This window comes from Cryobacterium sp. PH31-L1, assembly GCF_030063145.1.
Taxonomy (GTDB): Bacteria; Actinomycetota; Actinomycetes; order Actinomycetales; family Microbacteriaceae; genus Cryobacterium.
In genome coordinates this window covers 1-113,600 of record NZ_JASISM010000002.1, presented here as the reverse complement: position 1 = coordinate 113,600, position 113,600 = coordinate 1, and the positions used below count along the sequence as shown (strand labels likewise).

109 protein-coding genes, 1 tRNA gene and 1 pseudogene (1 of these 111 running past the window's edge) are annotated in these 113,600 nt (G+C 64.4%); 35 read left to right on the top strand and 76 right to left on the bottom strand.

The genetic code is table 11. The annotated features are described in order from the left end of the window. Together QMF22_RS04905 and QMF22_RS04900 are read right to left on the bottom strand one after the other, a co-directional pair. Positions 1-58, bottom strand: partial view of a class I SAM-dependent methyltransferase gene (locus QMF22_RS04905; protein WP_283450982.1) — the start only. Its footprint begins 1,256 nt before the window's first position; 58 of the gene's 1,314 nt are visible here — the first part of the coding sequence; its start codon is at positions 56-58; its stop codon lies beyond the left edge, outside the window. After that, positions 55-1,434: an FAD-binding oxidoreductase gene (locus QMF22_RS04900; protein ID WP_283450980.1), complete on the bottom strand. Its 1,380-nt coding sequence runs from the start codon at positions 1,432-1,434 to the stop codon at positions 55-57. The genes QMF22_RS04905 and QMF22_RS04900 overlap by 4 nt, the downstream gene beginning before the upstream one ends. A gap of 82 nt (positions 1,435-1,516) precedes the next feature. On the opposite strand from QMF22_RS04900, the gene QMF22_RS04895 reads away from it, so the two are divergent. Then, positions 1,517-2,188 (top strand): YdeI/OmpD-associated family protein, encoded by a 672-nt coding sequence (locus tag QMF22_RS04895; RefSeq protein WP_283450978.1) that lies wholly within the window; start codon positions 1,517-1,519, stop codon positions 2,186-2,188. A gap of 35 nt (positions 2,189-2,223) precedes the next feature. Here QMF22_RS04895 and QMF22_RS04890 read toward each other — a convergent pair whose 3' ends face one another. Beyond that, entirely contained in the window at positions 2,224-2,739 is a 516-nt protein-coding gene (locus QMF22_RS04890) for a bifunctional nuclease family protein (protein WP_283450977.1), read from the bottom strand. A gap of 117 nt (positions 2,740-2,856) precedes the next feature. Between QMF22_RS04890 and QMF22_RS04885 the strand changes: the two genes are divergently transcribed. Together QMF22_RS04885 and QMF22_RS04880 are read left to right on the top strand one after the other, a co-directional pair. After that, positions 2,857-3,357, top strand: a complete 501-nt coding sequence (locus tag QMF22_RS04885; RefSeq protein ID WP_283450976.1) for a nucleotidyltransferase domain-containing protein — start codon at positions 2,857-2,859, stop codon at positions 3,355-3,357. Continuing rightward, a complete protein-coding gene (locus QMF22_RS04880; protein ID WP_283450974.1) occupies positions 3,354-3,686 on the top strand; it encodes a HepT-like ribonuclease domain-containing protein in 333 nt (110 codons plus the stop codon). The genes QMF22_RS04885 and QMF22_RS04880 overlap by 4 nt, the downstream gene beginning before the upstream one ends. A 104-nt stretch (positions 3,687-3,790) precedes the next feature. Here the strand turns inward: QMF22_RS04880 and nrdF are convergent, their stop codons facing one another. From nrdF to galT, 16 genes are all read right to left on the bottom strand, one after another. Continuing rightward, complete coding sequence (gene nrdF / locus QMF22_RS04875) at positions 3,791-4,765, bottom strand: class 1b ribonucleoside-diphosphate reductase subunit beta (RefSeq protein ID WP_283450972.1); 975 nt, start codon at positions 4,763-4,765, stop codon at positions 3,791-3,793. 206 nt (positions 4,766-4,971) lie between these two features. Then, a complete protein-coding gene (nrdE, locus tag QMF22_RS04870; protein WP_283451639.1) occupies positions 4,972-7,077 on the bottom strand; it encodes a class 1b ribonucleoside-diphosphate reductase subunit alpha in 2,106 nt (701 codons plus the stop codon). 29 nt (positions 7,078-7,106) lie between these two features. Beyond that, positions 7,107-7,511 (bottom strand): class Ib ribonucleoside-diphosphate reductase assembly flavoprotein NrdI, encoded by a 405-nt coding sequence (gene nrdI, locus QMF22_RS04865; protein WP_283450971.1) that lies wholly within the window; start codon positions 7,509-7,511, stop codon positions 7,107-7,109. A 104-nt stretch (positions 7,512-7,615) separates the two neighbouring features. Continuing rightward, on the bottom strand, positions 7,616-7,849 hold the full coding sequence (nrdH, locus tag QMF22_RS04860; RefSeq protein WP_283450969.1) for a glutaredoxin-like protein NrdH: 234 nt from the start codon (positions 7,847-7,849) through the stop codon (positions 7,616-7,618). Between the two features lie 469 nt (positions 7,850-8,318). Then, on the bottom strand, positions 8,319-9,410 hold the full coding sequence (locus tag QMF22_RS04855) for a substrate-binding domain-containing protein (RefSeq protein WP_283450967.1): 1,092 nt from the start codon (positions 9,408-9,410) through the stop codon (positions 8,319-8,321). A gap of 73 nt (positions 9,411-9,483) precedes the next feature. Then, on the bottom strand, positions 9,484-10,821 hold the full coding sequence (gene mmsB, locus QMF22_RS04850) for a multiple monosaccharide ABC transporter permease (protein ID WP_283450965.1): 1,338 nt from the start codon (positions 10,819-10,821) through the stop codon (positions 9,484-9,486). Next, positions 10,818-12,368 carry a multiple monosaccharide ABC transporter ATP-binding protein gene (gene mmsA / locus QMF22_RS04845; protein WP_283450963.1) on the bottom strand — a complete coding sequence of 517 codons (1,551 nt, stop codon included), beginning with the start codon at positions 12,366-12,368 and terminating at the stop codon, positions 10,818-10,820. Before mmsA (QMF22_RS04845) ends, mmsB (QMF22_RS04850) begins: the two co-directional genes overlap by 4 nt. Positions 12,369-12,723: 355 nt before the next feature. Continuing rightward, positions 12,724-13,905: a multiple monosaccharide ABC transporter permease gene (gene mmsB / locus QMF22_RS04840; RefSeq protein WP_283450961.1), complete on the bottom strand. Its 1,182-nt coding sequence runs from the start codon at positions 13,903-13,905 to the stop codon at positions 12,724-12,726. Further along, positions 13,905-15,443: a multiple monosaccharide ABC transporter ATP-binding protein gene (gene mmsA / locus QMF22_RS04835; protein WP_283450959.1), complete on the bottom strand. Its 1,539-nt coding sequence runs from the start codon at positions 15,441-15,443 to the stop codon at positions 13,905-13,907. The genes mmsB (QMF22_RS04840) and mmsA (QMF22_RS04835) overlap by 1 nt, the downstream gene beginning before the upstream one ends. An 87-nt stretch (positions 15,444-15,530) precedes the next feature. Further along, positions 15,531-16,655, bottom strand: a complete 1,125-nt coding sequence (chvE, locus tag QMF22_RS04830; RefSeq protein WP_283450957.1) for a multiple monosaccharide ABC transporter substrate-binding protein — start codon at positions 16,653-16,655, stop codon at positions 15,531-15,533. 105 nt (positions 16,656-16,760) lie between these two features. Beyond that, positions 16,761-18,278, bottom strand: coding sequence for an L-arabinose isomerase (gene araA, locus QMF22_RS04825; RefSeq protein WP_283450956.1), 1,518 nt, complete (start codon positions 18,276-18,278; stop codon positions 16,761-16,763). Next, the gene (locus QMF22_RS04820; protein WP_283450954.1) at positions 18,278-18,988 is read right to left on the bottom strand and encodes an L-ribulose-5-phosphate 4-epimerase; all 711 of its coding nucleotides are present in this window, start codon (positions 18,986-18,988) and stop codon (positions 18,278-18,280) included. Before QMF22_RS04820 ends, araA begins: the two co-directional genes overlap by 1 nt. Beyond that, a complete protein-coding gene (gene araB / locus QMF22_RS04815; RefSeq protein WP_283451637.1) occupies positions 18,985-20,655 on the bottom strand; it encodes a ribulokinase in 1,671 nt (556 codons plus the stop codon). Before araB ends, QMF22_RS04820 begins: the two co-directional genes overlap by 4 nt. Before the next feature lie 265 nt (positions 20,656-20,920). After that, positions 20,921-21,946, bottom strand: a complete 1,026-nt coding sequence (locus QMF22_RS04810) for a LacI family DNA-binding transcriptional regulator (protein ID WP_283451635.1) — start codon at positions 21,944-21,946, stop codon at positions 20,921-20,923. 133 nt (positions 21,947-22,079) lie between these two features. Then, on the bottom strand, positions 22,080-23,240 hold the full coding sequence (gene galK / locus QMF22_RS04805; protein ID WP_283450952.1) for a galactokinase: 1,161 nt from the start codon (positions 23,238-23,240) through the stop codon (positions 22,080-22,082). Beyond that, positions 23,233-24,438: a galactose-1-phosphate uridylyltransferase gene (gene galT / locus QMF22_RS04800; protein WP_283450951.1), complete on the bottom strand. Its 1,206-nt coding sequence runs from the start codon at positions 24,436-24,438 to the stop codon at positions 23,233-23,235. The genes galK and galT overlap by 8 nt, the downstream gene beginning before the upstream one ends. Before the next feature lie 86 nt (positions 24,439-24,524). Between galT and QMF22_RS04795 the strand changes: the two genes are divergently transcribed. Further along, on the top strand, positions 24,525-25,391 hold the full coding sequence (locus tag QMF22_RS04795) for a DeoR/GlpR family DNA-binding transcription regulator (RefSeq protein WP_283450949.1): 867 nt from the start codon (positions 24,525-24,527) through the stop codon (positions 25,389-25,391). Positions 25,392-25,545: 154 nt separating this feature from the next. Further along, positions 25,546-26,364, top strand: coding sequence for a shikimate 5-dehydrogenase (locus QMF22_RS04790; protein ID WP_283450947.1), 819 nt, complete (start codon positions 25,546-25,548; stop codon positions 26,362-26,364). A gap of 172 nt (positions 26,365-26,536) precedes the next feature. Here QMF22_RS04790 and QMF22_RS04785 read toward each other — a convergent pair whose 3' ends face one another. Together QMF22_RS04785 and QMF22_RS04780 are read right to left on the bottom strand one after the other, a co-directional pair. Beyond that, entirely contained in the window at positions 26,537-27,676 is a 1,140-nt protein-coding gene (locus tag QMF22_RS04785; protein ID WP_283450945.1) for a cystathionine gamma-synthase, read from the bottom strand. A gap of 20 nt (positions 27,677-27,696) precedes the next feature. Beyond that, positions 27,697-29,061 (bottom strand): cystathionine beta-synthase, encoded by a 1,365-nt coding sequence (locus QMF22_RS04780; RefSeq protein ID WP_283450943.1) that lies wholly within the window; start codon positions 29,059-29,061, stop codon positions 27,697-27,699. A gap of 268 nt (positions 29,062-29,329) precedes the next feature. On the opposite strand from QMF22_RS04780, the gene QMF22_RS04775 reads away from it, so the two are divergent. Then, positions 29,330-30,010: a thioredoxin-like domain-containing protein gene (locus QMF22_RS04775; RefSeq protein ID WP_283450941.1), complete on the top strand. Its 681-nt coding sequence runs from the start codon at positions 29,330-29,332 to the stop codon at positions 30,008-30,010. Between the two features lie 13 nt (positions 30,011-30,023). Next, positions 30,024-30,728 (top strand): DUF305 domain-containing protein, encoded by a 705-nt coding sequence (locus QMF22_RS04770; protein WP_283450939.1) that lies wholly within the window; start codon positions 30,024-30,026, stop codon positions 30,726-30,728. 110 nt (positions 30,729-30,838) lie between these two features. Here QMF22_RS04770 and QMF22_RS04765 read toward each other — a convergent pair whose 3' ends face one another. From QMF22_RS04765 to QMF22_RS04750, 4 genes are all read right to left on the bottom strand, one after another. Further along, complete coding sequence (locus QMF22_RS04765) at positions 30,839-32,749, bottom strand: ABC transporter ATP-binding protein (RefSeq protein WP_283451633.1); 1,911 nt, start codon at positions 32,747-32,749, stop codon at positions 30,839-30,841. Between the two features lie 100 nt (positions 32,750-32,849). Continuing rightward, positions 32,850-33,824: a carbohydrate ABC transporter permease gene (locus QMF22_RS04760; RefSeq protein WP_283450936.1), complete on the bottom strand. Its 975-nt coding sequence runs from the start codon at positions 33,822-33,824 to the stop codon at positions 32,850-32,852. Further along, entirely contained in the window at positions 33,821-34,954 is a 1,134-nt protein-coding gene (locus QMF22_RS04755; RefSeq protein ID WP_283450934.1) for a carbohydrate ABC transporter permease, read from the bottom strand. Before QMF22_RS04755 ends, QMF22_RS04760 begins: the two co-directional genes overlap by 4 nt. 150 nt (positions 34,955-35,104) lie before the next feature. Then, entirely contained in the window at positions 35,105-36,424 is a 1,320-nt protein-coding gene (locus QMF22_RS04750) for an ABC transporter substrate-binding protein (protein ID WP_283450932.1), read from the bottom strand. Positions 36,425-36,871: 447 nt separating this feature from the next. Here QMF22_RS04750 and QMF22_RS04745 point away from each other — a divergent pair, with 447 nt between their 5' ends. After that, positions 36,872-37,888, top strand: coding sequence for a LacI family DNA-binding transcriptional regulator (locus tag QMF22_RS04745; RefSeq protein WP_283450930.1), 1,017 nt, complete (start codon positions 36,872-36,874; stop codon positions 37,886-37,888). Positions 37,889-38,014: 126 nt separating this feature from the next. Here the strand turns inward: QMF22_RS04745 and rplL are convergent, their stop codons facing one another. Beyond that, positions 38,015-38,398 (bottom strand): 50S ribosomal protein L7/L12, encoded by a 384-nt coding sequence (gene rplL, locus QMF22_RS04740; RefSeq protein ID WP_092340409.1) that lies wholly within the window; start codon positions 38,396-38,398, stop codon positions 38,015-38,017. Between the two features lie 54 nt (positions 38,399-38,452). Next, a complete protein-coding gene (gene rplJ / locus QMF22_RS04735; RefSeq protein ID WP_092340410.1) occupies positions 38,453-38,968 on the bottom strand; it encodes a 50S ribosomal protein L10 in 516 nt (171 codons plus the stop codon). A 318-nt stretch (positions 38,969-39,286) separates the two neighbouring features. Here rplJ and QMF22_RS04730 point away from each other — a divergent pair, with 318 nt between their 5' ends. Together QMF22_RS04730 and QMF22_RS04725 are read left to right on the top strand one after the other, a co-directional pair. Next, positions 39,287-41,023, top strand: a complete 1,737-nt coding sequence (locus QMF22_RS04730; protein ID WP_349357074.1) for an MDR family MFS transporter — start codon at positions 39,287-39,289, stop codon at positions 41,021-41,023. Then, positions 41,016-41,477 (top strand): MarR family winged helix-turn-helix transcriptional regulator, encoded by a 462-nt coding sequence (locus QMF22_RS04725; RefSeq protein WP_283450923.1) that lies wholly within the window; start codon positions 41,016-41,018, stop codon positions 41,475-41,477. The genes QMF22_RS04730 and QMF22_RS04725 overlap by 8 nt, the downstream gene beginning before the upstream one ends. A gap of 210 nt (positions 41,478-41,687) precedes the next feature. On the opposite strand, the gene QMF22_RS04720 is transcribed toward QMF22_RS04725, so the two are convergent. The 3 genes from QMF22_RS04720 to QMF22_RS04710 all read right to left on the bottom strand — a co-directional run bounded on the left by QMF22_RS04720 (position 41,688) and on the right by QMF22_RS04710 (position 45,123). Next, positions 41,688-43,193, bottom strand: a complete 1,506-nt coding sequence (locus tag QMF22_RS04720; RefSeq protein ID WP_283450921.1) for a sensor histidine kinase — start codon at positions 43,191-43,193, stop codon at positions 41,688-41,690. Beyond that, a complete protein-coding gene (locus tag QMF22_RS04715) occupies positions 43,193-43,939 on the bottom strand; it encodes a response regulator transcription factor (protein ID WP_283450919.1) in 747 nt (248 codons plus the stop codon). The genes QMF22_RS04720 and QMF22_RS04715 overlap by 1 nt, the downstream gene beginning before the upstream one ends. A 68-nt stretch (positions 43,940-44,007) precedes the next feature. Further along, positions 44,008-45,123, bottom strand: coding sequence for a hypothetical protein (locus QMF22_RS04710; protein WP_283450918.1), 1,116 nt, complete (start codon positions 45,121-45,123; stop codon positions 44,008-44,010). A 244-nt stretch (positions 45,124-45,367) separates the two neighbouring features. On the opposite strand from QMF22_RS04710, the gene QMF22_RS04705 reads away from it, so the two are divergent. Beyond that, positions 45,368-45,958, top strand: a complete 591-nt coding sequence (locus QMF22_RS04705; protein WP_283451631.1) for a YqaJ viral recombinase family protein — start codon at positions 45,368-45,370, stop codon at positions 45,956-45,958. Between the two features lie 128 nt (positions 45,959-46,086). Continuing rightward, entirely contained in the window at positions 46,087-47,064 is a 978-nt protein-coding gene (locus QMF22_RS04700; RefSeq protein WP_283450915.1) for an NADP-dependent oxidoreductase, read from the top strand. A 44-nt stretch (positions 47,065-47,108) separates the two neighbouring features. Here QMF22_RS04700 and QMF22_RS04695 read toward each other — a convergent pair whose 3' ends face one another. The 5 genes from QMF22_RS04695 to QMF22_RS04675 all read right to left on the bottom strand — a co-directional run bounded on the left by QMF22_RS04695 (position 47,109) and on the right by QMF22_RS04675 (position 51,101). Then, the gene (locus QMF22_RS04695) at positions 47,109-47,840 is read right to left on the bottom strand and encodes an LPXTG cell wall anchor domain-containing protein (RefSeq protein ID WP_283450912.1); all 732 of its coding nucleotides are present in this window, start codon (positions 47,838-47,840) and stop codon (positions 47,109-47,111) included. An 81-nt stretch (positions 47,841-47,921) separates the two neighbouring features. After that, entirely contained in the window at positions 47,922-48,500 is a 579-nt protein-coding gene (locus tag QMF22_RS04690; RefSeq protein ID WP_283450910.1) for a signal peptidase I, read from the bottom strand. Beyond that, complete coding sequence (locus tag QMF22_RS04685) at positions 48,500-49,801, bottom strand: RICIN domain-containing protein (protein ID WP_283450908.1); 1,302 nt, start codon at positions 49,799-49,801, stop codon at positions 48,500-48,502. Before QMF22_RS04685 ends, QMF22_RS04690 begins: the two co-directional genes overlap by 1 nt. A 3-nt stretch (positions 49,802-49,804) precedes the next feature. After that, entirely contained in the window at positions 49,805-50,413 is a 609-nt protein-coding gene (locus tag QMF22_RS04680; protein ID WP_283450906.1) for a hypothetical protein, read from the bottom strand. A gap of 115 nt (positions 50,414-50,528) precedes the next feature. Further along, complete coding sequence (locus tag QMF22_RS04675; RefSeq protein ID WP_283450904.1) at positions 50,529-51,101, bottom strand: alternate-type signal peptide domain-containing protein; 573 nt, start codon at positions 51,099-51,101, stop codon at positions 50,529-50,531. Between the two features lie 306 nt (positions 51,102-51,407). Here QMF22_RS04675 and QMF22_RS04670 point away from each other — a divergent pair, with 306 nt between their 5' ends. Further along, positions 51,408-52,829, top strand: coding sequence for a cryptochrome/photolyase family protein (locus QMF22_RS04670; protein WP_283450902.1), 1,422 nt, complete (start codon positions 51,408-51,410; stop codon positions 52,827-52,829). Here QMF22_RS04670 and QMF22_RS04665 read toward each other — a convergent pair. The 3 genes from QMF22_RS04665 to aceB form a co-directional block, all read right to left on the bottom strand. Continuing rightward, entirely contained in the window at positions 52,826-53,329 is a 504-nt protein-coding gene (locus tag QMF22_RS04665) for a signal peptidase I (RefSeq protein WP_283450900.1), read from the bottom strand. The genes QMF22_RS04670 and QMF22_RS04665 overlap by 4 nt on opposite strands. An 83-nt stretch (positions 53,330-53,412) precedes the next feature. Continuing rightward, complete coding sequence (locus QMF22_RS04660) at positions 53,413-54,093, bottom strand: hypothetical protein (protein WP_283450898.1); 681 nt, start codon at positions 54,091-54,093, stop codon at positions 53,413-53,415. 262 nt (positions 54,094-54,355) lie between these two features. Beyond that, on the bottom strand, positions 54,356-56,029 hold the full coding sequence (gene aceB, locus QMF22_RS04655; RefSeq protein ID WP_283450896.1) for a malate synthase A: 1,674 nt from the start codon (positions 56,027-56,029) through the stop codon (positions 54,356-54,358). A gap of 265 nt (positions 56,030-56,294) precedes the next feature. On the opposite strand from aceB, the gene QMF22_RS04650 reads away from it, so the two are divergent. The 6 genes from QMF22_RS04650 (at position 56,295) to QMF22_RS04625 (ending at position 63,756) form a co-directional block, all read left to right on the top strand. Further along, positions 56,295-57,776, top strand: coding sequence for a helix-turn-helix transcriptional regulator (locus tag QMF22_RS04650; protein ID WP_283450894.1), 1,482 nt, complete (start codon positions 56,295-56,297; stop codon positions 57,774-57,776). A gap of 343 nt (positions 57,777-58,119) precedes the next feature. Next, positions 58,120-58,947 carry an ATP-binding cassette domain-containing protein gene (locus QMF22_RS04645; RefSeq protein ID WP_283450892.1) on the top strand — a complete coding sequence of 276 codons (828 nt, stop codon included), beginning with the start codon at positions 58,120-58,122 and terminating at the stop codon, positions 58,945-58,947. A 9-nt stretch (positions 58,948-58,956) separates the two neighbouring features. Beyond that, positions 58,957-59,715, top strand: a complete 759-nt coding sequence (locus QMF22_RS04640) for a GntR family transcriptional regulator (RefSeq protein ID WP_283450890.1) — start codon at positions 58,957-58,959, stop codon at positions 59,713-59,715. Further along, entirely contained in the window at positions 59,708-60,448 is a 741-nt protein-coding gene (locus tag QMF22_RS04635) for a cache domain-containing protein (RefSeq protein WP_283450888.1), read from the top strand. The genes QMF22_RS04640 and QMF22_RS04635 overlap by 8 nt, the downstream gene beginning before the upstream one ends. An 83-nt stretch (positions 60,449-60,531) precedes the next feature. Further along, positions 60,532-61,896 (top strand): NAD-dependent succinate-semialdehyde dehydrogenase, encoded by a 1,365-nt coding sequence (locus tag QMF22_RS04630; RefSeq protein ID WP_283450887.1) that lies wholly within the window; start codon positions 60,532-60,534, stop codon positions 61,894-61,896. A 357-nt stretch (positions 61,897-62,253) separates the two neighbouring features. Continuing rightward, a complete protein-coding gene (locus QMF22_RS04625) occupies positions 62,254-63,756 on the top strand; it encodes an APC family permease (protein ID WP_283450885.1) in 1,503 nt (500 codons plus the stop codon). Between the two features lie 82 nt (positions 63,757-63,838). On the opposite strand, the gene rplA is transcribed toward QMF22_RS04625, so the two are convergent. The 7 genes from rplA to QMF22_RS04590 form a co-directional block, all read right to left on the bottom strand. Next, positions 63,839-64,528, bottom strand: coding sequence for a 50S ribosomal protein L1 (gene rplA / locus QMF22_RS04620; protein WP_092106323.1), 690 nt, complete (start codon positions 64,526-64,528; stop codon positions 63,839-63,841). A 122-nt stretch (positions 64,529-64,650) separates the two neighbouring features. After that, entirely contained in the window at positions 64,651-65,082 is a 432-nt protein-coding gene (gene rplK / locus QMF22_RS04615) for a 50S ribosomal protein L11 (RefSeq protein ID WP_092106326.1), read from the bottom strand. 135 nt (positions 65,083-65,217) lie between these two features. Continuing rightward, positions 65,218-66,195: a transcription termination/antitermination protein NusG gene (nusG, locus tag QMF22_RS04610; RefSeq protein WP_283450873.1), complete on the bottom strand. Its 978-nt coding sequence runs from the start codon at positions 66,193-66,195 to the stop codon at positions 65,218-65,220. A gap of 115 nt (positions 66,196-66,310) precedes the next feature. Then, positions 66,311-66,583: a preprotein translocase subunit SecE gene (secE, locus tag QMF22_RS04605; protein WP_283450871.1), complete on the bottom strand. Its 273-nt coding sequence runs from the start codon at positions 66,581-66,583 to the stop codon at positions 66,311-66,313. A 40-nt stretch (positions 66,584-66,623) separates the two neighbouring features. Next, positions 66,624-66,696: transfer RNA gene (locus QMF22_RS04600), tRNA-Trp, on the bottom strand. Positions 66,697-66,911: 215 nt separating this feature from the next. Next, positions 66,912-68,360, bottom strand: a complete 1,449-nt coding sequence (locus tag QMF22_RS04595) for a phytoene desaturase family protein (protein WP_283450869.1) — start codon at positions 68,358-68,360, stop codon at positions 66,912-66,914. Continuing rightward, entirely contained in the window at positions 68,357-69,199 is an 843-nt protein-coding gene (locus QMF22_RS04590) for a UbiA family prenyltransferase (protein ID WP_283450867.1), read from the bottom strand. The genes QMF22_RS04595 and QMF22_RS04590 overlap by 4 nt, the downstream gene beginning before the upstream one ends. 117 nt (positions 69,200-69,316) lie before the next feature. Between QMF22_RS04590 and QMF22_RS04585 the strand changes: the two genes are divergently transcribed. From QMF22_RS04585 to QMF22_RS04575, 3 genes are all read left to right on the top strand, one after another. After that, the gene (locus QMF22_RS04585; RefSeq protein WP_283450866.1) at positions 69,317-70,519 is read left to right on the top strand and encodes a pyridoxal phosphate-dependent aminotransferase; all 1,203 of its coding nucleotides are present in this window, start codon (positions 69,317-69,319) and stop codon (positions 70,517-70,519) included. A gap of 136 nt (positions 70,520-70,655) precedes the next feature. After that, positions 70,656-71,579, top strand: a complete 924-nt coding sequence (locus QMF22_RS04580; protein ID WP_283450864.1) for an ABC transporter ATP-binding protein — start codon at positions 70,656-70,658, stop codon at positions 71,577-71,579. Then, entirely contained in the window at positions 71,576-72,430 is an 855-nt protein-coding gene (locus QMF22_RS04575; protein WP_283450862.1) for an ABC transporter permease, read from the top strand. Before QMF22_RS04580 ends, QMF22_RS04575 begins: the two co-directional genes overlap by 4 nt. 101 nt (positions 72,431-72,531) lie before the next feature. On the opposite strand, the gene QMF22_RS04570 is transcribed toward QMF22_RS04575, so the two are convergent. Together QMF22_RS04570 and QMF22_RS04565 are read right to left on the bottom strand one after the other, a co-directional pair. Continuing rightward, on the bottom strand, positions 72,532-73,230 hold the full coding sequence (locus QMF22_RS04570) for a LuxR C-terminal-related transcriptional regulator (protein WP_283450860.1): 699 nt from the start codon (positions 73,228-73,230) through the stop codon (positions 72,532-72,534). Then, entirely contained in the window at positions 73,227-74,651 is a 1,425-nt protein-coding gene (locus tag QMF22_RS04565) for an ATP-binding protein (RefSeq protein ID WP_283450858.1), read from the bottom strand. Before QMF22_RS04565 ends, QMF22_RS04570 begins: the two co-directional genes overlap by 4 nt. 112 nt (positions 74,652-74,763) lie before the next feature. Here QMF22_RS04565 and QMF22_RS04560 point away from each other — a divergent pair, with 112 nt between their 5' ends. Together QMF22_RS04560 and QMF22_RS04555 are read left to right on the top strand one after the other, a co-directional pair. Continuing rightward, entirely contained in the window at positions 74,764-76,269 is a 1,506-nt protein-coding gene (locus QMF22_RS04560) for a PspC domain-containing protein (protein WP_283450856.1), read from the top strand. Positions 76,270-76,278: 9 nt separating this feature from the next. Further along, on the top strand, positions 76,279-76,692 hold the full coding sequence (locus tag QMF22_RS04555) for a hypothetical protein (protein WP_283450854.1): 414 nt from the start codon (positions 76,279-76,281) through the stop codon (positions 76,690-76,692). A gap of 15 nt (positions 76,693-76,707) precedes the next feature. Here the strand turns inward: QMF22_RS04555 and QMF22_RS04550 are convergent, their stop codons facing one another. The 3 genes from QMF22_RS04550 to QMF22_RS04540 are packed head-to-tail and all read right to left on the bottom strand — an operon-like array spanning position 76,708 to position 78,790. Beyond that, positions 76,708-77,907 (bottom strand): UDP-N-acetylmuramate dehydrogenase, encoded by a 1,200-nt coding sequence (locus tag QMF22_RS04550; protein WP_283450851.1) that lies wholly within the window; start codon positions 77,905-77,907, stop codon positions 76,708-76,710. Between the two features lie 2 nt (positions 77,908-77,909). Continuing rightward, positions 77,910-78,347 (bottom strand): MaoC family dehydratase, encoded by a 438-nt coding sequence (locus QMF22_RS04545; RefSeq protein WP_283450848.1) that lies wholly within the window; start codon positions 78,345-78,347, stop codon positions 77,910-77,912. Then, a complete protein-coding gene (locus QMF22_RS04540) occupies positions 78,344-78,790 on the bottom strand; it encodes an FAS1-like dehydratase domain-containing protein (RefSeq protein ID WP_283450845.1) in 447 nt (148 codons plus the stop codon). Before QMF22_RS04540 ends, QMF22_RS04545 begins: the two co-directional genes overlap by 4 nt. Positions 78,791-78,849: 59 nt before the next feature. On the opposite strand from QMF22_RS04540, the gene QMF22_RS04535 reads away from it, so the two are divergent. Further along, on the top strand, positions 78,850-79,296 hold the full coding sequence (locus tag QMF22_RS04535; protein WP_283450843.1) for a GNAT family N-acetyltransferase: 447 nt from the start codon (positions 78,850-78,852) through the stop codon (positions 79,294-79,296). A 217-nt stretch (positions 79,297-79,513) separates the two neighbouring features. Here QMF22_RS04535 and QMF22_RS04530 read toward each other — a convergent pair whose 3' ends face one another. The 3 genes from QMF22_RS04530 to QMF22_RS04520 are packed head-to-tail and all read right to left on the bottom strand — an operon-like array spanning position 79,514 to position 82,118. Next, positions 79,514-80,344 carry a MetQ/NlpA family ABC transporter substrate-binding protein gene (locus QMF22_RS04530; RefSeq protein ID WP_283450841.1) on the bottom strand — a complete coding sequence of 277 codons (831 nt, stop codon included), beginning with the start codon at positions 80,342-80,344 and terminating at the stop codon, positions 79,514-79,516. Between the two features lie 20 nt (positions 80,345-80,364). Beyond that, entirely contained in the window at positions 80,365-81,108 is a 744-nt protein-coding gene (locus QMF22_RS04525; RefSeq protein WP_283450839.1) for a methionine ABC transporter permease, read from the bottom strand. Further along, positions 81,105-82,118 (bottom strand): methionine ABC transporter ATP-binding protein, encoded by a 1,014-nt coding sequence (locus tag QMF22_RS04520; RefSeq protein WP_283450837.1) that lies wholly within the window; start codon positions 82,116-82,118, stop codon positions 81,105-81,107. The genes QMF22_RS04525 and QMF22_RS04520 overlap by 4 nt, the downstream gene beginning before the upstream one ends. A 213-nt stretch (positions 82,119-82,331) precedes the next feature. On the opposite strand from QMF22_RS04520, the gene QMF22_RS04515 reads away from it, so the two are divergent. Then, positions 82,332-82,916 (top strand): HEAT repeat domain-containing protein, encoded by a 585-nt coding sequence (locus QMF22_RS04515; protein WP_283450835.1) that lies wholly within the window; start codon positions 82,332-82,334, stop codon positions 82,914-82,916. A gap of 30 nt (positions 82,917-82,946) precedes the next feature. Here QMF22_RS04515 and QMF22_RS04510 read toward each other — a convergent pair whose 3' ends face one another. Further along, positions 82,947-83,843 carry a carbohydrate kinase family protein gene (locus QMF22_RS04510; RefSeq protein WP_283450832.1) on the bottom strand — a complete coding sequence of 299 codons (897 nt, stop codon included), beginning with the start codon at positions 83,841-83,843 and terminating at the stop codon, positions 82,947-82,949. Beyond that, entirely contained in the window at positions 83,836-84,879 is a 1,044-nt protein-coding gene (locus tag QMF22_RS04505) for a LacI family DNA-binding transcriptional regulator (protein ID WP_283451629.1), read from the bottom strand. Before QMF22_RS04505 ends, QMF22_RS04510 begins: the two co-directional genes overlap by 8 nt. A 122-nt stretch (positions 84,880-85,001) precedes the next feature. On the opposite strand from QMF22_RS04505, the gene QMF22_RS04500 reads away from it, so the two are divergent. From QMF22_RS04500 to QMF22_RS04485, 4 genes are all read left to right on the top strand, one after another. After that, complete coding sequence (locus tag QMF22_RS04500) at positions 85,002-86,102, top strand: substrate-binding domain-containing protein (protein ID WP_283450831.1); 1,101 nt, start codon at positions 85,002-85,004, stop codon at positions 86,100-86,102. 75 nt (positions 86,103-86,177) lie between these two features. Next, on the top strand, positions 86,178-87,224 hold the full coding sequence (locus QMF22_RS04495; RefSeq protein WP_283450829.1) for an ABC transporter permease: 1,047 nt from the start codon (positions 86,178-86,180) through the stop codon (positions 87,222-87,224). Then, positions 87,221-88,021, top strand: a complete 801-nt coding sequence (locus QMF22_RS04490; protein ID WP_283450827.1) for an ATP-binding cassette domain-containing protein — start codon at positions 87,221-87,223, stop codon at positions 88,019-88,021. The genes QMF22_RS04495 and QMF22_RS04490 overlap by 4 nt, the downstream gene beginning before the upstream one ends. Beyond that, positions 88,018-88,320 carry a putative quinol monooxygenase gene (locus QMF22_RS04485; protein ID WP_283450825.1) on the top strand — a complete coding sequence of 101 codons (303 nt, stop codon included), beginning with the start codon at positions 88,018-88,020 and terminating at the stop codon, positions 88,318-88,320. Before QMF22_RS04490 ends, QMF22_RS04485 begins: the two co-directional genes overlap by 4 nt. An 85-nt stretch (positions 88,321-88,405) precedes the next feature. Here QMF22_RS04485 and QMF22_RS04480 read toward each other — a convergent pair whose 3' ends face one another. The 7 genes from QMF22_RS04480 to QMF22_RS04450 form a co-directional block, all read right to left on the bottom strand. Beyond that, positions 88,406-88,570 (bottom strand): hypothetical protein, encoded by a 165-nt coding sequence (locus QMF22_RS04480; RefSeq protein ID WP_196844235.1) that lies wholly within the window; start codon positions 88,568-88,570, stop codon positions 88,406-88,408. Between the two features lie 144 nt (positions 88,571-88,714). Continuing rightward, a complete protein-coding gene (locus tag QMF22_RS04475) occupies positions 88,715-89,425 on the bottom strand; it encodes an ABC transporter ATP-binding protein (RefSeq protein WP_283450819.1) in 711 nt (236 codons plus the stop codon). Beyond that, positions 89,412-90,212 (bottom strand): ABC transporter ATP-binding protein, encoded by an 801-nt coding sequence (locus QMF22_RS04470; protein ID WP_283450816.1) that lies wholly within the window; start codon positions 90,210-90,212, stop codon positions 89,412-89,414. Before QMF22_RS04470 ends, QMF22_RS04475 begins: the two co-directional genes overlap by 14 nt. Then, entirely contained in the window at positions 90,209-91,264 is a 1,056-nt protein-coding gene (locus QMF22_RS04465; RefSeq protein ID WP_283450814.1) for a branched-chain amino acid ABC transporter permease, read from the bottom strand. Before QMF22_RS04465 ends, QMF22_RS04470 begins: the two co-directional genes overlap by 4 nt. A 1-nt stretch (position 91,265) precedes the next feature. After that, positions 91,266-92,159 carry a branched-chain amino acid ABC transporter permease gene (locus QMF22_RS04460; RefSeq protein ID WP_283450813.1) on the bottom strand — a complete coding sequence of 298 codons (894 nt, stop codon included), beginning with the start codon at positions 92,157-92,159 and terminating at the stop codon, positions 91,266-91,268. 132 nt (positions 92,160-92,291) lie between these two features. Beyond that, positions 92,292-93,461, bottom strand: coding sequence for a branched-chain amino acid ABC transporter substrate-binding protein (locus tag QMF22_RS04455; protein ID WP_283450811.1), 1,170 nt, complete (start codon positions 93,459-93,461; stop codon positions 92,292-92,294). 139 nt (positions 93,462-93,600) lie between these two features. Next, the gene (locus QMF22_RS04450; RefSeq protein ID WP_283450809.1) at positions 93,601-94,266 is read right to left on the bottom strand and encodes a GntR family transcriptional regulator; all 666 of its coding nucleotides are present in this window, start codon (positions 94,264-94,266) and stop codon (positions 93,601-93,603) included. Positions 94,267-94,402: 136 nt separating this feature from the next. Between QMF22_RS04450 and QMF22_RS04445 the strand changes: the two genes are divergently transcribed. The 4 genes from QMF22_RS04445 to QMF22_RS04430 all read left to right on the top strand — a co-directional run bounded on the left by QMF22_RS04445 (position 94,403) and on the right by QMF22_RS04430 (position 99,750). Next, positions 94,403-95,317: a LysR family transcriptional regulator gene (locus QMF22_RS04445; RefSeq protein ID WP_283450806.1), complete on the top strand. Its 915-nt coding sequence runs from the start codon at positions 94,403-94,405 to the stop codon at positions 95,315-95,317. 291 nt (positions 95,318-95,608) lie between these two features. Beyond that, positions 95,609-96,940 carry an MFS transporter gene (locus QMF22_RS04440; protein WP_283450804.1) on the top strand — a complete coding sequence of 444 codons (1,332 nt, stop codon included), beginning with the start codon at positions 95,609-95,611 and terminating at the stop codon, positions 96,938-96,940. 48 nt (positions 96,941-96,988) lie between these two features. Next, positions 96,989-98,263: a M20 family metallo-hydrolase gene (locus tag QMF22_RS04435; RefSeq protein ID WP_283450802.1), complete on the top strand. Its 1,275-nt coding sequence runs from the start codon at positions 96,989-96,991 to the stop codon at positions 98,261-98,263. Between the two features lie 11 nt (positions 98,264-98,274). Then, positions 98,275-99,750 carry an amidase gene (locus QMF22_RS04430; RefSeq protein WP_283450800.1) on the top strand — a complete coding sequence of 492 codons (1,476 nt, stop codon included), beginning with the start codon at positions 98,275-98,277 and terminating at the stop codon, positions 99,748-99,750. An 83-nt stretch (positions 99,751-99,833) separates the two neighbouring features. Here the strand turns inward: QMF22_RS04430 and moeB are convergent, their stop codons facing one another. From moeB to thiO, 4 genes are read right to left on the bottom strand one after another with little or no spacing between them, the layout of a single operon-like run. Next, positions 99,834-100,973, bottom strand: a complete 1,140-nt coding sequence (moeB, locus tag QMF22_RS04425) for a molybdopterin-synthase adenylyltransferase MoeB (RefSeq protein ID WP_283450798.1) — start codon at positions 100,971-100,973, stop codon at positions 99,834-99,836. A gap of 5 nt (positions 100,974-100,978) precedes the next feature. Next, positions 100,979-101,764, bottom strand: a complete 786-nt coding sequence (locus QMF22_RS04420; RefSeq protein ID WP_502846904.1) for a thiazole synthase — start codon at positions 101,762-101,764, stop codon at positions 100,979-100,981. Then, on the bottom strand, positions 101,761-102,003 hold the full coding sequence (thiS, locus tag QMF22_RS04415) for a sulfur carrier protein ThiS (RefSeq protein WP_283450793.1): 243 nt from the start codon (positions 102,001-102,003) through the stop codon (positions 101,761-101,763). The genes QMF22_RS04420 and thiS overlap by 4 nt, the downstream gene beginning before the upstream one ends. Continuing rightward, positions 102,000-103,211 carry a glycine oxidase ThiO gene (gene thiO / locus QMF22_RS04410; RefSeq protein WP_283450791.1) on the bottom strand — a complete coding sequence of 404 codons (1,212 nt, stop codon included), beginning with the start codon at positions 103,209-103,211 and terminating at the stop codon, positions 102,000-102,002. The genes thiS and thiO overlap by 4 nt, the downstream gene beginning before the upstream one ends. A gap of 43 nt (positions 103,212-103,254) precedes the next feature. Between thiO and thiE the strand changes: the two genes are divergently transcribed. Next, positions 103,255-103,908: a thiamine phosphate synthase gene (gene thiE, locus QMF22_RS04405; protein WP_283450789.1), complete on the top strand. Its 654-nt coding sequence runs from the start codon at positions 103,255-103,257 to the stop codon at positions 103,906-103,908. Positions 103,909-103,961: 53 nt separating this feature from the next. Here thiE and thiD read toward each other — a convergent pair. The 10 genes and pseudogenes from thiD to QMF22_RS04355 all read right to left on the bottom strand — a co-directional run. Continuing rightward, positions 103,962-104,804, bottom strand: a pseudogene (thiD, locus tag QMF22_RS04400) (bifunctional hydroxymethylpyrimidine kinase/phosphomethylpyrimidine kinase); the annotation flags it as partial. Positions 104,805-104,961: 157 nt separating this feature from the next. Beyond that, the gene (locus QMF22_RS04395) at positions 104,962-105,798 is read right to left on the bottom strand and encodes an ABC transporter permease (RefSeq protein ID WP_283450787.1); all 837 of its coding nucleotides are present in this window, start codon (positions 105,796-105,798) and stop codon (positions 104,962-104,964) included. Further along, positions 105,795-106,739: an ATP-binding cassette domain-containing protein gene (locus QMF22_RS04390; RefSeq protein ID WP_283450785.1), complete on the bottom strand. Its 945-nt coding sequence runs from the start codon at positions 106,737-106,739 to the stop codon at positions 105,795-105,797. Before QMF22_RS04390 ends, QMF22_RS04395 begins: the two co-directional genes overlap by 4 nt. 27 nt (positions 106,740-106,766) lie before the next feature. Continuing rightward, complete coding sequence (locus QMF22_RS04385; protein ID WP_283450783.1) at positions 106,767-107,612, bottom strand: DUF4097 family beta strand repeat-containing protein; 846 nt, start codon at positions 107,610-107,612, stop codon at positions 106,767-106,769. A 78-nt stretch (positions 107,613-107,690) separates the two neighbouring features. Continuing rightward, the gene (locus QMF22_RS04380) at positions 107,691-108,179 is read right to left on the bottom strand and encodes a histidine kinase (RefSeq protein ID WP_283450781.1); all 489 of its coding nucleotides are present in this window, start codon (positions 108,177-108,179) and stop codon (positions 107,691-107,693) included. Between the two features lie 102 nt (positions 108,180-108,281). Beyond that, positions 108,282-108,638, bottom strand: a complete 357-nt coding sequence (locus tag QMF22_RS04375; RefSeq protein WP_283450780.1) for a DUF2834 domain-containing protein — start codon at positions 108,636-108,638, stop codon at positions 108,282-108,284. A gap of 332 nt (positions 108,639-108,970) precedes the next feature. Then, positions 108,971-109,849 (bottom strand): alpha/beta hydrolase, encoded by an 879-nt coding sequence (locus QMF22_RS04370; RefSeq protein WP_283450778.1) that lies wholly within the window; start codon positions 109,847-109,849, stop codon positions 108,971-108,973. Positions 109,850-110,714: 865 nt separating this feature from the next. Further along, complete coding sequence (locus tag QMF22_RS04365) at positions 110,715-111,551, bottom strand: DUF2510 domain-containing protein (RefSeq protein WP_283450775.1); 837 nt, start codon at positions 111,549-111,551, stop codon at positions 110,715-110,717. Positions 111,552-112,050: 499 nt separating this feature from the next. Continuing rightward, complete coding sequence (locus QMF22_RS04360; protein ID WP_283450773.1) at positions 112,051-112,554, bottom strand: HEPN domain-containing protein; 504 nt, start codon at positions 112,552-112,554, stop codon at positions 112,051-112,053. After that, positions 112,551-113,552 (bottom strand): DUF262 domain-containing protein, encoded by a 1,002-nt coding sequence (locus QMF22_RS04355; RefSeq protein ID WP_283451627.1) that lies wholly within the window; start codon positions 113,550-113,552, stop codon positions 112,551-112,553. Before QMF22_RS04355 ends, QMF22_RS04360 begins: the two co-directional genes overlap by 4 nt. Between the last annotated feature and the right edge of the window lie 48 nt (positions 113,553-113,600).

Below are 113,600 nucleotides of genomic sequence, written 5' to 3'. Positions count from 1 at the left end.
GGGCGAGCGTGAACTTGCCGGCCGGGGCATCCGTCTCACGATCCTTGAACGTCGTCATTGTCGTTGCACCGCCTTCGAATAGAGGTCGAGAAGCCGGGAATCGGGATCGTACCGCTTCTTCGCGGCCCGGTAGACGTCTCCGCCGTAGAGTTCGTCGAACTCCTCCCGCGAGTAATAGGAGTCGGAGTAGAGCGACTTGTGCCCGTGAAGGTCGTCAACCTTGCGTTCGATCAACCGGTTCGTCTCGCCCTCGACCTGCCCCACCGGCACTGTCGACCAGAACCCGACGTTCACGTAACTCTGTCGCGGTCGCATCGGGTAGAGCGGCCAGCGATCGTCGGCTCTCAAGCGCAGCGGGCACAGCCAAATTGGAGCGATCGGTACGGTCTCGAGGAACCAATCCAGAAATTCCGTGCACCGGTCAAGCGGCATCTCGACGTCTTGTACCACCCGCTCGCGGGGCGACTTGCCGTGCAGTTTCTCAATGCGATCGCCAAGGTGGAACCGCTGTTCGATTCGCATCAGCGTGGCGTAGAAGCTGCTGCGGCGAAAGCGCGCGGGCCAGAACCGACGAAAAAGCGGATGCTGCGCGCCAAACGCCTCAGAGCACCAGAACCAGTCCGTGTCCCAGCGCCACAAGTAGTCGTGGATCGTCAGACGGTCGGTTGTCACGCCGCGCTCGTGCCGGATGGAGCGGTAGTAGACCTGTTGGCCGGTGTAGTCACTGACCGGGCCGGGTGCGCTGGTCTGTCTGCCCGCGCAGAGGTAGCTTTCGTCGGCGCTGAACACCACGCCGTCGAGAAAGTCGACGGCGACGCCGTCGAGGCTGCCGGTGGCCACGATGCCGTCCATTGCGGCGACCAGGTCGGCCAGCGAGTGGAACCGCACGTGGGTGAGAGCGACAAACGGCTTGACCGGTTCAAGTTCAATACGGAGACGTACCGCGTAGCCCAGGGTTCCGTAGGAGTTGGGGAAGGCACGGTACAGCTCGGTGTTCTCGCTCGATGAAGCGGTGAGCACCTCCCCGGCGCCGGTGAGAATGTCCAGTTCCAGCACCGACTCGTGGGGCAGGCCGTTGCGGAACGAGGTCGACTCGATGCCGAGCCCGGTGACCGCACCGCCGAGGGTGATGGTCTTTAGTTGCGGCACGACCAACGGCACCAACCCGGAACGCATCGTCTCGGCGACGAGCTCGTCATAGGTGCACATGCCAGCCACGTCGGCCGTTTGCGCCGCAGCATCCACTGAGATGACGCCGGTCAGGCCGGACGCATCGAGTCCTGTCGCCCCGGTCTTCGCGCGGGTTCGGAACAGGTTCGAGGTGCGCTTGGCCAGTCGAATCGGGGACGTTGCCGGGACGCCGCGATAGCTCCGCAGAAGGCGCTGCACGCCGGCGGCGTGAGCGCTCCGAGCGTTGAGCACACCAGCGGGCACGCCGTCACGATAGTCCCAGGCGACGTGATTGCACCAGTGTTCGTTGCCACCGATTTGGCCCGCGTTCTGGCAGACTCAGGCCATGACGAAGACGATCGGCACTCCGGGCGGCACGCCAGAGCGGCCGGCGATCTTCTTCGCCACGCCCGAGGAGTTTCGCGCCTGGCTCGAGGTGAACCATGCCACCCAGTCGGAACTCTGGATGGGCCTCTTCAAGAAGCACGTACCCGACGGCGGGCTCACCTGGGACCAGGCCGTCCCCGAAGCGCTGTGCTTCGGCTGGATCGATTCGGTGTCTCAGCGCATTGATGAGGATGCTCGGCGCCAACGGTGGACACCGCGCAAGCCCGCAAGCATCTGGTCGAGCGTCAACATCGCGTTAGTAGAGAAGCTCACCGCGGAGGGGCGGATGCGCGAGGTCGGCATCGCCGCCTTCGCGCGCCGGCGTGAGGATAGATCGGGTATTTACTCTCACGAAAATCCCGACCAAGAGCTGCCCGCAGAGGCAGCGGCGCGGCTGACAGCGAACCCCGCTGCAGCCGCTTTCTGGGCGGCAGCCACCGCGACGTACCGCCGCCAGGTCACCCACTGGGCGCTCACCGCGAAGCAGGAGGCCACCCGCGAACGACGGCTGGCACAGCTCATCGCCGATAGCGCAGCCGGTCGACTGGTTCCCTTCCAGCGCTATGGCGATGTGCCGAAGTGGGCGCAGCGCGCCGCCGACGCGGCGCGGGCCGCGGCATCCGGCCAATAGAACCGAACATAGTGCTCGGGCGACCGCGGGCGGCATCAGCTTTGAAAGTCTTCCGGGTCGACGTGCTCCAGAAAATCTTTGAATTCGTCGAGCGATTGCTCCCGGTCAGCTGCCTCCTCCACGTTGCCTCCAGATTCAACCATCGCGGCGGGAATGCCCTCGGCCTGCAGGACGTCGTCGTCGACGAAGATCGGCGCTCCGGCGCGCAGAGCGAGTGCGATGGAATCCGAGGGCCGGGCATCGAGCACGAATGAACCGGTCGCAGAGCCAAGAGTGATTTCGGCGTAAAAGATTCCTTGGTCGATGCGGGTGACGTCGACTCGCTCGAAGTGGGCGCCAACAGTGTCGATCAGCGTCTTCATCAGATCGTGCGACAACGGTCGTGGCGGCGTCTCACCACTGAGGGCGATCAGCGTGGAAGTCGCCTCCTGCTCCCCCACCACAATCGCCAGCACGTGTCCAACGGCCTGCGGCTTTCTGACCGGTTTAAGTAGGATGATGTGCTGGCCCTCGCTGTCGATCGCAACCCCGAGAACGCGTACCTGTACCATGGCGACCCTCCCGAATCATCGTGCCTGAAACCGCCATCGTACGTCCGCTCTCCGGTCATCGACGGTCCAACCAGCCCGACCCTTCCGCTAGTATCGACAAAACGCTATACTGTGCCCATGTCGACATCCGCAGCATCCATTCTTCTGCAGGCCCGGCTACGGGCCGGTCTCACGCAGGCTCAGTTGGGTGCAAGCGCTGGAGTCACGCAGAGTGTGATCAGTGCGTACGAGGCCGGTAAGCGAGAACCCGCCCTGACCACCCTTCAGCGTCTCGTGCTGTCCACTGGGTTCCAGCTTGAGCTGGCGCTCACGCCTCGGCCGATGTCGTCAGCACACCAGAACTTGCTGGCCACCCATCGCGACGAACTGGTGGCCCGGCTCGGTGAACTCGGGGCGAGCAATGTTCGCGTGTTCGGTAGCGTCGCCCGCGGCGCTGACACGGCCACCAGCGACGTGGACCTGCTCGTGGACCTAGACGCGGGCGTCGGTCTGTTTGGCTTGGCCCGGCTCCAAAGCGAGTCCGAGCGCATCTTGGGAGTGCCCGTTGATATTGTGCCGGCGAATAGTCTCAAGCCGCGCATTGCCCAGACGGTATTGACCGAGTCGAGGCCCTTGTGAGCCGTTCCGATCGAGAACGCGTCGACGACATCCGCGTGGCGTGTCTGGCGATCGCGGACTACCTAAGCCGTTCGGATGCCGCAGAGGACCTGATCTTCGATGCCATCCGCATGCGGCTGATCGAGATCGGGGAGGCGACGAAGGATCTGACCGTCGGCACCCGAGAGCTCGAACCCACCATCCCCTGGAGCGAGATCGCCCGACTGCGTGATCACCTCGCGCACCGCTACTTCGACACAACGCACTCGATCCTTAGCAACACCGCCAGGAATGACATTCCCGCCCTACTCGAAGCCACGGAACGCCTCACAGCTCGGCTGTCTTCCTGACAACAAAAACGTCACGCCGATTGTGTGACGTTCCGATCAACTCCGCCGACGGTTAAGGCCCCCGAGAGTTTTCTCGGGGGCCTTCTCTGAACGGCAGTGGCTGGTTAGAAGTCCCAATCGTCGTCTTCGGTGACCACGGCCTTGCCGATGACGTACGACGAGCCGGAGCCCGAGAAGAAGTCGTGGTTCTCGTCGCCGTTCGGTGAGAGCGCCGAGAGAATCGCCGGGTTCACGTCGCAGACGTCCTTCGGGAAGATGGCCTCGTAGCCGAGGTTCATCAATGCCTTGTTGGCGTTGTAGTGCAAAAACATCTTGACGTCTTCGGTCAGGCCGACCTCGTCGTAGAGGTCCTGCGTGTACTGCACCTCGTTCTCGTAGAGCTCGAAGACGAGGTTGAAGGTGTAGTCCTTGATCTCGTCGCGACGCGCCTGCGTCTCTTTTTCGAGACCCTTCTGAAACTTGTAGCCGATGTAGTAGCCGTGCACGGCTTCGTCACGAATGATCAAGCGGATGAGGTCGGCCGTGTTGGTCAGTCGCGCTCGGCTGGAGAAATACATCGGCAGGTAGAAGCCCGAGTAGAACAGGAACGACTCGAGCAGCACCGAGGCGACCTTGCGCTTGAGCGGGTCATCGCCCTGGTAGTAGTCCATGACGATCGAGGCCTTGCGCTGCAGGTTCTCGTTCTCGGTCGACCAGCGAAACGCTTCGTCGATCTCTTTGGTGGAGGCGAGCGTGGAGAAGATCGACGAGTAGCTCTTGGCGTGCACCGACTCCATAAACGCGATGTTCGTGTAAACGGCCTCTTCGTGCGGCGTGATCGCATCCGGAATCAACGACACGGCGCCGACGGTGCCCTGGATGGTGTCGAGCAGGGTGAGCCCCGCAAAGACGCGCATGGTTAGCTGCTGTTCCACCGGCGTGAGCTGGTTCCAGGACTGGATGTCGTTGCTGAGCGGCACCTTCTCGGGCAGCCAGAAGTTGTTGGTCAGCCGGTTCCAGACCTCGACGTCTTTCTCGTCTTCGATCTTGTTCCAGTTGATCGCGTCAACGTGCGACACCAGCTTGAGCTTGTCAATCATGGGAGGTCCTCTTCGGGTACTGCTTGTTGGGTATTGCCTGGGTCGTTACTCGTCGGTGCCGGTGTGCGAAACCCAGCCAAGCGCTGGTCGAGCTTGTCGAGACCGCCACGGCATTCATTTGGCGGTCTCGATGGAAAGCCTTGGATCGAGCTTGTCGAGAATTCGACCAACGGTTTCTTACTTCAGCATTCGTTCAGCGAACTCACTCATAACGCACAGGAAACGCAACCCTCAATTTCGGTGCCCTCGAGGGCCATCTGGCGCAGGCGAATGTAGTAGATCGTCTTGATGCCCTTTTTCCACGCGTAGATCTGAGCGCGGTTGATGTCGCGGGTCGTCGCGGTGTCCTTGAAGAACAGCGTGAGCGAGAGTCCCTGGTCAACGTGCTGCGTTGCCGCGGCATACACGTCGATGATCTTCTCGGCGCCGATCTCGTAGGCATCCTGGTAGAACTCGGTGTTGTCGTTCGTCATGAACGGCGCCGGGTAGTAGACGCGGCCGAGCTTACCTTCCTTGCGAATCTCGATCTTCGCCGCGATCGGGTGAATCGACGCGGTCGAGTTGTTGATGTACGAGATCGATCCGGTCGGCGGCACGGCCTGCAGGTTCTGGTTGTAGATCCCGTGAGCCATAACGGATGCCTTCAGCGCGATCCAGTCGGCCTGCGTCGGAATCGACACCCCAGCCTGGCTGAAGAGTTCGGCGCCGCGGGCCGTGGCCGGCTCCCAAACCTGATCGGTGTACTTGTCGAAGAATGCGCCCGAGGCGTAGGCGGAATCTTCGAAGCCCTCGAAGGTGCGGCCGCGTTCCATGGCGATGGCGTTCGAGGCGCGCAGGGCGTGGAACAACACCGTGTAGAAGTAGATGTTGGTGAAGTCGATGCTCTCGTCACTGCCGTAGTAGACACGCTCGCGGGCGAGGTAGCCGTGCAGGTTCATCTGGCCCAGGCCGATGGCGTGCGAGCGGTCGTTGCCGTCTTCGATCGAACGAACCGAGCTGATGTGGCTCTGCTCGGACACCGCATTGAGGCCGCGAATGGCGGCGTCGACGGTGCGACCGAGGTCCCCGGAATCCATCGCGAGGGCGATGTTCATCGACCCGAGGTTGCACGAGATGTCCTTGCCGATCTCGTTGTACGACAGGTCTTCGTTATAGGTGGTCGGGGTGTTCACCTGCAGAATCTCGGAGCACAGGTTGGACATGTTGATGCGGCCCTTGATCGGGTTGGCCGCGTTGACCGTGTCTTCAAACATGATGTACGGGTAGCCCGACTCGAACTGAATCTCGGCGAGGGTCTGGAAAAACTCGCGCGCCTTCATCTTGGACTTCTTGATTCGGGGGTTGTCCACCATCTCGTGGTACTTCTCGGTCACCGAGATATCGGCGAACGGCACGCCGTAAACGCGCTCCACGTCGTAGGGCGAGAAGAGGTACATCCACTCGTCGTTCTTGGCCAGCTCAAACGTGATGTCGGGAATGACGACACCGAGCGAGAGAGTCTTGATGCGAATCTTCTCGTCAGCGTTCTCACGCTTGGTGTCGAGAAAACGCATGATGTCGGGGTGGTGCGCGTGCAGGTAGACCGCGCCGGCACCCTGGCGGGCACCGAGCTGGTTGGCGTAGCTGAAGGAGTCTTCGAGCAGCTTCATCACGGGGATGATGCCGCTGGACTGGTTCTCGATCTGCTTGATCGGCGCGCCGGCCTCGCGAATGTTGCTGAGCAGCAGCGCCACACCGCCGCCGCGCTTGGAGAGCTGCAGGGAGGAGTTGATGCCGCGCGAGATCGACTCCATATTGTCTTCGATGCGCAGCAGGAAGCACGAGACGAGTTCGCCGCGCTGGGCCTTGCCGGAGTTCAAGAAGGTGGGAGTTGCGGGCTGGAAGCGGCCGGCGATGATCTCTTCGACCAGGGCGACGGCGAGCCTCTCGTCACCGGAGGCGAGCCCCAGTGCGGTCATGACGACCCGGTCTTCGAAGCGCTCCAGGTAACGCTTGCCGTCGAAGGTCTTCAGCGTGTACGAGGTGTAGTACTTGAAGGCACCGAGGAAGCTCTGAAAACGAAACTTTTTGGAGTATGCGAGGTCGTTCAGGCTCGTGATGAACTCGAACGAGTACTGGTCGAGTACAGCCTGTTCGTAGTATTCCTTCTCGACCAGGTAGTCGAGGCGTTCGCGCAGCGAGTGAAAGAACACGGTGTTCTGGTTGACGTGCTGCAGGAAGAACTCACGGGCAGCCTCGCGGTCCTTGTCGAACTGGATCTCCCCATTGGGGCCATACAGGTTGAGCATCGCGTTGAGCGAGTGGTAGTCCATGCCCGACGGTGCGTCAATGGGCGTGATCTTCACGGCTGTTGTTTCCAAAATTCTTCCAATCCGTCGTGAACGATGCGCACATCATCCGGTGTTCCAAATACTTCGAAGCGATAGAGGTGGGGCACCTTGCACTTGGCGGCGATGATGTCGCCGGCCAGGCAGTAGGCCGTACCGAAATTCATGTTGCCGGCGCCGATGACGCCGCGTATCAACGACCGATTGGTCTCGTTGTTCAAAAACTTGATGACTTGCTTGGGCACTGCCCCGCCCACACTGCCGCCACCGTAGGTGGGCACGCAGAGCACGAACGGCTCATTGGCGACGAGGGGTTCCTCGCGCGCATGAAGGGGAATGCGTGCTGCTGACCGACCGAGTTTCTCGACGAACCGACGGGTGTTGCCCGAGGTGCTCGAGAAGTACACGATGTCAGTCATCTGGTTTGGCGATTCTGGTCGGTCGACAGGTTGCGGCAGGGGCGTACCGGTGGTGGCGAGTACTGGTGTTGACCAGTACCGGTGTTGACCAGTACTGGTGCTGGCTACGCGAGGCGCACGGCGAGTGCGTTGATCTTGTCGGGACGAAAGCCCGACCAGTGCTCTTCGTCGGTGATCACGACGGGCGCCTGCAGGTAGCCCAATGCCTTGACGGCTTCGAGGGCGTTTTCGTCGACCGAGAGGTCGAGCACCTCATACTCGATGCCCTTGTTGTCGAGGGCACGGTAGGTGGCCGTGCACTGCACGCAGGAGGGCTTCGTGTAAACGGTGATTGCCATGGTTATGGCCTTTCTTCTTGGCAGGTCAAGTCTAAAACTGTTCGACATACTTCGCAAGTATGTTCGATGAAACTCTTCGATTCCCGGCGAGTATTCGTCAGAAATCGTCGTTCAAAATGAGCAAGTTTACTGTCTGGCTGTAGTGCCTGACTAGAGTTTCAATACTACATCTAGTGATCGTCACGCTCAATAGCCACTACATGCAGTAATTACATTTGTGAAGTTATCCACCGAGATTCCACACCTTGCCCACAGTCCCCCGTCGCAAAACCGCCGACATTCCGCGGAACTGCGCGGGGTTATCCACAGGCACCGCTCGGAACATTATTTTGCCTGTGGAATCTCCGGCGGCGTGTCGTAACGGCCGCCGCCGGCATCCGCTTCACGAGCGCAGTATCGACAAAACGGGCCGGCCCCCACAGGTGTGGAGACCGGCCCGTCAGGCTGGCTAACGGCGGATGCGTGCGCTCTACTTGGTCAGCGGCTCCAGGTTCGGGTCGTTGGCGTAGGCCTCAGCGGCATTCTCCTTGGTGACGATCACCGGAGGAATGAGGTAGGCCGGCACCACCTTGTTGCCGTTGTCGTAGGTGTCGTCGTTCGTCTCGGGTGTACCGCCGGTCTGCAGGGCCTTGACCATGTCGATGGCCTGGGCAACGAGAAGACGGGTGTCCTTGTTGATGGTGGAGTACTGCTCCCCCGCCATGATCGACTTGACGGACTCCACTTCGGAATCCTGGCCGGTGACCACCGGGATCGGCTTGCCAGCGGCCTTCACCGAGGTGATTATGGCGCGGGCGAGGGTGTCGTTGGGCGAGAGCACGCCGTCGAGTTCCTTGTCGCCGTACGTGCTGGTGAGCAGGGAGTCCATGCGGCTCTGGGCGTTTTCTGCCTTCCAGTCGGCCGTCGCGGTCTGCTTGATGTCGGTCTGGCCCGAGGCGACGACGAGTGTTCCGTCGTCGATCTTCGGCTGCAGCACGCTCATCGCGCCGTTGAAGAACACCGGAGCGTTGGCGTCAGCGGAGTTGCCCGAGAACAGCTCGATGTTGTACGGGCCGTTGGGCTTCTTGGCAGCGAGGCCGTCGAGCAGCGCCTGCCCCTGCAGCTCGCCCACCTTGAAGTTGTCGAAGGCCACGTAGTAGTCGACGTTGTCGGTGTTCAGGATCAGGCGGTCGTAGGCGATGACGATGGCGCCGGCGTCGTGGGCATCCTTGACCTGCGTGCCCAGCTGGCCGCCGTCCTGGGCGCCGATGATGATGACCTTGGCACCGTTGGTGACCATGGCGGAGATCTGGTCCTGCTGGTCCTTCACCGTGGTGGAGGCTCCGGCGTACTGCACGTCACCCTTGAACCCGGCTTCCTTGAGGCCGTCTTCGAACAGGCCACCAGCCAGTACCCAGTTCTCGCTCGTCTTGGAGGGAAGGGCAACGCCGATGACGGAGTCCGCCGCGAATCCAGCTGCGGCATCGCTGCCACCGGCCGTCTCTGGCGCTCGGCTGGAGCAGCCGGACAGCGCCATGAGCGCCACCGCTGCGATCGCTGTGACCGTGAGAATTTTTCGCATGTCAATCACTTTCTGTTCATTGGGTGAGGGAATTGGAAAGGCAGACCAATGGCGTTCGAGGAACGTCCCGGGTTCAGTTGGTGGGGTTGTCCGCGGGACGCGCCGAGGCCGGTGTACCGGCATCCGGGAGCACTGCGGGCGGCGGGGTCGGCGGGTCGGATACCTTGCGGTTGCGGGTGAGCAGGCCGATAATCGACGGCCGCCCCTGGCTTTTGTTCCAGACGTCCACGCCAACGGCGACAAGGAGCACGAGACCCTTGATGATCTGCACCAGGTCCGAACCCACGCCGAGAAGCTGTAGCCCGTTGTTGAGAACGGCCATGACCAGGCCACCGACGATCGAGCCAATCACGGTGCCGATACCGCCCGACACTGCGGCGCCGCCGATGAACACAGCGGCGATTGCGTCGAGTTCCCAGCTGAGCCCGTCTTGCGGGCCGGATGCTCCGGCGCGAGCAACGAAGATCATACCGGCCAGCGAAGCCAGGATCGACATGTTCATCATGACGAGAAAGTTCACCCGCCGGGAGTTGACGCCGGAAAGTTCGGCGGCGAGTTTGTTACCACCGACCGCGTAGACGTGGCGGCCAATGATGGTGTTGCGGGTGACGAAGCTGTAGAACAACACGAGCACGCCGAGGATGATGCCCGACACCGGGAAGCTCGTGCCGACCCGGCCGCCGGCGAAGAGGAAGGTGGCGTAGATGACGACCGCGTCGAGAAGGCCGACCTTGAGCACGCTGGCCCAGAGCGGAGATATCTCGGAGTGCATCGTCTTCTGTACCTGCCGGGCCCGATACTCGCGCACGGCGATCGCGATGGCGATCACAAAGCCGAGTACGAGGGTGAGGTTGTTGTACCCGGTGGCCGGGCCCACCTCGGGAAGGTAACCGGCGCCGATCAGCGTGAAGCCGTCGGGCACGGGCACCGTCTGGGCGTTACCGATGAACTGGTTGCCGCCGCGAAAGATGAGCATGCCGGCGAGGGTCACGATGAAGGCGGGAACCCCGATGTAGGCCACCCAGAATCCCTGCCAGGCTCCGATCACGGCGCCGACCAGTAGGCCGAACAGAATGGCCAGCGGCCACGGAAAATTCCACTCTGACATCGAGGTCGCTACGACAATGCCGGAGAACGCCGCGACCGAACCGACCGACAGGTCGATGTGACCCGCGATGATCACCATCACCATGCCGATGGCAAGGATGAGGATGTAGGAATATTGGCTGACCAGGTTGATCAGGTTGCCCGAGGATAGTGTGAGGCCATCCGTCAGAAACTGGAATAGAACGATGATGGCGATGAGACTGAACAGGATGCCGAACTGGCGCAGGTTATTCTTGCCGCGGCCAAAGATCGACCGGCGTCCTTCGTCCTTTTTCGTGTCTATCGGAGCCGTGTTGCTGCTCATATGCTGCGCACCTTCTTCTTGGCAGAGGTCATGCTCTTCATCAGGGATTCCGGGTCGGCATCGGCACCGTCTATGCAGTCGGTGATGGCGCCCTCGAAGATCGTGTAAATGCGGTCGGCCAGGCCGAGCAGTTCCGGCAGCTCGGACGAGATCAGGATCACGCCCTTGCCTTGGGCGGCCAGCGCCTGGATGATTCCGTATATCTCGTACTTCGCCCCGACATCGATGCCGCGGGTGGGTTCGTCCAGAATGAGGATGTCGGGGTCGGTGAACATCCACTTGGCCAACACCACCTTCTGCTGGTTGCCGCCGGACAGCTTGCCGACGCCCATGTCGACGTTGGGGGTCTTGATGCGTAGGTTCTTGCGGTATTCCTCGGCGATCGAGTATTCCTTGGAATCGTTGACCACTGGCCCCGCGGAGATTTTGGAGAGCTTGGCCGAGACGATGGAACGCTTGATGTCGTCGAGCAGGTTCAGCCCGAGCGCTTTGCGGTCTTCGCTCACGTAGGCGAGGCCGTGGACGATGGCCTCGCCTACGTTGCGCAGCTCGATCTCCTTGCCGTCCTTGAAGATTTGGCCGGAGATGTAGTTGCCGTACGAGCGGCCGAAGATGCTCATGGCGAGCTCGGTGCGTCCGGCGCCCATGAGCCCGGCGATGCCGACAATCTCACCGGTTCGCACGGTGAGGTTGGATCCCTTCACGACCATCCGTTCTGAGACCTGCGGGTGCTGCACGGTCCAATCGCGGACCTCGAAGAATACCTCGCCGATCTTAGGTGTGCGGTCGGGAAACCGGCTCTCCAGGCTGCGGCCGACCATGCCGCGAATGATGCGGTCTTCGTTGACGCCGTCGGCGGCGATATCCAGGGTCTCAATGGCCCGGCCGTCACGGATGATGGTGATCGAGTCGGCGATCTGCTCGATCTCGTTGAGCTTGTGCGAGATCATGATCGAGCTGATGCCCTTACCCTTGAGCCCGCGAATGAGGTCGAGCAGGTGCTGGGAGTCGGATTCGTTGAGCGCGGCCGTCGGTTCGTCGAGGATGAGCACCTTCACCGATTTGTTGAGCGCCTTGGCGATTTCGACCAGCTGCTGCTTGCCGACGCCAATGTTCTTGATCAGGGTGTCCGGGTCGTCGCGCAGGCCGACCCGGGCGAGCAGTTCGAAGGCGGTGCGCTTGGCGCCGACCCAGTCAATGGCGCCCCACTTGGTGGGTTCGTTGCCGAGGAAGATGTTCTCGGTGATAGACAGTTCAGGAATGAGGGCCAGTTCCTGGTGGATGATGGCGATTCCGGCTGCTTCACTCGAGCGGATGTCCTTGAACCGCATCTCGGTGCCCTGGAAGATGATGTCGCCCGAGTAGGTGCCGTACGGGTAGACCCCGGAGAGCACCTTCATGAGGGTGGACTTGCCGGCGCCGTTCTCGCCGCAGATCGCGTGGATCTCTCCGGCACGCACCGTCAGAGACACATTCGATAGAGCCTTCACGCCTGGAAACTCTTTGGTGATCGACCGCATCTCCAGGATGATCGCATCCGACGGCATCAGGAATCACCCGACCCGGTCATCCGCTGTCCGGTCACCGGGTCGCAACCGGAGTGAAGTTGTGGTGCAGTGGGCGGGAATAGGGGATTGTGCACTGCTCTGACCTCGTTGTCTCGAACCTCAAACTGATGTACCTATACAGTACTCAGGAACGTTCATAACGGGGCAATGCTCCACCCCCTCGACGGACGTGTCAATTGACCGGCCATAACGCTTGAATAACGCCGTTCAGCCCCGGCACCGGGCTGTGCACCTTCGAGTGCGGACCCGCCACCTCGGCCGAACGAACTCACACGGGGGGCCGAACCGCTCGCGCGGTCCGGCCCCCGTGGGGATGGTCAAGGTGGCGTGTGCGTCAGCGCCCTCCGGAGCGACGCTTGTTGTAGACGTCAAACGCCACAGCACCGAGCAGCACAAGACCCTTGATGAGCTGCTGGAACTCCGTACCGACGCCCAGAATCGACATGCCGTTGTTGAGGATACCGATGATCAGTCCACCGATGATCGCCCCGGTGACCGTGCCGATACCGCCCGTGACAGCCGCACCTCCGATGAAGACCGCGGCGATGGCGTCGAGCTCGAAGCCGTCACCGGCCTTCGGGTTGGCGAGGTTGAGCTGCGCGGTGAAGACCAGACCGGCGAGGGCGGCAATCACTCCCATATTGACGAAAAGCAGGAACGTGACGCGCTTGGTCTTGACGCCCGAGAGCGCCGCCGCCTGCCGGTTGCCACCGAGGGCATACACGTGGCGTCCGAACACGCTGCGCGACATCACTGCGGAATAGCCGACGATGAGCACGCCGAGCACGACCAGCACGATCGGGGTGCCCCGATAGCTCGCCAGCAGGAAGGTGATCAGCAGGATCAGTCCGGAGGTGAACGCAAGCTTCAAGACGAACCAGGCCAGCGGCTCGTCTTCAACGTCGTACTTCTGGCGTGCCAAACGGGAACGGATGCCCTGGGCCACCAACAGCAACGTCGCGAGCACGCCCAGCCCCACCGTGAGCGGCTCCAGCAGGCTGGTGCCTCCGCCCAGATCGGGCAGAAAGCCGCTTCCGAGCGCGCGGAATTCATCCGGGAACGGCGAGATCTGCTGGTTCTGCAGTGCGATCTGGGTGAGCCCGCGGAAGGTGAGCATTCCGGCGAGCGTCACGATGAATGCCGGTATGCCGAAGTATGCGATCCAGAATCCCTGCCACATGCCTACGAGCGCACCCACGATCAGACAGAGGATGATGGCTCCCCACCACGGAATGTGCCATTGGGTGATCATGACCCCGGACATGGCGCCGACGAAAGCTACGACAGAGCCCACCGAGAGGTCGATGTGTCCGGCAATGATAACCATGACCATGCCGACGGCAAGAATGAGGATGTAGCTGTTCTGCACGATCAGGTTCGACACGTTGATCGGCTTCAGGGTGATCCCGGAGGTCGCCACCTGGAAGAAGATGATGATCGCGATCAGAGCGATGAACAGGCCAATCTGGCGCAGCTGTCCGGCGAGATAGTCGAGTGAGGATCTGAAGGCACTCATCAGCTTTCCTTGTCCCTTTCCTGGGTCATTCGTTGCATGAGAAATTCGGCTGTGGCTTCACTGCGCGGGACGTCCGCGGTTATTCGGCCCTCAGCCAGGGTATAAATCCGATCGCAGATTCCGAGCAGTTCGGGCAGTTCGGAGGAGATGACGATGACACCCTTGCCCTCGTCAGCCAGCCGGTTGATGATTCCGTAGATTTCGTATTTCGCGCCCACATCGATACCTCGGGTGGGTTCATCCAGGATGAGTACATCGGGATCGGAGAACATCCACTTCGACAGCACGACCTTTTGCTGGTTTCCGCCCGAAAGCTTTCCTGTGATCGCCTCGACGTTGGGTGCCTTGATGTTCATGCTCTTGAGAAAACCCTTGGCCACTGTCGCCTCGCGGTTGGCATCGACCCACCCATTTCGTGCGAGCTTGTACAGCGCGGCGAGGGAGACGTTGCGCTGAATGTTCTCGATCAGGTTGAGGCCGTAGTGCTTACGGTCTTCCGTGGCATAGGCGAGGCCATGAGAGATAGCCGCCGACACTGTATCGGTCTTGACCAGGACGCCGTTCTTGAACACTTTTCCCGAGATCTTGGCCCCATAGCTGTGCCCAAATACGCTCATGGCCAGTTCGGTACGCCCGGAACCCATGAGGCCGGCGATTCCAACGATCTCACCGGATTTCACGTGAATATTCGCACCCTTGACGACCATCCGATCGTGGTGCATGGGGTGGTATACGGTCCAGTCCTCGACGCGCAGAATTTCCTCACCGATCTGGGAGGAATGGTCCGGGTACCTGCTTCCGAGGTCGCGACCGACCATTCCCTTGATGATGCGCTCCTCCGAGATTTCGTCCGTGTGCATATTAAGGGTTTCGATGGTCTTGCCATCGCGAATGATGGTCACCTTGTCGGCGATCGCTTTGATCTCATTCAGCTTGTGACTGATGATGATCGATGTGATCCCCTGGCCCTTGAGATGCTTGATCAGATCGAGGAGGTGCGCTGAATCCTCATCGTTGAGTGCGGCCGTCGGCTCATCCAGGATGAGCAGTTTGACCTGTTTGGACAGCGCCTTGGCGATCTCGACGAGCTGCTGTTTGCCGACTCCGATGTCGGTCACCTTGGTGATGGGGTTGTCCTTTAAACCGACCCTGGCCAGCAGAATTGCCGCCTCGCGATTGGTCTTGTTCCAATCGATCCAGCCGTTTTTCTGCTGCTCATTACCGAGGTAGATGTTCTCGGCGATGGAAAGATAGGGACTGAGAGCCAGCTCCTGATGAATGATAACGATCCCCGTAGCCTCGGACTCGTTGATCGACTTGAACGCAACGGTCTCATTTTCGAAGACGATTTCACCGTCATAGCTGCCGTGCGCGTACACGCCACTGAGCACCTTCATCAAGGTGGATTTTCCAGCTCCATTCTCGCCACAAATGGCGTGGATCTGGCCGCGTTCGACCGCGAGGGAAACGTCCTGAAGCGCCTTGACGCCGGGGAACGTCTTAGTGATGCCACGCATCTCGAGAATGTTGGTTGTCACCGTTGCTCCTTCTTCCGTGCGGTGAGAGATGACCGTGGCGGCGGCGTTGCCGCCGCCACGGCTGGTTTGGCGTTACTGTACTGGCTGCTACTTCAGGTCTGCCTCGGTGTAATATCCGCTGTCGACGAGAACTGACTTGTAGTTGTCAACGGTGACCACGGTCGGCTGGAACAGGAAGGTCGGGACATCTTTGACCTTATTGTTGTAGCTCTTCGTGTCGTTGACCTCAGGAGTCTTGCCGTTGAGGAGTTCGTCGGCCATTTTCACGGCTTCCTTACCCAGCTGGCGGGTGTCCTTGTAGATGGTCGAGTACTGCTGGCCCGCGATGATCGACTTGACCGACGCTGCCTCAGCGTCCTGGCCTGTGATGACCGGCAGGGCATCCGCTGCGTAGCCGGAGCTGGTCAAGGCTGAGATGATTCCGATTGACAGGCCGTCGTACGGCGACAGCACGCCGTCAACCTTGCTGCCGTCCGAGTAGGTGCTGGCGATCAGGTTCTGCATGCGCTTCTGCGCCGTCGAGGGGTCCCAGCGCAGCGTGGCGACCTGGGTGAAACCGGTCTGGCCGCTCTTCACGTTGAGAACACCCTTGTCGATGTACGGCTGCAGGGTCTCCATTGCTCCGTTGAAGAAGAACGTCGCGTTGTTGTCGTCAGGACTTCCCGCGAACAACTCGACGTTGAAGGGCCCGGCCTCGCTGGTTTCCTTGCCGGCGGAATCGAGCACACCGAGGCCGGTGAGCAGGCTGGTCGCCTGGTCTACGCCCACCTTGAAGTTGTCGAAGGTCGTGTAGTAGTCCACGTTTGCGTTGCCGTTGATGAGGCGGTCGTAGGCGATCACCTTGACGCCGGACTTGCCGGCCTGGTCAAGCTGGTCGCTCAGCGCCGTGCCGTCGATGGAGGCGATGATGAGAATTTTCGCGCCCTTGGTGAGCATGTTGCTGATCTGCTGTACCTGGGTGGGGATTTTGTCATCGGCATACTCGAGGTCGACCTTGTAGCCGAGCGCCTCGAGGTCTGCCTTGACGGCATCGCCGTCTTTGATCCATCGCTCAGAGGTCTTGGTGGGCATGGCCACCCCGATGAGCGCTCCCTTGTTGGCTCCCGCAGCGTCGGTCGTGGTGGTTGAGCCACCACGCGCCCCCGAGCAGGCTGCGAGCGAGAGTGCGAGTCCAATGGCAGCAATGCCGATGAGGACCTTCCGTGTTTTCACTATGTTTCCCTTCGAAATTTCTTGTTATCGACGATGATGTCAAGTCGGTCGGTGAACGATGATGTCAAATCGGCGGATGAAGTAGAGCTGGTCGAACTGGTCCTGCTACAGGCCTTGCGCCAATCGGTAGTAGGCCTGGTTCCATCGCACCTCACGCAAGAAATCACGCTGGGTGGTGGTCTTATCGATCACGAGAAGCTCGGTGCGAGCTATCTCGGCGAAATCTTGGAACACCTCGATGCCGACGGCGGTCGACATCACGGTGTGGTGGGCAGCGCCGGCGGTGAGCCAGGCGGCGGCAGATGTGGCGAAGTCGGGTTCCGGGCGCCAGACGGCGCGGCCGACCGGCAGGTTGGGCAGGGCCGCGGTCGGTTGAACGACCTCGACCACGTTGGCGACGAGACGGAACCGGTCACGCATGTCGCTCATTGCCACGACCACGGCGGGGCCTGGGTCGGCGTTGAAAACCAGGCGAACGGGGTCTTCGCGACCGCCGATGCCGAGCGGGTGAATCTCCAGCGACGGCCGCTCGCTGGTGAGCGATGGGCTCACCTCGAGCATGTGCGCACCGAGAATAAGCTCGGCGCCGGGAGTGAGGTCATAGGTATAGTCCTCCATCAGGCTGGCGCCGCCGGGAAGGCCCGAACCCATCACGTTGGCAACGCGCACAAGAACGGATGTCTTCCAGTCACCTTCCGCGCCGAAACCGTAGCCCTGTGCCATCAGACGCTGCACGGCAAGGCCCGGAAGCTGCCGTAGGGCACCGAGGTCTTCGAAACTTGTCGTGAACGCGTCGAAGTCGCCGGCCTCGAGAAAGCTCTTGAGCCCCAGTTCGATCGCGGCGCCGTAGCGCAGCGACTCGTGGCGTGTGCCGCCCTTCCGCAGCTCAGGCACCACGTCGTACAGGTCGTCGTATTCGGCGACCAACGTGTCGATGGCGGCATCCGTTGTGGATTGCACGGCCTCGGCAAGCTCATTTACCGGCCAGGTGTTCACCTGCACGCCGAAGCGGAGTTCGGCCTCGGTCTTGTCGCCCTCGGTCACGGCGACAAAACGCATGTTGTCACCGAAGCGGGCGAGTTTCATGCTGCGGCTCGCAGCCCAGCCGGCGGCGGCGCGGGTCCAGGAGCCGATGCTGCCGGACACGGCCGGGTTGGACACGTGGCCAACCACGGTCTTGCGGGTCACGCCAAGACGGGTCTGGATGTAACCGAATTCACGGTCGCCGTGCGCGGCTTGGTTGAGGTTCATGAAGTCGAAGTCGATCTCGGCCCACGGCAGTTCGACGTTGGCTTGGGTGTGCAGGTGCAGCAGCGGCTTGGTGAGCGCGTCGAGGCCGGAGATCCACATCTTGGCCGGGGAGAACGTGTGCATCCAGGCAATCAGGCCGATGACGTGGTCGTCGGCGTTGGCGTCGAGGGCTGCCCGCCGGATGGACTCGGAGTCCTTCAGCACCGGCTTCCAGACGACCTTCACCGGTACGTCACTCGACGTGTCGAGCGCCCGCGCGATCTCCCGACTCTGCTCGGCCACCTGGCGCAGAGTTTCTGCGCCGTACAGGTTCTGGCTTCCGGTGAGGAACCAGACCTCATAGTGGTCGAGGGTCGTGGTGAGAGATGCCATTACTTGAGTGCTCCCTGCGGTGCTTGTCCGTAGACGTTCTGGTATCGGTCGAACAGGGCGTCGATGGACTCCTGCGGAATGGAAACGAGCTCGCCGCCGGCACGGGCCAGCTGCACGGTGCGAGCAACGTCTTCGACCATCACTGCAGCCTTCACCGCGTCGCGGGCGTCTTTGCCGATCGTGAACGGACCGTGGTTTGCCATCAGCACGGCACGCGAACGGTGGCCGGTGAGGGTCTCCACGATGCCGCGACCGATCGAATCGTCACCGATGATGGCGAACGGTCCCACCGGAATAGGGCCGCCGAACTCGTCGGCCATGGCAGTGATCACGCACGGGATGGCTTCATTGCGGGCAGCCCAGGCCGTTGCATAGGTGGAGTGCGTGTGTACGACTCCCCCGACGTCCGGCATGTTCCGGTAGACGTAAGCATGCGCGGCGGTGTCGCTCGACGGTGACCGCTCAGCTCCGGGCGTGCCCTGTATGACGTTGCCGCCGAGGTCGCAGAGGATCATGTTCTCCGGAGCCAGGTCGGCGTAGTCGACCCCGCTGGGCTTGATCACAAACAGGTCGGCGCCCGGCACGCGGCCAGACACGTTTCCGCCGGTCCAGACTACGAGACCGCTGCGAAACAATTCGGCGTGCAGTCGGGTAATTTCTGCGCGAACGCGGGCGACCGCGACCTCGATTCGGGGCCCATAGGTGCTCATGCTGCCACCACCGCAGCCCGGCGCCTGAGCGCCTTCAGACGGTGCATCACGTCGTTCTCACCACGGCCGAAGTAATCGTGCAGCTGCGTGTATTCCTCGAACAGCTCGTCGTACGCCACCGCGGAAGCCTCGTTGGGCACATACACGTTTTTGTTCAGCTTGCCCATTTTCTCGCCCGCAGCGCGCACGTCGGGGTAGGCTCCGGCAGCGACTGCGGCGTGGATGGCCGCACCGAGCGCCGGGCCCTGGTCGCTCGCGATGGTGCTGATCGGTAGACGCAGAATGTCGCTGTAGGCCTGCATCAGGAACGCGTTCTTCAGCAGGCCGCCGGCCACGATGAATTCGGTCACCGGTACCCCGCTCGCATTGAAGGTTTCCACGATGGTGCGTGTGCCGAAGGCGGTTGCCTCGAGCAGCGCACGGTAAACCTCTTCCGGCCGTGTCGTCAGGGTGGTACCGATGACGAGTCCGGACAGTTCGTGGTCGACCAACACCGAACGGTTGCCGCTGTGCCAATCGAGGGCCACGAGTCCGTGGCCGCCAACGGGCTGGTCCTTGCAGAGCTCGGTCAGGTGCTCATGCACACTGCGGCCGAGGGCCCGCGCCTCATCGGCGTAGCGGGCCGGCACCTGGTTCTTGACATACCAGGCGAAAATGTCCCCGACACCGCTCTGCCCGGCTTCGTAGCCGTACAGCCCGGAGATGATGCCGCCGTCGACGACACCACACATGCCAGGCACCTCGGCTAGAGCATCGGAGTTCATGACGTGGCAGGTGCTAGTGCCCATGATGGCCACCATCTGGCCAGGGTTCACCGCCTGCGCTGCGGGCGCGGTCACGTGAGCGTCAACGTTGCCGACAGCCACGTGAATTCCCTCGGGCAGTCCGGTCCAGCCCGCGGCCTCAGCGGACAGCACTCCAGCGGATGCGCCGAGCTGGCCGATCTCGTGCGCCACCTTGTCGAGCGCAAAGCGTGAAAAGGCGGGATTGAGCGTGCCGAGGAAGTCCTCGCTCGGGTACTGGCCATCCTGCAGGATGCCTTTGTAACCGGCAGTGCAGGCATTACGCAGGTAACGCCCGGTCAGCTGCCAGACGATCCAGTCGGCGGCTTCGACCCAGTGGTCCATGCGGTTGTAGAGCTCGGGGTCTTCCTCGAGAAGCTGAAGTCCCTTGGCGAATTCCCATTCGCTCGAGATCAGCCCGCCGTAACGCGGCAGCCAGCTCTCGCCTCGCTCGAAAGCGAGGTCGTTGATGCGATCGGCCTGGCCCTGCGCTGCATGATGACGCCAGAGCTTCACATATGCGTGCGGGCGGCCCGCGTATTCGGCGAGCTCGTTGAGCGGCGTGCCGTCGGCAAGTACAGGAACCATCGTGCATGCAGTGAAGTCGGTTCCGATTCCGATGACGCGAGATGGGTCGATGCCAGCGTTTGCGACCGCGGCCGGAACCGCACTTTGCAACACGGCCACGTAGTCCGCGGGCACCTGGAGTGCCCACTCGGGCGGAAGCGCCTCACCGGTCGCGGCGAGGGTCGTGTCCATTACCGCGTGGGGATAATCCAGCACGGAGGAGCCCAGCTCGACGCCATCAGAGACGCGTACGACCACGGCCCGGCCCGAGAGAGTGCCGTAGTCGACGCCGATGACGTAAGACTCGGCGTCAGCCACCGCCGCAGCGCTTGCTGCAGGGTTGACCGATTCTCCGGTGAATGGGCTGGGCGCGGTGGTCACGAAATTGACTCCTATGTCGATTGTGGTGCGAAGGCACGGCGACGTCCCGTCGCGATGGAGTGCCCTTGGTCATCGAAATGTGAACGGTCACATTGATGAGTTCACTTTGCCGCACACTCGATTGGCCTGTCAATACCCTTTTATCTCGTTTGGGTAACGGCGCTGCAATGGGCTAGCGAGCGCAGGGACGTCCGACTGGCCGCTACCACGCGGGCGGGGCAGTGGACGACCGCACCACGAGCTCGGGGATGAGAGAGCTGGACGAAGCTTCGTTCTCCCCACCGGTGATGTTTGCCAGGAGCAGGGCGATGCAGCGACGTCCGAGCTCGGCGAAGTCCTGGCGCACCGTGGTGAGCGGCGGCCAGAAGTGTGCGGCCTCAGGAATGTCGTCGAATCCAACGATGCTCACGTCGTGCGGAATATCGAGCCCGGCGTCGCGGATAGCGTGCATCAGCCCGAGCGCCATCTGGTCGTTGGACGAGAAAATGGCAGTGAAATCGCGCACACGGAGCAGCTCGCGCCCGGCATGGTATCCGAAGCTGGCGGTCCAGTCGCCCAGGATTGGCGCGGTGGTTGGGACGTCATTGGCCCCCATTTCCTCGAGGAATCCGCGCATGCGCGCCTCAGCCTCGATCCAGTCCTGCGGTCCGGCGAGGTGATAGATGCTGCGGTGTCCGAGGTCGATGAGATGTCGGGTGGCGAGGCGGGCGCCAGCTATCTGGTCCACAGAAAGGGCGTGCCTATCTGCAACACCGGTGGACTGCAGCGTCACATACGGCACAGCGATGGACAGCTTTTCGATGGCTTCAATGACCCGCACCTGGGGTGCGATGACGACGATGCCCTCCACCGACTGGTCCATCAGGTGGTCAACGGCAGCCTGAATGGACGAGGGCTCGCCTCGCGAGAGGTTGGCCGTGTTCACGAAGTATCCAGCCTCCCTGGCAGCATCCTGGATCGCCGCAATACTGCTCGCCGGGCCGTATTCCGCGCTCATTGCCGACAGCACGCCGATCGTGCGGGATTGCCCCTTGACCAGAGCCCGTGCGGCGCTGTTCGGTCGGTATTGCAGGTCGTCAATTACCTGCTGAACGCGCAGTTTGGTCGATTCCCGAATGCTGGGGTGGGCGTTGAGCACGCGCGACACAGTCTGGTGCGAGACCCCGGCTAGACGTGCCACGTCGCGAATGCTCGGGGCACGCCCCGTCGGCAGGTTCTCGGACACCATCACCCCTATTGGAATGTGCACGGTCACAATTGCGACCCACCCCATTATGGCCCGGCGCACGACAGATGTGACAGTCACATGCTGGCTTTCTGGCGGTCGACAACTCTATGCGGGAGGTGGCTCGATCAGCCAGCTACTCCACTTTGTGCGCTCCATCCGCTGCCCGAACCGCGAACATGACCGGGGCGACGTAGCCCCGCGCGGTGAACGCGGCGCCCACCGCGGCCTCTACGACGGGGCGCAGTGCGCTGGGAATGAGCGCGATCGCGGCACCGCCAAACCCGCCGCCCGTCATACGGGCGCCGATGGCACCGGCCGCGCGCGCGGTCTCGACGGCGAGGTCAAGTTCGGGAACGGAGATTTTAAAGTCGTCCCGCATCGACACGTGCGAGGCATCCAGCAGGGCACCGATCGCGGTCGGCCCCTGCTCGCGGAGCGTCTGCACTGTTTCCAGAACGCGCTGATTCTCCGTCACGATGTGACGCACCCGGCGAAAGGTCTCGTCATCGAGCAGCTCGGCCGCCCTGGCGAGGTCACTGACCCCCAAATCACGAAGGGCCGGCACGCCCATCAGTCGCGCACCGAGCTCGCAGGATGCTCGGCGTGAGGCATACCCGCCGGTTGAGTGGGCGTGGCTCACCTGACTGTCGATGATCAGCAGGTCGAGACCGGCCTTGTCAAGACCCAACGCAATGACCTCGGCGTGCAGACTCCGACAGTCCAGGAACACGACGGCATCGACGCGACCGAGCAGCGACGCAGACTGGTCCATGATTCCCGTGGGTGCGCCGACTACCTGGTTTTCGGCGAGCTGCCCGGCCAGTGCGAGGGTGGGCCGCTCGAGACCGAGCTGCCAGAGGTCGTTCAGGGCAACCGCCACGGCGCACTCGATCGCAGCGGACGATGACAGGCCGGCACCGACCGGCACGTCGGAGACGATGTACGCTTCGAAACCGGTCACCGCGCCGAGGTCGGCGCCGAATTGCCCGAGCGCCCAGGCTATGCCGAGCGGGTAGGCCGACCAGTCGGCCAGATTTTGCGGGATGAGGTCGTCCAGTCCAAGCTCGACGGTCCGCTCCGAGAAGGAACTCGCGACTCGCATCAGCCGGTCGCCGCGCGGAGCAAGAGCAACAATCGTGCGCCGGTCGATCGCGAGAGGCAGCACGAATCCCTCGTTGTAGTCGGTATGCTCGCCGATCAGGTTGACCCGACCGGGGGCCGACCAGAGTCCGTCCGGCGCGCGAGCGAACCGGGCCTCAAATCCTGCTCTCGCACTGCTGCAAAGGTCAGTCATGTTGGGGCTTCTCCGGGGTCGCTGCGCGGGCGGGTGAAGTTGCGGCAGCGGATACCGCGGCATCCGCTGCGTCGGCCCGCTCGATCGCCGCGCGAATCGTACTCGCGGCCCGTTCGGGGGTGACATCGGCGATCCAGGCCCCCATCGCGGCTTCCGACCCCGCGAGGTACTTGAGCTTGTCCTCGGCCCGACGCGGGCTCGTCACCTGCAGCATCAGTCGAATCTCCGAGCGCCGGACGTGTACGGGTGCCTGGTGCCAGGCTCCAATGTACGGGGTCGGCGTCGAGTAGATGGCGTCAATTCCACGCAGAAGGCGCCGGTACAGCACCGCCAGTTCGTCGCGCTCTGCGAGGGTGGTGGCGGCGAAGTCAGGCACGTGCCGGTTCGGGAGCATATGCACTTCGATCGGCCAACGAGCCGCGAAGGGAACAAAAGCAGTCCAATACGACCCTCTCAAAACGACACGGTCACCGGCCTGTTCAAAGGTCAGGATGTCCGCGAACAACGTCGGCCCATAGACGTCGAGCGACTCGATCAGCTGCCGCGTGCGCGGGGTCACGTAAGGATATGCATAGATCTGGCCGTGCGGATGCCGCAGGGTCACGCCGATCGCCTCGCCGCGATTCTCGAAGGGGAAGACTTGCTCGATGCCGGGCAGACGCGACAGTGCGTGCGTGCGCTCAGCCCACGCCTCAATCACCGTGCGAGCACGAGTGGTCGAGAGGCTCGCGAACGAACCCTCGTTCTCGGGGCTGAAGCAGACGACCTCACAGCGTCCAACGGACGTGCGGGTTCGTCCCAGACCGATTGTGGCGAGATCCGCGAGGCCGGCCGGGGCGTCGGCATCCGTTAGTAGCGGGCCGAAAGACGGGGTCTTGTTCTCGAAGACCACCACGTCATAGTTGCTGGGCACCTCGGACGGATTGTCCGGGGTTGACGGCGCCAGCGGGTCGAGGTGCGCCGGCGGCAGGAACACCCGGTTTTGCCGGGCGGCAGCGATCGACACCCATTCCGCGCTCAGTGGGTCCTGCCGCATGCCGGCAGTGGCGGGGCGCTGATCGAGTTCGCGCACATCGGCGGCCCGATCCGGCAACAGCGTGGTGCCGGGATCGTCGAAGTAGAAGAGGTCTCGACCGTCGGCCAGGGTGTGCTGCTGTCGAGCTATGCCGGCGTCGGCAATGAAATCTGCGTTTCTCATGGCGGTTCCTACCGTATCTTATTTTACTTTCCGAAACCAGAGACTTTCGAATTGAAAGAAATAGCGAAATAAGTAAAAATGGAGGCATGGCTTTCATTGAACCCCTGCAGAGCCCGACGACCGCACCGTCGATTTCCCCCGACCGCGACGGGCTACCGGGGCCCGTCAGGCGCGAGCAGATCCACAGGCTCATCGACGAACGCGGTTTCGTGCGGGTTCGCGAATTGCGTGAGACTTTTGGCGTGTCCGGTGTCACGGCCAGAGCGGATCTCGATGCGCTCGAAACTGCAGGAGCGGTCCAACGCGTACACGGCGGGGCAGTGCTCGCCCGAGGCTCTTCAGGGCAGCCAATAATCGAGTCCTCCTTCGAACAGGCACTCGCTTCGTCCGTCATACCCAAGCAACAAATTGGCTCGCTCGCGGCCGGCCTTGTCTCAACCGGGCAGAGCGTCATCCTCGACGTTGGTTCGACCACCCTCGCGATCGCCCGTGCCCTCGTGGCCCGCCAAGAATTGACCGACGTAGTGATTATCACGAACGGGCTGAGCATCGCACTCGAGCTCGAGCCAGCCATCCCCCGCTTCACCGTGATCGTGACCGGCGGTTCCCTGCGCCCGCGTCAGCACTCGCTCGTGGAACCACTCGCCTCCTCCGTGCTCAGCCAGGTGCACGCTGACCTAGCCTTCATCGGCTGCAATGGTGTAGATGCCGAGCACGGCGTCACGAACATCAACCTGCCCGAGGCGGGCACCAAGAAGCTCATGCTCGCGGCGGCGACCCGCTCCATCATCGTGGCCGACGCCTCCAAGCTCGGCCAGGTACACCTCGGCCAGGTCGGGCCACTTCGCTCCTTTGACACCCTGGTCACGGATACCGCGGCGGACAGCGCTGCGCTCGCGCCTTTTCGGGAGGCCGGCCTCGCCGTGATGCAACCGCAACACACGCCTTCCTGACGTGGTTTGCGCCCAGCGGGGAGTTTCTCACAGGGCCCGCTTCTTCTGACACCCCACCATAAGTGGCCCGTTAAACCTGTCTGTCAGGTCGTTGGATTGTTGCGACCGGGCCGGGACCAATCCGGGGGCTCCGAGAACACGTCACAATATACGCATGCCCATTCTGAACAAAGACATGACCCTGTGCATTTCGTTGTCGGCCCGGCCGAGCAACCTGGGCACGCGGTTCCACAACTACCTCTATGAGGAGTTGGGCCTGAACTTCATCTATAAGGCCTTCGCGCCGGCCAGCCTGAACGACGCCATCGCTGGTGTGCGCGGCCTCGGCATCCGCGGCTGTGCGGTGTCGATGCCCTACAAGGAAGACGTCATCGCGCTCATCGACGAGATGGATGCCTCGGCGTCCGCTATCGACTCAGTCAACACCATCGTGAACGACGACGGCCACCTGACCGCGTACAACACCGACTATTCGGCCGTGCAGCGCCTGCTGGCCGAACACGCGGTGCCGAACACCCTGACGGTGCTCGTGCGCGGCAGCGGCGGCATGGCGAAGGCCGTCGCGGCAGCCCTGCACGATGCAGGATTCGCTCGGGGAACGATCGTGGCGCGCAACGAGGTCACCGGCCGCGCCCTGGCCGCACTCTACGGCTACGAGTGGGCGCCCGAGGTGGGCGCGCTCACCGCCGGCCTGATCGTCAATGTCACCCCGGTGGGCATGACCGGCGGTGATGACGCCGACGCGGTGTCGTTCCCGGCCGCGGCCATCGCGGCGGCGAGCACGGTCTTCGACGTGGTGGCCTCCCCGGCTGAGACGCCACTCATCCTGGCCGCGCGCGCTCTCGGTAAGCCGGTCATCACCGGCGCCGAGGTCGTGGCGTTGCAGGCTGAGGAGCAGTTCTTCCTCTACACCGGCATCCGCCCCACTCCCGACCAGGTGCGCCGCGCCGCCGCCTTCTCCCGAGAGCCCTGACCACCCCATTACTTTCCGGGCCCGGTGACCATGATCAATCGTGGGCCCAGTTCCCGAAGGTGGGCCCGATACCGACGAGCCCGCACCGGGTCCCGACGCTGAAACGATGAAACCCCGCGAACCCGTCGCCGTTCCGGACGGGGCCCGGGCCTCGTCCCTAATGCACGCGGAGTCAGGCGCGGGGAAGGGCGGCCTCGAGGTCGGCGATGAGGTCGGCGACGTCCTCGATGCCGACGGACAGGCGCACGATGTTGTCGGGAACCTCCAACTCGGTGCCGCGCACCGAGGCGTGCGTCATTTCGGAGGGGTAGTTCACGAGCGACTCGACGCCGCCGAGCGATTCGGCCAGCTGGAACAGGTGCATCGACTCGGCGAACAGGCGCGCGGCGGCCGCGCCACCGACGAACGCGACGGAGATCATTCCGCCGAAGCCGGACATCTGCTTCTTGGCGAGGTCGTGGCCGGGGTGGCCGGGCAGTCCGGGGTAGTAGACCGCGGCGATCGCGGGGTGGCCGTCGAGGTATTCGGCGATGGCCTGGGCGTTCTTGCAATGCCGTTCCATGCGCACCGAGAGCGTCTTGATGCCGCGCACCGTGAGCCAGGAGTCGAGCGGAGCAGACACCGGACCGGCCGCGAACTGCAGAAACTGGGCTTTCGCGTACAGCTCGTCGTCGTTGATGATGAGGGCACCGCCAAGCACGTCGGAGTGGCCGCCGAGATACTTTGTGGTGGAGTGCACCACAACGTCAGCGCCGAATTCAAGCGGATGCTGCAGCGCCGGTGACGCAAAGGTGTTGTCGACGATCGCGACCACGCCGTGCCGGTGCGCGATCTCGGCGAGCGCCGCAATGTCACTGATCTTCATGAGCGGGTTGCTCGGTGTCTCCACCCAGAGGATCTTCGTCTCCGGGCGGATGGCCGCCTCGACCGCCGCGAGATCGCTCATCTCGACGGTGGTGTTGAGCACCCCCCAGGCAGCGTGCACCTGGTTGATGAGCCGGTGGGTTCCTCCGTAGACATCGTTGCCGAGCACGACGTGGTCGCCGGGCGCCAGGATGGCGCGCAGGATGGTGTCCTCCGCGGCGAGTCCACTGGCAAACGATAGGCCGTGCTTGCCTCCTTCGAGGGCGGCCAGCAGGATTTCGAGCACGGTACGGGTGGGGTTGCCGCCGCGACTGTACTCGTAGCCACCGCGCAGGTTGCTGATGCCGTCCTGCACGTAAGTGGAGGTCTGGTAGATCGGCGGAATGACAGCGCCGGTGGTCGGATCGAATTCCTGACCGGCATGGATGGCGATCGTGTCGAAGTTCATGGGTGCTCCCTCTGTAGAAATTATGCGCTCAGGTAGCTGAGCAGGTCGTGGCGGGTGATGACACCGAGCGGTTTGCCGCCGTCGGTCACGAGCAGCGCGTCGTGCTCGGCGAAGGCGGAACGCGCGGCAGCGACCGGCTCGTTGACGCCGATGAGCGGCAGGCCGTCGCCGACGATCGAGCCGATGCGGTCGGTGAGCTTGGCGTCTCCGGCGAAGACCAGGTTCATGAGGGCCCGCTCATCGACGGCGCCGAGCACCTCGCCCATGACGACGGGCGGCTTGGCGCTCAGCACGAGCAGCTGCGACACACCCTTGCTGGTCATGGTTTCGATCGCATCGTGCACGGTGTCACTCGGGTGCACGTAAACCAGGGCCGGCAGGCTCCCCGTCTTCGATTCGAGCAGGTTGGCGACGGTGTGACCGGCGGGGGCGTTGCTGAATCCGTAGCTGCGCATCCACCCGTCGTTGAAGATCTTGCCGAGGTAGCCGCGACCGCCGTCGGGCAGCAGCACCACGATCGTGTCGTCGGGGCCGAGCTTTTCCGCGGCGCGCAGGGCGGCCACGACGGCCATTCCGCTCGAACCGCCGACCAGGATTCCCTCTTCGAGGGCGAGCCGGCGGGTCATCGCGAAGGAGTCGGCATCGGAGACGGCGATCACCTCGTGCACGACCGTGGGGTCGTAGGCGCCCGGCCAGAAGTCCTCGCCGACGCCCTCTACTAGGTAGGGTCGGCCGGTGCCACCGGAGTAGACCGAGCCCACAGGGTCGGCGCCGATGATGCGTACGGCGTTATTCGACACCTCGCGCAGGTAGCGGCCGGTTCCGGTGATGGTGCCACCGGTGCCGACGCCGGCCACGAAGTGGGTGACCGTGCCGTCGGTGTCGCGCCAAATCTCCGGGCCGGTCGTCTCGTAGTGACTGAGCGGGCCGTTCGGGTTGAAGTACTGATTGGGCTTGAACGCGCCCGGAATGTCGCGGGCCAGCCGGTCGGAGACGCTGTAGTACGACTCGGGATCTTCGGGGGCAACGGATGTCGGTGTCACGACGATCTCGGCGCCGTACGCCGTGAGCACGTTGCGTTTGTCTTCGCCGACCTTGTCGGGAAGCACGAACACGCACTTGTAGCCGCGCTGCTGGGCCACCAGGGCCAGGCCCACTCCGGTGTTGCCCGACGTCGGTTCGACGATCGTGCCGCCGGGTTTGAGAAGGCCCTCGCTCTCAGCGGCGTCGATGATACGCACCGCGATGCGGTCCTTCGCCGAACCGCCCGGGTTCAGGTATTCGAGCTTCACGAGCACCGTCGCGGTGAGCCCGTCGGTGACCTTGTGGAGTTTCACCAACGGGGTGTCACCGATGAGGTCAAGAATGGTGTCTGCGATTTTCATGGGGAAGTCCTTTGGTCAAGCAGCAGGGTCGAGCCGAGCGCGTTCAAACACGCGCGGCCTCGGGTTGCACACCGAACGGCGGCCGAACGGATTCGTGGAGGGTCGGCTAGGGACAGCAGCAACACGACGAATGAACGGGCACGCATCCACTCTATCTGGAGCCGAGAGCCGCCGACCAGCCTGAGAAATAACTGTGAGAGCGGCATCGGGGAAGCCACAGGGGTGACTGATACGTTCGAATAGAAGCAGCTCCAACAGAGAGGCCCTCGTGACCCCCCAGCCCGGTTCCCCCGTAAACCAAGCGTCGCTCAAGCAGGAACGCGCCGCAAAGCGCACGAAAAAGCTGGAGGAATATCACCGCCAGCAAAAACGCGGCAAGCGCAACCGCCTGATCGGCATCGTCGGCGGCGCGGTGGCCGTGGTTGCGATCATCGCGCTCATCGTCGCTGCTTTCGTGCTCACCCCGAAGGCCGCAAACTACGCGGGCGGAGGCGCGGGGGACGCGTCGACGATCGACGGCGTCGAGACGTTCAGCAACACGGCCAGCCACGTCGAGACCGCCGTCACCTACGAGCAGACTCCGCCCGCCGGCGGCGAACACAACCCGGCTTGGCTCAACTGCGGTGTCTACGACCAGTCAGTTCCCGACGAGAACGCCGTGCACTCCCTCGAGCACGGCGCAATCTGGGTCACCTACGACCCATCGCTCTCCAACGCCGAGCTCGAAACGCTGAAGGCCGCGCTACCCTCGACCTTCGTCATCCTCTCGCCGTTTGACGGCATCCCCGCACCGATCGTGCTGAGCGGTTGGAACGCGCAGCTGCAGGTGGACAGCGCCGACGACCCCCGCATCGGCGAGTTCTTCACCGAATTCTGGAAGAGCGTCAACGTTCCCGAAAACACTGCACCGTGCACGGGCGCGATCGACGCCCCCGGCAAGGTCTCCTAGAACGCACGACCACGTGACCGCTGACAACCCGCAATCCGCCCCCACAGCGGATGCTCACCCCTCACGCCGGCGTCGCACTCTTTTCATAGTCGCCACGGTGATCGTCACAGCGCTCGTCGTGGGCGCCGTGGCTTTCTCAGCGGGGCGGCTCAGCACCATCGCGGACGCCACGCCGGACACGACGAGCGCCGAAGCCGGCTTCGCCCGGGACATGCAGGTGCACCACGATCAGGGAGTCGAACTCGCCCTAATTGTTCGCGATCGCACCGAGGATGCACCGGTGCGGCTGCTGGCCTACGACATCGCCACGACGCAGGCCAAGCAGAGCGGGCAGATGGCCGGGTGGCTCGCCGTCTGGGACCTGCCGCAGTTCTCCCCCGAACCATCGATGACCTGGATGACGCGGCCAACCCTGGCCGGGGAGTCGCACGACGCATCCCACACTGCTGGATCCGACGCCGCGCACCGGATGGGAGAACCGATGCCGGGGCTGGCGACGCCGGCGCAGATTACGGCGCTCACCGCGGCAGCCGGTGTGGAAGCTGAGCGGCAGTTTCTCGTCATCATGATCGCTCATCACCAGGGCGCCATCGAGATGGCCGATGCGGTGCTCGACCGAAGCACCAACGCGACGGTGCGGGCCTTCGCGACCGCCGTGGTCCTGAGCCAGAAGTCCGAGATCGACCTCATGACCAGCATGCTCGCCGCCCGCTCGTAGTCCGCCTTCGCCGCGCACCCGCCGCCCCGGGCCCACCTTCGGCAACTGGGCCCATGATCTAGCATGGGCCCAGTGTCCGGGCCCGGGCCCGGACAAGAGAGAGGGCGAGGTTAGGGGGCCGGAGCGGGGGAATCGGAGGTGATTTGGCGAGCGTATAGGGACGCATAAACCTGGCCTCGGGTGAGCAGCTCGGCGTGCGTGCCCCGCTCGACGATGCGGCCCTCGGAGACGACGAAGATCACGTCGGCATCGACGATGGTCGACAGGCGGTGGGCGATCGCGATGGTGGTGCGGCCGTGGCTGGCCGTGTCGAGGGCGGACTGCACCACGCTCTCGGAGATGGAGTCGAGCGCGCTCGTGGCCTCGTCGAGGATGAGCACGGGCGGGTCCTTCAGCAGCACCCGGGCGATAGCGATGCGCTGTTTCTCACCGCCGGAGAGTCGGTAGCCGCGCTCCCCCACCATGGTGTCGTACTTCTCGGGAAACGAGTCGATCGTGTCGTGGATGTTCGCGGCGCGCGCGGCCGCGACGAGCTCGGCATCCGTCGCCTCCGGCTTGGCGTAGCGAAGGTTCTCGGCGATCGTTGCGTGGAACAGGTAGGTCTCCTGGCTCACGATGCCGATGTGCGAGACGAGCGATTCCTGCTGCAGGTTGCGCACGTCGAGGCCGGAAAACAGTACCCGGCCGTCCGAAACTTCATAGAAGCGAGGAATCAGGTACGACACCGTGGTCTTGCCGGCGCCGGACGGTCCGACGAAGGCGGCGAACTGCCCCGGCTCGATTATTAGTGACACGTCGTCTAGGGTCGGGCGGGCGTCACCACCGGCATCCGGATAGTTGAAGCGCACCCGGTCGAACTCGACCCGACCGCGCTCAGAACCGACAGACGGCACCAGAGCGGCATCGGGCTTGTCGCTGATCGCCGGCTTCAGGTCGAGGTATTCAAAGATGCGCGCAAACAGCGCAGACGAGGTCTGCAGGTCGAGTGCAACGCGCATGAGGCCGAGTAGCGGAAAGATGAGCCGCGCCTGCACGGTCGTGAACGCCACGATCGTGCCGGGCGTGACATCCGTGGTGCCGTTGAACATGAGGGCGCCGGCCACCAGGTAGACGATCGCCGGAATCGCCGACAGGAACACGCTCACCGTGGCGAAGAACCACTGGCCGCTCATCTGCTGGCTCACCTGCAGCCGCACCTGGTTGCGGTTCTCCTCTGCATACCGATCGATCTCGTTCTGCTGCCGGGTGAAACTCTTCGACAGCAGAATGCCAGACACACTCAGGGTCTCCTGCGTGATGGCGGTCATGTCCGACAGCGACTCCTGCGTCTTGCCGGCGATGCGCGCCCGCACCTGGCCGACGCGGCGTTGGGCGAATACCAGAATCGGCATGAGCACGACGGCCACTATGGTCAGCTGCCAGTTGAGCAGCAGCATGGCCACGAACGCGGCGATCACGGTCACGGTATTGCCCAGAATGCTCGAGATGGTGTTGGTCAGCACGGTCGCGACTCCGCCGACGTCGTTCTGCAGCCGTGACTGGATCACCCCGGTCTTGGTCTTGGTGAAGAAGCTCAGCTCCATCGCCTGCAGGTGGGTGAACAGGCGCACGCGCAGGGCGCCCATGACCTGGTTGCCGACGCTCGCCGTTAGCCAGGTCTGCCAGACGCCGAGCAGCGCATTGACCAGGAAGACACCGAGCATCAGAGCCACGAGAACCCCGAGCACCGACAGGTTGGGGGGCGCGCCGCCGGCCGGAAACAGCCCGTCATCGAACGCGCGCTGGGTGAGCAGCGGCGGCACGACCGATAGAGCGGCGCTGACCAAGACGAGCACGACGGTGACGATGAGCGTGCTGCGATGCGGGGCGAACAGTGCACCGATTCGAGCGAGCAGGTGCGGGATGCGCGGGGCGAGCGCGTTCTCGGCACGCTGCGCCGCAGCATCCGCTCCGCTGACCCGTTTGCGCGGGCGTTCGATGCCCGCCTGCTGCCGCGGGCCGTGACCAGGGGCGCCGTGCATTCCACTCATGCATTCACTCTAAACGTCGCCGGTGACCCGGCAGAACGGATGCCCGCGGCCGGGCCGGCCACGGGCATCCGTTCTCTCGAAAATCCGCCTGCTAGCCCTTCGTCGACCCGGCGAGCAGGCCGCGCACGAAGAAGCGTTGTAGCGAGAAGAACACGATCAGCGGCACCAGAATCGACAGGAATGCACCGGCCGTGAGGAGATGCCAGTCCTGCCCGCGGGCACCGGAGAGCTCGGCCAGGAGCTTGGTCATGGGCGCGACGGCGCCGTCGGCGAAGATCAGCGCAACCAGCAGGTCGTTCCAGACCCAGAGAAACTGGAAGATGGCGATCGACGCGATGGCCGGCATGGTCAGCGGCAGCACGATGCGGAAGAAGATCTGCCCGTGGCCGGCGCCGTCCACGCGGGCGGCCTCGATGACTTCGCTCGGAATCTCCGAGACGAAGTTGTGCAGCAGGTAGATGGCCAGCGGCAGAGCGAACATGGTGTGGGCGATCCACACCTGGGAATAGCCGCTCCCGGGGTTGAGTGCCTGCACCACCGGGTACCCGAAGATGGTGCCACCGGAGAAGAACTGAAGCAGGGGCACAAGCGCCATCTGGATCGGCACGATCTGCAACGCGAACACGCCGATGAACATTATGTTCTTACCGCGGAAGTCGATCCAGGCGAAGGCGTAGGCGGCGAGGCTCGCGACCATCAACGGGATAAGCGTGGCCGGCAGGGTGATCGCGATCGAATTGATGAACGCCCCGGCCAGGTTGAGCTGGCTGTTGCCCGCCGCCAAGGCCGTTGTGTAGTTGTCGAAGGTGACCCCGGTGTTGGTGAAGATAGTCCACCAGCCGGTGGTGCGCACCTGCTGGGCGGGGCGGAACGACGAGACCAGCAGGCCGAGGGTGGGGATCGACCACAGCACGGCAATGATGAGCGCACCGATAGTGGCTCCGCGGCTGGTCAGACGTTTCTTCGTCTTGCGGGCAATGGTCGATTCCAGGCGACGTTCACCTCGGCGTAACTGACGCTTGGCCTGGGTGTCGAGCGGAAGTTCTACGGGCATGACCGCGCTCATCGGATTTCCCTCTGCTTCTTAATCTGGCGGGCGTTGTAGACCACGATGGGGAGAACGAGCAGGAACAGCACCAGCGCGAACGCGGCAGAGCGGCCCTGCTCGAAGTTCTTGAACTGCGTGTACATCTCGTTGGCGACGACGCTGGTCTCGTTCGAGCCTGCGGTCGTGGTGCGCACGATGTCGAAGACCTTGAGTGACACGATGGAGATCGTGGTCAGCACAACAACGAGGGCGCTGCGGATGCCGGGCACCGTCACGTTCACAAACTGTTGCCAGGCATTGGTGCCGTCGAGTTCTGCGGCTTCCATCTGCTCGGTCGGCACACCCTTGATAGCGGCCGACAGCACGACCATGGCGAATCCGGTCTGCACCCAGATGAGGATGACGATCAGAAACAGGGTGTTGAACGGGGAGACGGAGAGAAAGTCGACCGGCTGGCCGCCGAACAGAACGACGAGTTGGTTGAGCAGGCCGATCTGATCCTGGTCGGCCGGGCGGGCGGTGTACACGAACCGCCAAATAATGGATGCTCCCACGAGCGAGATCGCCATCGGCATGAAGACCAGAATCTTGAAGTATTTCTCACCGCGACTCTTGTCGATGAACACCGCGTAGGCCAGGCCGGCGATGGTGGAGATTGTCGGAACTATGAGCACCCAGACGATCGTGTTGAGCACGATGCGCACGTTCTCGGGCTGGGTGAAGATCCAGGCGAAGTTCTCGAAGCCCACGAACCGGTCACCACGAGCGCTCATGAAGGCCTGCACCGTGGTTTGAATGGTGGGAATGACCAGGCCGATAGCGAGCAGGAGCACGGCCGGGGCGAGAAATCCGACTAGCTGGAACAGGTAGCCGGCGCCCTTGCGGGACCGGTAATCCAGGTAGAAGAAGCCGAGGCCGAGGACACCGGCGCCGATGATCGCCCAGGTATACGAGTTGGCGATGAGCAGGATCAGCAACGGAGCCAGAACACAGACGGCGAGACGGATGATCGTGTACAGGCGGCCGGAGCGCGGGGCGATCTCGACGAAGAAGAGGATGGCGCCGACGACGACACCAAAAGCCAGGATGACGATGGGGACTTGCGCCAGCGCGGGTAACTGCGCCAACCAGGAGAAGAACGCGGACATCTGAAACCTTTCGAGTACGACAATGGACCCTGGTGATCGCCCGAGAAGCGGTGAATTCGTACCGATAACGTACACCGATAGCGCACGGTGTGCCGCCCGATTATTGAAGCGGGCGGCACACCGTGGTTATGCCTAAGTAACGGGAACTCGCTAGTTGCTCGGCCAGCCCGCTTCGATGCTCGTGAGCACTTCGTCGGTGGACGTGCCATTGATCCAGGCGACCATACCCTTCCAGAAGGTTCCCGATCCCACAGCACCCGGCATCAGGTCGGAGGCGTCGAAACGGAAGGTGGTGTCCGGGTCCTGCAGGGTCTTGATGGCTTCCTGCAGAATGGGGCTCGATGCACTCGCGGGGTCGAGGCCCTTGTTAGCGCTGATCACGCCGCCGAGCTTGACCCGGCTGTTGGCCCAGTCCGCGCTGGAGAGGTACTCGAGCACCTTCTGGGTGTCGGCGTCATCGGAGAAGGCTCCGACGATCTCGCCACCACCGGTGACCGCCTGGCCGCCGGCCTTGACGGACGGCGTGATGAAGGCCCACACGTCGGCGTCAGGACCAACGGTTCCGCCGGCATCCGTGATGAAGCCGTCGAAGAAGGAGGCCTGGTGGGTCAGCGCGCAGGAGCTATCGGAGACGGGCGTGGCCACGTCACCGAACGGGGTGCTGTTGATCGACTTGACGTCACCGAAACCGGCATTCACATAGGCCGGGTTGAGCAGGATCTCGCCAAGGGAATCGAAAGCACTCTTGATGGCCGGGTCGGTGAAGGGGATTTCGTTGGCCACCCACTTGTCGTAGGTCTCAGCGCCAGCCTGGCGCAGCACGAGGTCTTCAACCCAGTCGGTTCCCGGCCAGCCGGTGGCGTCGCCGGAGCCGAAGCCGGCGCACCAGGGCGCTTTGCCGGTCTTCTCCTGAATGGTCTTGGTCACGGCGAGCAGTTCGTCCCAGGTGGTGGGAACTTCAACGCCCCACTCCTTGAACTTTGCCGGCGAATACCAGACGAAGCCCTTGACGCTGGCCATGAGCGGAGCCCCGTAGAGTGTGCCGTCCGACGTGCCGTAGGCCTTCCAGTCGGCGGACCAATTCTTGTCGACGTTGGCCGCAACCGCGTCGGGTGCGGCCTTGAGGAATCCGCGCGACGCGAGGTCCTTCATAAGCCCGGGCTGCGGGAAGATCGCGATGTCGGGCGCATTACCGCCCTGGGCGCGGATGGAGATCTGGGATTCGAATTCCTTCGACGACTCGTACTGGATGTCGATGTTATTGTCTTTCTCCCACCCGGCCCAGGACTCTTCGAGCAGTTGGGCTTCAGTGTCGGCGATCGTGCCGTAGACGGTGACGACGCCGTCGCCCTTGGCGCCCGAATCGGCGGTGGTGGCACCGGGACCGCCGGAACAACCGGCCAGGGCCAGACCAGCGATCGCCGCGAATGCGATCGGTGCTGTAATTCGACGGTGCAGGGAAGGCCGCATCTTGTTTCTCCTCATTGAGTGGTGCCGGATCGAGTGGTGCAGATCGTGTGGTGCCGGATCGAGTGGTGCAGATCGTGTGGTGCCGGATCGAGTGGTGCAGATCGAGTGGTGCCGGATCGAGTGGTGCAGATCGAGTGGTGCCGGATCGAGTGGTGCAGATCGAGTGGTGCCGGATCGGGTCGTGCTGGATTGCGCCGCTTGCGTCTGGGGCAACGCACACTTCTGACAGGAATTCGGGAACCGGTTCCAGACCATAAAGTACGACACCCGTTTAGCGATAGCAAGTCCGCAAACATAACGGAATGGCAAAGATATCGAGTTCAATTCCGGCGGGTACCAGATTTTATCGACGAAGCCGCCGGAAAATCAAGGACCTTCATGGAACCGGTTCCATACTGTCGCGGAGCGCGCTATTCTGAACGCATAAATCCCACAGACGGAGGGCACATGAGCGCAATCGGCGATGTCGCCCGACTCGCCGGCGTGGCCAAAGCAACGGCCAGCCGGGCGCTCAGCGGCCGCGGCTACGTCTCGGCAGAGACGCGCGAGAAGGTCGTAGCGGCCGCCCGCGAAATCGGTTACGTCGCGTCACCCAACGCGGCGAGTCTGGTGACGGGGCGCACCCAGAGCGTTGGTGTGATCATTCCGTTCATCAGCCGATGGTTCTTCAGCGAGGTCCTCGAAAGCCTGGAACAGTCGCTGCTCACTCAGGGCTACGACATGACCCTGTACAACCTGCCGCCGGAGTCCCCTGAGCGCGACCGGGTCTTCGATTTCTTTCTGGCCCGTAAACGATTCGACGGCATAATCTCGGTCGGCGTGGCCCTCAGCGACCAGGAGGTCGATCACCTGCACCGTCTCGGCCGCCCGCTCGTCGGTATCGGCGGACCGATCCGGGGCGTTCCGACGATCGAGATCGATGACGTGGCCGCGGCCCGACTGGCTACCGAGCACCTACTCAGCTTGGGGCACCGCGACATCGTGCACGTGGGCGGCAGCCAGATCGACGAGATGGACTTTCATGTGCACCGCAATCGACTGCGGGGCTTTCAGGCGGCGATGCTGGCCGCAGGGCTGGCCGTGAGCGGATGCTTCTACGCCTGCGAGTTCTCGATGCCCGGCGGCTACGCGCGGGGACTGGCGGTGCTCGGCGACCCGCGGCGCCGACCGACCGCGATCTTCGCGGCGAGCGACGAGATCGCATTCGGGCTCATCCTGGCGGCGCGCGAGCTGGGGATCCGGGTTCCGACCGAGCTGAGCGTGATCGGCATCGACGATCATCCCTATGCCGAGATGTTTCGCCTCACAACTCTCGCGCAGCATCCGCGCGCCCAGGGTGAACTCGCCGTGCGCACCCTGCTCGCTGAACTCGCAACCCGCAGCGCTGCGGGAGAACCGACAGTGCTTCCGACTAATCTGGTCATTCGGTCGAGCACGAGTGCACCGCGCGCCCGGGCGATTTGATGGTCCGGCGGTCTGCCGACGACGAAAAGAGGCGCCGTTTCCGTATGGAAACGACGCCCTTTGAGCGCTGATCGGCCCGAGAGCCGGTCGGCTACACCTCAATCAATGCCCCGCGAAGGGCGCAGATTACTTGAGGGTAACGGTTGCGCCGGCCTCTTCGAGGGAAGCCTTGGCCTTCTCGGCAGCGTCCTTGGCAACGCCCTCGAGGACGGCCTTCGGCGCGCCATCGACAACGGCCTTGGCCTCGCCGAGGCCCAGGCTGGTGAGCTCGCGCACAACCTTGATGACCTGGATCTTCTTGTCGCCAACGGCGTCAAGGATGACGTCGAACGCGGTCTGCTCTTCGACCTCTTCAGCAGCAGCGGCGGGGCCAGCGGCTCCGGCAGCGGCGACGGGAGCGGCTGCGGTGACCTCGAAGGTCTCCTCGAACGCCTTGACGAACTCGGAGAGCTCGATGAGGGTCAGGCCCTTGAACTGCTCAAGCAGGTCTTCAGTGGAAAGCTTTGCCATGATGTACTCCTATTAGTTTCTTAAAAATCCGTGAACCGTGAACCAGGCAGGTGCCTAGTTCGCGGACTCCTGCTTCTCACGCAGCGCGTCGATGGTGCGAACAGCCTTCGACAGCGGTGCCTGGAAGAGATAAGCGGCTCCGAACAGCGATGCCTTGAAGGCGCCGGCCAGCTTGGCCAGCAGCACCTCGCGGGACTCGAGGTCGGCAAGCTTGCCAACCTCCGCTGCGGTGAGCGGGTTACCGTCAAAGTAACCGCCCTTTACCACCAGGAGAGGGTTTGCCTTGGTAAAGGCACGCAGGGTCTTCGCGACGGCGACGGGGTCTCCGTGCACGAAGGCGATAGCGGACGGACCGACAAGTTCCTCGTCGAACGAGGTGATGCCGGCCTTGTTGGCCGCAATCTTGGTGAGCGTGTTCTTTACCACGGCGTACGTGGCGTCCTCACTGATGGACTTACGCAGGCTCTTGAGCTGCGCAACAGTGAGACCGCGGTACTCGGTGAGCAGAACGGCGGTCGAGCTTTCGAATTTCTCCGTAAGCTCGGCGACCGTTGCTTCCTTGTTCGCCATGGTGCTCCTCATTAATAATCATGTGCCGGGTAGCCCGGGGCGCAGACATGAAAAAAGCTCCAGCGCAGGGCGCCGGAGCTTGGGGAACAATCCAAAAGACTGTAACAAAACTTCGAACACCTGCGCGGGCCGTTCACGTGAATGAACCTTCGTCTGCACTCGTGTCTTTCGACATAGCGCAGCAACCGGCGGTCTGTGGCTGAGGTTTACTGTACGGCACCATTCGGACGCGCGCAAATCGATGGCATCCGCTTAACTAGTTGACACCCATCAACTACTCACCTATCGTTGATAGCTGTCAATCACTTAAGGAGTCGCATGAGTCGCGCCAGCCGTACTGTTCGGGAACCGGTCACCGAGGGTTCAATGAGCCACCGCCAGGTACTCGAAGCGCTGTCGGGACTGCTGCTGGGCATGTTCGTGTCGATCCTGGCCAACACTGTGGTCAGTACGTCTCTGCCACTCATTCTCAGCGATCTCAAGGGCTCGCAGTCGGCCTATACCTGGGTGGTCACGGCCACACTTCTGGCGACCACGGTGAGTACGCCGATCTGGGGCAAATTCGCCGACCTGTTCAACCGCAAACTTCTCATACAGCTCGCCCTCGCCGTGTTCGTGATCGGCAGCGCGCTCGCCGGGTTATCGCAGGACGCGGGAACGCTCATCGCCTTCCGGGTACTGCAGGGTCTCGGCGCCGGCGGCCTGGTCGCCCTCAGCCAGATCATCATGGCCGACATCATCAGCCCGCGTGAGCGCGGCCGCTACGCCGGCCTGTTCGGCGCGGTCATGGCCCTTGGCACGATCGGTGGCCCGCTGCTCGGCGGCGTCGTGACGGATGCCTTCGGCTGGCGCTGGAATTTCTTCATCGCCCTTCCGGTGGCAATCGTCGCCATCGTGCTGCTGCAGCGCACCCTGCACCTGCCGGCCAGGGTGAAGCGGGTCGTGCGCATCGACTACCTCGGTGCCGCACTGATCACGAGCGGCGTCTCGCTGCTGCTGATCTGGGTGACCCTGGCCGGCACCCAGTTCGAGTGGCTGTCACTGACCTCGTGGGCCATGGTTATCGGTGCCGTCGTTCTGCTGGCCCTGGCGATCATCGTGGAATTTCGCGCCACCGAACCGATCATTCCGCTCAGCCTGTTTCGCAACCGCACCTTCGGCCTCGGGGCCATCGCGAGCCTCGCGGTGGGAGTCTCCCTGTTCGGCACCTCGGTCTTTCTCAGTCAGTACATGCAGCTCGCCCGCGGCGCCACCCCCACCCAGTCGGGCCTGCTGACCATACCCATGATGGGCGGCCTGCTCATCTCCTCGACGCTGTTCGGCACCGTGATCAGTCGGCGTGGCACCTGGAAATCGATCATGGTCTCCGGCTCCGTGCTCATGCTCGTCGGCACCACGCTTCTCGGCACCCTCGATGTGCACACGAGCCTCGTCTTCGTCGGCGTCTACATGTTCATCCTCGGCGCCGGCGTGGGCATGGTCATGCAGAACCTCGTTCTGGTCGTACAGAACACCGTTGAAGTACGGCACCTCGGCGTGGCCACGAGCTCGGTGACCTTCTTCCGCAGCCTCGGCGGCGCGGTCGGGGTCTCGGTGATGGGGTCCATCCTGGGCAGCGTTGTCGCGGCCCAGATCACCACCGGCATTGGCGGGCTCAGCCCGGCCAATCAAGCGGATGCCGGGCGCCTGCTCGGTGACGGCGTCATTCCGCAGGTCAACCAACTGCCCGACGTGCTGCGCATCATCGTCGAAGCCGCCTACGGTTCCGGCGTCGGCACAATCTTTCTGATCAGCGCGCCGCTGGCCCTGGTGACCCTGATCACGGTGTCGCTGCTGCCGAATCATCCGCTCGGCACGGAGAACGGAATCGACCGGGCGCGCGATACGGCCCTGGTGCCGGCAGCAGTACCGGCTACCGTTGCGGCAGACTTGGCCTTTCACCGCGAGGGGGACGACGTGCAGGACATTCTTGTGGAGGTGAGTGCGGCATCCGCTGGCCTGCCGCCGGCCGGGCTGGCCCCAACACCCGCAACCCGGGGAGCTCATGATGAATGAGCTGATCGAGCGGCCCAGCGTGGATGGCGATACCCTCGAGCTCGCCCGCGTCGAGGCGCAGATGGCCATGCTGGCCGCCAATATTCGAGCCAGCACACGGTCGACCGCTGCCGTGATCGACCCGACCCTCGAACCGTTTGGACTCGCGCTCCTGCGCGTACTCGCACGGCGCGGCGAATCCCATGCCAGCGTCGTTGCGGATGTGCTCGCGGTGGACCGCAGCATGATCAGCCGCCAGGCCAAGCTGCTCTGCTCGCTTGGGCTCGTGGAGACCAGGGTTGATCCGCTCGATGGGAGGGCTCGATTTCTGGCCTTAACGCCGCTCGCCACGGAGAAACTGGCCGAGGTTCGCCGCAACCGTAAAGCCCTGGTGCATCGGCGACTCAGCCGGTGGACTCCCGCCGATCTCGACCAGTTCGCCACCCTGTTGGAACGGCTGAACGAGCCCGACTAGGTCCACCGCTTCTGACTTGGCGCCGAGCCGTGAGTTTCGTCGCGAGACTTCGTCGAGCCGTGAGTTTCACCCCCGTTTTACACCCCCGTTTTACACCCCCGTTTTCACCCTAAACGAGTCGAGACCCACGGCTCGACGCTTGGAACTCACGGGTCGAGCAATGAAATGAGGGGGCGCGAGGTCGATCCGGCGCCGCCCTGGCCGATACGCCTAGTGCGTGGCCAGGGGCAGTTCGACCCGAAACTGGGTGCGACCTGGAACGCTGTCGACCGAGACATCGCCATGGTGTGCGGCGACGACCGCTGCCACGATAGCCAGTCCGAGGCCGGTGCTGCCGGTTCCGCGAAAGCGTGAGCTGTCGCCGCGGGCGAACCGTTCGAACAGGGTGCTTCGCAGGTCTTCGGGGATGCCGGGACCGTTGTCGGTGACGGTGATGACGGCCCGGTCGCCAACGGCGGCGAGGTCCACGACCACCGTGGTGCCGGCATCCGTGTGCAGTCGAGCGTTGGCGAGCAGATTGGTGATGACCTGGCGGAGACGCGGTTCGTCGCCGATCGCCTCGATCGGTTCTTCGGGCAGGTCGAGGTCCCAGACATGGTCGCGGCCGGCAGCGTGGGCGTCGCTCACGGCGTCGACGAGCAGCATGGTGAGGTCGACCGGTTCCATTTCGAGTTCGCGGCCCTCGTCGAGGCGGGCGAGCAGCAGCAGGTCTTCCACCAGGCCGGTCATGCGCACCGACTCGCTTTCGATGCGGCCGAGCGCGTGGATGGCATCGGGCGGCAGCTCCTGGCCGCTGCGCCGGGTGAGTTCGGAGTACCCACGGATAGACGCCAACGGCGTGCGCAGCTCGTGGCTCGCGTCGGCGACGAACTGCCGAACCTTGCGCTCGCTCTGCTGTCGCGCTTCGAGGGCGAGGTCGACGTGCTCGAGCATGCGGTTGAGCGCCGCGCCGACTCGGCCTACCTCGGTGCGCGGGTCGGTATCGCCGGCCGGGACCCGGTCGTCCAGGGAGACTTCGCCCTGGTCGAGGGGGAGTTGCGCAACCCGGGTGGCCGTCGCGGTGACGCGTTGCAGCGGGCGCAGGGCGAGGCGAACGACCCAGGCCGCGATAATGGCCACCACGATGAGACCGGCGAGCGAGACGAACGTGATGATCAGGGCCAGCTGGGCGGCCGTGGCCGCGACGCCGGACAGCGGCAGACCAACGAGGTAGAGGGTGCCGCTGCGGGACGTTTCGGCTTGCACACGATAGTCGCCGAGTTCGCCGCCGAGGTTCACGGTGACGCTGCCCGGCTGGTTAACGTGGTCGGCGAGCTGTTGTACCTGCTGAGCGGAGAGTTCTTCGATGGCGCCGCTCTGGTCGTCGGTGTAGCCGGTGGTGATGCTCGATCCGTCGTAGACCAGGGCGAGCAGCCCGGGGGGTTGGGCCGGGCCGCTGAGAATGCTGTTGGCGGTTGGGCTGCCGAAATAGCTGCTGCCGGGGTTGTCGCCGGGGCGGTCCCCGTCGTTGTCGCCGCCGAGGACGGCTCCGGAGCGGTCGGCGGCCGAGGCGAGTTGCACGTCGAGGCGATCGAGCAGCGAGGCGCGCAGGATGACCACGCTCACCACGCCGATCGTGATGCTCACGAGGGCGAGCAGCCCGACCACGGTGAGCACGAGGCGACGCTGCAGGGTCCAGGGCGAGCGAGGTCGGCGGCGCGGCATCCGCTTGGCCATTAGGCAGTTTTCAGCATGTAGCCGGCGCCGCGCACCGTGTGAATCATCGGCTCGCGGCCGGCATCGATCTTTTTACGCAGGTAGGAGATGTAGATCTCGACGACGCTCGATTTGCCGCCGAAGTCGTAGCTCCAGACCCGGTCGAGAATCTGAGCTTTGCTGAGCACCCGACGTGGGTTGCGCATGAGAAAGCGCAGCAGTTCGAATTCGGTGGCGGTCAGTTCGATGGCGTCACCGTCGCGGAAGACCTCGTAGCTGTCTTCGTCAAGGGTGAGGTCTCCCACGGTGATGCGCGGGTCGGTCGAGTCGGCCACGGCGAGGGTGGAGCGGCGGATGAGGCCGCGCAGTCGGGCGACCACCTCCTCAAGGCTGAACGGCTTGGTGACGTAGTCGTCGCCGCCCGCGGTGAGCCCGGCGATGCGGTCGTCCAGCGAGTCCTTGGCGGTGAGAAAGAGCACGGGTGTCTCGTAGCCGTCGGCGCGCACCCGCTGCAACACCTGCAGTCCGTCAATGTCGGGCAGCATGATGTCGAGCACGATGGCGTCCGGCCGGAATTCGCGGGCGATGGTGAGCGCCTGGCGGCCTTCACCGGCGGTGCGCACCTCCCAGCCCTCGTAGCGCAAAGCCATGGAGAGCAGATCGGTGAGGGTGGGTTCGTCGTCAACGACCAGAACCCTAATGGCGCTGCCATCGGCTTTGGTCAGGCGCGGGCCATGGCCGGTGTGGGTGCTCTCACGTGTGCTCATTCTGATGAGTATCCGGCAGTTGTCTATGAACGCCCTATGAGCGCGCCCTCGGATGCCTGTGGCCGGCCTTAGCCGATCAGGGCCGCCAGTAAGGCCGGCGCGGGCACGAGCGGGTTGCTCGCCGGAACGAAGAGTCGCTGGCAGCCGTCGAGCTCGACCTGGATCGGAGTGTCGAGCCGGGTTCCGGCCCGTTCGGGCCAGAGCACCGCGAACCGGGTGGGCTCAATCGCGCACGCGGGCGCTTGCAAAGCGGATGCTGCGGAGGGCAGTAGCGCTGCGGCATCCGCTTCAAGGGTAGTCGCGCTGGTGAAGGTGCCCGACCCGACGGTCAGCATCGAGCCGAGCATGTCGTCGTCGAAACCCTCGATGGATTCGAGTTCGCTGAGGTCGGGTTCGGTGACCGGGTCAACCGTGTAGATACAGACGCTCGCGCCGTCGACGCCGGCGTAGGAGGGGATTTCGGCGGGCGGCACCGAAATCGGTTCAGGGTCCTGCCCGATTTGGGTGGTGTAGGTCTGCAGGCCGGTCGTGCCGAACAACTGCGACTGTTCGGGGGTTCCGGTGCTCATGGTGCAGCCGGCGTCGAGAGCGGGGCGGGCGATCTGCAGCACGAGCGGCAGTTTCACCGTGTCGGTCAGCTCAAGCTTCTCGAGGGCTTTCGCAGTCGCCGGCTTGGTCTTCCTGCACGCCGTGCGCGGCCAGGCTGCCCGCATGGCTTCGCCTGCGGCGTTCTCCAGCCACAGCTCCGGCACGAGCTCCATGTCGGCGGTGCAGGCCTGGTTGAGTCCGGGTTGGTCGTTGGGTTGGGCGAGCGCCGACAGCAGCCGGCCGAAGTCGCCCTTTCGGGTCTCGACGGTCACGGCCGACCAGCGGCCTTGCTCGTCGTCGAGGCTGCCATAGAAGGTGCAGAGGGAGGCGGCGACCGGTTCGAAATCGACGGGCACCCTGCCGGGCTCCGGGGCGTCGGGGTGTGTGACGGTCAGATCGGTCTGGGTCGATTGGCCGTCCGGAAAGATCGGCACGGCATCGCCGAGGTTGGGCGCCTGGCAGTCGACGCCGGCGACGAGCTGCGCGACGGGGGCATCGGTGGCGTCGGGGTAGCCGGGTAGGCCGGCGCATCCGCTGAGCAGCAGGGCCAGCGTGGCGGCCCCGGCGAGCGCGCATCGAACTGGGTACTGCTTCATGTGTTCCCCCGATTGGTTGCCGTTCCTTCAGGCTAGCGAAGCCAGGTCTCTTCGCGATAACGATTCTCACCGCGAGCGGATGCGCGACCTCCGCCGGGTAGGCGATTGGCGGCCTCCGATCCCGCGGCTCCCCGTGGCGGTGGCGCGCCGACCGTGCGCGCGGGCACACAATAGAGGAGTGCCGAATTCCACGCTGTCCCTGTTCGACCTGGATCAGCCTTCGGCGCACCCCGCGGCATCCGTTCTGGTACCGCCGCCGGCACCGCACACCCTGCGCATTGTCGCCGACTCGAACGATCGCGTTGCGTGGTTGCGGGCCCGCAACCAGGGCATTACGGCAACGGATGTCGCCAAGCTGTCGACCCCGAAGTCCATCGTGAACGCGGCGCACGACAAAATGCACGGCACGAGCTTCTCCGGCAACAGCTACACCGACCATGGTCGGGCCCGGGAACCGGTCATCGCCGCGTGGGTGCTGGAGAACTACGGCATCGAACCAAGCACGAACCTGTTTCGGTCGCTCTCGCATCCGCGGCATCTGGCCACGCCCGACGGGGTCGGCGTAATCGGTGCAGATTTACACCTGGCCGAGATCAAGACCACGAGCAAGCCGTGGCGCAGCATTCCGCGCAGCTATCTGCGGCAGGTGTGGTGGCAGCAGTACGTACTCGGCGCCGATCGCACGCTGCTGGTCTGGGAAGAGCACCTCGATTTCGTGCCGGTTTCCGCGGCGCCCGAATGTCGCTGGATCGAACGCGACGAAGACCAGATCGCGATTCTGGTGGGCCTGGCCAACGCCCTGATCGACAACCTCGACCAGCAGGCCCGCCGCTAGCCCCGCTCCCCTCTTTCTTCATGACCGGGCCCAGGCCCGGTCGCTGGGCCCATGATCTAGCATGGGCCCGCTTTCCGGGCCCGGGCCCGGAAAGAGTTGGGCGAGCTGGATGCAGCAGAATGAGGGTCATGGCTACCGACTTCGAACTTCCGCCGACCATGCGCGCCCTCGTCATTGACGAGACCGGCGATCCCGAGGTCTTGCACCTGGCTGAGAGGCCGCTTCCGCGTCAGATTTCCGACGAGGTTCTCGTGAAGGTCGTTGCCGCCGGGCTCAACCCGATCGACGCCAAGACCCGCTCCGGCAAGGGCGTCGCCGCCGCGATCGAAAACTACCCGACCATTCTCGGCAACGATTTCAGCGGCATCGTCGTGCGCGCGGCATTCGAGGCGTCACCGCTGCAGCCCGGTGATGCGGTCTTCGGCATGGGCCGAGTGCCGCGCACCGGCGGCAGCTTCGCCGAATACGTCTCAGTATCGAGCATGAGCGTCGCACACAAGCCGGCCCGACTCAGCCACGCCGAAGCTGCCGCAGTACCGGTCGCCGCCCTCACCGCGTGGGGCATGGTGAGGCTTGCCGGGGCGGCCCCCGGGCAGCGGATGCTCGTGCACGCCGCCAGCGGCGGCGTCGGTCACTTCGCGGTACAGTTCGCCCGCGTTCTCGGCGCCCACGTCATCGCCACCGGATCCACCCACAATCTCGACTTTCTGCGCGAGCTCGGTGCCGACGAGGTCATCGACTACACGACCACGCGCTTCGAAGACGAGGCCCGCGACGTCGACTCGGTGATCGACCTCATCGGTAATGTGCACGATGACACCGGCACCCGATCCCTGGCCGCGCTGCGCCCGGGCGGCCTGCTCGTGAATGCGCCGACCGGCAGCTGGCCCTCCATGGCAGCGGATGCCGCAGCCGCCGGTCGCCGCGCGACAGGTTTCAAGGTGTCCCCCGACGCCCGAGCCCTCGACGAGATCTCGAAACTCCTCGACACGGGAACCGTGCGGGTGCACGTCGACGCGGTGTTCGAACTCGCCGACGGCGCTGCGGCACACCGACTGATCGAGGAGGGTCACATTCGCGGCAAGATCGTGCTGCGCGTCTCGTAGCGGGCATCGGCATCCGCTGCCCGCCAGTCGAGGGCGGCTGAGATCTAGTTCTCGTTCCGTTCGCGGCGACGGCGGAACGTCAACAGCACGCCGAGGCCCAGCAGAAGAACGCCCCCGACGATGGCGGGAACGGGCAGGTCAACCCCGGTGCCGGAAAGGGCGGCCGGCCGCGGCGCCGCGGACGAAGCCCCCAGAACTGCGACGAACACACCCGTGTCGGCGCAGGCCGACGACGAAAACGGCCCAGCGACCGCGTCGCGCAGGGCCACCACGAGGCCCAGATTCGCCGTCTCGTTCTGCCCGGTCAGCCCGGTCACATTCGTCATGTCGACCCTGACCTCGGCACGCAGCGTCGCGCCGGCGGCGAGCGGCTGAACCGGCGCGAGCACCGCACAATTCGCGTCGCCCGCGAACGACACGGTGGGCGCGGTCGGGTCGGCAGGGGTCGTGACGCCCAGGGTGAGGTACTGATTCAGCCCAGCGGATGCCCCGTCCGCACTGCGCAGACTCACCCGCACGACCGCGGGCTGGTCGCTCGGGTTGTGGATCCACAGGGACGCCCGTATCGACCCCTTCGGAATCATCGCCCCATACGAGTCGAACAAATCGGTCGGCAGACTGTTCGCGAAGTGCGCGCCGTCCGAGCTGACCTGCACGTCGCCGAGCCGGGCGTTGCTGGCCTGGGCAACACTTGACAGGAATTCGGGTTCGACAGCAGATGCCGGCCCGGCCGCACCGGCAAGTATCGGGAGCGCCAGCAATAGCGCGGAGGCCACGGCACCAAGCAGGCGCCCACGACGACGGCCAGGTGCGCGGAATTCGCAAATAGGGGGCTGGGTATCACGCGGCTGCATAGATCAGACCGCCGAGTGGCGATGGGCGCCGCGAGGACGACGGCGGCTGGCACGGACTCCGGTGACGAGCATTACAGCCGAGTATCCGAGCAGCGCCAGGGCCACGGCCGGAATGATCACCGCTCGGCTCGCCCCGTTGACGAAGTTGTTTGCATGGCCGATCAGCGGAAAAAAATACCACAGTCGCCCCTGAATCTGGGTGGAGAGCACGAGGTCCGGATCGGGAAGACTGTTGTTGTCTCCCTGAAACTGAAATCTTCGGCTACCGTCCGTGGATGAGCTGATCGCGGTGATGCGGTGGGTGATAACGGCCGGCTCGCCCGAGTGAATCTGATAAGTGGCGACATCTCCGATTACGAGGTCGTCGGTGTTGACGGGGCCGACCACGATCATGGTGCCGGGCGGCAGGTGTGGCTCCATTGAGCTCGTCAGTACAGTCAATGGGGTTGCGCCCGTGATCTTGGGCACGATGACCAGCAGAGCGAGCAGCATAACCACGAGAAGAAGCAGCGCACCACTGACGGCCAGGCCCAGGGCTTGCAGCAGTCCAGTCGGTCTGGCCCCCTTCGAACCGTGCCCCATCAGTTCGCCGCCGTCAATGTGAACTGCTGGGCGCTACCGGCGTTGCAGCTTTGCGTCTGCAGCGCGGTTCCGGCTGTGTAACTCGGCACCGTGATGCATTCCGTTTTGTTTTTGTTCACTTGCATGACGAACTGGTACAAACCGTTTCCCGACACTGTGCCGCCCCACTGCTGGCTGGAGTCACGCGTGTTGCGTGTCGCCATCACCACAGCTGCCGTGGTGGTGCGCTGCCAAGCCAGCCCGGCCGCTGCCTGCGAGTTGATGAGGTAATCGCTCTGGTTGACCAAGTCATATTGCCAGAGCTGAGTGGTCAGCGACTCGTTGCATACCTGCACTGTCACGGGTCCGTTCGCGTTGGCGGAACCCGTGACGCACAGGCCCCCACTCTTGACTCGGTACCAGCTGGTCGACGACGGTGACTGGCTGGTGGTCGCAGTGACGGCCGATGACATGGTCGAGGAGTTGCCGGCCGCGTCGAGCGCGTCGACGGTGTAGCTGTAGGTTGTGCCGACATTGAGACCGGTATCGGTATAGGTTCTGCCGGTGATGTCCGGCCCGACCCGCTCCCCGTCGCGATAGACGCGGTACGAGGCGATGCCAACGTTGTCGGTCGCCGCCGTCCAGGTGAGTGTGGTGGCGGCACCCGTTGTCGATGACGATGTCAGGCCGGTCGGCGCGGTCGGAGCAGTCCTGTCGGGCACGGTCTGGGCCACGGCAACAGTGACGGGGGCGGCCTTCCAGTTCGCGCCGACCGCGGCGGTCAGGTCGAGCCGGGCCGCAACCTGGCCACCGCCGTAGGCAGCCGGAATGGGTGATGACATCGAGGTGCGCACGCAGTACACAACGGACGAACCTGCGGCGACCGAACCGGTCAGTGTGGTTCCGTTCGTCCAAGTTCGCACCGTCTCGCTTCCGGGCAAGGTCGTCGACGAGGTGCAGTGGGCGGTGGAGGCGACCGGCCAGGTCGTCACCGTGATCGCTGCGGCGAGGCCCGCCGTCGCCGACGTGCCAGCGAGTGTGAGTGTGTACGTCGACGGCACCGAGCCATTACTCACGGTGACGGGTTTCGTTGTCACCAGACTGCTCGCCGAGTAGTCGAATTTGAGCTGGTCGTAGCCGGATTGGGCGATGCTGACCGTGCCCGAGGTCACGGATCCGGTGGCTGTGGATGCCGCGGTGGTCCAGGCGGCATGGGAGGCGCCGGACGCCGCGAGCACGAGAAAGAGCACCGTGCCGAGCAGGGCTGCGGTGTGACGCTGCCCTCTCGGTCGAGCGAAAGCCTGGCGGCGTGAGCGGGTCATGGTTTAGGCCTGCACCCCGGTGAGGACGACGGAAAAGTTGGCAGCGGACGACGACTGGCTCAGACTCGGGGCGCCCGCCGGCAGCGAGACCAGCACGCATACTGTTCGGGACTCGGCTTTAGCAAGCGTCAGGCCCACCGCCGTCGACGGCGCACTGGCAAATGTTCCGCTGGTGCTGGGGATGACCGCGCTCGTGCACGTAGCCGAGCTGTCGACGACGGCTAGACCGATGGTGAGCGAATCGGACAGGGCCGAAGTGACATCCGGCGCGACGAGCGAGGAGCGGGTCACGGCCAATGGAACGTCACCGGTATTCGTGACGGTGACGGGGGCGGCAATCACCAGTCCCGGGTACAGGGCGACGGCGGGAAGGGCGAGGGCCGAGACTGTCATCGTGGCCGTTCCCGACGATATCGTGGCCGCGGGGGTGGCGGCACTCGAATTCAGAAGGGCGTAGGTGCCGCCGGCAGCGGTCGTGGCCAGCACGACTGCCAGAAGAGTGGATGCTGCGGCCAAGACCAAGGCCCGCGCGCGTAGCCGCAGGGTCGGCACTGCACGGTGGCGACGACGTTCGACCGGCGAAGCGGTGTGGCGTCCACGGGCTGTCTTCATGTGATCACCTCGCTTTCTGGTCGAACGGAGGAGCCGGAGGGAAAATCGCACCGCCCGGGGGTGCCCATCGTCGGGTGATGGGCACACCAGGGGCGGTGCAGGAGGTGGTGAAGAACTAGGTGGTCTGCGTCAGGGTCACGGCGAGGGCGCCGAGGTTGACCGAGCCGAGCATGGCATCGTTCTCAGCTCCTGGGACGTTGCTCTTGGGGAACGTCAGGGTGACGGTAACCACTGCAGCGCGAGCGATAACGCCGGTACCGGCCGGTGTGATCGTGTACGTCGGGCCGGCACCGGTGATGCCTATGCCGCTGATCGACACTTGGGCGCTCTTGGTGATGTAGCTCGCGAGCTTCCCGTCAAAGGTGTTGGTTGCGCTCGTGGCGGTGATGCTCGCTGGAGCAACGGCCAGAGTCGCGACCATGTTGTCGCCGGTCGCCGTGATGTCAACCTTCTTCGTGTAGGTAAGGACGTCACCGGGCACGATCTTGTACGTGCTCAGGGTGATTTCAGTGGCACCGCTCTTCCAGACGCCGGCGGCGGCGTTGTCGACCACCGTCAGGGCGCCGGAGGTGATCGTTCCGCCGGCAACCGACGTACTGGAATTCCAGAGCGCGAACGTTCCCGCGCCGCCGAACAGCAGGGTCAGTCCGGCGGCACCGGCGATAGCGCTAACGAGAAGCTTGTTCATAGTGGAGACCTTTCGGAAGATCGACTCAGGGGCGAGTGGTACACACACTATGTGGGACAGACAGATTTGTCTGTCCGTCGATAACCCCCAGAATGGGATTTAGGGTAAATGTCGTTTCTATACTGAATTAGTTGAAATCAATAGGTATATCGGACCATTTCGTGAAAAATCAGGAGGAATGCAACGATAAAGCGACATGCGGGCAGGTAGACGAGTTCGTTGTCGATCAGACGCGACAGACCGTTCTACCTCCGAATTGGTCTGGCCCGCGGCATGGTCCAGACTGGAGTTTCACGAGGAGACCGCATGACTTCAGATCAGATAGCCGACCACGTCGGGCCCGTCGTCGTGTGGTTTCGCGACGATCTGCGGGTTGCCGACCATCCAGCCCTGCAGGCGGCGATAGAGCAGGGGCAGCCGATTGTGGCCCTCTACCTGCTCGACGAGCAATCCGACGGAGTCCGCCCGCTCGGCGGCGCGGCGCGTTGGTGGCTGCACCAGAGCCTGCGATCCCTCGCCGGCTCCATCGAAGACCTCGGTGGCCGGTTGATTCTGCGCCGCGGTGCGGCCGGCCCGATCATCGCCGGTCTGGTGCACGAAACGGATGCCTCCGCCGTGTTTTGGAACCGCCGCTACGGCCTGGCCGAACGCACGATCGACACCGCGATCAAGAGCGACCTGCGTGAGCGCGGAGTCGACGCCCATAGTTTCGCCGGTTCGCTTCTGTTCGAACCCTGGACGATTCAGACCGGGCAGGGCGGCTCTTACTCCGTCTTCACCCCATTCTGGCGGGCCTGCACCGCGGGTGCGCCGCCCCGCGCGCCCTACCCGGCACCGGCCGCCATTCCCGGCTGGGCCGGCGACCCCACTACGGCAGCCCTCGTCTCCGACGACCTCGACGACTGGGGACTCGAACCGTCGAGCCCCGATTGGGCGGGCGGGCTGCGCGCCGCGTGGACGCCGGGCGAAGCATCCGCTCATTCCCTGCTCGACACCTTTTTGGCCGAGTCGCTCCCCCGCTACGCCACCGAACGAGACGAACCGGCCCAGAACGCGACCTCGCGACTGTCTCCGCACCTGCGCTGGGGCGAGATCAGCCCGCACCAGGTGTGGGCGGCGACTCACAAGGCCCAGCGCGGCCTCAGCGGTAGCGAGTTGGCCAGCGCGACCCGATTTCTGACCGAGGTCGGCTGGCGGGAGTTCGCGTACCACGTGCTCTTTCACGCGCCAGACCTCGCGACCACGAACCTGCGCCCTGCCTTCGACGCTTTCCCGTGGCCGCCACTCGATCGGGATGCCCTAGCGGCCTGGCAGCAGGGTCGCACCGGCTTTGCCCTGGTTGACGCCGGCATGCGTGAACTGTGGCGAACCGGAAGCATGCACAATCGGGTACGCATGGTGACGGCGTCATTCCTGATCAAGAATATGTTGGTCGATTGGCGCGAGGGCGAACGCTGGTTCTGGGACACCCTGGTCGATGCCGACGCGGCGAGCAACCCATTTGGTTGGCAATGGGTGGCCGGTTCCGGAGCGGACGCCGCACCGTATTTTCGTATCTTCAACCCCGACCTGCAGGCGGCCAAGTTCGACCCGCACCAGCAGTACATCCGGCAGAACGTGCCCGAATACGGCACGGATGCCTATCCGGCGCCGCTGGTCGACCTCGGCGAGACGCGCCGCGCCGCCCTGGCTGCCTACGAGCGGGTCAAAGCCCAAACACCGCGCTAGGCGACCTCGACGGCTGCGATAACCGAGGACTCCGCGGTCTGCTTTCGCACGGTCTTTTGTTCGGACGACCCGACATACCAAATGCTCAGCACGCACATCATGACCGAACCGAGGGCGAGAGGGTTTTGCAGGTAGACCACGAGATAGCCCAGGTAGGGAACGAAGGCGGTCACGCCGCCGACGACATCGGCTTCGCGCACGGTGAACGGGTCGACCGTCTCGTTCGCGTCGCCCTTTGTCGAGAGGGTGGCATCGTCGTTGAAGGCCACGAGTCGATGGGTGGTGCGATCGCCGTCTCGCCGAAAGGTGATCACCTGTCCGACCGTGTACCGGTCGGCCTCGACGATGACGATGCTCGCCGGCAGGATGGTGGGCGACATCGACCCGGTGCGCACGACAAAGGCCCGATAGGGCAGTGCGCCCGTCGCGACCAGAACGACCGGGGTAAGCACGGCGGCAAGAACGAGCAGCACGACCACGGTGCCTTTGAATCTCTTCACGGCGCGCCCCTCGGCTCGGAACGGAAAAGGAATGCCTCGGACGTCGCTAGCCGACAGCGACGTCCGAGCCATTTCATCGAGCCCTACAGGCCCGGGGTCTGTCCGACCTGCGTGGCCACAATCTGGTACGGCAGACCGTTTCCAACGACCACGGCGTTCGGGGTCTGAGCCGTCTTCACCGGGTAAGAGTTCCACACTCCACCGCCCAGCTCCGACTGGCCAGACATCTTTGCCGCGTAGCCGAAGCTGAACGAGACCGAGCCGACAGCTGTCGGCGCCAGGTTGGATGCCAGCTTGATCATCTTCGGAACGGGCCAGCATCCCGTCGGCGCGAGGGCGCCGCAGCTCGGGTGCGCGGTGTCGTCCAAGTCATCGCTGAGGTTCGCGGAGTCGAAGAGCGCTGTACCGTTGGCAGCCACGTGGAATTCGCCGTAGGTACCGAGGTCGTTCAAAGCGTGCAGTGCGTCCTTGTCGTTGAACACGACCCAGACATCCTGAGCGTTCAAACCCGTGTTGACATAGCGCGAGGTGACGGTCTGAGGCGTTCCCGGTAGCAGGTTCGTGAAAGCCAGGTTGAGTGAGTCAGTGCCGGTTCCGTCGGCACCGGCAATCTTGATCGAGCCGATTGTTCCGCTCACTGCGCCCTGTGCCGTGTCGCTGAAGTACGCGCCGGTCGGTCCCAAGGCGGCGAGGACCATCGTCAATGCAACGGCAACGCCTCCGGCCCCGATGATCATTTTCTTGCGGTTTAACATAAGTTTCACGTCAGTCTCATCTCAAATTGTCAGTTCCGAAGTGAGATAATGAAATCTTTTCATTATCTATATTCAAAACAGTAGAGATGACATCCGCTCACGTATGCCCCCCATTGGGTACTGCCGTCCCCCCCAATCTGGGGGATGGAACGGCGGCAGAACACGAATAGCGCAAAAAACGGGCAAACAGTTGCCGCCCCTGTGATGATGCCGGGGCCAGACAACCATTTGCCCGCTTTCGCGAACTCGCAGCGTCAGCTGCGAAAACTATCTAAAAGAATCGAGCGTAAGCACCCACCGTGAGGAAGGTCGGGAATTCCGGCTCGAGTGCCGAGGTGCGCAGCACCGTGAGGGCGTCATCGAAGCGGTCGGTGGGGGTGCGCTCGAGGCCGTCCACGACCTCGTCCAGCACCTCTTCAACCCAGTCGGAGTCGATCCGGCGGCCCTCGGCGGTGACCGAGTTCTCGTGGATCCACTGCCAGAGCTGCGAGCGGGAGATTTCCGCGGTAGCGGCGTCTTCCATCAGGTTATCGATCGCCGCTGCTCCCACGCCGCGCAGCCAGGACTCGATGTAGCGGAGTGAGATGAGCACGTTGCCGCGCACGCCGGCCTCGGTGATCTGGCCACCGACGGAAGCGACGTCGAGCAGCTGGGCGGCCGTCACTTTCACCTCGGGGCGCAGCCGCTCGAGCTGGTTCGGGCGGTCGCCGAGCACCTTGTCGAATTCGGCCTGAGCGGTGGGGATCAGATCCGGGTGCGCAACCCAGGAACCGTCGAACCCGTCGGTGGCTTCACGCTTCTTGTCCGCGGCGACCTGGGAGAGAGCCTGCTCGGTGACGGCCGGGTCGCGACGGTTGGGAATGAAGGCGCTCATACCGCCGATGGCGAAGGCACCACGACGATGGCAGGTGGCGACGAGCAGTTCGGTGTATGCGCGCATGAACGGCACCGTCATCGTGATCTGCTTGCGGTCGGGAAAGACGAAGCGGCTGCCGCGGGCACGGAACGTCTTGATGATGCTGAAGATGTAGTCCCAGCGTCCGGCGTTGAGGCCGGCGCAGTGATCGCGCAGTTCGTAGAGGATTTCCTCCATCTCGAAGCCGGCCTGGATGGTCTCGATCAGCACCGTGGCGCGAATGGTGCCGTACTCGATTCCCAGACGCTCTTCGGCGTAGGTGAAGATGTCGTTCCACAGGCGCGCTTCCTTGTGGCTTTCGAGCTTGGCCAGGTAGAAGTATGGGCCGGTGCCGTTCTCGATGAGCTTCTTCGCGTTGTGAAAGAAGTACAGGCCGAAGTCGATGAGGCTGCCAGAGGACTTCATACGGCGGTTGGCGCGGTCGATGAAGGTGATGTGCTTTTCAACGAGGTGCCAGCCGCGCGGACGCATCACGATGGTCGGCGTCGACTCGTTCGTGATCTCGTACTTCTTGCCCTCGGGGCTCGTGAAGCTGAGTTGGCCGCGTACCTGGTCGAACAGGGTCAGCTGACCCTCGATCACGTTGGTCCAGGTCGGGCTGGTGGCGTCTTCCTGGTCGGCAAGCCAGACCTTGGCGCTGGAGTTGAGGGCGTTGATGGCCATCTTGCGGTCGGTCGGGCCCGTGATCTCCACGCGGCGGTCTTCGAGGCCGGGTCCGGCTCCCGCAACGCTCCAGGTCGGGTCCAGACGAACGCTCTCGGTTTCGCTCAGAAACCTAGGGTCGCGACCGTTGGCGGCATCCACTCGGGTCTGCAGCCGCGCCGCGAGCAGGTCGTGCCGGGTGCCGGCGAAACGCTCGTGCAGTTCGGCCAGAAATTCGAGGGCATCGGGGGTGAGGATCTCGTCATACCGATCGCCGAGCGGGCCGGTGACCTCGAGGTGCGGGCGAATGGTGGCGAAGCTGCCGGTGGTCGTCTTCACCGTCTCGGAGTTGACCGTCTGATCGATGGTCGGGTTGGGGGTGTTCATGGTCTGGCTCCTTGCGAAAGTAGGTGATACCGACAGGGGGCGAGCCGCAGCTGCGCGGTTCGCCCGATCTCAGGCGGAGGATGGTGGAGCGGTTCTGCTTCGGTCGAATCGGTGAGCGCGAGGATGAGCGGTCGCAATTCGAAAGTCGGTGCTTGCCTGTGCCTCTACTCTGCCGGGTCTCGGCACGGCCCAACCCCAATCAATACACAGAAGAAACCCTGTTCTTCTGATTGTGGAAACTTTTGTGATCTGCGACACTAAGGCCATGGTCCCCGCCGAAGCCCTCGCCGCACTGTCGTCCCTCAGCCTTGATGAGCCGGAGCTTGACGCGCTCACGCTGGGCCGTCGCATCCGGGAACTGCGCACCAACCGCCGGATGACGCTCGACGCCCTCGCCGCCACAATCGACCGCGCGCCTTCCCAAGTGTCGATGATGGAGAACGGCAAACGCGAACCACGCCTCTCCATGCTGCGCACGATCGCCCTCGCACTCGGCACCACCGTCGAAGAGCTGATGCGAACCGATGCCCCCTCCGAACGAGCCGCCCTGGAAATCTCGGTGGAACGTGCCCAGCGCGGGCCGGTGTTCCAGGCCCTCGGACTTCCCCGCATCCGGGTCAGCAAAGGCCAGAGCGACGAAACCCTGCAGACCATCCTCAGCCTGCACAATGAAATCGACCGGCTCAACCGGGAGCGCGCAGCGACTCCGGAGGAGGCCCGTCGGGCCAACTCCGCGCTGCGCCAGATCATGCGGCAGCAGGACAACTACTTTCCCGAGCTGGAGGCGCAGGCCCTCCAGTTGCTCACCGCGGTCGGTCACTCCGGTGGCCCGGTGTCGCAGCAGCTCGTCGCCGACATGGCCACCCACCTAGGGTTTTCGCTGCACTATGTGAATGACCTGCCGCACTCCACCCGGTCGGTCACCGACAAGCGCAACGGACGTATCTATCTGCCGACCGAACGTTCGGCCTCGCGGGATTCCCGTTCGCCGATCGTGCAGGCCTTTGCGAGCCACCTGTGCGCGCACGAAGAGCCGAAAAATTATGCCGAATTTCTGCGCCAGCGGGTGGAAACCAACTATCTCACCGCAGCGATCCTGCTGCCGGAGCGAGATGCAGTGCGCATGCTGACCGACGCGAAGACCCTGCGGCGCATCTCAATGGAAGATCTGCGGGACGCCTTCGCAGTCTCCTACGAGACGGCCGCGCACCGATTCACCAACCTCGCCACCGCCCGCCTGGACATTCCGGTGCATTTCATGAAGGTGCACGAGTCCGGCACGATCATCAAAGCCTACGAAAACGATAATGTGCGCTTCCCGAGTGACGCGCTCGGCGCGGTCGAGGGCACGACGGTCTGCCGCAGCTGGACTGCCCGCACCGTGTTCGACGTCGAAGACCGCTTCAGCGCGTGGTACCAGTACACGGACATGCCGGCCGGCAGCTTCTGGTGCACCTCCCGTATCGAAAAGGCCAAGGAGGGCGAGTACTCGGTGAGCGTTGGGGTACCGTTCGCACACGTGAAGTGGTTCCGCGGCCGCGAGACGTCAAACCGCGCCGTCTCCAAGTGCCCCGATGAGTCCTGCTGCCGCCGGGCTCCCGACAACCTCGCCGGGCGCTGGGCCGGGCAGTCCTGGCCTGCCGCACGAACCCCGACGAGTCTGCTCGCGGCCCTGCCCACCGGAACCTTTCCCGGCGTCGACCAGACCGAGGTGTACGAGTTTCTCGAGGCCCACTCGCCGCACTAGCGCTGAGGTGCCGGCGTGCGGGACGGCTGCAGGCGCATCCGCTCTGAAACAAACAAACCGGTACGTTGTAGGCAATACTTTTAGCTAACATTGTTATGACGTGAAAATGCTGGAGCAAGTGGCTTTTTGCGGTACCACGCACCAGAGATTATCGGTTGGGCTTGACCCACGCGTCGCCGCTCGTCTCGACCTACCGAAATGCGAGCCGACGATGTGTGACGCTCGCAGTTTATTTCGTCGTCTCAATCGAACCGTGCGGGCTGGAATTCCCTCGGCGGCACCGCCCTTGCACGAGCTGCCCGATCATGTCGCTACTTCGTCGCCGGCTGAAACGACCGCGCCCATGCCGTCGCACTGGTTTCGCTCCGCGGCACTGCTCGATGTGCGCGGGCTTCAGGTCGCGGCGGCGGCGCACTCCGACGCACCGCGTGTGGTGCAGGGCATCTCGCTCTCCATAACCTGCGGCGAGGTCGTTGGGCTGGTCGGCGATGCGTCTTCCGGTGCTCTCGAGGTCGCCCAGTGCATCGCCGGCGTACTTCCGGCGCCGGCGACCATCCGATCCGGGTCGATTCTGTTCAACGGCGTCGAACTGGTCGGGCTGCCGCCACGATCGTTCTCCCGGCTTCACGACGCCAAGGTGGCCTACCTGCCGAGGAATCCACTCGACGGCCTCGACCCGAACCTGACCGTGGGAACCCAGCTGGCCACACCGCTACGTTCCGGCGGCGGCCTGTCGAAACCGGCCGCCTACGAACGGTCCCTGGATCTGCTGGGCCAGGCCGGCGTTGAGAATCCGGAACACACCTTCACCGCGTACCCGCGCGACGTGTCTGCGACCCTGGCGCAGCGCGTGCACATCGCCACTGCCTTGGCCGGCAGCCCGAATCTGCTCGTGGCCGACGACCCGACCGACACTCTGAACGCGTCGGACAGTTCCGACATTCTTGAGCTGCTGAGCAGATTGCAGCGCGAACGCGAACTGACCATGATTATCGTGACGCGCTCGGTCCGCGTCGCGTCACTGATCTGCAATCGTGTTGCCGTGGTACGCACCGGTGCGATCGTCGAATACGCGTCGGTCGCCGATCTATTCGGTTCCCCCAAGCATCCGTACACCCGCGAGCTTCTCGACGCGGCCGCGAATCAGTCGCCGGGCAGCCTGGGCTTGTAGATTGGGCGCATGGAGGCACACAATCGGCCGGGCGCACGCGAAGCGATTTTCGCGCAGCTCATCGACGCCGGCCGCACCGAGCAGGTAACCGCCCGACTCACCGACGCCATCATTCTCGGCGTTCTCGCCCCCGATGAACGTCTGCCGAGCGAATCCGATCTGGCCCGCCGTTTCGGTGTGGCCCTGATCACAGTGCGTGAAGGCCTCGCTGGACTGCGCGATGCCGGCCTGGTCGAGACTCGGCGCGGCCGCGGCGGCGGCAGCTTCGTAATGAAAGCGGATGCCCCGCACAGCACGCTCGTGCAGGCTCGCCTCCACGGTCTGGCGCAGGTCGATCTCTCTGACATGGCCGTCCATTTCGCGACCATCGTCGAGGGGTGCGCCCAACGGGCTGCGCTGCACGCCTCAGAACCCGACTCCGACCGCCTCGATCTGTGGCTGCGCGGCGCTGACTTCGCGACGGTCGCCGGGGCCCGCACCAACGCCGGCGGATTCTACCTGGAGTTGGCCGTTCTCAGCCAGTCCGCCCGGCTGGTGCGGGACCTCATCCGGCTGCAGGCCGAGTTCGGCCCGCTGCTGCTTCTCGGCATGACGGATGCCCGAGCCCGTCGGTCGCTGCTTGCGAGCAGCCAGGCCATTGCCGGCGCCGTGCGCGCCAATGACGCGGCCGCCGCCCGGCAGTTCGCGACCGAGCAGGTGCGGAGCCTGGCCGAATGGCTGTTGAACGCGAAGGCCAGAGTCGAACGAGGCGGAGCCTGGGATGCCTGAGATTTCTAAGTTGCCGGACGTGACGATCTCCGATTGCGCCGCCGCTGTGGGCGCGTTCTTCGCTGGTGCTTTCACCCAGCTGGACGGGTGGCGGCAGGTCCTATCCGAAGGCGAGACAACGGTGCGTCCCGCCGAGCTCGATGCCCGCGTCGAGGCGTTAGTGCGTCCGGCCCTGACGGGTGCCAGCCCGCTCTTCGTCGGCGCCGGATTTATTGCCGCGCCCGGCTATGTTCGTGGCCGGGACATCCACTTTGCCTGGTGGCTGGGTCCGCAGGCCGGCAACCCGCTGCTCGGCAGCAGCAGCGCGGCCACCCGTCTCGACCTCGCTACCCGCGCTTACACCGACTACGTGCACGATTTTCGTACGCTGGAGTGGTACCAGGTGCCGCAGTCCACCAACCAGACGCACGTCACCGGGCCCTACGTGGATCGTCTCTGCACCTGCGAGTACATTTTCACCCTGACCATGCCGGTGCGCATCGGCGAAGGCACTCCAATGCTCGGCGTGGTCGGAGCGGATATCTCCGTGCGCCATCTCGAGAGCATCGTGCTCCCGCTCTTTCTCGCGGCCGACCGGCCACTCGCCCTCGTCACCGCTGTGGACCGGGTAGTGGTCTCCACGGACCCGACCCTACAGGTCGGTCAGCTCGCCTCGCAGACCGGTGACTCTGTGGCCTGCTCCGGTCTGCCGTTTCGAGTTCTCGTTGGTCCGGACCGGCCGCCTCGTTTTTAATCATCCGTTGCTATATCTTTGACAAACCAGAGTTTGCATCGGCGCCGGTTTTCGAGGTGCCCGACCAGTGAAGGATAAAGCCTATGACCAGCTACGCAGTCATCAACCCGGCCACCGGGGAGACAGTCAAGACCTACGACACAATCTCGGATGCCGACCTCAACGCCGCGATCACCGCCGCTGACGAAGCCCACACCTGGTCGCGCTCCATCAGCGTCGAAGAGCGTGCAGCGCTCGTGCGCCGCGTGGCCGAACTGCACGTCGAGCGCCGCCAGGAGCTTGCCGATATCATCGTGCGCGAAATGGGAAAGCCCGTGGAGCAGGCCCTCGGCGAGGTCGACTTCAGCGCCGACATCTACGCCTACTACGCCGACAACGCGGTGGACCTGCTGAAGGACGAAGCCATCAACCTGCTCGCCGGCGAGGGGTCGGCGCTCATCCGTCGCAGCTCGCTCGGCGTGCTGCTCGGAATTATGCCGTGGAACTTTCCGTACTACCAGGTTGCCCGTTTCGCCGGACCAAACCTGATCATCGGAAACACCATCCTGCTCAAGCACGCCGAGCAGTGCCCCGAATCGGCCGCCGCGATCGCGCAGATCATGCTCGACGCCGGTTTCCCGGCGGGGGCGTACACCAACCTCTACGCTTCCCATGATCAGATATCCACGGTCATCGGCGACAACCGCGTGCAGGGTGTCTCACTCACCGGGTCGGAGCGCGCAGGCGCTGCGATTGCGGAGATCGCCGGACGCAACTTGAAAAAGGTCGTGCTCGAGCTCGGCGGCTCAGACCCGTTCATCGTACTGTCCACCGACGATCTTGATGAGACCGTCGGCGCCGCCGTGGCGGCTCGCATCGACAACAACGGCCAGGCCTGCAACGCGGCCAAGCGCTTCATCGTCATCGAGGAGCTATACCAGCCCTTCCTCGATAAGTTCACGGCGGCAATCAATGCGGTCGAGCTGGGCGACCCGACCAAGGACGGCACCGGACTCGGGCCACTTTCCTCAAAAAAGGCCACTGAAACTCTCACCGAGCAGGTTGCGCGCGCTGTGGCTCAGGGTGCCACCTTGGTCACAGGCGGAACCTCTGAGGGCAACTTCTACGCCGGAACCGTGCTCACCGACGTATCGCCCGGCTCCGATGCCTTCCACGAAGAGTTCTTCGGCCCGGTCGCGCAGATCTTCAGCGTTCCCGATGAGGCCGCCGCAGTCGCACTGGCCAACAACACCCCGTTCGGCCTCGGTTCCTACGTCTTCACCACCGACCCGGAGCAGGCACTGCGCGTGGCCGACGGCATTGAGGCCGGAATGGTCTTCATCAATTTGGTCGGTGCCGACGGTGCCGAGTTGCCCTTCGGTGGTGTGAAGAGGAGCGGCTCTGGCCGCGAACTGGGCCGTTTCGGCGCCGACGAATTCGTCAACAAGAAGATGATCCGCATCGGCTGACCCGCCACTGCGCCCTGAGTGGATGCCCGCGCGCGGTTTCGGTTGCCGCTAGGCCCGTTACCGCGGCAGACGTACCGAAACATCAGCGGTCGCGGCGGGTCGCTTGCGGGGTGACGAGGTATCAGGCTTTTCCGGCGGGAACCGCACGCTTTTCGCGGATTCCGCCGGAAAAGTCTCATTCCTTGAGCTGAGGAGCGAATGACCTGCTGCCAGCGCGACGCACCAGACCACCCGGCAGCCATGTCGAAAAACAATCATCCGGTTCTATAGCTTTACGAGCAAGCATCCGCTAGCTTTGGCCTCACACATAGAGGTGTACGCGCCCCCAGGGCGTTTCGGCTGGATTGAAAGGGCACTATGTCCGTAGAGGCTTCCTCCAAGAAGGGCATCGGCGACGGCGACCACCTGAAGGTGCTCGGCTACGACGATTCGTTCCACCGCTCCATGTCCTTGTGGGCGAATTTCGCTCTTGGCTTCACTTATCTTTCGCCCCTGGTCGGGGTGTATTCCTTATTTGCCCTGGCCATGAGCACGGGCGGGCCGCCATCGTTGTTCTGGCTGTTCATCGTGGGCACCGGGCAGTTGCTCGTGGCACTCGTGTTCGGCGAGGTCGTCTCTCAGTACCCGATCGCAGGCGGGATCTACCCGTGGACGAGGCGCTTGTGGGGTAAACGCTACGCCTGGATGGCGGCCTGGGTTTATATCTGGGCGATGCTCGTCACGATCACGGCCGTCGCTGAATTCGGGACGGGATTCCTGGCCAGCCTGATCAACGCCCCGGCGACGAAGGAAGTCACGCTGGGATTGTCGATCCTGTTCCTGGTCGTGGCATTCGGGCTGAACTTCTCGGGCACGAAGACGCTCGCTCGCGTGGCCCGGATCGGGCTCGCAGCCGAACTCATCGGTGTCGTCGCTGTGGGGCTCTACCTGCTGATCTTTCAGCGGCACCAGGAGTTCAGCGTGTTCTTCGACTCGATGGGCGTGCAGGGCAACGGCAGCTACGCCACGGCCTTTCTGGGGGCGGCACTGACCGGATTGTTCCTGTTCTACGGGTTTGAGGCCTGCGGTGACGTGGCCGAAGAGGTCGAGAACCCGGCCCGCGGCATCCCGCGCGCCATGATTCTGACGATCTTCGTCGGTGGCATTTCAGCCCTGCTCTCCTTCGGCGGGTACGTCATGGCCGCACCGAACCTGCAGGAGATCGTTGACGGCGTCGACAAAGACCCGATCCCGGCCATACTGGACGCCGCGCTGGGCCCGATCGGGGCCAAGATCTTTCTGGTGGTAGCTCTGACCGCTTTTCTGTCGTGCGTCTTGAGCCTGCAGGCCGCGGCCAGCCGTCTGCTGTTCTCATTCGCCCGCGACGGCATGGTTCCGGGCCACAAGTGGCTCGCCAAGGTGTCGCCGCGCACCGCGGTGCCGACCAACGCGCTCATCGTGGCGTGTTCGATTCCCGTGGTGCTGTGCCTGATCATCTACGTCGGCAGCGACCAGGTCCTGACCCAAATAACCTCGTTCGCCGTCATCGGCATCTACGTGGCATTCCAGTCCGTGGTGCTGGCCGCCCTACGCCAGCGCATCAAAGGCTGGAAGCCGGCCGGACCGTTCAGCCTGGGCCGGGCCGGTTTCGTGGTCAACGCGCTCGCCCTGGCCTACGGCATTTTTGCCATGGTGCTGCTGGCGGTTCCGGGCTCGAGCGGTGAGTTCTTCAGCGACTACATCGTGTTGATCGGCCTGTTCGTGGTCGCGGGGAGCGGGCTCATCTACCTGCTGGTGGCGCGGCCCGACCGCAAGTCGCGGGCACCGGAGGGTGATGCCATCGAAGTCGCGGCGCTCCTGCGGGCGCACCCCGACCACTAGGCCTGGCTGCGCAACCTGGGGCATCCGCTCAAAAAAAGCAGGGCCCGTCCGAGGACGGGCCCTGCTTGGTGAGAACTAGTTCTTAGATGCTGTTGACGTCGAGCTGGATGCCAGGACCGAAGGTGGTCGAGACGACGCCCTTGGTGATGTAGCGGCCCTTAGACGAGCTCGGCTTGAGGCGGTTGATCTCCTCGAGCGCAGCCGAAATGTTCTCGTTCAGCTGGTCGGCCGAGAAGGAGGCCTTTCCGACGACGAAGTGCACGTTGGAGTGCTTGTCAACGCGGAATTCGATCTTTCCGCCCTTGATGTCGGACACGGCCTTGGCGACGTCGGGCGTCACGGTTCCGGTCTTCGGGTTGGGCATGAGGCCACGCGGACCGAGCACCTTTCCGAGACGACCGACCTTACCCATGAGCTCGGGGGTCGAGACGGCGGAGTCGAACGAGGTGTAACCAGCGGCTACCTTCTCGATGAGCTCGTCGCCACCGACCTCGTCGGCGCCGGCTGCGATAGCGGCTTCGGCGGCAGGGCCGGTTGCGAAGACGATAACGCGGGCGGTGCGGCCGGTGCCGTGCGGGAGGATGACGGTTCCACGAACCATCTGGTCGGCCTTGCGGGGGTCGACTCCGAGGCGGAGGGCGACCTCAACCGTGGAGTTGAACTTCGCGGAGCCGGTTTCCTTGGCGAGGGCTACGGCCTCGGCCGGGGTGAAGACGTTGTCTTCGCCGATTTTGGCGGCGGAGGCGCGGTACGCCTTTGACTTGGTTGCCATGTTGAATCTCCTGTATGTACTTCAGAGTGTGGTGCGAACCTGGCAGGCTCTTCCACTAAATGCTGAGGGTGCTTCCGGCGCCAGTGGCGCCGAAGCGAGGGGTGTTTGCGCAGTTGTTGGTGCTAGGCGCTGACCGTGATGCCCATGGAGCGGGCGGTTCCGGCGATGATCTTCGCGGCGGCGTCGATGTCGTTGGCGTTGAGGTCAACCATCTTTGCTTCGGCGATCTCGCGCACCTGGGCCTGGGTGAGGTTGGCGACCTTGACAGTGTGCGGGGTTCCGCTGCCCTTGGCGACGCCGGCGGCCTTCTTGATGAGCTCCGCTGCGGGCGGGGTCTTCAGGATGAACGTGAACGAACGGTCGTCGTAGACGGTGATCTCAACGGGGATGACGTTGCCACGCTGGGCTTCGGTCGCTGCGTTGTAGGCCTTGCAGAATTCCATGATGTTAACGCCGTGCTGACCCAGTGCCGGCCCGATGGGCGGTGCGGGGTTGGCTGCGCCGGCCTTGATCTGAAGTTTGATCAGACCTGTAACCTTCTTCTTCGGTGCCATTGTGTTGTCCTTCGTATTGATGTGCGAGCAGCCCGGGGGCCGCTCTCCCGGTGGCCCGGACGGGCCCCGGTGGTATTGGGGAACCAGCGTGGATGACCCTCGCGGGGCATCCGTTCTGCCGGTAAGAAGTGCTGGTTAGAGCTTGGTGACCTGGTCGAAGCTGAGCTCAACCGGAGTCTCACGCTCGAAGAGCGAGACGAGCACGATGAGCTTGCCGCTCTCCGGCTTGATTTCGCTGATCGAACCGGGCAGGCCCGCGAACGAACCTTCCTTGATCGTGATGGTCTCGCCGATCTCGTAGTCGACCTCGGCAGCGATGACGCGCTGCGCCGACTTTCCGGGGGCGCCGCCAGTCTTGGTCGGGGCTTCGACGATCTCGACGAGTCCCTTTAGCATGCCGAAAGCTTCTTCGAAACGCAGCGGTGTCGGGTTGTGGGCGTTGCCGACGAAGCCGGTCACGCCGGGCGTGTGGCGAACAACCGACCAGCTGTCTTCGTCGAGGTCCATGCGCACGAGCACGTAGCCGGGGATGCGAACGCGGGTGACCATCTTGCGCTGGCCGTTCTTGATCTCGACGACATCTTCCATGGGAACTTCGCACTGGTAGATGAAATCTTCCATCGCCATCGACTGCTTGCGGTTCTCAATGTTCGACTTCACACGACGCTCGAAACCGGCGTAGGAGTGAATGACGTACCACTTGCCCGGCAGAAAGCGCAGTTCCTTGCGGAAGGCTTCGTAGGGGTCGACCTCGGCGTCGTCGACGGATGCGTCGGCATCCGCTTCGGCTGCAGATTCGGCGGTGACCAGCTCGTCTTCGTCTTCGACGGCTTCGACGGACGCGTCGGCTTCTTCGGCCGAGTCGATGTCAAGGGCGTCGTCGACGATCGCGTCGGCTTCGGGATCGGAGGACTCGGCGAGGGCGTCGAGTGCGGCGTCGAGGTTGACCTCAACGTCGCCGTTCTCGTCGATGACGTGCAGGGCGACCTGTTCGGCGGCCTCTACGGACGTCTCGTCCGCGGCGAGGGTGTTGCCTTCCTGCGCCTCGTCTTCCTCGGAGGACTGCTCGGCGGCAGTGGCCCAGTCGACATCGTCGTGCTTCGTCTCAGTCACTAAATCTCAATCCCTAATTTTTGTACGTGTGCAAGTTGTCTGGGCACGTTGCGTGCCGGTGATAAAGGTGCCGGTAGTACAGGCGTTCCGCCGGAGCGGATGCCTTCGCTGCGATTTAGCCCGGTGTTCCGAACACATAGAGAACGACGAGGCCGAAGACCCAGTCCATGGCCGTGACGATGCCCATCATGATGACCACGAAGACCAGCACGACGCCGGTGTAGCTCAGCAGCTCTTTACGAGTCGGCGTGACGACCTTGCGAAGTTCCGCGAAAACCTGCTTGATGAACAGGGACAACCGAGCGAAAGGACCGCGATTGGACTCGCGGGCAATTCGTGCGTTCGCGACGACTTCCTCACTAGGTTCGTCGACAACTTTTCGGGCCACCTGTTACACCTCTCATGGTCGGCAGATTTCTACCGATGTGCAGGGCGGACAGGACTCGAACCTGCAACCTGCGGTTTTGGAGACCGCTGCTCTACCAATTGAGCCACCACCCTATGGAAGCGAAGCCACCATACCGATCACAGTCTCGACTAGGTGTAAACACTTAGAAAAAGGCGCAAAAAAGCATGGCAGAATTCAACTACCTTGAACCAGTCTAGGTCACGGACCGGCCACTGTAAAGCCGAGACGGGTTCACACCGAAGTGCGATCCACATCGCGCTGCCAGCTTGGCACACAATCGCGGTGCCCGAATTTCGACGACGATGCGTCAGCGTCCGTCCAGGCGTCCGATCAGCTTGTGCATCGCGGTCATCGCGCCGCCCAGTACGGCGGGGATACCGCCACCGGGGTGTACCGACGCTCCGACGCGCCACAGCCAGGGGCGCACCCGGCTGTTGTACCCCGGGCGGTGGAATGGGCCGCTCTGCCAGAGCGGATTGGTCGCGCCATACAGCGCCCCTCCCGCGGAACCCCAGACTTCGAAGTAGCTCGGATCGAGCACGACGTGGTCGCGGAACAGCTCGGAGATGGGCCGGTCCAATCCGACTGCGGCGCTGACCCGGGCGATCTCCCCTGCCACCCAGGGGGTGGCGAGGTCGTAGTGTCGTCCATCCGCGGGGGCCGTGAGGAGCACCGCCACCGTCGCACGGTCGTTGGGATAGATCTCGTTGGGCCGGTAATAGTTCAGGAAGGCCATGGTCTGCTTCGGGGCGACACCGGCATCCAGACTCTGGTGCAGTGCGGCCGGGTCGTCGGGCAGCACTACCGAGTGAGTGGCCGTACCCTCGGGCAAGGGCGTCTCGAGGGCCGCATAGATGGCCACTCCGGAGCAGGACAGCGCCCGTGACTTCGCGGCCAGCCGGCCGAGCAGCGCGTCGAGCACCACCGGGTCGAGCCCGCTGACCACGATGTCGGCCGGATAGGTCGCTGACGCGGTCGTCACGAGCCCCTTCTGCACGGCGGTGACGGGCTCGCCCGTGCGCACCCGGGCACCCGCGTGGAGGGCGAGCCGGTGCAGTGCCAATGGCAACTCATTGACCCCACCCTCGGGAACCCAGACACCGTCCGTGGCCATGATGGCCGGCATGCTCGCATACAGCGCGAGGGTCTGTTGCGGCGAGACGCCCGCATTGAGGGTGTGGATGGCGATGACCTCGCGCAGGCCGTCGGGCATCCAGGTCAGACCGTCGAGAAAACCTCGAGTGGTCAGTCGTCTGCCGTACAGACGAAAAACCCGGCCGATGGCCGGGAGCGACGCCGGGCTGGCGGGGTCGGCGGTGAGCATGCTCGTCACTTCTGGTCCCAGCCCGCCGTGCTCGCGTTCGAACCGGCTCCAGGCCGCGTGCCAGGGATGCCCGCGCGGCACCGGCAGAGTGACGCTGTCACCCGCGTAGAAATACCGCCCGACCTCGGGCAGTCGCTGCAGGGATAGCGCCGCGACCGTTGCGCCATCAGGCGCAACCGACCGGCGCGCTCCCAGCGCATCGTAACGGGCGAGCAATTCCTCCCAGACCCGGGGAAACGTGACCAGCGCCGGCCCCGTGTCCACGCGCTGGCCGTCGACGTCGATTCGCCGGCTCTTGCCTCCGATCCAGTCCGATCCCTCGAGCACGGTCACGGAATGCCCGGCGCGGGCGAGCAGCGCGGCGGCCGTCAGACCGCCGATGCCGGCCCCGAGCACCACGATGCGCCGGGAAGTTGCTGGGGTGCGCTTCATGGGTAGGTTCCTAACAGAATGGCGGCCACGACCTGGGCTCCGGCGACGGAACCGGCAACGTAGGGAAAAACGATCGAATACCGATAGAGGCCGCGCGCCCGGGCGGGCGTGGGGTCATGCGCCAGCGAGACGACCAGCCACCCGGCGATGAGCGCGTTCACGAGCGCCACCGGCCAGCTGATGAGTGCGAAGCCCACGGTGGACGCGGCCCACCAGATCGCGCTCCACACCGTTGCACCGCGCACGCCGAGGTGCACCGCGGTAGTGCGGATGCGAGCGGCGCGGTCCTCGTCGATATCCTGCACGGCGTCGTAGGTATGTTTGGCAACGCTCCACGCCATCAGCCCGATCGCCGCGGGCCAGAGCGGATGCTCGCCCACGGCAAGCGGCACGAACACTAGCGGGAAGGCGTAGGCGGCGTTGCTGAGCGAATCCAGGTACCGCCGAGCTTTGAAACGCAACGGAGGCATCGAATAAAAGACGAAGATGACCGCGTAGGCGACGATCCACGCCAACGCGGCGGGCGGCAGGGTTACCAGAAAATAGATCAGGAAGGGGACGTTGGTCAGCACGACGCCGAGCACGATGGTGCGGGTCTCGGAGCCGAGAATGCGAGCGCCTTCCAGCCCGCCCTTGCGGGCGTTCTGGGAATCCGTTTCCTGGTCGAAAATGTCATTGACGCCGTAGATCAGCAGGTTGAACGGCAAGGTCACCCAGAGCAGCAGCGGCAACATGTCCCAGCGCCACAGGTCACCGAGAAGCCACATGCCGATGACGGTGGTGCCGATGGTGTTCACCCACAGCACGGGACGAGAGATCTGAACCAGGCGCGAGAGCATTTGCTCACTCTACCTAGCCTGGCTAGATATGCGGTTTCGGGCTCAGGTACCCGTCGATCGGCCGATCGGCGACGCTCCTACTGGCCGTCTCCCGAGTGGGCTCGATATGCTCAACCTGTGGATCACGAACTCAAGCGAATTTCTACCCGCATCGGCTCAATTGCTGAGTCGGCGACCCTCAAAGTCGACGGCAAGGCCAAGGCGTTACAGGCGGCCGGGCGACCGGTGATCAGCTTCGCGGCCGGGGAACCCGACTTTCAGACGCCGGAGCACATCGTGGAGGCGGCGCTCGCCGCCGTGCGCGACCCGCGAAACTACCGCTACACACCGGCAGCTGGGCTTCCCGAACTGCGCGAGGCCATCGCGGCCAAGACACTACGCGACAGCGGACTCGCGGTCACGCCGAACCAGGTCGTCGTGACCAACGGCGGCAAGCAGGCCGTCTACCAGGCGTTCGCCACCCTGCTCGATCCGGGCGACGAGGTCATCGTGCCGACCCCATACTGGACCACCTACCCCGAGGCGATCCGGCTGGCCGGTGGCGTGCAGGTCGATGTCTTTGCTGGCAGCGACCAGGGCTATCTGGTGACCGTCGAGCAACTGGAAGCGGCGCGCACCCCGCGCAGCAAGGTATTGCTCTTCGTCTCGCCGTCGAACCCCACGGGCGCCGTCTACTCACCGGAGCAGACCCGGGCCATCGGCCAGTGGGCCGAAGATAACGGTCTCTGGGTCATCTCCGACGAGATCTATCAGAACCTCACCTACGACGGCGTACGGGCCGTCTCCATCGTCGAGGCCGTTCCGGCTCTCGCCGATCGAACGATTTTGGTGAACGGAGTCGCGAAGACCTACGCGATGACCGGCTGGCGCCTCGGCTGGATGGTCGGCCCTGCCGACGCCATCAAAGCAGCGGCGAACCTGCAGTCGCACCTCTCCTCAAACGTGTCGAACATCTCGCAGCGCGCCGGGATCGCCGCGCTGAACGGCCCGCAGGATGCCGCCGAGGCCATGCGGTTGGCTTTCGACCGCCGCCGCAAGCTCATCGTGGCGGAGTTGAACAAGATCTCGGGCGTCGTAACGCCGGTGCCGCAGGGCGCCTTCTACGTCTACCCCGATGTGACCGGGCTGCTGGGTCGTTCGTGGGGCGGCGTCACCCCGACGACGTCGCTCGAACTGGCCGACCTCATTCTCGACCAGGCCGAGGTGGCCGCTGTTCCCGGAGAGGCCTTCGGACCCAGCGGATTCCTGCGCTTGTCCTACGCGCTCGGCGACGAGGCCCTGCTCGAGGGAGTGCAGCGCCTGCAGCGCCTGTTCGCCTAGCCGCACGCTTCCGGGAATGGACTCGAGGAGCCCGGGCCCGCGTCATGACCCGAGCCCAGGCATCCGTCGACCGGTGGATGCCGAAATAGGTCCACTGGCGGTGGTGCGGGCGGCGCGGGAGTGGGATTCTGGTCACATGACATCCACTCCCCCGGTCGTGCAGGTGCGCGACCTGCAGAAATCGTATGGCAGCGTCGAGGCGGTGCGCGGCGTGAGCTTCTCCATCGCCGCCGGTGAGACGTTCGCGCTGCTCGGCCCCAACGGTGCCGGCAAGAGCACGACCATCGAGATTCTCGAGGGGTACCGCGACCGGACCGGCGGTGCGGTGAGCGTGCTCGGCATTGACCCCCGCCGCGGCGGCCTCGATTGGAAGGCTCGCCTCGGCATCGTGCTGCAGACCAGCGCAGAAAGCGGCAATGTCACCGTCACGGAACAGCTTCGCCACTTCGCCGGGCTCTACCCGAATCCCCGCGATGTGGACGAAGTCATCGACGCGACCGGGCTGCGCGAGAAGTCGAAGACGCGCATCGGCAAGCTGTCGGGAGGTCAGCGCCGCCGAGTGGATGTCGCGCTCGGCATCATCGGCCGCCCCGAATTATTGTTCCTCGACGAACCGACCACCGGCTTCGATCCCGAGGCACGGCACCAGTTCTGGAGCCTCATCCGTGGGCTGAAGGCGGAAGGCACCACCATCCTGCTGACGACGCACTACCTCGAAGAAGCCGCGCAACTCGGCGATCGCGCCGGTATTATTGCCGGAGGTCGACTTATCGATATCGGATCCATCGACGACCTTGGCGGAGCGGATGCCCGCATTCCGCTCGTGCGCTGGCGTGACGAAAACGGGCGGATACGCGAGGAACGCACGAACCGTCCGGCACGGGTCGTGGCCGAGCTCACGGCGCGGCTGAACGGTGCCGAACCCGACGACCTCGAGATAATCCGGCCCAGCCTCGAAGACGTCTATCTCGCCCTGGTGCGGGACGACGAAGCCGAGGCTGCCGGTCGCGCCGCCACCCCCTCCGGCAGTCAACTGATCGACCAGGATGTGCCAGCGTGAGCACCACGATCACGGGTACCCGCCCGCAGACGAAGGCTCCGGGCGTGCTCTGCCTCGGACTGGCCCGCATCGGCTACGAGACGAGGCTGTACTTTCGCTCCCCCGACACACTGCTCTTCACCTTCTTCTTTCCGTTCATCATGCTCGGCATCTTCACCGCCGCGTTCAGCTCCTCCGGCAACATCGGTACGAACCCGGACGGAACCGGCGGGGTCAGCGTGGGCGCGTATTACCTGCCCGGCATGCTCGCCGCGGGCATGCTGCTCTCCGGCGTGCAGAACTTGGCGGTCGACATTGCCGGTGAGCGAAGCGACGGCACCCTGAAACGGCTCGGCGGCACGCCGCTGTCCCCGCTGAGCTATTTTGTGGGCAAAATCGGGCAGGTCTTCGTGACCGCGATCCTGCAGGCCGCGCTGCTGATGCTGGTAGCGCGTTTCGCCTTCAACATCGCGCTGCCCAGTGAGCCCGAGAAGTGGGGCACGTTCGCCTGGGTATTCCTGTTCGGCGTAATCACGAGCGCCTTCCTCGGCATAGCGCTCTCGGCGCTACCGCGTTCGGGACGCAGCGCTACTGCTGTGGTGACTCCGGTCGTGCTCGTGCTGCAGTTCGTCTCGGGTGTCTACCTGCAGTTCAACGTGCTGCCCGACTGGATGCAGAATCTCGCGAGCATCTTTCCGCTCAAATGGATGGCCCAGGGTATGCGTTCGGTGTTCCTGCCCGACAGCTTCGCGGCCGCCGAGCAGACCGGATCCTGGGACCTGATCTGGGTCGCAGCCGCCCTCGGGGTCTGGCTCGTAGTGGGGCTCGTGCTCAGCCGGGTGACATTTCGGTGGATTCGCCGCGACGTGTGAGCGCCCGGCCATGCCGAACGGATGGGATGCTTAAGCCATGCACCGCGCGGTGACCCGCGCCATGGAACTCGGCCTCCTGTGAGGGACTGCGGGTACGTGGGCTAGAGCAGCTTGCGCTCGAGCGCCCAGGCGGTCAGTTCGTGGCGGCTCGACAGCTGAAGTTTACGCAGCACGGCCGAGACGTGCGTTTCGACGGTCTTGGCCGCGATGAACAGGGTGCTGGCGACCTCCTTGTAGCTATAGCCGCGAGCAATGAGGCGCATCACCTCGGTCTCGCGGGCGGAGAGCCGGTCGAGTTCTTCGGTCGTCTCGGCAGTCTCCCCGGCGACGGCGCCGAAGGCGTCGAGCACGAATCCGGCCAGGCGGGGCGAGAACACGGCGTCCCCCTCGGCGACCCGACGGGCCGCCTCGGAGACTTCAGCCCCGGAGGCGCTCTTGGTGATGTAGCCGCGAGCGCCGGCGCGGATTACGCTGACGACGTCGTCGGCGGCGTCGGAGACGCTGAGCGCCAGGAACAGTGTGTGCGGTGCGCGCGGCGCCGCCTCACGGATGACCTCGGCGCCGCCCCCACCGTGACCACCGGGCAGGTGCACATCGAGCAGCACGACCCGCGGCTGCAGGTCGATCACGCGCGTGATCGCCTCGTCCACGGTGGCCGCTTCGCCCAGCACCACGATGTCGTCGTCGAGTTCGGCGCGCAGTCCCGACCGAAAAATAGAGTGGTCGTCGACGATGAGAACCCGCAGGCCAGCGGATGCCGCGCTCGGTTCGGTGGCCGAGCTCGAATCAAGGTCGGTCATCGCACGCTCGTTTCGGTGTGGTGTTCATCGGTGGCTGGCGCGGTCGTCGCCGCCGGCAGGGTCAGCAGGATCTCGGTGCCGGCGCCGCCGGGACCGGGGCGCACGGAAGCGGTTCCGCCAGCCCGACGCATGCGCCCGAGAATGGATTCGCGCACGCCGAGGCGGTCTTCGGGAATCTGGTCGACCCGAAAGCCAGGGCCCCGGTCGGTGACGCTCAGTTCGATGCCGCGCGCCCCCGTCTCGAGGTAGACCGACACTGCGCCGCCGGCATGCCGAGCCGCGTTGAGCATGGCCTCGCGGGCGGCGGCGACGAGTGATTCCGGGGCATCCGTGTTGCTTGTGTTCATTTCGGGGCTGGCGGCCGAGCGCACGCCCACACCCGTGCCGACCGTGACAACCTCGAAGTGCACCGCGAAGTCTTCTTCGATCTCCCCGGCGATGCGGTGCAGCGTGGTGGCCAGATCGGTCGCCGGTTCGGCGCTTCCCGAGCGGCTCCCGGTGAACAGCCATTCGCGCAGTTCGCGTTCCTGCGCGCGGGCCAGCCGAGCGGCATCGCTGTGTGGCCCGGCTTTCTGCTGAATCAGTGCGAGGGTCTGTAGGACAGAATCGTGTAGGTGCGCGGCGATGTCCGCCCGTTCGGACTCGCGGGCGCGCGCTGCGCGCTCGTCGGCGAGGTCGCTCCACAGGCGCAGCAGCCACGGCGCGGTCACCACGGCGACGCCGAGCAGAACGGATGCCGCCGCCAGAATAACCGTCCAGGCGTTCGGATTCGTGCCGGTCACGAAAAACAACAGAATCCCGACCGCGACCAGCACCAGCGCCCCCAGAATGCGCACGAGCAACGCCGAGGATTGCTGTGCGGCACCGCTGCGAATGTCGGCGAACTGTCGCCAGGCGAGCGCGGTTCCGGCGAGTACGACAATGGCGGGCACCACCACGGCGAGCGGAATGTCGGCGCCAAGGCGGCTCGCCACGAGGGCGCTACCGGCAGCCAGCAGGGCCAGGCCGAGCAGAATCTCGGTGACGGGCGCGGCTCGCGCGGAGTCAGCCTGTCGGTTCGGTGTCACGGGCGAGGCTGGGTCTGCGCCGTTGCCGGGCCACCGATCGGCCCTGTGGTTCCCGCCAGCGGATCCCTGTGGCCAGGCCCCGGGGGCGGCTACCGGTGATGAGACTGCAGGCTGAGGGCGCACGGCACTCGGGCGGGCCAGGCTCGACTTCGGCAGCGGGTCGGCTGCCGCCGCGCCCGAAGGGACCGTCGCCCACAGCCAGGCATAGAGCAGGGCCCCGAACCCACCGCAGAGACTCAGCAGCACGGTGACCAGACGCACGGTGGCCAGGGGAACACCGGTGTGCTCGGCGAACCCGGCACACACTCCACCGACCAGGCGAAGTCGGGGGCGGGTCATCCGTTCGGTTCTCACCTGTTCATCCAAGCACGCCCCAACTCCATTGGAGGTGTCCCCGCAATCAATCAGGGTTCAATCAGGGTCATCCCTCATGGCAGCGCTCTCGGCGCGCTGTCAGACTCGAATCATGACCGAGACACCCGGCGCTCAATCTCGCCCTGACCAAATCACCCGCTTCTTCGACTGGATTCGCGGCAGCGGACTGAACCGTGACGGCGACCGCTGGATCGCCGGCGTCTGCGGCGGCATTGCCGCCCGCACCGGACTCGACCCCCTGATCGTGCGCGGCATTGCCGTCGTGATCGCCATCCTCGGCGGCCCCGTCGTCTTCGCGTACGCCGTCGGCTGGGCGCTGATGCCCCGCGGCGCCGGTCGCATCTACACCGAAGACGCCATTCGTGGGCGGTTCCAACCCGCCATGATCGCCATCGGAGCGCTGCTCCTGTTCACCGTCGTGCCCCTGTTCCGCGGCTTCTGGTGGAACGGCCCGACCGGTTTCTGGGCCCTCCCCGATTGGCTCTCCGGCATCTTCTCCTTCGGCTGGGGGCTGGCCATCACGGCCGGTATCGTCTGGCTGATCGTGTACCTGGTGCGCCGCAGCAGGAAGGCTTCCGATTCGCGGCCAGGTTTCGGCCCATTCGTTCCCCCCGCTGGTCGCGCAGGACCGTTCGGTCCCGGAAGTGTTTACGACCCCCGCCCGGCTTCCGACCCCGACACGGGCGCCTACCCCCAAACGGATACTCCGGCCCCGTCGCCAGAGTCCGCCCCGACGAGCACGTCAACCGAGAGCGCCGGCACCACCGACACGGCCGGCCCGATCCTGGCTTTCGCAGCCACGAGCACGGCCACGGCCGCCCCCTATGTCCCCACTATTCCGTACGCGCCCGACTCGGCCAGGGGCATCCGCTCTAAACAGAATCGGGCCTGGCAGGATCAGAACCGCGCCCGCCAGCAAGCCCACCGCGCTCGGGTGCGCGCCCGCCGTCCCGGTGCCGGCTACAGCGCCATTGTGCTCGGCCTGGCTTTGGCCACCGGCGCCGTGGCAGCCTGGGTGACCTCGAGCGGCGTCTGGTCGTCGGACGCGGTCATTCTCGGCCTCGCCTTCGCGCTCGGAGTGTTAGCACTCGGCATCGTGATCGCCGGCATTCGCGGTCGCACCGACGGCGCCATGGGCGGTTTCGCCTTTCTGGCGGCGGCGACCCTGGTCGTGCTCGGCGTGTTTCCGCAGGGAACGCAGTTCTCCGCCGTCGGCAACACAGTCTGGCTGCTCAGCGCGAATTCGGCCGTGACGAACCCTGACACGAGCTACGCCATGATCGCGGGGCAGTCCACGCTCGACCTCAGCGATTTCGACAACCCCGGTCTCGACGAAGGCGCCGTCATCGACGTCTGGCTGCTCGCCGGCGTCACCGACATTCAACTGCCAATGGATGCACCGGTGCGCGTCGAATCGCACGCCCTGGTCGGCGGCGTGGAGTATTCCGACCGCGCCGTTGCCACTGAAAACGGCGAGCACACCGGCGTGTTCGCCGTCGATGCGCGCACCTTCAATGCGAGCAGCCGCAGTGACGGGCCGCTCGTGCGCATCTGGACCCTCGTCGGCGTCGTCACGCTCGATTCCTCCAACAACTAGGACCCCATCATGACCACCCCGCTTTCCCCCAAAAACCCCGACGCCGATCAAAGCGGCGCCAACGCCCCCACCGAGGATTTCTCCGTGAACCCGGCGGGCGACGCATCGGCAACCGCGAAGCTGTCGGACAATCCAACCGTTCCCTACCCGGAATCGAGCTTTCCTCCCCGAGAGAACGATTTCTTCGCCCCGAACAGCGACCTGCCGACACCAGCCCCAGCCACTGCCACACCCCGGCTGCGCCCCCGCTTCGGCACGATTCTCTGGGGCATCCTGCTCCTGGCCTTCGCCACCTACATGGCGGTCTTCACGCTGCTTCCGACGCCGCCGGATCCCACGCTCTGGCTGCTCGGTGGTGTGATCGCGGTCGGGCTCGGCCTGGTCGTGGCCGGCATCGCCGCCGCCGCTCGCCGCGCCGACTGACCAACACTCCGTCGACTAGAGCGTCAGCCCCACGAGCACCGGCTCGGGCTGCAGGTTCACGCCAAACTCGGCCTGCACCCGGCCGAGCACGTACCGGGCCAGTTCGGCAACTTCCTCGGCGGTGGCCCCGCCGGTGTTCGTCAAGGCGAGGGTGTGTTTGCTCGACACCGCCGCTTTCGAGCCTGGTAGGCGAAATCCGCGGCCAACCCCGGAATGCTCAATGAGCCAGGCCGCGCTGAGCTTGACCCGCCGCACGGGTTCCTCGCCGGGAATGGGTCCGACGCCCATATATTCCTCGAGTGGAATAACTCGGTCGGCCGGCTCCGCCTCGAGCGGCCAGCGCGGAGCATCCGTCGGCAGGGAGCGCGCAAAGGTCTCGGTGACGATCGGGTTGGTGAAGAATGACCCGGCACTGAAGGTATCGGGGTCATCGGCATCGAGCACCATGCCCTTGCCCGCCCGCAGACCGAGCACGGTCGCCCGCACGATCGCCAGCGGCACCCGGTCACCGAGCTGAACGCCGAGCGCCCCGGCGAGCTGGGCATATTTCAGGGGCTGGCCCAGGGTACTCCCCAAAACGGATGCCTCGGCTGCGGTATCGTGCAGCTCCAGTTCGATCGCGAGCACGACCCCACGTAAGCCTTGTTTCAGAGCCGAGGTGCGGTAGCCAAGCGCCAGGTCTGCGCGTTCGAGCCGATCGACCTCACCGGTCTCGAAGGAGAGAAAATCGATCGCGATCAGGCTGTCGGAGAGCTCCTGACCGTAAGCGCCAATGTTCTGCACCGGGGCGGCACCGCACGATCCGGGAATGCCCGAGAGTGCCTCGATGCCGGCCCAGCCGTGATCCACGGCGTAGGCAACGAGGTCGTCCCAGGGTTCGCCGGCCTGTACGCGCAGCCGTACCCGGGAGCCGACGTCGGCGCCGGCGCCGGCTTCAGAGACGGCCGCATCCGCGGCATCCGCTTCGCTGCTCTCAGGTGCAGCGGCGAGAACCTCGATTCCCCGCGTCACCACCTGGATGACGATGCCGTCGAAGCCCTCATCAGCGACGACGGTGTTGGAGCCGCCACCAAGCAGCAGCCAGTTCTCCTCCATGCCCCAAACCACGAGGGTCTCGTTGATGAGGTCCTGCTCGGTGACCGGCGCCACTCGGGCAGCTGGCGGCCCGCCGACCCGAAAGGTGGTGAGCGTGCTCAGTGCAACTGGTTCAATCATGATCAGCCAAGGTTGACGCGCGCCTGCGCCTTGCCGAGGACGGTCGCACCGTTGAACGTCACGGTCAGGTCGATGCGGGCAATCCCCGCTTCGACGTCGACGGCACCGACCTTGGCGACCACCGTCACGGCCGCTCCATCGGTTGCGTCGACGAAGACCGGGCGGGTGAATCGCACCTGATAGTCGATGACCCGGGCGGGGTCGCCGGCCCAGTCGACGACGGGTTGCACGGCCAGGCCCATGGTGAGCATGCCGTGGGCAAGCACGCCGGACAGCCCAACCGACTGCGCGACATCGTCGCGATAGTGGATGGGATTGAAATCACCGGATGCCCCGGCGTAGTGCACGAGGGAATCGCGCGTCAGGGCGAAGCTAGCCTCGGCGACGACGTCGCCGACCGTGAGCTCGGTCACTGCTCTGATAGGTGCGGCGGGGGTCATTCGTCTCCCCTGACGACGAGGGTGGAGATCGCGGTCACGACGTGTGCGCCGCTCGCATCAACGATGGTGGACTCGGCGGTGACCATGGAATGGCCGCCGAGACTCTTGATGCTCGTCACCGCGAGGGTCGCCGTGAGTTCGTCGCCGGCGACGATCGCGCGGGTGTAGCTGAAGCGCTGGTCGCCGTGCACGACGCGGGTGAAGTCGATTCCGCCATCGGGTTCGGCCAGGAGCTGGGCCAAGGTGGCCTCCTGCACGACCACGGCGAACGTGGGCGGAGCGACGACATCGGTGTGGCCGGCCGCGCGGGCCGCTTCGGGATCGTGGTTGATCGGGTTGGTCGCGAACACGGCGCGGGAGAATTCGCGCACCTTTTCACGGCCGACAAGATACGGTGCGACCGGCGGAAAGACCCGCCCCTGCAACTCTGGGTTCACTGACACCCGTCGAGTCTACTAAGCGCGGTCACGAGCACCCGGCAACAGGGCGCACACTATTAACCGTGAAATGTGTATCCGTGCGCCTCGGTGACCCCGAGGTAGCCCCTCTTCTGCTCGACCTGCATCGTGAATACGAAACCCGCTACGGCGACGGTGATTCCGTGCACGACGTCGACGGGGCCGAGTTCGATCCGCCCCGCGGCGGCTTTCTCGTGCTCGTCGACGGCGACGTGACCGTAGCCGGCGGTGGCCTGCGCCAGTTCAACGCCACGACCGTCGAGGTCAAGCGCATGTGGACCAACCCGAACTACCGCCGGCAGGGCCACGCCCGCACGATTCTGCGCGAGCTTGAAGCCCTCGCCCGAACCCTCGGCTACGAGCGGATGCGCCTGGAAACCGGCTACGCCCAGCCCGAAGCGCTCGCCCTCTACCGCAGCCTCGGTTTCACCGACATCGGCAACTACGGCATCTACGAACACGCCTCCGGCTTCGAGCTCACCCTGTCCTGACCCGAAACTCGCTGAGAGTCGAGGCGGGGGCGGGGTTTTCCGCGGAGTTGCGAGTTTTCGGGTGTTCCGGGGTCCCGCATGCTTTTCGTGGGGCCCCGGAACACCCGAATGTCTGAGCGGGAAGCGGATGACCCGGGCACCGCCGACCCACCAAAGCCAGCCATTTAACCAGCGGATGCCCGACCACACGACGTGGCCGGGCATCCGCTTAAAGCGGTTAGACGGTCGGGATGACCAAGCCGCCCCAGGTGTCGGTCATGTACTTCTGCGTCTCGGGGGCTTGCAGCAGCTCGAGCAGCTTCAGCACGCGCGGGTCATTTTCGAGCTCCGGCGTCGTGGCGAGCACGTTCGAGTACGGGCTGTCAGCGCCCTCGATGAGGATGGCGTCATCGGCGCTGAGGCCGGCTGGCAGCGCGAACGAGATCGTGACGAAGGCCGCATCCACATCGGGCAGCGCCTGCGGCAGGGTCGCGTTCTCGATTTCCACGAGGTCAAAATCTCGCGGGTTGTCGGTCACGTCGGCGAGCGTGGTCGGCTCGTCCGTGATCTCGATCAGGCCCTCGGCGGCGAGCATCTTGAGCGCGCGCCCTTCATTGGTCGGGTCGTTCGGAATGGCGATGCGGGCGCCGTCCTCGAGGTCGTCAAGGCTCTTCACCGTGTCGCTGTAGAACGCGGCGCTCGGCAAGTAGACCGACCCGAGGCTGACCAGGTCGCCGCCGGTGGCGGTGTTGAAGGTATCGAGGAACGTGGCGTTCTGAAACAGGTTCGCGTCGATCGAGCCGTCGGTCAGTGCAACGTTCGGGGTGTTGTAGTCGGTGAAGTCCTTGTAAACGATCTCGAGCCCGGCGTCGGCCGCGAGGTTGTCCTGCACGAAGGTGAGAATGTCCCCCGCCGGTGTGGCGAGAGCACCGACGTTGATCGTACCGAGGCCTGCGGCGTCGGAGCCGGTAGCGGCTGGCGTTTCGGCGGCGCAGGCCGACAGCCCCAGCAGAGCGGATGCGGCGAAGGCGACGACGGTGAGGCGGCCAGCGCGGGAGGTGAGCTTCATGGGTCTCTTTTCGTGGGGTGCTAGATGGCTGTGGGAACGGAAGCCCGGGTACCTGCTGGTCGGCCCCGGTGAGAAAAACGGCGAGCCAGCCCAGTGGCGAGGCCCTGCAGAATCATGACGATGACGAAGATGAGGATGATGACGGCGACCATGTGGATGGTGCTGTAGCGCTGGTAGCCGTAGAGCACCGCGACGCTGCCGAGCCCGCCACCGGCCACTGTGCCGACCATGGCCGAGAAGTTGATGATCGACGTCACGGTCGTCGACAGCCCGAGGATCAACGTGGAGAGCGACTCGGGTACGAGCACCTTGGCGACGATCTGCCACCGCGTCGCGCCGAGCGATTCGGCGGCTTCAATGAGGCCGGCATCGACCTCCTTGATGGCGATTTCCACCATGCGGGCGAAGAACGGAATGGCCACGATGGTCAACGGAACAATCGCCGCCGTCGAGCCGATGAACGTTCCGACCACGAGCCGGGTGAACGGAATCAGCGCCACCATGAGAATGATGAACGGCACCGAACGGCCCAAGTTCACGATGAATTCCAGCACCCGGTTGACGATGTGGCCGAACCAGATCGAGCCGAACGGGGCCTCGAACAAGCCGCCGCGTTCGGTGCCGACCAGCACGATGCCGAGTGGCAGCCCGATCAGAACGGTGAGCAGCAGGGCGACGCCAACCATATAGAGGGTCTCGCCGGTGCCGACCAGCAGCACTTGGAATAGTCCGGGCCAGAATCCGGGGTCCGTTGGGTCGATCATGCGCGAGCCTCTTCCACCTGCGCCGCGGCGCCGACGATCTCCACGAGCAGTCCCTGCCCGCGAAGATCATTGATCGGGGCGGCATTGGCCACCGGCGAACCCGGCAGTTCCAACCGGGTGCGCCCGGCCTGCTTGCCGCCGATGGTCTCGACGGCGGCACCGAGGATGCTCACGTCGAGCCCGTAGTTGCGGGCCAGTTGGGCGATGACCGGCCGGTCGGCCGAGCCGCCGCTGAACGTGATTTCGATCACGGTGTTGCCGGCGTGCGGCGGCACAGCGCCGAGCGGAAACAGTTCATGCGCCAGCCGCGAACCCGGGGTCGAGATGAGCGACACGATCGAGCCCTGCTCGAGGATGCGACCATTTTCGAGCATGGCGGCCGAGTCGCAGACCCGTTTGACGACATCCATTTCGTGCGTGATGAGCAGCACGGTCAGCCCGAGCTGCACGTTGATCGTTTTCACGAGGTCGAGAATGGACCGCGTGGTCTCGGGGTCGAGGGCGCTCGTGGCCTCGTCGGAGAGCAGAATTTTCGGGTTGCCGGCGAGTGCCCTGGCGATGCCGACGCGTTGTTTCTGGCCGCCAGAGAGTTCGGCGGGGTAGGCGCCGGCCTTGTCGGCGAGCCCGACCAGATCGAGGATCTCGAGTGACCGGCGACGACGGTCGGCGCCTCCGACGCCGATGATCTCCAGGCCCAGCTCGACGTTTCCTTGTGCGGTGCGACCGGCGAGCAGGTTGAAGTGTTGAAAGACCATGCCGATTTTGCGTCGGGCCAGGCGCAGCCGGTCCGGAGAAAGCTGGGTGAGCTCGTCGCCGTCCACGGTGACAGTGCCCGCGCTCGGACGTTCGAGCAGGTTGATCGCCCGTATCAGGGTGCTCTTGCCGGCGCCGCTCTGGCCGATCACGCCGAAGATTTCACCGCGAGCGACCTCGAGGCTTACGTCGTGGAGGGCGGTCGTTGCCGAGGCACCCGACCCGAAGGTCTTGGAGACATGTTTGACGGAGATCACTGGGCACCCGGCCTGTTGACGAGCGGTACCGATGCACCGCAACGCTTCTACTCTCGTGGCCCCCACCGAGCTCCGCAAATTGGTGCCGCGTCTGTGTCGAAGTGTGACCCGGGCCGAGACAGCGCAAAAAGTGCGCGTTTGAGCCCCTCAATCGGGCACTTTTAGCGCTCTCGCGAGCATGGGAACAGCAGGGGGAGGTAGCGTTAGAGGGCTATGCAAAACAAATTGATCCCGCACCCCGACCTTCCGATCGACCTGCCGACCGACGAGCGCATTCGCGCCGCCGTCGCGCACTACGGCGAGAACGTCGTCATCGACAACGCCGTGGCCCTGCTGCGCGCCAAGAACGCCGGCAAAGACTTTCTGCTCTACGCGGGCGGGCGCCACGCGCTCGGCATTCTCGAGGGTGCTCCCGCGCTGTACTGGCCCGAGCTCTGGGGCGCCCGGGTGCTGCTGCACGTCTGGGGCGAGCAGGCCGCGCCCTACATCGTCGTCGGGTTGACCAATCAGGCCTGGCGGGTACGCGAGATGTGCGCCAAGGTCGTGCTCCTGCGCGGACTGCAGGTGGTGCCCAAGCTCGTGCGCCTCACCACCGACGAGAACCCGCGCGTGCGGAGCGCCGCGCTGCACGCCCTCGCCGACCAGGGCACCGAAGCCAATGTCGCCACGATCGAGGTGCGCCTGCGCGACTCCGACAAGGAGGTACGCCGCGCCGCCCAGCAGGCCCGCGACGCCATCCGTTCGCGCCTGCGGCTGACGTCGCCGCAGCCGACAACCGAAGCGGAGTCCGAGGCGTAGCCAGCCCCAGGCATACGCTCGACAAGCCGGCTACGGCCGGCGGAGCAGCGCTCCCTCGTGCCGGCAGGTCGCAGCGGCGGTGAGCATGGCGTCGGCGAGCAGTGCCTGCCAGGCGGTGGAATCCTGCGGCACCCCGTCGGTCACGATCGTGCAAACGGATGCCGCCAGCGTCGCGTCCCCCGCTCCCATCGTGTCGATGACCGGGCCGTCGAGTTGCGCGATCGGCACGGTGACCCGCTCATTCTGGGCGAAGGTCACCGAGGCGCCGAGGCGCCCGGCGGTCGCCAGCACCGTGTGTGCGCCACTGTCGATGAGACGTTCGCGCAGGTCTTCCAGTGTGCTGTCGTAGAGCAGGTCGGCGTCTTCGTCGCCGACTTTCACGAGCAGGCTGCGCGCGGCGAGCGCTTCGAAGTTGCGCACGAACCGCGGTCCGTCGTGCAGCATGCCGGCCCGCGGGTTGGGGTCGATCACGAGGCGGTGTTCCGGGTCGGTGACACAGGAGGCGAAGGCCTCGGTCTGGGCGGTGTCATCGAACGGAAAGCAACTCACGACGACGAAGGGGGCGGCGGCCAGCGCGGTCCGCTCGGCCGCGCCGAACTCGATGCGCCGCCCCTTAGCGGCGTCGTTGAAGAAGTACCGGGGTTCACCGTCGGTGCGGTCGGAGACGGCCCGCGACGATCCGACCGGGCCTACCGTCGCGATGAGCTCAACGCCGTACTGGTCGAGGAACGACCGCAGGCCCACGCCGTCGGCGTCATCGCCGACCATGGCGATCAGGGTGGTCGGAACCCCCAGCACGGCCAGGCCGACCGCCACGTTGAGGGCGGCGCCACCGGGAAACTCCCGGCTCGCCTCGGAGTCGCGCAGCACATCGATCAGGGCGTCGCCGACGACGACGACACGGGCGGGGGCATTGAGTTCAGGCATTTGGTCCAATCTCTCCGGAGCCGCGAGCGATGAGCTCGGTCGGCACGATGTAGGGGTGTGCGGGGGTCTGGTCGCCGTCCAGGCGGGCCAGCAGCCGCTGCGCGGCCAGCTCGCCGATGCGCTGCGGATTCTGGGCGACCACGGTGATGCCGGGGCTGAGCAGGTCGGCGAGAGAAATATCATCGAACCCGACCAGCGCCACCCGGTTCTGCATCGAGCGCGCGCGCAGCGCGGTGATCGCACCGATCGTAACCAGGTTCTGGCTGGTGTAGAGCGCCGTTGGGGGGTTCGGCGAGTCGAGCAGGGCAAGCACGGCCCGGTTGGCCGATGCTTCGTCGTGCAGGTCGACGATGACCGGGATGTCGCGGGTCGCCACCCCCGCTCGGCCCAACTCGTCGAGAAACCCGCGTCGCCGCTCGCGGGCGGTTTGAATGGAGTCAAGGTCGCCGAGGTACGCAATGCGGCGGTGCCCGTGCTCCAGCAGGTGGCGGGTGGCGAGGGCGGAGCCGGCAGCGTTGTCGCTGACGACGGCATCCGCTTCGATGCCAGCCGGTTCGCGGTCTATGAAGACCAGCGGCGTTCCTCGGCGCAGTTCCGGAGCCAGGTAGGCCTGACTCTTGGTCACCGTTGTGAGGATGAGCCCGTCGACGCGACGCTGCAGGAACGATGAAACCAGACCCTCTTCCCGATCTGGATCGTCGTCCAGGCTCGACGCGAACACCGCTATTCCGCGGGCGGTCGCGGCCTCCTCGACCGCCCGATGGACGGTTCCGTAGAACGGATTGGCGACGCTGCCCACGAGCAGCCCCAGGGTTTTGGTGCGGCCGTCGGCGCGGCGCAGGTTACCGGCGTGCAGATCGGGCTGATAGTCGAGGCTGTCCGCCGCCTCTCTCACCTTCGCGATCATGGCGTCGGATACGTTGGGCTCGCCGTTGATCACCCGCGACACCGTCTTGATGCCAACCCCGGCCAGCGCGGCAACCTGACGCATCGTCGGTCGGGCGCGCGGTGCCGCCCCAGAACCCCCCACCGACATCGTTGTCACAATTAATCTCCAATTTGATTAAGTGCCTTGATTCTATAGCAATATTGGTCTAAAAATATTTCTGACATCGTTGTCAGGGAGATCGCCTCCCACCAATCAGAGGAGATTCACTGATGAATCGCACAGCACGCAACCCGGTCTCTCGGCGCATCGTTGCCGCCGTTTCCGTTGCCACTTTTGCCACGCTCGGCTTCGCCGGCTGTGCCAGCGGCGGGTCAACGAGCACCTCCAGTGACGGTGGCAGCAGCGACGCCATCGGCGTCTCGCTCATCGTCAAGACCACCAGCAACCCGTTCTTCGTCGCCATGGAGGACGGCGCCAAGACCGCCGCCGACAAGCTCGGCATCACGCTCACCCTGGCCGCCGGAAAGAAGGACGGCGACGAAGACACCCAGATCCAGGCGATTGAGAACTCCATCTCCAAGGGCGACAAGGGTATCCTGATCACCGTCAACGGTCCGGGAGTCGAAGACGCCTTGGTCAAGGCCCGCGACGCCGGGCTCTTCGTCATCGCCCTCGACACGCCGCCGACGAACCCCGACGCCGTGGACATCACCTTCGCCACCGACAACTACCTGGCCGGCCAGGATATCGGCAAGTGGACGGCCGCCAAGCTCGACGGCAAGAAGGCCACCATCGCCATGCTCGACCTGTTCAGCGACAAGATCGTCTCGGTCGACTACAACCGGGACCAGGGATTCCTCGACGGCATGGGCATCGACACCAACGACAAGACCAAGAACGGTGACGAGGCGAAGACCGGCAGCTACAGTGGCGGCGACTACGAAATCGTCGGCAACGAACCCACCGATGGCGCGGAAGACGGCGGACGTACCGCCGCCGAGACGCTGCTGAGCAAGAACCCCGACATCAATGTGATCTACACGATCAATGAGCCCGCCGCTTATGGCGCCTACCAGGCATTCAAAGCCGCCGGGAAGACCGACATGATCATCGCCTCGGTCGACGGCGGCTGCGCCGGCGTCAGCCAGGTGAAGGACGGATTCATCGGGGCGACCGCCCAGCAGTACCCGGTCAAGATGGCCGAACTCGGTGTGCAGGCCATCGCTGACCTCGTGAAGACGGGCACCAAGCCCTCGGTCACCGAGGGCCTCGACTTCTACAACACGGGCGTCGCCCTCGTCACCGACGACCCGCAGAGCGGCATCGAGTCGATCGACACCACCGCAGCCTCGAAGATCTGCTGGGGCTAAGTCCCACGCGCGGGATGCCCGGCCCCGGGCATCCCGCGCATTCCCACTTTTACCCTCGACCAATGGAGGTCGCTCGTGAGTCAGTCCACCCAACAGGTCCCGGCAACTACCGGGCCGCACGATCTCGCCGAGGAGTTCCTCGACCGCACCACGCCGCTGAGCCGGCTGCGCAATGTGCTGCACCGCTACCCGGCGCTCAGCCCGGCCATCGTGCTGGTGTTTGCCGTCATCGTCTTCGGTCTGCTCAATGAGCGGTTCCTCAACCCGGCCAACCTCTCGCTGATCACCCAGCAGGTGGCCGTGGTGGGTACCCTGGCCATCGCCCAGACCCTTATCATCCTCACCGCCGGCATCGACCTCTCGGTCGGCGCGGTCATGGTACTCGCGATGATGATCACCGCCCAGGTCACCGTGCAAACCGGCATCCCCGCCATCCTCGGACTGCTGCTCGGCCTCGTCGTCGGCCTCGCCGCCGGCGCATTCAACGGATTCCTGGTCACCAAGCTGCGGCTGCCCCCGTTCATCGTCACCCTGGGCACGCTCAACATCTTCCTGGCCCTCACCCTGCTCTACACCGCCGGCGCAACCGTGCGCGGCGGCGATATGCCCGACCTGCTGACCTGGTCCGGCACGACCTTCAACATCGGCGGCGTCAACTTCACCACCGGCGTACTCATGATGCTCGTGCTCTACTTCGTCATCGCGTTCATCCTCAACAACACCTCCTGGGGTCGCCACGTCTACGCCGTCGGCGACGACAAGGAGGCCGCCCGCCTCGCTGGAATCCGGGTTAACCGGGTGCTCATGAGCGTCTACCTCGCCGCCGGTGCCATTCTCGCCATCGGCGCCTGGATCCAGATCGGCCGCAGCAACGCCGCCTCCCCTAACGCGAGCGGTGATCTCAACCTCGACTCGATCACCGCGGTCGTGATCGGCGGAACCAGCCTGTTCGGTGGCCGCGGAACAGTCTGGGGCACCCTGCTCGGCGCCCTCATCGTCGGCGTCTTCCGCAACGGGCTCTCCCTGGCCGGCCTCGACGTGCTGTGGCAGACCTTCGCCGTCGGCGTACTCATCATCGTGGCCGTCTCGGTCGACCAGTGGATTCGAAAGGTACGCAAATGACTCTCACGACGGATGCCGCCGCCACGCCGGCCGCAGAAACTCGCCAGCCCATCCTGCAGGCTCGCAACCTCGTGAAGACCTACGGCCGGGTGGTGGGACTCGACGGCGTGAGCCTCGACCTCTACCCCGGCGAAGTCCTGGCGATCATCGGGGACAACGGCGCCGGCAAGTCCACGCTGATCAAGTGCCTGACCGGCGCCGAAGTCGCCGACGAGGGCGAAATTCTGCTCGACGGCAAGCCGGTGCACTTCAAACGGCCGCAGGATGCCCACCTCGCCGGCATCGAGACCGTCTACCAGACGCTCGCCGTGTCGCCGGCGCTCGACGTAGCCAGCAACTTGTTCCTGGGCCGCGAGGAGCGTCGCAAGGGAATTCTCGGTTCGGTCTTTCGCATGGTCGACAAGAAGGGCATGCGCAAGAAGGCCCGCCAGCAGCTCGCCGACCTCGGTATCACGACACTACAGGACGTCACCGTTCCGGTCGAAAATCTCTCCGGCGGGCAGCGCCAGGCCGTGGCCGTGGCACGGGCAGCTGCCTTCGGCTCAAAGGTCGTCGTGCTCGACGAACCGACCGCGGCCCTGGGCGTGCGCGAATCCAACCAAGTACTGCAGCTGGTGAAAAACCTGCGCGACCGCGGCATCCCGGTCATTCTGATCAGCCACAACATGCCGCACGTGTTCGAGGTCGCCGACCGCATCCACATCCAGCGGCTCGGGAAGTGCGCGACGACAATCACCCCGCAGTCGCACAGCATGACCGATGCGGTGGCCATCATGACCGGAGCACGCAAGGCATGAGCGGTCCGGTGATCGCCCTCTACGCCGAGTTCACGGCGCTCCCCGGGCACGAGGGTGAGGTCGCGCGCCTGCTGCGCGACCTCACGTCGCATGTGCGACGGGAGGCCGGCTGTATCCGTTTCGACCCGCACCAACTCGACACCGACCCGGCGACCTTCTTTGTCTACGAGGAATACCGCGACCCCGCCGCGTTCGACGCCCACCGCGCCGCCGCCTACGGAGCGGAGTTCAATCGGGAACTCGGCCTGCTGGTCACGGGCGGCGGCTCAACCCTGACGTTTCTGAGTCCTCTGGTTTGAGCGGCCCGCGGCCGGGTCCGCGAACGGACGGAAACAGCCGGCAGCTGGAGTCCATTCTCCCGCTGCCGGCTGTTCTCCTGCCGTGCTAGACGCTCTTGCGCCCTGACATTGACCGCATCAGGAACATGATCACCGCGATGATCGCGAGCACGATACCGACCCAGAGCAGAAATTGAAGCGACTGCACCAGACCGCCGGTAATGAGCAGCACCACCGCAACAATGGCCACAATGATGAGTAGCGGGTTCATAGTCCGACCTTTCATTCACGCGCGGGAAGGTCCCGATTGCAGTGATATTACCCCCTAATGGGGCGGCTAGTGGATGCCGGGCCGCAGCATCCACTCGAGTGTCGCCTCAGCCGCTCCCAGCGCCTCGCGCAGCTCTCATTCCGGCTAGGCGCCCAAGTACGCGTCGATGATGCGCGGGTCGTTGAGCAGGTCTGAACCCTTGCCTTCCACGGTGGTTGCACCGCTTTCAATCACATAAGCGCGATCGGTGACGCGCAGGGCTGCTCGCGCGTTCTGCTCCACCAAAAGCACGGTCGTGCCCTGCTCCCGAATTTCCTTGATCACGTCCATGACCTGGTTGACGATCAGCGGGGCCAGCCCCATCGAGGGCTCGTCCAGCATGAGCATCTTCGGCCCGGCGATGAGCCCACGACCGATGGCGAGCATCTGCTGCTCACCGCCAGACAGGGTGCCACCCTGCTGGGTCCGCCGTTCGAACAAGAGCGGCAGCAGAGCGAAGACGCGCTCGATCCGTTTGGCCACGACACCGCGGTCCTTGACCAGAAAGCCGCCCAGCTGAAGGTTCTCCAGCACGGAGAGGGTGCTGAAAATTCGCCGGCCTTCCGGAACGTGGATGAGACCCGCTGCCACGACATCCCAGGGATTGGCCCGGCTTATGTCCACGCCGCCGAAGTTGAGTATTCCGGAACCAACCTTGACCAATGCCGACGCGGTGGACAGTGTCGTCGTCTTGCCGGCACCGTTATTGCCGAGCAGCGCGACGATTTCGCCCTCGTCAACGTGCAGGCTGAGCCCGCGCAGCGCCTGAACCTTGCCGTAAAAGACGTCGACGTTGTCGAATTCAAGCATTGCCATCGATCCCCACCTCCTCGTCCTCTTCATCGTTCTTGCCGAGGTACGCCTCGATCACGGCGGGGTTCGCCTTGACCTCGGCCGGTGTGCCTTCGGCGATCTCGCGACCGAAGTTCATCACGACGATGCGCTCCGACAGCTCCATGACCAGCCCCATGTCGTGCTCGATCAGCACAATAGAGGTGCCGAGGTCACGGATACGGCGGCACAATTCCAGCAGATTCTGCTTCTCCGTGTAGTTCAAACCGGCGGCCGGCTCGTCGAGAAGGAGCAGTTTGGACTTGCGGGCCAGTGCTCGCGATATCTCCACCTGCTTCTGCTGCCCATAGGAGAGGTTGGCGATCGGCACCCCACGGGGGCCTTCGAAGTTCACGAAGTCCAGCCAGTAGTGCGCTTCCTCGGTATAGGCAGCCTCACTGCGCTTGAACCGGGGAGAGTGGAAAATTGCATCCACCCAGCTCTGACCCCGATTCAGGTGCATTCCGGCTCGCACGTTGTCGAGCACGGTCAGGTCGTTGAACAAGCGCAGGTTTTGAAACGTTCGTGCAACGCCCACGGCGGCAATGTCGGCCGGACGCTTCCCGGTGATGTCGATGCCGTCCATCACGACGGCACCGCCGGTCGGTTTGTAGAAGCCCGTGATGCAGTTGAACGCGCTGGTCTTGCCGGCACCGTTCGGCCCGATGACGGCGATGATCTCCTTTTCGTGCACGTCGAAGGTGAGTCCGTCGACAGCTTTGACACCGCCGAAGGCGATCTGCAGATCGTTGACCCCGAGTACCACGCTCATCGGCTTTCCCCTCTCGAGACTGCGGCGTCGACCGCCGTCTGCTCCGGTTCCTTCTTCTTACGTTCTTCTTCGTGGCCGTGAGCGGGCCACAAGCCCTTCGGGCGGAACACCATGGCGACCACGAGCAGCAGGCCAAAGGCGAGATACCGGTATTCAGACAGGTCGCGCAACAATTCAGGCAGCAGGGAGATGACCAGTGCGCCGACGACGACTCCGCGCATGTTGCCCATACCGCCGAGCACGACGGCCATCAGCACGAGGGCCGACTGTAGAAAGATGAAGCTCTTCGGCGAGATTGCCGTGAGGTGAGAGGCAAACAGCACACCGGCAAAGCCGCCCCAGACCGCACCGAAGATGTACGCCATGAGCTTCACCTTGTAGGTGTGAATCCCCATCGCTTCCGCGGCATCCTCGTCTTCCCGCACGAAACGCCAGGCACGGCCAAGGCGGGACTTGCCCAGGCGGGCCGAGGCCAGCACGAAGAAGGCGACAATGAGAATGGTTACGTAGTAGAACACGGCCGGGCTGTGCACACTGAAGTCACCGAACGTCAGCAATTTGGGAATACCGTAGATGCCAGAGGGCCCCCCGGTGACGCTGAGGTTGTTGGCCGTGATCCTGGTGATCTCGCCGAAGCCGAGGGTGACGATCGCGAGATAGTCGCTGCGCAGACGCAGGGTCGGCGCACCGATGATGAGTCCGGCCAGAATCGTCATGACCAGCACTGCGGGAATTGTGAAGAGCAGCGGCAACTCGAAGGCCTTCGAGACGATGCCGGCCGTATAGGCGCCGACCGCCATGAAGGCGATATAGCCGAGGTCGAGCAGTCCGCAGTAGCCGACGACAATATTGAGGCCCGCGGCGAGCATCACGAAGATCGCCGCCGTTGTCATCACGTTGAGCGAGTACGGTGAGGCGGTCAGTAGCGGTGCCAGCAACGCTGCGGCCAGGGCTATCCAGCCCAGGTATTTGTTTTCGAGCAGTCCGGAGACCCAGGCAGCGGCGGGGCCAGTGCGGCGCGGCGCCTGGCTCTTGAAGGTTGATCCACTCATGCTAGACACGCTCCGTAACTCGTTCGCCGAGAATTCCGGTCGGACGCAAAGTGAGGAAGAGGATCAGCACAACGAAGGAGAAGACGTCACGCCACTCGCCACCGAATACCGAAGCTCCAAAGGCTTCCAGCAGGCCGAGCACCAGGCCGCCGAGCATGGCCCCCTGAATATTTCCGATGCCGCCGATGACGGCAGCGGTGAACGCCTTGAGGCCGATCAGGAACCCCATCATGAAGTCGATTTTTCCGTAGTAAGCGCCGGACATGACGCCGGCGGCACCCGCCAGGGCCGAGCCGATGAAGAAGGTGCGGGTGATTACGGAGTTGACGTTGATTCCCATCAACAGGGAACCCTTCATGTCCAGGGAGATGGAACGCATTGCTCGCCCGGTCGACGTCTTCTGGATGTAGGTATTGAGGGAGACCATCAAAATGGCGGCGATGGCCATCAGCAGCACCTGGGGAAGCGAGATCCGGGCGCCGAGGATGTCGAACACATCACCCTCGAGCCGGACCGGGTAGGAGCGGGGGTTCGGGCCCATGATGGCGCTCACGCCGTACTGCAGGGTGAACGAGACGCCGACAGCGGTGATGAGTACGGCCAATCGCGGGGCCTTGCGCAGCGGCCGGTAGGCAAAGCGCTCGATGAGTACGCCGGCGCCACCGGTGAGAACCATGCTCGCGAGCAGAACGACGAGGAGCGCGCCGATACTCAGCGCACCTGGCAGTCCGCCCATCGAGGTGAGCATGACGAAGCCGATGAAAGCGCCCAACATGTAGATGTCACCGTGGGCGAAGTTTAGAAGCTTGATGATGCCGTAGACCATGCTGTATCCCAGCGCGATCAGGGCGTAGAACGAGCCCACGAACAGCCCGTCCCAAATAATTTGCATCATGATGTCCCGTTTTCTGTGAACAGTTGAGCGGATGCCGCGGCGTGGGCCGCGACATCCGCTAGCTGGGTCAGGATCTCGGCTTCGTGCCGAAGATCAGGGCCCTTAGTCAGAACTAATGATCAGAACTTTGGATCAGGACAGGGCGTCCTCGAGGGCGAAGGCGCCGTCCTGAACGGACAGGATGACGAATCCACCGCTGGAGAGGGTGTGCTCGGCCGTGAAGGTGAGGGGACCCGAGAACATCTTGAACCCGTCGACGGCCTCAAGCGCTGCAATGATCGCGTCGCCATCGGTAGAACCCGCTTCGTCGATGGCGTGGGCGGCCAGACGAACCGCGTCGTAGGACTGCAGCGAGAACGGTCCGGGGGCGCTGCCGAACGCGTCCTCGTAGCTCGCGATCCAGTCGCCACCACCCTCCAGCGTGTCGGGGGTCTGGGTCATCGTGGCGAGTACGCCTTCAGCGTTGGCGCCGGCGATCGTCGAGATGGAGGCGTCAACGCTGCCGTCGGCGACCATGATCTTGCCCTCGAAGCCGGCGTTGCGCAGCTGGTTGATGATGAGGCCGCCCTCCTGGTAGTAGCCGGTCCAGTAGACCAGCTCCGGGTTGGCACTCATGATGTCGCGGACGGCAGCGGAATAGTCGCTCTCCCCGGGGGTGACGGAGGTACTCAGGGCCACCGTCACGGCGCCGTCGTCCTCGATCAGTCGCTTGGTCTCTGCGGTGATGTCAACGGCGTAGCTGTCGTTGTCGTCGACGAGGGCCACCGACGTGACGCCGGACTTCAACATGTACTTGAGAGCGGCGGTGGACTGCTGATTGCCAGTGCCGTTGACGAGGAACACGTTCTTGAGGCCCTGCTTGACCAGATCCTGCGAGTTGGCCGCGGGAATGATCATGGGCACGTTGGCTTCGGCGAAGATCGGCAGCTGCGGAAGAGTTGCTCCCGAGCAATAGCCGCCGACGGACACAACGGCACCGGCCGAGACGGCCTTGTTCGCGCTGGCCACGCCCTGCTGGGCGTCGCACGCTTCGTCTTCGACGAGCAGTTCGAGCTGACGGCCGTCGAGCACGCCGCCGGCCTTGTTGATTTCGTCCACGGCCAGTTGGGCCGCGTTCTGCATGTACTCGCCGGTCGGGGCGCTGGGACCCGAGATGGGAACGACCATGGCGAGCTTGACCGTGCCGGTGTCAGCGCTGCCAGAGCTATCGCCGGCGAGCAGTCCGTTGCTGCATCCTGATGTCGCAAGAAGCATCGCCGTGGCGACGCCGAGCAGCATTGTGCTGCGCTTTGAGATTCTCATGTGTGCCTCTCCTGTGAGAGCGCCGGGTGAGTGTTCTACACGACTTGATTGCAAGACGGCTTGGAACAAGCACCCAAACACCCCAGTGCTGTATGACACATTACACACTCCCAGCTTTTTCCCAACTTCAAAAGTGGGCTCACAGCGTCTCGCCCGCGGCGATGCTCCAGCCCGCGACAGTGGCCAAATGATCTACCGTGAGTTGGCGCAGCGCGGTGGAATCTCCGTTCGCGAGCAGATCGAGCATGAGGTGGTGCTCCCGCGCCGTTACCCAGAGCTCATCACTCTGCATCATCACGGTGATGCTGACCATGCGGGTTTGGGCGCGCAATTCGCCGACCATGTCAACGAGGCGAGAGCTGCCGTGCAGTGCCAGGAGCCCAAGATGAAATCGCCGGTCAGCGTCGAGAAATCCAGCCAGATCCTTGTTACGCGCGTGCTCGGAGATCTCGTCAGCCACTGACCTCCAGCGCGCAATCGTGTCGCCGTCGAGAGTGCCGGCCAGGGCTCCCATGGTCGGCGCCTCCAGCAATTGGCGCAACTCGATCACCTCGCGCAGGTCCTTATCGCTCATCTCGGTTACCCGAAACCCCTTGTTGCGCACGGCCGTCACAAAGCCACGCTGTTCCAGATCGAGCATGGCTTCCCGAACGGGGGTCGCGGATACCTCGAAACGAATGGCCAGGGTCGGCACCGTCACAAGCGCACCGGGTGCGAGTTCCCCGGTGTTGATCGCCGCCGCGAGCGACTGCGCGATCCGGTCGCGCAGGGTGGAACCCTGCTCCACTTTTTGAATCAAAAACACCTCGTTGGCTCCTCACCCGCACACGCGGCCGCTGTGAGCCTCGTGCCGCCAGTATCTACCGCTCGGCCGCAAATGAGTAATGCGGGCGAGCCGCCGACCGGGGCGACTGGGTAATATTGAGCAATCTCTGGAGCCTATGCGACACTTCACCCTCACCCAACTGCGGTATTTCGCCGTCGTTGCCGAGCTGGAAAGCATGACCCGGGCCGCCGCGCGGTTGCTCGTGAGCCAGTCGGCGGTGTCGACCGCGATGGCGGAGTTGGAGCGCACGCTCGGCGCTCAACTGTTCCTGCGCAATCCGTCGACGGGGCTCAAGCTGACACCAACGGGCCGCAAGTTCGCGCTCGACTTGAAGGATTTTCTCGACCATGCCGATTTTCTGTTCGAGTCGGCCTATGGCGCCGCTGAAACCCTCACCGGCGACCTGACCGTCGGGGTCTTCTCCCCGTTGGCGTCGTTTCGGCTGCCGGCCATTCTCAAGGCGTTCGAAGCGACCCATCCCGGCGTCGACGTGACCTTTTTCGAAGCCGACCTCGCCTCGCTGCAGACCGCCCTGCGCGAGGGGCGCTGTGACCTCGCGCTCACGTACGGGCATGGGCTCGGCGGCGGCTTTTCCCGCCAGGTACTCGAGCGGGTTCCCCCGCACGTGATCGTTCCCGAGGGGCATCGAGCGGCCAACACCCCCGGCCAGGAGATCGCCCTGCGCGACCTCGCCGGAGAGCCCCTCATCTTGCTCGACCTGCCGCACAGCCGGGAGTACTACGAGAGCCTGTTCGCCCTCGCCGGGGTGTCGCCCAACGTGCGCCACCGGTTCGCCGGCTACGAAACGGTGCGGTCCTTCGTTGCCCAGGGTCACGGCTATGCGCTGCTCAACCAACGGGTGTACAACGATGTGCCTTATTCCGGCGGCCGGGTGGTGCCGCTGCGGCTGACCGATGAGTTTCCGCCGAGCGAGGTCATGCTCGTTCGCCTCGAAGGCTCCCTGCCCACGCGCCGGGCACTCGCTTTCGAAGAGATCTGCCGACGACTGTACGGTGCCACCCGGTCGTAGCCCATCACCAAAATCTATGTGGTCGACCGTGAGAATCAATTGGACAATGGTGTTCGGGCGCGCACAAGCTTGACCACAATCAGTCGCCCCCTCCGGCACCGCTCGTCTGTGACCGGCATTCGACTGGTCGCGATCAAGGAGGATCAGTGTTCGAGCAGACAATTCATGTGTCGCCCCGGTTACACACCAGTGGATGCGCCGCAATATGACCGACATACGGCCCGGGAAGAGTTCACGGGCCAGAAATGAAGCGGCGAGTGCCGGAATCATGCCGATCGTACGGTGGTTTTCATGACCACGACCGAAGCCACCGCCCCGATCAGTCCGACCGCCGAGACCGCTCCGCCCGAGAAGATCACCGGCCTGCAGAAGAAGGTGCTGCTCGGCGGCAGCATCGGCCAGTTCATCGAGTTCTACGATTTCACCCTGTACGGCCTGACCGCCGTCATCTTCTCCCAGCTGTTCTTTCCCAGCTCAGACCCCATCCTCGCCCTGCTGGCCACCTTCGCCACCTTCGGCGTCGCGTTCGTCGTGCGTCCCCTCGGCGGCCTGTTCTTTGGAGCCCTCGGCGACAGAATCGGCCGACGCAAGGTGCTCGCCATCACCCTGCTCGCCATCGGCACCGCGACCGCAGCCATGGGTCTGCTGCCGACCTTCGACCAGATCGGATTCTGGGCTCCGCTGCTTTTGCTGCTGCTGCGTCTCGTACAGGGCTTCTCGGCCGGCGGCGAATCGGTCGGCGCCCCCTCATTCGTCTTCGAGCACGCACCGATCGACCGGCGTGGCCTGTGGCTGAACCTCACCATCGCAGCGACGGCGCTGCCGTCGGTGTTCGCCGGAACGATGATCCTCATTCTCAGCCACAGCATGTCCGATGAGTCGTTCACTGCCTGGGGTTGGCGTCTGCCGTTTCTGCTCGCACTGCCGCTGGCCCTGTTCGGCGTCTGGATTCGCAGCAAGACCAGCGAGAGCAAGTCGTTCACCGACGCCCAGGCCACCAAGACAAAAGAATTCAGCCCGATCAAGGAAACTTTCCGGGAGAACAAGCTGCGCATGGTGCAGGTCATCTTCGTGATGGGCCTGACCGCGATGGGCTTCTACTTTCTCTCGGCCTACTTCGTGGCGTACGTTCAGACCACGGGAAACCTCAGCCGCGAGCAGTCCCTGGTCGCCAATGCGGCCGCGCTCGCTCTTTATGCGGTGCTGCTGCCGATCGGCGGACGCCTCGGCGACCGGGTCGGGCGGAAGCCCATGCTCATCGCCGGGTCAGCCGCGATCGCCATCCTGGCCGTGCCGAGCTTCATGCTCGTCACGAGCGGCAGCCTACCGCTCGCCCTGCTCGGCCAGATGCTGTTCGTCATTCCTTTGTGCATCTACGGCGGTGGCTGCTATACCTTCTTCGTCGAGATCTTCACGACCAGAACCCGCTTCACGAGCGCCGCCGTGAGCTACAACCTCGGCTACGCCATCTTCGGCGGCACCGCACCGCTCGTCGGCACCGCCCTCGTGTCCAGCTCCGGCGTTGCATTCGCCCCGGGCTTCTACATGGCCGGCGCCGCCGTGATCGTGTTCCTGCTCGTGACGCTCACCAAGGTGCCAGAGACGCGGGGGCGTCTCGGCTGAACCGGCGGCATCCGTTTTCGTAGTATCCGCATATTGAAGGAGCACACCGTGTCATCTGCTGACTTTCTGACCGACTTTCACCACGTCGCCACCATCGGCGCTACGCCTCGCAACGGGGTCGACCGCCAGGCCGCGACTGCCGAAGATGCCCAGAGCCGGGCGTGGTTCTCGAAGTGGGTCGCCGACGCCGGGTACACCCTGCAGGTCGATGGCATCGGCAATATGTTCGGCCTGATCGAATGGACCCCCGGCGCACCCTACGTTCTGGTCGGCTCGCACCTCGACAGTCAGCCGCTCGGCGGGCGCTTCGATGGCGCCTACGGCGTGCTCGCTGCACTGCACGCGGCCCGCAATGTCGATGAGTTGGTGCAGGCGAGCGGAACCGTGCCGCCGTTCAATCTCGCCGTGGTGAACTGGTTCAACGAAGAGGGCGGCAGGTTTCCACCGAGCGTCATGGGCAGCAGCGTGTTCGTCGGCCTGTTCGACCAGGAGACGATGCTCGACGTGGCCGACCTGGGCGGCGTGACCGCCCGCGCCGCGCTCGCCGAGATCGGCTACCTCGGCACCGACCCGCGGCCGGTCACGGTGAGCTACGCCGAGATCCACATCGAGCAGGGGCGCATTCTGGAGCGCGAGCAGATAGCGATCGGCGTCGTCGACCACAGCTGGTACACCCAGAAGCTCGATATTGAGGTGCTGGGCGAGCAGTCCCACACCGGCGCAACAGCCATGGCCGACCGGCACGACGCTCTGGTCGCCGCGGCAAAGATTATTTTAATGGTCCGCGAGGTCACGAACGACTTCGCCGACGAGGCCATCGTGTCGTCGGTCGGGCAGCTGACCCTCGAACCCAACTCCCCCATCGTCGTCGCCCGCCGGGTGCGCCTCGTCGCCGACCTGCGGAGCAACGACCCGGCGATCGTGCAGGCGGCCCGCGCCACCCTGCTCGAGAAGATCGCCGCCCTCGCCGTCGAACACGAGATTAATATCAACGTGACCGACTTCGATATTCGTCCCATCCGTCATTTTCCTGAAGACGGCCTGCAGCTGGCCGAGGCGGCCGCCGCACGTGCCGGGCTCTCCAGCCGGCGTATCCAGACCATGGCCGGCCACGACTCGGTCGCGATGAACACCATCGTGCCCTCGATCATGATGTTCATTCCGAGCGTCGACGGTGTCTCGCACTGCGAACGCGAATTCACCACGGATGCCGACATGGTCGCCGGGCTCGCACTGCTCACCGAGGTCACCACGGACCTGGTCAACGGGGCGCTGGTCGATCGGGCGGCGGCTCCCACACTGGCATCGACGGCCCGGGCGTAGTCGGGCCGGGCGTGATCAGCCGCACCGAACCACCGGCCACCATTTCGAACACCACCGACCTGGCCTACCTGGGCGCGACCGAGGCGCTCGGCCTGTTCCGGTCGCGCGACCTGTCGCCGGTCGAGCTGCTCGAAGCTGTTCTGCAGCGCATCGACGCGGTCAACCCGCGCGTGAACGCGCTCACCGAGCAGCTGACCGACGAGGCACGAATCGCGGCCCGCGACGCCGAGCGCCAGTATCACTCGAACGGTGAGTACCGTTTCGGTGGTCAGCCGGGCCCGCTGCTCGGCCTGCCGGTCGCGGCGAAGGAGAAGCATTCCCTCGCAGGGCACGTGCTCAGCAACGGCCTGGTCGGCCAGCGCGACGTGGTGGCGAGCTCGGATCATCCGGTGATCAGCCGCATCCGCTCGGCCGGCGGTATCGTGCACGCCCGCACCACGACGCCCGAGTTCTGCTGTGCCACGGTGACGCACTCACCGCTCTGGGGGGTCACCCGCAATCCGTTCAACCTGGCGCTTTCGCCCGGAGGTTCATCCGGCGGTTCCGGCGCTGCCCTCGCGGCGGGGTTTGCACCGCTCGCCACCGGTTCGGACATTGCCGGCTCGACCCGGCTGCCGGCCGCCTTCACCGGAACCGTCGGGTTCAAGGCCCCGTACGGTCGCATTCCGGGCGTCGCGCCGCTGGCGGCCGACTACTATCGCGGCGACAGTCCGATGGCTCGCACGGTAGCGGATGCCGCCCTGCTCGCCAACGTGATGGCCGGCCGGCATCCGGGGGACCATGCCTCGCTCGCCGCCACCCGTCCGCTTCCGGGCTCGTGGGCGTCGGTGGAGGGACTGCGCATCGCCCTGTGTATTCAGCTCGGCGACTACCTCGTCGATCCCGACGTGGAAGCCAACACCCGCGCTGTCACTGCGGCACTGCAGGGCGCCGGCGCCATCGTCGAGGAGGTCGAGCTGCCGTGGACTTCGGCCGAGATCCACCGGGTGTCTTTCACCCACTTCGGCAATATCCTCGGCCCGGCGATGGAGGATGAAACCCGCGGCACCGAGAGTGAACTCGCCGCCTACACGGTGCAATTCATGGCGGATGCCCGCGCGGCGGCCGCCGGCACTCGTTTTCTCGACGGCCTCAGTGCCGAAACCCGAATACAGGGTGAGCTCGCCGCCGTGATGACCGGGTTCGACGCCCTGATCTGCCCGACCTCGGCGGTCGCGGCCCTGACCGCCGCCGAACACTACCTCGACGGCATCACGGCCGGCGGGCAGCACCTCGAACACTATTGGCAGGCGCACATGACGGTGCCGTTCAACATCGCGAACCGCTGCCCCGTGCTCGCGGTTCCGAGCGGCCTGGCGGATTGCGGCATCCCCACCGGGGTACAGATCGTCGGGCATCCGTTTGATGATGACACGGTTTTTCGGGTGGGTGCCGCCGTCGAAACGGTGCGACCGTGGGCCTACCGGTACACGCTGATCGGCGGCTGATGCTCGTGGCATGTGTTTGAGAAGACGGCCCCGGTTCAAACCAGTGCCACATTCTCAAACACGTGCCGCGAGCCCCGGCTCACTCAGTAGGTCGGCAGTGCGGGCTCGATTTCGTTCACCCAGGCGAGGATTCCGCCTTCGACCTGGCGCACATTCTCATAGCCGCGGCGGTGCAGCTCGGCCACAATGGTGTTCGCGCGCGGCCCGGCCTTGCAGTGCACGATGATGTCACGGTCGCGGGCGAGAACGACCTCCCCCGAGAGGATGCCGCCCTGCGGCACGAGTAACGCCCCGTCAATGTGCACGATGTCGTATTCCGCCGGCTCCCGCACGTCGACGAGGTCGAAGTCGAGCTCGCCGCGCGCCCTCCGATCGAGCAGAGCGGCCAGTTGTTGCACCGAAATCGCATTCGTGCTTGATGTTCCGCAGAACAGGTCGTAGTCGATCAGCTCGGTGATCGCTGGGGCGGCCGGGTCGCGGGCGACGCTGATTTCGCGCCAGGTCGCGTCGAGTGCGTTGAACAGCACGACCCGGCCCAGCAGCGTGCGCCCCACCCCGGTGATCAGTTTCACGGCCTCGGCGACCATCGTGGTGCCGATAGTTCCGCACAGCATTCCGAACACACCGCCCTCGCTGCAACTCGGCACCGCGCCGGCCAGCGGGGCTTCCGGATACAGGTCGCGGTACGTCGGACCGTGCCGGTTCCAGAACACGCTGACCTGCCCGTCGAAGCGCAGAATGGATCCCCAGACGCAGGGCTTACCGAGCAGCGCGGCGGCGTCGCTCACCAGGTAACGCGTGGCGAAGGTGTCGGCGCCGTCAATGATCAGGTCGTACGGGGCGAATAAGTCGAGAGCGTTATCGGCAGACAGCCAGACATCGTGCTGGTGCACGGTGACGAGCGGATTGAGTTCGGCGACGGCGGCCGCGGCGGATGCCAGTTTCGAGCGACCGAGGTCGGAGGTGCCGTGGATGATCTGGCGCTGCAGGTTGCTGAGATCCACCGCGTCGTGGTCGACGATGCCGAGCGTGCCGACTCCGGCGGCGGCGAGGTAGAGCAGCACCGGCGAGCCGAGTCCGCCAGCGCCGATCACGAGTACTCGCGCATTCTTCAGCCTGCGCTGGTTGAGCGCGCCTATTTCGGGCAGCAGGATGTGGCGTGAGTAGCGCTCACGTTCGCCCGCCGTGAGCTCCGCGCCGGGTTCGACGAGTGGCGCGAGCATCCGCTTCACAGGTCGGGCCGTCCGGCCATCGTCGATGACGCCAGGGCAAGCTCACGCCGCGGAATGCGGCCGGCCAGGGAGGCACTACGGCCGGCGATCACGGCGTGCTTGAAGGCATCGGCCATCAGTACCGGGTTCCGCGCGCGCGTCACCGCGGTGGCCAGCAGCACCGCATCGCAGCCCAGTTCCATCGCGAGAGCCGCGTCGGAGGCGGTGCCGATTCCAGCATCCAGAACCACCGGAACCCCGGAGCGGGCCACGATCAGCTCGATATTGTGCGGGTTGAGAATGCCGAGTCCGGTGCCGATCGGCGCCCCGAGCGGCATCACGACCGCAGCGCCCAGGTGTTCGAGCCGCAGCGCGAGCACGGGGTCGTCATTCGTGTAGGCGAACACCGTGAAGCCCCGCGCGACGAGCTGTTCGGTGGCCTCGACCAGTTCGACCGCGTCGGGCAGCAGGGTCTGCTCGTCGGCGATGACCTCGAGCTTGATCCAGTCGGTCATAAGGGCCTCCCGAGCCAGCTCGGCGGTGAGCACGGCCTCGCGAGCGGTGAAACAGCCGGCCGTGTTGGGCAGCACGCGAATGGAATTCTGCAGCAACAGTTCGAACAGTGAGCCGGAGGTCGCTGCACTGTGGCGGCGCATCGCAACGGTGGTCAGCTCGGTCCCCGAGGCACGCAGCGCCGCCCCGAGACCATCGACGCTCGGGGCTCCCCCGGTGCCCATGATCAGGCGTGACGTCAGTTCGACGCCGTCGATGACCAGGCTGTCCGGGGTCGTGGGCACGCTCATCCTCCCTGCACCGCGGTCACGATTTCGATCTCATCGCCCGTCCTCAGCGCGGTCGACCACCAGAGGCTGCGTGAAACGACCGCGGCGTTGCGGGCCACGGCCACCCCGGTGCGGCTTCCATCCACTGCGTGCCCGTCGGTCGCGATGGCCCGGCCGGTGATCTCGGCCACGAGGTCGGTCACGGTGCTGCCCGGTTGAACAGATCGTTGCTGGCCGTTCACGGCGATGGTTACGGTCACGAGTGGCCTCCTTTCAGTGGAACGGATGCGGGAGCGCGGCTCGAAAATCGGTCCGGCCGAAAAGCCCGCCACCGATCGTCGGCGATTCCCTCGATGAGTTGGAGACAGTGCTCCGCGGCGACCGGGGTGAGCAGCACGCCGTGGCGAAAGAATCCGGTGGCGATGACGAGGCCGGAAATGTCACCGACAGCGCCGCCGACGCGACCGAGGAGCGGCGCGTTGTCGGGCGTTCCCGGTCTGGCCCGGGTGGTCGCTTCGATCAGTTCGAGTTCACTGACCGCGGGCAGCAGCACCTGGGCATCCCGCAGCAGCTGATAGATGCCGCCGGCCGACACCCCGCCCGAGCCGTCTTCGCGCTGCGTGGCTCCGATCACGAGCGTTCCGTCGCCGCGCGGAACCAGATACACCGGCACGCCGTGCACCAGTCCCCGAACGGTGCAGGTGATCAGGGGCTGCAGGTGTTCGGGCACGCGCAGCCGAAGAATATCCCCATAGACCGGGCGAAGCGGCAGGTTGAGGTGTTCGGGCAGCCCGCCCAGTACGGCCGCTCCGAGCCCATTGGCCACGACCACCTCTGTAGCTGTGACCGTTGAGCCGTCGAAAAGGGCGACGCCGGTGACGCGGGAGGAGGCATCCGCTGGATTCTCGTGCAGCAACCCGCTGGCCTGAACGCGAATGACGGCGTGGCCGCGGCGCGCAAGCTCCAGCTGGAGGCGTTCGGTGAGGCGGCGCGGGTCGACCTGGTGGTCTTGCTCCACCAGGAAGGCGCCGGATAGCTGGGGGCGAAGCAGCGGTTCGATCACCCGCACTGCGCGAACTGTCATGGGCTCGACGCCCAGCCCGTTGGCCCGTTGCACTCCGCGCAGGTCGGTGAGCGCCTGCCGGTCGGCCGAGTCGGCACCCACGTTCAGGGTTCGCGTGCGCTGGTATCCGGTCCGGTCGCTATCGGGTCCGAGCGAGTCTATGAAGCTGGGATACAACCTCGAGGAGGCGAGCATGAGCTCGAGCAACGCCTCCTCCTGGTAGTGCAGTTCGCTGACCGCGGCGAGCATTCCCGCCGCGGCAAAGGTAGCGCCACCAGCCGGGTCCGGGTCGATGACGACCACCGAACGGCCGGACTGCGCCACCATCCAGGCGATGCCGAGCCCAATCACGCCGCCGCCGATGACGGCTACGTCGACCGACCGGTGCCCGCGCCACTCACTCATCGTCGACCCGACCCTCCGCCGAAAGCCCTTTAGTGTTGGTCGCATGGACCAGATCACCGCCCGGTTGTATCTTTGCACCGACGCCCGCAAGGATCGCGGCGATTTCGCCGACTTCGTGTCGGCGGCATTCGCCGGCGGGGTCGACATCATCCAACTGCGCGACAAGACGATCGATGCCGCCGAGGAACTCGACTATCTCGAGATTCTGCGTTCGGTCGCTGACCGGCACGCCCGGCTCTGGGCGGTCAACGACCGCGCGGATATCACCGTTATCGCTGGAGCACCGGTTTTTCACGTCGGCCAAACGGATCTGCCACTGCCCGCCGCCCGCACGCTGCTCGGCGACGCGGCCCACATCGGCTTGTCGACCCATACCACCGAACAAGTGGATGCCGCCCTCGTCGCTGACCGTCTGGATTACTTTTGCGTCGGCCCGGTCTGGGCCACGCCCACCAAACCCGGTCGGGCAGCGGTCGGAACCGGCCTGCTGCGCTATCCGGCCGAGCAGAGCGCATCCGCTGGCAGCCTTCGCCCCTGGTTTGCGATCGGCGGCATCGACCTTCACACCATCGACCAGGTGGTCGAAGCCGGTGCCACCCGGGTGGTGGTGGTGCGCGCGATCACCGACGCCGATGACCCGACGGATGCCGCCGAGCGGCTGCTCGCGAGCCTCCCGCCGCTCGGCCAGTTGCGCTGACTGCAGCTCGGTCATCGACCGCCCGCGATCAGTGCGGAATTCGCCCGGCCGAACAGTCGATGAAAGTGGTGGATCGGCCCGTTTCCCTGGCCGACCTCAAGCTCGTCGGCGTGGTTCAGGGCGTCCTGGAGCCAGTCTTTCACTTCGGCCAAGGAGGTGGCCCAGTCGCCGGTTCTGGCCTGCACCGTGGCCATCGCCGAGGAGAGGGAGCATCCGGTGCCGTGGGTGTTCCTGGTGCGGATGCGTGGCAACGCAACCTCGACCACGCTGTGCGCCAAGAGCCCCTGGGTGTTGACCAGGGCATCCGGGCAGGTGGTTTCATTGAGATGGCCGCCCTTGACCAGAACGGTCACGCCCGTGCTGTGCGACAATCTCTTGCCCTGCTCGAGTGCTTCAGCCCAGTTGGTCGCCGGCGGCTCACCGAGCAGCACGGCCAGCTCGGGCACGTTGGGCGTGACCAGGTCGACCTTCACAATCAAGTCCCGCAGGGCTTGCTCGGCTGCCGGGTCGAGTAAGCGGTCGCCGCTGGTTGCCACCATCACCGGGTCGAGTACGACCAGCGGCGGACGGCACCGGGAGAGCCAGCTGCGTACCTCGGTGATCACATCGAGCCGCGCCAGCATGCCGAGCTTCACCGCGTCGATGGTCACATCGTCACTGACGGCACTCAACTGATCGCGCAGAAAATCGATCGGCGGAATATGAAACGAGCGCACGCCGCGCGTATTCTGCGCCACCAGCGCACTCACCACGGCCATGCCATAGCCGCCGTTGGCCGCGATGCTCTTGAGGTCGGCCTGGATGCCGGCACCGCCCGTCGGATCGGTACCCGCGATAGCGAGGATTCGAGGTGTTTGCCGCAGGGCAAGCCGGGTTCGATCGATCATCCGTGACATTCCTTCGCTAGTGCTAACTAGACAGGTTCAACGAGTATTGATCTCAGCACGCACAGTATGTGCGGCACCCCGTGTCAAGTCTCCAGCCTATACGCGCATACGCCAGCAGCACACACGAAGGCGGGCGGCCCCAACCGCCCGCCCGCCTAGCGCAGGTCTAGTGCACCGATTTGCGCTCGTAGAGTGCCCGTGACCAGACGTAACTAGCGACGACGATAACGGTGCACCAACCGATTGTGAACAGCGGATTCCAGCCGAGCGGGGTGCCGAGCAGCAGCCCGCGAATTGTCTCGATGAACGGAGTGAAGGGCTGGTATTGCGCGAACCACTGCAGCCACACCGGCATCGACTCGGTCGGCACGAAGCCGCTGCCGAGGAGCGGCAGCACGCTGAGAACGAGGGGCATATTGCTCGCCGTCTCGACGCTCTTGGCCTGGATGCCCATGGCCACGCCCAACCAGCTGATCGCGTAGGCGACGAGCCCGATCACGCCAGCGAGGGCCATCCACTCGAGCGGTGTTGCGGTTGGGCGAAAGCCGATGGCCACGCCAACGACCAGAACGAGGGTGACGGCGATGATCGCCTGGATGGCGTTTCCGAGTACATGGCCGGCTAGCACCGCGGTGCGCGAGATTGCCATGGTGCGAAACCGTGCCGTGATCCCCTCGGTCATGTCCATCGAGACCGTCGTCGCCGTGCCGCCGGCGGTGCCCGCGACGGTGATCACCAGGATGCCCGACATGACGTAGGCGAGATAGGCTGCCCTCCCGCCCGCCGGATCTACCCCGGGAAGCCCGGCTCCGAGAGTGCCGCCGAAGACGAACACGATCAGCAGGAGCACGATGACCGGCACCACGATGGTGAACACCGACAATCCCGGGTAGCGCACCATATGCAACAGGTTGCGGTTGAGCATGGTGATCGAGTCGGCGACGACGTGCGATTGCCGACGGATGTCCGCGGCCGGCGGGCGCGGCACCGCGAGTGTGGTCATGATGTCATTCCTTTCGAGCCAACCCGGCCGCCGGTGAGGGCGAAGAACACGTCATCGAGATCGGGGGTGTGAATGCTGAGGTCGGCGACCTCGAGGTGGGCCGCCTCCAGGCGGTCGAGCACGGAACGAAGGCGCCCGACACCGCCGTCACTGGGCACGGAGAGAGCGAGCCCAGCGTCGTCTCGCACGGAGCCGTCGAGTAGCCCAGAGGCAGAGTCGAGCGTGTTCGCGTCCGAGAATCGGAGCCGGATATGCCCGCCGGGCACGAGCCGCTTGAGTTCGTCCGGAGTGCCCTCAGCAACGATGTGACCGCCGTCGAGCACCGCGATGCGGTCGGCGAGTTGGTCGGCTTCCTCGAGCTGCTGCGTAGTGAGCAGCACGGTCGTGCCCTCAGCGACGAGACGGCGCACGATTTCCCACATCGTGTGGCGGCTGCGCGGATCCAGGCCGGTCGTTGGCTCGTCAAGGAAGATCACCCTCGGTGCCTGCACCAGGGTCATCGCCAGGTCAAGGCGACGCTGCATGCCGCCGGAGTACGTGGCTAGCGGCTTGCGGGCTGCGTCGACGAGGTTGAATTGCTCGAGCAGTTCGGCCACCCGCGTCTTCGATTGTTTCGCTCCGAGGTGGCGCAGGCGCGCCATCAACAAAAGGTTCTCTTCGCCGGTCAGGAGTTTGTCGACCGCCGAAAACTGGCCTGTGAGGCCGATGACGGCGCGCACGCCGTCTTGGTCACGCACGACGTCGCATCCGTTCACGAATGCCGTGCCACCGTCTGGCCGCAGCAGCGTACTGAGGATGTGCACGGCCGTCGTCTTGCCGGCGCCGTTCGGGCCGAGCAGTGCGGTGACGGTGCCCGCGCTCACTGCGAGGTCGACGTCGTCGAGCACGATTTTCTTGCCGTACGACTTGCGCAGACCGCGTACGTCGATTGCTGGTGTCATGATTTTTTCCCTTCTGGTTGGCCCGGGTTAGTGAGCGCGTCGAATGTTGATGTTTCCCCACTGCGTGCGGGCCCACACCGCAACGGTCTGCTCCGATGCCGCCGGAGCGCTCTCGGCGGCGAGCTCATTGCGTACGTGGCCGTCTTTTGAGGACAGGTCGAGCCAGGCCGGCACGCCCGGCGTGACGCCGATGGTGACCTGGCCGAATCCGCTCTCGACCTGCACGGAACCGTGTGAAACCTCGCGGAGCTGGATGCTTCCGTACGCGGTTTTGGCCGAAACGGATGCCTGCGCTCGCGTGATTTCCAGGTCGCCGTAGGACAGTTTCGCGTCGAGGTCACCGCCGACCTCGTCGATCTGTACGCTGCCGTGGGACGCTTTGAGTACGGAGTCGCCGGAGACCGTTCCGACCCGGATCTGACCGTGGTCGGCGGTGATATCGGCCGCACCCTGAATTGTGCGCACCGTTGCGTTGCCGTGGCCGGCGCGCAGCGACAGGTCGCCAGTGGTGTCGAGATCGACCGAACCCATCGAGGCTTTGACGCGGGTGGCCCCGAGTCGGCCGACAGTTCGGACGCCGCCGACCGAGACCTCGGCGGTGAGCCGCGACCCGGTGGGCAGCTCGACGGTCACGTCAACAGACTCGGTCGGGCCGATCCAGCTCAGGCGGGGTTTGGGTCCCGTGATGGTGAGTCGCTGGCCGGTGAATTCGACCCGAGTCTCCTCGGCACCTCGGCGATCGACCGCCTTGGCCGGGTTGGTGGCCGACACGGTCACGACGGTGTCGGCGCGGTCGCTCGCGAAGATCTCGATGGCGCCGACCGGCAGGTTGATGGCCAGGTCGATCGGGGTTGGCGTGTCGTAGGTGGGCATGCTGAAGCTGCCTTTCTGGAGGCGTGTTCGATCCGCCCCGCGGGTTCGCGGGCCGGCTGATGCTGGAGGCGCGGCGCTCTACCGCGCCCAGCCCGCGAAGTTGTCGCCGGTACGCAGGGTGCGCTGCGCCGACCGTCGTTGTCTGGGTTGCACGGCGGCGGCGACCGCACGCACCAGCCAGGTGTTGACCGACAGGCCGTCCGCGGCGGCCGCGTCGTCCACCCGCGCTTTGAGGGCGTCCGGCAGGCGCAGAGTCGTGCGCGAGGTACTCGTGTCGTCAAGATCGACGGATGCCGTGGGTCGCTCGTCTGCGTCTACCTCGGCACTCGGCTGGGTCACGACAAACTCGATCTCGCGCCCACGCAGCCGCAGGTCGACCGATCCGGGGGCGAGGTCACGGGTGATCTCGGCGGCCGCGGCCGACAGCACGTCGAGCAGCACGAGCCGCGTTGCCGCATCGAGCCCGGCAGCGAGCCGCTCGGCCGCAGCGCGCGTGTCTGCGCTGCCGTTGTCGGCGGCATCCGCTAGCTGGCGCTGCAGGTCGTTGACGTACTGTCCGAGTTCCATATCACCATCATGACACCACTGTGGTGTCATGTCAACACTCGGTGGTGTCAGACCAAGTCGCGTCCGTGCCGTCAAGTCTGGCTCGGTCAGGATTCGAACGACTCAGGTCAGTGGTGGTCGCGCCGCTGGCGTTCGCGCAGCCGTCAGGGTGCGCTCGCGCATCGCGAGAAACAGCGGAAAGGTGAAGGCGAAAGCGGTGACACCAGAGAAAACGACGTAGAGCCAACCCCACTTCATGCCGAGGCGTCGCGCCTCAACGATGATCAGGATGCTGCCGGCCACCGCGGCAATGAGCAGGTCGACCGTGAGCGACGAAACCGCCGGCCCGCTGTTCACCCAGTCGCCGACAAAGTCGCGCAGCTGAATTATCGCGATCACGTTGTAGCTCCAAGTTCCGGCGAGCCCGGCGATGCTCAGTGCCAGGTAGACGAAAGCGAGCGGGGTCCAGTGTTTGGTCATGCCGACATTATGCTCGCCGGTCATCGCATATTGTCTTCGACAGCGGCCAACAGTGGATCTCTAGAGACTCGCACGCTCGTGTCGATGTACGCCTCCACTAGCTCCGGGGGCACCAACAATTCCCGAGCCTGGAGCCGGCGAACCGGCGATTTCGCGCCAGCGGCGCCGCAGCGCCGAGCGCGCGAAGAGTCAGTCCGGTGAGCGGCATCGCTTGTGCGTGCGCTGACAATCCTTGCCAGATCGACAAACAATTCAATCGCGCAGAATTCGGTCAGCGAGTTTTGTGCAGTTGGCGATCTTCGGTCATCACAGCCAGGCGCGCACCGCCCAACTCAACCTGCCCGACGACTCAACCCCGCCTGCACAGCCCAGTCGATGATCAGGCGCATACCGTCGGAGTAAGTCGGCTCGTGCGGACGGTTGAGGAACGCGTGAAAGGTCTCGCGCAGCATGTGGTGGTCCACGGTAACCCCGGCCTCTGACAGTTCCTGGGCGAACTGTTCGCCGGAGGAACGCATGGAGTCGCGATCGGCATCGACCATGAGCGTCGGCGGAAAACCCTGGAGCGGATGGCCGCCGGCAAATGCGTGTGGTTGTGCCAGCGCGGTTCTCGTGCCGGCGTAATGGAGACTCATCAGGTTCAGCAGCATCGGCGCGTGCCCGAAGCGACGCCGACCGCGGAGACGGCCGCGTAACTGGCGCGATCTTTTCGGTAGCGACGCATGAAAGAAGCCGTAGGCGAAGAATGCTCCGACGAGAGCATCAGCACCGCCGTCCGCCAGCCGGAGCACTGCAGCAGCCGACAGACAGGCACCGGCGCTGGCACCGCCCAGAATGACTCCGTTGGGTGAATGCCGCTGCACCTCCCGTACCGCGGCCACGACATCGTCGACCGGCACTGGATAGTGGATGCCCGGGGCCCACCCAAACCCTCTCGCAGACCGACGCACACTCGAGAGCGTCACAAGTCGATAGGCAACGGTGACGACGCTGAATCCCGCTGCGGCCAGCGTTCGCGCGACCTCATGCGACTCCGGCTGGTCGAGGCTGCCCTTGAAAAATCCTCCACCGTGAATCCACACGATCGTTGCAGATTCGATTGAAGCAGTGCCGACGGGCGGCGAGTACCAGCGCACCGGTATCGAGCCGTGGGGGCCCTCGATTATTTTGTCCACAGAATCGACAGCCAGGTCGAGTGACGTCACGCTCACGACGCCCGAACGGATGCCGCACCCAGCGACGACAGACGATTCCCCATTCCTGAACCCTAGCGCGGCCAACATCCGGAATCCGCTTGAGTGCGTCGCTGGCGGCATCCGCTTGGCCGAATCCAGCGTTCAGGCTATTCCCAGGGTCGACGGGGGCGATCGGCGGAAGATAAAGAAATTCGCCCCGGACTTCCACAGAAGTCCGGGGCGAATTTAGTGAATACCGTGTAGCGGGAGCGGGAATTGAACCCGCGACACCACGATTATCGTGAACCAGACTCAGACGGGTCACCGAGACCTCATACAGTCATCGATCCCAATAAAACACTGGGTAGGTGATCACGCTCTCACCGCCACGCGAGTTTCAATCTGCGGGGTTAATGCGGGGTTTCTGCGGGGTTTCAGAAATGAACGCTCTGCCATCCATCCCGGCCACTGCCAACGACCACAGTCGAAGTTCCGTCGCCGCTATCGATCACTCGAATTCGCGGCGACGAAAGTCAATCGCGAGGCAAATGATTATGAGCCATAAGGCCAATAAACACATCCATCGATGGCCCCCCGGACCACAGGTACGTAACGGTGAGATTTGAAACCTATTGCGTCCCCCTCAGGCGGGCCGGCCTCCGATCCGCAGTATTACGCGGCTTTTCGGCCAGCTGGACAACCTTGAAACCGACGTAATCTCGTTCGAATGTTGCCAAAATATAGTCACGGTTCCCAACCTCGACCACGGCGACACCGCCGGCCCTCAGGCTGTTCGCGGCAGTGAACGCCGCGATCATTCGAAAGAATAGCCTGGCATTTTTCTGAAGGGAGACTACGGACCTACGCGCTCATCGCCTAGACCGCTGAACTTGGAAGCCAGCTAGTGAAGAGCTGCGACAACTTCCTCACCCCAATTGTAAGCACCGTCCACGTTGGTGTCGGAAATCGACATGGAAACCGGTGTGCGACCAGTTGCTATCTTGTACGCGAAGTTCCACGCAACGGTCTCTCCGGCTGACGTCTTGAAATTGCACTGCGGGTTGCCGGGAATTCGTGGCCCCTCAAACACGTCGGCCATCTTGGAACCGTTCGAATCAAAAGCAAGTTTGAAGAGGGTGCTTCCGCACGTGAGGTCCTGCGCGTTGCCCGTAATCGAGATCGTGGAATGAATCAGAACCAGCTGCGTCCCAGGGTCAGCCACGATTGGACCACCGCTGGTGGTTTCCAGCTGGTCGACAATGTCAACAGAGTTGATAACTAGGGAGTAGTTTTCGCCGACAATTGGCGATCCCATCGGCACGATGGTCGGACTGGCCGGCGTTGAAACGACCGGTACAGGAGCGGCGGTCGGAACAGCAGCATCTGGGGCGGCCGAGAATGGGACAGCAGATCTTTTGACAATACTCTCTGCCGAATCGGACGCGCCCGCAGGGTTCTTAGCGTTGACTATGGCGATAGGCACGGAGATAGCGACAATCAATGCCAGCGCCACGGCCGCCCACGACCACTTCGGCAATCTCCTGATGACTGCAACGAAGGCCGCCGATTTGGGCAGCGGGCGCGTGCTCGGCGCAGCAGCCTTTGTCGCCCTACTTTTGGGAGCCGTTGCCGGCGGCGGATACTCCCTCGTCTCATCAGTCCAAACGGCCCCGTCCCAGCGGCGTTCAGTCAATGACCCGTCCGGATTCGGGTGCCAACCTGCGCGTATCTCGTCCAATTAAATATCCCCCATCCGCATCCTAAATTGATGCGTTTTGTTTTAGTTTAGGCAGCACTCAGTTCGATTGAGTCCGATCACGGTAGTGTGAAAAACTCAGCCCGAAGTGGGGATACAGACATCGAAGGCCGCGGCTTGCGCACGCTTCGTGCGCGGCATCCTTACGGTCAGCGCACGCCATTCCGGTGGTCGATCTGATTCAAATAGTTCCGGCCAAGGATGCAACCGCCACTTCAAAGATCGCATAAACCGGCTCCGTGAAATCCTGAATGTCCGTGATAGACACGAAAGCACCAGAATTATCCTTCCCGGACGCCGTCATCGCGTCGACCGCTTCCCTCGCTTTTGACGGCTACCGCATAATGGCGGCGATCCGTAAACGCTCTTTAGTGCATCGAACCGACATTCGGCCTCTGTTGAATCAGGGTGATTATCGTGTGACAGACGGGATACACGGCAGTCAGGTTGCGCGACACCTGCCGGGATTGGTGCGAGAGCCTCATGCCTTCTTTAGGGGAAGGAACATGTCCTCGAGAAGTTGAACAATGGACTCTGCGACGCGGTGGTACTGCCGTAAGAGAGACCCGGAAACGTTTGTCGCGCTCCCGTGAGCGAGGGCGTGGCGGGCACCGATGAGGTTGCTCAATGTCTGTCGATTTTCGTCTCTTGCGAGGTATTCGGTCAAGGTCGCTGCCCAATCAGAATCGAAGCTACTTACGAGTTGTTCAAGGTTTTCTGGGCTCATGCTCGGTAGCCGTTCGGTCTGCCGTTTGCCGAAACTTCGAACGCGGTACGCCGCATTTTCTTCGAGATATCCGTGGACCATGTGCCCAACGCTTGACTCGATAAAGCCGCTCAGGCGGACAACGGCAAACTGTTCGAGATAGCCGCGTGCAACGAGTTCGTCTGTTTCACCGGCGAGGAGGATGATCGAGTCAATCTCGGCCAGCTGTTTCCTAATGGTTGATCGACGATCGACGAATCTAGCCGCGCGTCTTGTCATTCGCTGAATTGCTCGCGCGCGAGCTGTAGTCTGCGTGCCAGGGGCTCTTCGTTGGCAGTCGCTTTGCTCACTGCGTCGAGATAATGAGGATTCGCAAGTAACGCTTCGTAGTTCGCCTTCCAATGAGATGCCGTAATCGCCACATAGTTGTCGCCCGCAGCGATTCGGTCCATCACGCCGACAAAGACCGACTCCAGGATTGCGGCATTGACTTGCGTACCGAGACGGAAGGGGCGTGCGTCGAGTGACCGTGCGAGTATCTCAGATGCGATGACGAACCGTTTTGAGAGGTCTGGCAAGTCGACGGCCTCGCCGTCGCGGTTATTCGCGAGAAACGTGTTGAGGAAGGATTTTAGGGGGGCAGCGTAGGTCTGAGACTCGGCGCCGAAAGCCAGCACTCGGAGAATCAGCTCCTGATCTTTGAGGCGCTCATGTCTCTTGCCGAAGATTTTCCGCCAGTCGACATTATTGTTCAACTCGCGGATTGCGTCGACGGCGACGCCGCCATACAAGGCAACACGAATTTCGTGAGGCTGCAGCTGAGTGCCACCCGAATTCAGACGTTCGAAAATTTGGTAAACACTTTCATACTCGTTTACTGAAGTCGGTGTGCGAATGATTATCGACTGAATGAACGTATCGTCGAGCGCACGCTGAACGTCTTCGGGCAAAGTCGAATAGGTCAGGCCAGCAAATTTATCGTCTACGGAATCCAATTTGAATTTGTCGCCATAAAAGGCGACGAGAGTCGTGAGTCTTTGCTGCCCGTCAAGGACAAGATACTTTTTGCCGGGCTGTTCAACGAGGAAGATGCCTGGCACCGGGAAGCCAAGGAGAAGTGACTCTATAAAGCGTTGTTTCTGACCAGGGCGCCAAACGGAACCACGCTGGAACCCCTGTGCCCGTCCATCCGGCAAGTCCCTACGTGTCAGGGTTGGGTGAGGCCAGTAGCTAAGAGCAAGTCCGCCGTGTGACGTAGGGCGAGAATCAGGAATCATCACCATGTCCAGCCCGTCTTTGATCGCCGTGCGCGACGATAGTCATAT

What these genes read in the sequence shown, in the direction of transcription:
- QMF22_RS04640 (WP_283450890.1), top strand. Translation starts at nt 58,957, where the DNA reads ATGGAGGCACACAATCGGCCGGGCGCACGCGAAGCGATTTTCGCGCAG.
- QMF22_RS04480 (WP_196844235.1), bottom strand. Translation starts at nt 88,570, where the DNA reads ATGAACCCGCTACTCATCATTGTGGCCATTGTTGCGGTGGTGCTGCTC.
- QMF22_RS04440 (WP_283450804.1), top strand. Translation starts at nt 95,609, where the DNA reads ATGACCACGACCGAAGCCACCGCCCCGATCAGTCCGACCGCCGAGACC.
- QMF22_RS04720 (WP_283450921.1), bottom strand. Translation starts at nt 43,193, where the DNA reads ATGGCCAAGCGGATGCCGCGCCGCCGACCTCGCTCGCCCTGGACCCTG.
- QMF22_RS04680 (WP_283450906.1), bottom strand. Translation starts at nt 50,413, where the DNA reads ATGAAGACAGCCCGTGGACGCCACACCGCTTCGCCGGTCGAACGTCGT.
- QMF22_RS04380 (WP_283450781.1), bottom strand. Translation starts at nt 108,179, where the DNA reads ATGGAACTCGGACAGTACGTCAACGACCTGCAGCGCCAGCTAGCGGAT.
- QMF22_RS04890 (WP_283450977.1), bottom strand. Translation starts at nt 2,739, where the DNA reads ATGGTACAGGTACGCGTTCTCGGGGTTGCGATCGACAGCGAGGGCCAG.
- thiE (WP_283450789.1), top strand. Translation starts at nt 103,255, where the DNA reads ATGGACCAGATCACCGCCCGGTTGTATCTTTGCACCGACGCCCGCAAG.
- mmsB (WP_283450965.1), bottom strand. Translation starts at nt 10,821, where the DNA reads ATGAGCAGCAACACGGCTCCGATAGACACGAAAAAGGACGAAGGACGC.
- QMF22_RS04465 (WP_283450814.1), bottom strand. Translation starts at nt 91,264, where the DNA reads ATGAGTGGATCAACCTTCAAGAGCCAGGCGCCGCGCCGCACTGGCCCC.
- aceB (WP_283450896.1), bottom strand. Translation starts at nt 56,029, where the DNA reads ATGAACACCCCCAACCCGACCATCGATCAGACGGTCAACTCCGAGACG.
- QMF22_RS04765 (WP_283451633.1), bottom strand. Translation starts at nt 32,749, where the DNA reads ATGCACGGCGCCCCTGGTCACGGCCCGCGGCAGCAGGCGGGCATCGAA.
- QMF22_RS04355 (WP_283451627.1), bottom strand. Translation starts at nt 113,552, where the DNA reads ATGATTCCTGATTCTCGCCCTACGTCACACGGCGGACTTGCTCTTAGC.
- QMF22_RS04790 (WP_283450947.1), top strand. Translation starts at nt 25,546, where the DNA reads ATGCCCATTCTGAACAAAGACATGACCCTGTGCATTTCGTTGTCGGCC.
- QMF22_RS04820 (WP_283450954.1), bottom strand. Translation starts at nt 18,988, where the DNA reads ATGAGCACCTATGGGCCCCGAATCGAGGTCGCGGTCGCCCGCGTTCGC.
- QMF22_RS04745 (WP_283450930.1), top strand. Translation starts at nt 36,872, where the DNA reads ATGAGCGCAATCGGCGATGTCGCCCGACTCGCCGGCGTGGCCAAAGCA.
- nrdI (WP_283450971.1), bottom strand. Translation starts at nt 7,511, where the DNA reads ATGACTGACATCGTGTACTTCTCGAGCACCTCGGGCAACACCCGTCGG.
- QMF22_RS04700 (WP_283450915.1), top strand. Translation starts at nt 46,087, where the DNA reads ATGGCTACCGACTTCGAACTTCCGCCGACCATGCGCGCCCTCGTCATT.
- QMF22_RS04475 (WP_283450819.1), bottom strand. Translation starts at nt 89,425, where the DNA reads ATGGCAATGCTTGAATTCGACAACGTCGACGTCTTTTACGGCAAGGTT.
- rplK (WP_092106326.1), bottom strand. Translation starts at nt 65,082, where the DNA reads ATGGCACCGAAGAAGAAGGTTACAGGTCTGATCAAACTTCAGATCAAG.
- QMF22_RS04755 (WP_283450934.1), bottom strand. Translation starts at nt 34,954, where the DNA reads ATGTCCGCGTTCTTCTCCTGGTTGGCGCAGTTACCCGCGCTGGCGCAA.
- QMF22_RS04710 (WP_283450918.1), bottom strand. Translation starts at nt 45,123, where the DNA reads ATGAAGCAGTACCCAGTTCGATGCGCGCTCGCCGGGGCCGCCACGCTG.
- QMF22_RS04690 (WP_283450910.1), bottom strand. Translation starts at nt 48,500, where the DNA reads ATGGGGCACGGTTCGAAGGGGGCCAGACCGACTGGACTGCTGCAAGCC.
- QMF22_RS04570 (WP_283450860.1), bottom strand. Translation starts at nt 73,230, where the DNA reads ATGACCGACCTTGATTCGAGCTCGGCCACCGAACCGAGCGCGGCATCC.
- nrdH (WP_283450969.1), bottom strand. Translation starts at nt 7,849, where the DNA reads ATGGCAATCACCGTTTACACGAAGCCCTCCTGCGTGCAGTGCACGGCC.
- QMF22_RS04580 (WP_283450864.1), top strand. Translation starts at nt 70,656, where the DNA reads ATGACATCCACTCCCCCGGTCGTGCAGGTGCGCGACCTGCAGAAATCG.
- QMF22_RS04385 (WP_283450783.1), bottom strand. Translation starts at nt 107,612, where the DNA reads ATGCCCACCTACGACACGCCAACCCCGATCGACCTGGCCATCAACCTG.
- QMF22_RS04525 (WP_283450839.1), bottom strand. Translation starts at nt 81,108, where the DNA reads ATGATCGACCCAACGGACCCCGGATTCTGGCCCGGACTATTCCAAGTG.
- QMF22_RS04685 (WP_283450908.1), bottom strand. Translation starts at nt 49,801, where the DNA reads ATGACCCGCTCACGCCGCCAGGCTTTCGCTCGACCGAGAGGGCAGCGT.
- QMF22_RS04675 (WP_283450904.1), bottom strand. Translation starts at nt 51,101, where the DNA reads ATGAACAAGCTTCTCGTTAGCGCTATCGCCGGTGCCGCCGGACTGACC.
- thiO (WP_283450791.1), bottom strand. Translation starts at nt 103,211, where the DNA reads ATGAGTGAGTGGCGCGGGCACCGGTCGGTCGACGTAGCCGTCATCGGC.
- QMF22_RS04810 (WP_283451635.1), bottom strand. Translation starts at nt 21,946, where the DNA reads ATGGTGTCCGAGAACCTGCCGACGGGGCGTGCCCCGAGCATTCGCGAC.
- galT (WP_283450951.1), bottom strand. Translation starts at nt 24,438, where the DNA reads ATGAGAAACGCAGATTTCATTGCCGACGCCGGCATAGCTCGACAGCAG.
- QMF22_RS04550 (WP_283450851.1), bottom strand. Translation starts at nt 77,907, where the DNA reads ATGATTGAACCAGTTGCACTGAGCACGCTCACCACCTTTCGGGTCGGC.
- QMF22_RS04795 (WP_283450949.1), top strand. Translation starts at nt 24,525, where the DNA reads ATGGCTTTCATTGAACCCCTGCAGAGCCCGACGACCGCACCGTCGATT.
- QMF22_RS04630 (WP_283450887.1), top strand. Translation starts at nt 60,532, where the DNA reads ATGACCAGCTACGCAGTCATCAACCCGGCCACCGGGGAGACAGTCAAG.
- QMF22_RS04360 (WP_283450773.1), bottom strand. Translation starts at nt 112,554, where the DNA reads ATGACAAGACGCGCGGCTAGATTCGTCGATCGTCGATCAACCATTAGG.
- QMF22_RS04490 (WP_283450827.1), top strand. Translation starts at nt 87,221, where the DNA reads ATGACTCTCACGACGGATGCCGCCGCCACGCCGGCCGCAGAAACTCGC.
- QMF22_RS04515 (WP_283450835.1), top strand. Translation starts at nt 82,332, where the DNA reads ATGCAAAACAAATTGATCCCGCACCCCGACCTTCCGATCGACCTGCCG.
- QMF22_RS04510 (WP_283450832.1), bottom strand. Translation starts at nt 83,843, where the DNA reads ATGCCTGAACTCAATGCCCCCGCCCGTGTCGTCGTCGTCGGCGACGCC.
- QMF22_RS04715 (WP_283450919.1), bottom strand. Translation starts at nt 43,939, where the DNA reads ATGAGCACACGTGAGAGCACCCACACCGGCCATGGCCCGCGCCTGACC.
- QMF22_RS04560 (WP_283450856.1), top strand. Translation starts at nt 74,764, where the DNA reads ATGACCGAGACACCCGGCGCTCAATCTCGCCCTGACCAAATCACCCGC.
- QMF22_RS04555 (WP_283450854.1), top strand. Translation starts at nt 76,279, where the DNA reads ATGACCACCCCGCTTTCCCCCAAAAACCCCGACGCCGATCAAAGCGGC.
- QMF22_RS04445 (WP_283450806.1), top strand. Translation starts at nt 94,403, where the DNA reads ATGCGACACTTCACCCTCACCCAACTGCGGTATTTCGCCGTCGTTGCC.
- nrdF (WP_283450972.1), bottom strand. Translation starts at nt 4,765, where the DNA reads ATGATTGACAAGCTCAAGCTGGTGTCGCACGTTGACGCGATCAACTGG.
- QMF22_RS04485 (WP_283450825.1), top strand. Translation starts at nt 88,018, where the DNA reads ATGAGCGGTCCGGTGATCGCCCTCTACGCCGAGTTCACGGCGCTCCCC.
- QMF22_RS04885 (WP_283450976.1), top strand. Translation starts at nt 2,857, where the DNA reads ATGTCGACATCCGCAGCATCCATTCTTCTGCAGGCCCGGCTACGGGCC.
- QMF22_RS04455 (WP_283450811.1), bottom strand. Translation starts at nt 93,461, where the DNA reads ATGAGAATCTCAAAGCGCAGCACAATGCTGCTCGGCGTCGCCACGGCG.
- QMF22_RS04530 (WP_283450841.1), bottom strand. Translation starts at nt 80,344, where the DNA reads ATGAAGCTCACCTCCCGCGCTGGCCGCCTCACCGTCGTCGCCTTCGCC.
- QMF22_RS04500 (WP_283450831.1), top strand. Translation starts at nt 85,002, where the DNA reads ATGAATCGCACAGCACGCAACCCGGTCTCTCGGCGCATCGTTGCCGCC.
- QMF22_RS04670 (WP_283450902.1), top strand. Translation starts at nt 51,408, where the DNA reads ATGACTTCAGATCAGATAGCCGACCACGTCGGGCCCGTCGTCGTGTGG.
- nrdE (WP_283451639.1), bottom strand. Translation starts at nt 7,077, where the DNA reads ATGGACTACCACTCGCTCAACGCGATGCTCAACCTGTATGGCCCCAAT.
- QMF22_RS04750 (WP_283450932.1), bottom strand. Translation starts at nt 36,424, where the DNA reads ATGCGGCCTTCCCTGCACCGTCGAATTACAGCACCGATCGCATTCGCG.
- QMF22_RS04545 (WP_283450848.1), bottom strand. Translation starts at nt 78,347, where the DNA reads ATGACCCCCGCCGCACCTATCAGAGCAGTGACCGAGCTCACGGTCGGC.
- QMF22_RS04855 (WP_283450967.1), bottom strand. Translation starts at nt 9,410, where the DNA reads ATGCGAAAAATTCTCACGGTCACAGCGATCGCAGCGGTGGCGCTCATG.
- mmsA (WP_283450963.1), bottom strand. Translation starts at nt 12,368, where the DNA reads ATGCCGTCGGATGCGATCATCCTGGAGATGCGGTCGATCACCAAAGAG.
- QMF22_RS04395 (WP_283450787.1), bottom strand. Translation starts at nt 105,798, where the DNA reads ATGACCACACTCGCGGTGCCGCGCCCGCCGGCCGCGGACATCCGTCGG.
- mmsB (WP_283450961.1), bottom strand. Translation starts at nt 13,905, where the DNA reads ATGAGTGCCTTCAGATCCTCACTCGACTATCTCGCCGGACAGCTGCGC.
- QMF22_RS04460 (WP_283450813.1), bottom strand. Translation starts at nt 92,159, where the DNA reads ATGATGCAAATTATTTGGGACGGGCTGTTCGTGGGCTCGTTCTACGCC.
- QMF22_RS04390 (WP_283450785.1), bottom strand. Translation starts at nt 106,739, where the DNA reads ATGACACCAGCAATCGACGTACGCGGTCTGCGCAAGTCGTACGGCAAG.
- QMF22_RS04420 (WP_502846904.1), bottom strand. Translation starts at nt 101,764, where the DNA reads ATGAGCGTGCCCACGACCCCGGACAGCCTGGTCATCGACGGCGTCGAA.
- QMF22_RS04645 (WP_283450892.1), top strand. Translation starts at nt 58,120, where the DNA reads ATGCCGTCGCACTGGTTTCGCTCCGCGGCACTGCTCGATGTGCGCGGG.
- QMF22_RS04625 (WP_283450885.1), top strand. Translation starts at nt 62,254, where the DNA reads ATGTCCGTAGAGGCTTCCTCCAAGAAGGGCATCGGCGACGGCGACCAC.
- QMF22_RS04470 (WP_283450816.1), bottom strand. Translation starts at nt 90,212, where the DNA reads ATGAGCGTGGTACTCGGGGTCAACGATCTGCAGATCGCCTTCGGCGGT.
- QMF22_RS04895 (WP_283450978.1), top strand. Translation starts at nt 1,517, where the DNA reads ATGACGAAGACGATCGGCACTCCGGGCGGCACGCCAGAGCGGCCGGCG.
- QMF22_RS04590 (WP_283450867.1), bottom strand. Translation starts at nt 69,199, where the DNA reads ATGCTCTCGCGCCTGGTTCAGATCTCTCGTCCCGTGCTGTGGGTGAAC.
- moeB (WP_283450798.1), bottom strand. Translation starts at nt 100,973, where the DNA reads ATGCTCGCGCCACTCGTCGAACCCGGCGCGGAGCTCACGGCGGGCGAA.
- QMF22_RS04730 (WP_349357074.1), top strand. Translation starts at nt 39,287, where the DNA reads ATGAGTCGCGCCAGCCGTACTGTTCGGGAACCGGTCACCGAGGGTTCA.
- rplJ (WP_092340410.1), bottom strand. Translation starts at nt 38,968, where the DNA reads ATGGCGAACAAGGAAGCAACGGTCGCCGAGCTTACGGAGAAATTCGAA.
- QMF22_RS04780 (WP_283450943.1), bottom strand. Translation starts at nt 29,061, where the DNA reads ATGAAAATCGCAGACACCATTCTTGACCTCATCGGTGACACCCCGTTG.
- QMF22_RS04725 (WP_283450923.1), top strand. Translation starts at nt 41,016, where the DNA reads ATGAATGAGCTGATCGAGCGGCCCAGCGTGGATGGCGATACCCTCGAG.
- araA (WP_283450956.1), bottom strand. Translation starts at nt 18,278, where the DNA reads ATGGCATCTCTCACCACGACCCTCGACCACTATGAGGTCTGGTTCCTC.
- QMF22_RS04785 (WP_283450945.1), bottom strand. Translation starts at nt 27,676, where the DNA reads ATGAACTTCGACACGATCGCCATCCATGCCGGTCAGGAATTCGATCCG.
- rplA (WP_092106323.1), bottom strand. Translation starts at nt 64,528, where the DNA reads ATGGCAACCAAGTCAAAGGCGTACCGCGCCTCCGCCGCCAAAATCGGC.
- QMF22_RS04505 (WP_283451629.1), bottom strand. Translation starts at nt 84,879, where the DNA reads ATGTCGGTGGGGGGTTCTGGGGCGGCACCGCGCGCCCGACCGACGATG.
- QMF22_RS04635 (WP_283450888.1), top strand. Translation starts at nt 59,708, where the DNA reads ATGCCTGAGATTTCTAAGTTGCCGGACGTGACGATCTCCGATTGCGCC.
- rplL (WP_092340409.1), bottom strand. Translation starts at nt 38,398, where the DNA reads ATGGCAAAGCTTTCCACTGAAGACCTGCTTGAGCAGTTCAAGGGCCTG.
- QMF22_RS04595 (WP_283450869.1), bottom strand. Translation starts at nt 68,360, where the DNA reads ATGAAGCGCACCCCAGCAACTTCCCGGCGCATCGTGGTGCTCGGGGCC.
- QMF22_RS04650 (WP_283450894.1), top strand. Translation starts at nt 56,295, where the DNA reads ATGGTCCCCGCCGAAGCCCTCGCCGCACTGTCGTCCCTCAGCCTTGAT.
- galK (WP_283450952.1), bottom strand. Translation starts at nt 23,240, where the DNA reads ATGACTGACCTTTGCAGCAGTGCGAGAGCAGGATTTGAGGCCCGGTTC.
- QMF22_RS04375 (WP_283450780.1), bottom strand. Translation starts at nt 108,638, where the DNA reads ATGACCAAACACTGGACCCCGCTCGCTTTCGTCTACCTGGCACTGAGC.
- QMF22_RS04760 (WP_283450936.1), bottom strand. Translation starts at nt 33,824, where the DNA reads ATGAGCGCGGTCATGCCCGTAGAACTTCCGCTCGACACCCAGGCCAAG.